Source organism: Psychrobacter sp. I-STPA10 (assembly GCF_021012795.1).
Lineage (GTDB): Bacteria > Pseudomonadota > Gammaproteobacteria > Pseudomonadales > Moraxellaceae > Psychrobacter.
The window spans coordinates 1-115343 of the sequence record NZ_VFYU01000022.1; the positions used below are offsets into that span (position 1 = coordinate 1).

At 39.7% G+C, this 115343-nt stretch carries 77 protein-coding genes, 1 other RNA gene and 1 pseudogene (1 of these 79 running past the window's edge); 24 read left to right on the plus strand and 55 right to left on the minus strand.

Going from position 1 to position 115343, the window contains the following annotated elements:
- On the minus strand, positions 1-4431 hold a 4431-nt coding region (locus tag FHK89_RS10695; RefSeq protein ID WP_230660016.1), incomplete at its 3' end, for an ESPR-type extended signal peptide-containing protein.
- Between the two features lie 425 nt (positions 4432-4856).
- Between FHK89_RS10695 and FHK89_RS10700 the strand changes: the two genes are divergently transcribed.
- Positions 4857-5006, plus strand: coding sequence for a hypothetical protein (locus tag FHK89_RS10700; protein WP_230660019.1), 150 nt, complete (start codon positions 4857-4859; stop codon positions 5004-5006).
- A 146-nt stretch (positions 5007-5152) separates the two neighbouring features.
- Here the strand turns inward: FHK89_RS10700 and FHK89_RS10705 are convergent, their stop codons facing one another.
- Complete coding sequence (locus tag FHK89_RS10705; protein WP_230660023.1) at positions 5153-5962, minus strand: enoyl-ACP reductase FabI; 810 nt, start codon at positions 5960-5962, stop codon at positions 5153-5155.
- 503 nt (positions 5963-6465) lie between these two features.
- On the opposite strand from FHK89_RS10705, the gene folE reads away from it, so the two are divergent.
- Positions 6466-7044, plus strand: a complete 579-nt coding sequence (gene folE, locus FHK89_RS10710; RefSeq protein ID WP_230660026.1) for a GTP cyclohydrolase I FolE — start codon at positions 6466-6468, stop codon at positions 7042-7044.
- Positions 7045-7076: 32 nt separating this feature from the next.
- On the opposite strand, the gene FHK89_RS10715 is transcribed toward folE, so the two are convergent.
- The 3 genes from FHK89_RS10715 to FHK89_RS10725 form a co-directional block, all read right to left on the minus strand.
- The gene (locus FHK89_RS10715; RefSeq protein ID WP_230660028.1) at positions 7077-8834 is read right to left on the minus strand and encodes an ABC transporter ATP-binding protein; all 1758 of its coding nucleotides are present in this window, start codon (positions 8832-8834) and stop codon (positions 7077-7079) included.
- 54 nt (positions 8835-8888) lie between these two features.
- The gene (gene dusB / locus FHK89_RS10720; protein ID WP_230660031.1) at positions 8889-9902 is read right to left on the minus strand and encodes a tRNA dihydrouridine synthase DusB; all 1014 of its coding nucleotides are present in this window, start codon (positions 9900-9902) and stop codon (positions 8889-8891) included.
- Positions 9903-9996: 94 nt separating this feature from the next.
- Positions 9997-10455, minus strand: a complete 459-nt coding sequence (locus FHK89_RS10725) for an HIT family protein (RefSeq protein ID WP_230660034.1) — start codon at positions 10453-10455, stop codon at positions 9997-9999.
- Between the two features lie 361 nt (positions 10456-10816).
- Between FHK89_RS10725 and FHK89_RS10730 the strand changes: the two genes are divergently transcribed.
- The 3 genes from FHK89_RS10730 to FHK89_RS10740 all read left to right on the plus strand — a co-directional run bounded on the left by FHK89_RS10730 (position 10817) and on the right by FHK89_RS10740 (position 15008).
- Complete coding sequence (locus FHK89_RS10730; RefSeq protein WP_230660037.1) at positions 10817-11596, plus strand: hypothetical protein; 780 nt, start codon at positions 10817-10819, stop codon at positions 11594-11596.
- 110 nt (positions 11597-11706) lie between these two features.
- A complete protein-coding gene (ilvD, locus tag FHK89_RS10735) occupies positions 11707-13611 on the plus strand; it encodes a dihydroxy-acid dehydratase (protein WP_230660039.1) in 1905 nt (634 codons plus the stop codon).
- A 143-nt stretch (positions 13612-13754) separates the two neighbouring features.
- Positions 13755-15008, plus strand: a complete 1254-nt coding sequence (locus tag FHK89_RS10740; protein WP_230660042.1) for a cation:proton antiporter — start codon at positions 13755-13757, stop codon at positions 15006-15008.
- Between the two features lie 125 nt (positions 15009-15133).
- Here the strand turns inward: FHK89_RS10740 and FHK89_RS10745 are convergent, their stop codons facing one another.
- The 4 genes from FHK89_RS10745 to FHK89_RS10760 all read right to left on the minus strand — a co-directional run bounded on the left by FHK89_RS10745 (position 15134) and on the right by FHK89_RS10760 (position 20141).
- Positions 15134-16534, minus strand: a complete 1401-nt coding sequence (locus FHK89_RS10745) for a serine hydrolase domain-containing protein (protein WP_230660257.1) — start codon at positions 16532-16534, stop codon at positions 15134-15136.
- Between the two features lie 258 nt (positions 16535-16792).
- Positions 16793-17314, minus strand: a complete 522-nt coding sequence (locus FHK89_RS10750) for a beta-lactamase hydrolase domain-containing protein (RefSeq protein ID WP_329958709.1) — start codon at positions 17312-17314, stop codon at positions 16793-16795.
- Positions 17315-17420: 106 nt separating this feature from the next.
- A complete protein-coding gene (locus tag FHK89_RS10755) occupies positions 17421-18326 on the minus strand; it encodes a MaoC family dehydratase (protein ID WP_230660045.1) in 906 nt (301 codons plus the stop codon).
- 414 nt (positions 18327-18740) lie between these two features.
- The gene (locus FHK89_RS10760) at positions 18741-20141 is read right to left on the minus strand and encodes a 3-oxoacyl-ACP reductase (protein ID WP_230660047.1); all 1401 of its coding nucleotides are present in this window, start codon (positions 20139-20141) and stop codon (positions 18741-18743) included.
- A gap of 842 nt (positions 20142-20983) precedes the next feature.
- Here FHK89_RS10760 and FHK89_RS10765 point away from each other — a divergent pair.
- On the plus strand, positions 20984-22558 hold the full coding sequence (locus FHK89_RS10765; RefSeq protein ID WP_442966587.1) for an acetyl-CoA C-acetyltransferase: 1575 nt from the start codon (positions 20984-20986) through the stop codon (positions 22556-22558).
- 175 nt (positions 22559-22733) lie between these two features.
- On the opposite strand, the gene FHK89_RS10770 is transcribed toward FHK89_RS10765, so the two are convergent.
- From FHK89_RS10770 to FHK89_RS10780, 3 genes are all read right to left on the minus strand, one after another.
- A complete protein-coding gene (locus FHK89_RS10770; RefSeq protein WP_230660050.1) occupies positions 22734-27668 on the minus strand; it encodes an NAD-glutamate dehydrogenase in 4935 nt (1644 codons plus the stop codon).
- Positions 27669-27897: 229 nt separating this feature from the next.
- Positions 27898-29079 carry a WG repeat-containing protein gene (locus FHK89_RS10775; protein ID WP_230660053.1) on the minus strand — a complete coding sequence of 394 codons (1182 nt, stop codon included), beginning with the start codon at positions 29077-29079 and terminating at the stop codon, positions 27898-27900.
- 130 nt (positions 29080-29209) lie between these two features.
- Positions 29210-30523 carry a solute carrier family 23 protein gene (locus FHK89_RS10780; RefSeq protein ID WP_230660266.1) on the minus strand — a complete coding sequence of 438 codons (1314 nt, stop codon included), beginning with the start codon at positions 30521-30523 and terminating at the stop codon, positions 29210-29212.
- A gap of 345 nt (positions 30524-30868) precedes the next feature.
- Here FHK89_RS10780 and ppc point away from each other — a divergent pair, with 345 nt between their 5' ends.
- Positions 30869-33679 carry a phosphoenolpyruvate carboxylase gene (gene ppc / locus FHK89_RS10785; RefSeq protein WP_230660056.1) on the plus strand — a complete coding sequence of 937 codons (2811 nt, stop codon included), beginning with the start codon at positions 30869-30871 and terminating at the stop codon, positions 33677-33679.
- Positions 33680-33833: 154 nt separating this feature from the next.
- On the opposite strand, the gene fdx is transcribed toward ppc, so the two are convergent.
- The 9 genes from fdx to FHK89_RS10830 all read right to left on the minus strand — a co-directional run bounded on the left by fdx (position 33834) and on the right by FHK89_RS10830 (position 42540).
- Positions 33834-34172 (minus strand): ISC system 2Fe-2S type ferredoxin, encoded by a 339-nt coding sequence (gene fdx / locus FHK89_RS10790; RefSeq protein ID WP_230660059.1) that lies wholly within the window; start codon positions 34170-34172, stop codon positions 33834-33836.
- Positions 34173-34339: 167 nt separating this feature from the next.
- Entirely contained in the window at positions 34340-36271 is a 1932-nt protein-coding gene (gene hscA / locus FHK89_RS10795; protein WP_230660062.1) for a Fe-S protein assembly chaperone HscA, read from the minus strand.
- Positions 36272-36480: 209 nt separating this feature from the next.
- Positions 36481-37041, minus strand: coding sequence for a Fe-S protein assembly co-chaperone HscB (gene hscB, locus FHK89_RS10800; RefSeq protein WP_230660065.1), 561 nt, complete (start codon positions 37039-37041; stop codon positions 36481-36483).
- A 63-nt stretch (positions 37042-37104) separates the two neighbouring features.
- On the minus strand, positions 37105-38475 hold the full coding sequence (locus FHK89_RS10805; protein WP_230660068.1) for a tetratricopeptide repeat protein: 1371 nt from the start codon (positions 38473-38475) through the stop codon (positions 37105-37107).
- A 93-nt stretch (positions 38476-38568) separates the two neighbouring features.
- Positions 38569-38889, minus strand: a complete 321-nt coding sequence (gene iscA / locus FHK89_RS10810; protein WP_230660071.1) for an iron-sulfur cluster assembly protein IscA — start codon at positions 38887-38889, stop codon at positions 38569-38571.
- Positions 38890-39049: 160 nt separating this feature from the next.
- Positions 39050-39487 (minus strand): Fe-S cluster assembly scaffold IscU, encoded by a 438-nt coding sequence (iscU, locus tag FHK89_RS10815; RefSeq protein WP_230660073.1) that lies wholly within the window; start codon positions 39485-39487, stop codon positions 39050-39052.
- 166 nt (positions 39488-39653) lie between these two features.
- Positions 39654-40880, minus strand: coding sequence for an IscS subfamily cysteine desulfurase (locus FHK89_RS10820; protein WP_230660075.1), 1227 nt, complete (start codon positions 40878-40880; stop codon positions 39654-39656).
- Complete coding sequence (locus FHK89_RS10825) at positions 40877-41437, minus strand: Rrf2 family transcriptional regulator (protein ID WP_230660079.1); 561 nt, start codon at positions 41435-41437, stop codon at positions 40877-40879. The genes FHK89_RS10820 and FHK89_RS10825 overlap by 4 nt, the downstream gene beginning before the upstream one ends.
- 455 nt (positions 41438-41892) lie before the next feature.
- Entirely contained in the window at positions 41893-42540 is a 648-nt protein-coding gene (locus tag FHK89_RS10830; RefSeq protein ID WP_230660082.1) for a hypothetical protein, read from the minus strand.
- Positions 42541-43492: 952 nt separating this feature from the next.
- On the opposite strand from FHK89_RS10830, the gene FHK89_RS10835 reads away from it, so the two are divergent.
- Positions 43493-43765, plus strand: a complete 273-nt coding sequence (locus FHK89_RS10835; RefSeq protein ID WP_230660085.1) for an HU family DNA-binding protein — start codon at positions 43493-43495, stop codon at positions 43763-43765.
- A gap of 254 nt (positions 43766-44019) precedes the next feature.
- Positions 44020-45891, plus strand: a complete 1872-nt coding sequence (locus tag FHK89_RS10840) for a SurA N-terminal domain-containing protein (protein ID WP_230660088.1) — start codon at positions 44020-44022, stop codon at positions 45889-45891.
- 133 nt (positions 45892-46024) lie between these two features.
- Here FHK89_RS10840 and ssrA read toward each other — a convergent pair.
- The 6 genes from ssrA to ppsA all read right to left on the minus strand — a co-directional run bounded on the left by ssrA (position 46025) and on the right by ppsA (position 51453).
- Positions 46025-46382, minus strand: a transfer-messenger RNA (tmRNA) gene (gene ssrA / locus FHK89_RS10845).
- Positions 46383-46538: 156 nt separating this feature from the next.
- Positions 46539-47009, minus strand: a complete 471-nt coding sequence (gene rplI / locus FHK89_RS10850) for a 50S ribosomal protein L9 (RefSeq protein WP_230660091.1) — start codon at positions 47007-47009, stop codon at positions 46539-46541.
- 23 nt (positions 47010-47032) lie between these two features.
- Positions 47033-47260 carry a 30S ribosomal protein S18 gene (gene rpsR / locus FHK89_RS10855; protein ID WP_230660094.1) on the minus strand — a complete coding sequence of 76 codons (228 nt, stop codon included), beginning with the start codon at positions 47258-47260 and terminating at the stop codon, positions 47033-47035.
- A gap of 15 nt (positions 47261-47275) precedes the next feature.
- Positions 47276-47698: a 30S ribosomal protein S6 gene (gene rpsF, locus FHK89_RS10860; RefSeq protein ID WP_230660097.1), complete on the minus strand. Its 423-nt coding sequence runs from the start codon at positions 47696-47698 to the stop codon at positions 47276-47278.
- A 165-nt stretch (positions 47699-47863) separates the two neighbouring features.
- On the minus strand, positions 47864-48715 hold the full coding sequence (locus FHK89_RS10865; RefSeq protein WP_230660100.1) for an RDD family protein: 852 nt from the start codon (positions 48713-48715) through the stop codon (positions 47864-47866).
- 344 nt (positions 48716-49059) lie between these two features.
- Positions 49060-51453: a phosphoenolpyruvate synthase gene (gene ppsA / locus FHK89_RS10870; RefSeq protein WP_230660102.1), complete on the minus strand. Its 2394-nt coding sequence runs from the start codon at positions 51451-51453 to the stop codon at positions 49060-49062.
- A 439-nt stretch (positions 51454-51892) separates the two neighbouring features.
- On the opposite strand from ppsA, the gene ppsR reads away from it, so the two are divergent.
- The 3 genes from ppsR to sthA all read left to right on the plus strand — a co-directional run bounded on the left by ppsR (position 51893) and on the right by sthA (position 55345).
- Positions 51893-52852 carry a posphoenolpyruvate synthetase regulatory kinase/phosphorylase PpsR gene (gene ppsR, locus FHK89_RS10875; protein WP_230660105.1) on the plus strand — a complete coding sequence of 320 codons (960 nt, stop codon included), beginning with the start codon at positions 51893-51895 and terminating at the stop codon, positions 52850-52852.
- A gap of 234 nt (positions 52853-53086) precedes the next feature.
- Positions 53087-53521, plus strand: a complete 435-nt coding sequence (locus tag FHK89_RS10880) for a DUF4377 domain-containing protein (RefSeq protein WP_230660108.1) — start codon at positions 53087-53089, stop codon at positions 53519-53521.
- Between the two features lie 243 nt (positions 53522-53764).
- Positions 53765-55345 carry a Si-specific NAD(P)(+) transhydrogenase gene (sthA, locus tag FHK89_RS10885; protein WP_230660269.1) on the plus strand — a complete coding sequence of 527 codons (1581 nt, stop codon included), beginning with the start codon at positions 53765-53767 and terminating at the stop codon, positions 55343-55345.
- Between the two features lie 143 nt (positions 55346-55488).
- Here the strand turns inward: sthA and FHK89_RS10890 are convergent, their stop codons facing one another.
- The gene (locus FHK89_RS10890) at positions 55489-55926 is read right to left on the minus strand and encodes an HIT domain-containing protein (protein WP_230660111.1); all 438 of its coding nucleotides are present in this window, start codon (positions 55924-55926) and stop codon (positions 55489-55491) included.
- A gap of 655 nt (positions 55927-56581) precedes the next feature.
- Positions 56582-60310, minus strand: a complete 3729-nt coding sequence (gene mfd / locus FHK89_RS10895) for a transcription-repair coupling factor (RefSeq protein ID WP_230660114.1) — start codon at positions 60308-60310, stop codon at positions 56582-56584.
- A gap of 739 nt (positions 60311-61049) precedes the next feature.
- Here mfd and FHK89_RS10900 point away from each other — a divergent pair.
- A complete protein-coding gene (locus tag FHK89_RS10900) occupies positions 61050-62696 on the plus strand; it encodes a BCCT family transporter (RefSeq protein ID WP_230660118.1) in 1647 nt (548 codons plus the stop codon).
- 123 nt (positions 62697-62819) lie between these two features.
- Here FHK89_RS10900 and rraA read toward each other — a convergent pair whose 3' ends face one another.
- Entirely contained in the window at positions 62820-63356 is a 537-nt protein-coding gene (gene rraA / locus FHK89_RS10905; protein ID WP_230660121.1) for a ribonuclease E activity regulator RraA, read from the minus strand.
- 145 nt (positions 63357-63501) lie between these two features.
- Positions 63502-64203 carry an NAD(P)H-binding protein gene (locus FHK89_RS10910; protein WP_230660124.1) on the minus strand — a complete coding sequence of 234 codons (702 nt, stop codon included), beginning with the start codon at positions 64201-64203 and terminating at the stop codon, positions 63502-63504.
- Positions 64204-64791: 588 nt separating this feature from the next.
- Between FHK89_RS10910 and rpsT the strand changes: the two genes are divergently transcribed.
- Positions 64792-65058 carry a 30S ribosomal protein S20 gene (gene rpsT, locus FHK89_RS10915; RefSeq protein ID WP_230660127.1) on the plus strand — a complete coding sequence of 89 codons (267 nt, stop codon included), beginning with the start codon at positions 64792-64794 and terminating at the stop codon, positions 65056-65058.
- 69 nt (positions 65059-65127) lie between these two features.
- Here the strand turns inward: rpsT and FHK89_RS10920 are convergent, their stop codons facing one another.
- The 19 genes from FHK89_RS10920 to FHK89_RS11010 all read right to left on the minus strand — a co-directional run bounded on the left by FHK89_RS10920 (position 65128) and on the right by FHK89_RS11010 (position 87488).
- Complete coding sequence (locus tag FHK89_RS10920; RefSeq protein WP_230660130.1) at positions 65128-65871, minus strand: histidine phosphatase family protein; 744 nt, start codon at positions 65869-65871, stop codon at positions 65128-65130.
- A 102-nt stretch (positions 65872-65973) separates the two neighbouring features.
- Positions 65974-66780 carry a metallophosphoesterase gene (locus FHK89_RS10925; protein ID WP_230660133.1) on the minus strand — a complete coding sequence of 269 codons (807 nt, stop codon included), beginning with the start codon at positions 66778-66780 and terminating at the stop codon, positions 65974-65976.
- 181 nt (positions 66781-66961) lie between these two features.
- Entirely contained in the window at positions 66962-67663 is a 702-nt protein-coding gene (gene pyrF / locus FHK89_RS10930) for an orotidine-5'-phosphate decarboxylase (RefSeq protein WP_230660136.1), read from the minus strand.
- A gap of 145 nt (positions 67664-67808) precedes the next feature.
- The gene (locus tag FHK89_RS10935) at positions 67809-68198 is read right to left on the minus strand and encodes a LapA family protein (protein WP_230660139.1); all 390 of its coding nucleotides are present in this window, start codon (positions 68196-68198) and stop codon (positions 67809-67811) included.
- A gap of 458 nt (positions 68199-68656) precedes the next feature.
- Complete coding sequence (locus FHK89_RS10940; RefSeq protein WP_230660142.1) at positions 68657-68953, minus strand: HU family DNA-binding protein; 297 nt, start codon at positions 68951-68953, stop codon at positions 68657-68659.
- 477 nt (positions 68954-69430) lie between these two features.
- Entirely contained in the window at positions 69431-71116 is a 1686-nt protein-coding gene (rpsA, locus tag FHK89_RS10945) for a 30S ribosomal protein S1 (RefSeq protein ID WP_230660145.1), read from the minus strand.
- Between the two features lie 198 nt (positions 71117-71314).
- A complete protein-coding gene (gene cmk / locus FHK89_RS10950; RefSeq protein ID WP_230660148.1) occupies positions 71315-72052 on the minus strand; it encodes a (d)CMP kinase in 738 nt (245 codons plus the stop codon).
- Positions 72053-72299: 247 nt separating this feature from the next.
- Positions 72300-72779 carry a tRNA adenosine(34) deaminase TadA gene (gene tadA / locus FHK89_RS10955; RefSeq protein ID WP_230660151.1) on the minus strand — a complete coding sequence of 160 codons (480 nt, stop codon included), beginning with the start codon at positions 72777-72779 and terminating at the stop codon, positions 72300-72302.
- A gap of 28 nt (positions 72780-72807) precedes the next feature.
- Positions 72808-73566, minus strand: coding sequence for a uracil-DNA glycosylase (ung, locus tag FHK89_RS10960; protein ID WP_230660154.1), 759 nt, complete (start codon positions 73564-73566; stop codon positions 72808-72810).
- Positions 73567-73725: 159 nt separating this feature from the next.
- A complete protein-coding gene (locus FHK89_RS10965; protein WP_230660159.1) occupies positions 73726-76248 on the minus strand; it encodes an AAA family ATPase in 2523 nt (840 codons plus the stop codon).
- A gap of 116 nt (positions 76249-76364) precedes the next feature.
- Complete coding sequence (locus FHK89_RS10970) at positions 76365-76841, minus strand: ATP-dependent Clp protease adaptor ClpS (protein WP_230660162.1); 477 nt, start codon at positions 76839-76841, stop codon at positions 76365-76367.
- A 71-nt stretch (positions 76842-76912) separates the two neighbouring features.
- Positions 76913-77689 carry a hypothetical protein gene (locus FHK89_RS10975; protein ID WP_230660165.1) on the minus strand — a complete coding sequence of 259 codons (777 nt, stop codon included), beginning with the start codon at positions 77687-77689 and terminating at the stop codon, positions 76913-76915.
- Positions 77690-77919: 230 nt separating this feature from the next.
- Positions 77920-78978 (minus strand): N-acetyl-gamma-glutamyl-phosphate reductase, encoded by a 1059-nt coding sequence (gene argC, locus FHK89_RS10980; RefSeq protein WP_230660168.1) that lies wholly within the window; start codon positions 78976-78978, stop codon positions 77920-77922.
- Positions 78979-79093: 115 nt separating this feature from the next.
- Complete coding sequence (gene hemE / locus FHK89_RS10985; protein WP_230660171.1) at positions 79094-80233, minus strand: uroporphyrinogen decarboxylase; 1140 nt, start codon at positions 80231-80233, stop codon at positions 79094-79096.
- Positions 80234-80466: 233 nt separating this feature from the next.
- Complete coding sequence (gene proB, locus FHK89_RS10990; protein WP_230660172.1) at positions 80467-81651, minus strand: glutamate 5-kinase; 1185 nt, start codon at positions 81649-81651, stop codon at positions 80467-80469.
- A 216-nt stretch (positions 81652-81867) separates the two neighbouring features.
- Positions 81868-83085, minus strand: coding sequence for a GTPase ObgE (gene obgE, locus FHK89_RS10995; protein ID WP_230660175.1), 1218 nt, complete (start codon positions 83083-83085; stop codon positions 81868-81870).
- Between the two features lie 353 nt (positions 83086-83438).
- Positions 83439-84881, minus strand: coding sequence for a glyceraldehyde-3-phosphate dehydrogenase (locus FHK89_RS11000; RefSeq protein WP_230660177.1), 1443 nt, complete (start codon positions 84879-84881; stop codon positions 83439-83441).
- A 367-nt stretch (positions 84882-85248) separates the two neighbouring features.
- A complete protein-coding gene (locus FHK89_RS11005; RefSeq protein WP_230660180.1) occupies positions 85249-85815 on the minus strand; it encodes a hypothetical protein in 567 nt (188 codons plus the stop codon).
- 413 nt (positions 85816-86228) lie between these two features.
- Positions 86229-87488, minus strand: a complete 1260-nt coding sequence (locus FHK89_RS11010) for a thiamine phosphate synthase (protein ID WP_230660183.1) — start codon at positions 87486-87488, stop codon at positions 86229-86231.
- A 624-nt stretch (positions 87489-88112) separates the two neighbouring features.
- Between FHK89_RS11010 and hemP the strand changes: the two genes are divergently transcribed.
- Positions 88113-88277 (plus strand): hemin uptake protein HemP, encoded by a 165-nt coding sequence (gene hemP / locus FHK89_RS11015; protein WP_230660186.1) that lies wholly within the window; start codon positions 88113-88115, stop codon positions 88275-88277.
- Positions 88278-88995: 718 nt separating this feature from the next.
- On the opposite strand, the gene FHK89_RS11020 is transcribed toward hemP, so the two are convergent.
- Entirely contained in the window at positions 88996-94077 is a 5082-nt protein-coding gene (locus FHK89_RS11020; protein WP_230660189.1) for a translocation/assembly module TamB domain-containing protein, read from the minus strand.
- 198 nt (positions 94078-94275) lie between these two features.
- Complete coding sequence (locus FHK89_RS11025) at positions 94276-97770, minus strand: autotransporter assembly complex protein TamA (RefSeq protein WP_230660191.1); 3495 nt, start codon at positions 97768-97770, stop codon at positions 94276-94278.
- A 421-nt stretch (positions 97771-98191) separates the two neighbouring features.
- Here FHK89_RS11025 and FHK89_RS11030 point away from each other — a divergent pair, with 421 nt between their 5' ends.
- The 7 genes from FHK89_RS11030 (at position 98192) to FHK89_RS11060 (ending at position 107642) form a co-directional block, all read left to right on the plus strand.
- A complete protein-coding gene (locus FHK89_RS11030) occupies positions 98192-99520 on the plus strand; it encodes an MFS transporter (RefSeq protein WP_230660194.1) in 1329 nt (442 codons plus the stop codon).
- A 127-nt stretch (positions 99521-99647) separates the two neighbouring features.
- Positions 99648-100292 (plus strand): 2-polyprenyl-3-methyl-6-methoxy-1,4-benzoquinone monooxygenase, encoded by a 645-nt coding sequence (coq7, locus tag FHK89_RS11035; RefSeq protein WP_230660197.1) that lies wholly within the window; start codon positions 99648-99650, stop codon positions 100290-100292.
- Positions 100293-100579: 287 nt separating this feature from the next.
- Entirely contained in the window at positions 100580-101647 is a 1068-nt protein-coding gene (locus FHK89_RS11040; protein ID WP_230660201.1) for a tetratricopeptide repeat protein, read from the plus strand.
- 214 nt (positions 101648-101861) lie between these two features.
- Positions 101862-104552 (plus strand): esterase/lipase family protein, encoded by a 2691-nt coding sequence (locus FHK89_RS11045; protein ID WP_230660204.1) that lies wholly within the window; start codon positions 101862-101864, stop codon positions 104550-104552.
- A gap of 402 nt (positions 104553-104954) precedes the next feature.
- A complete protein-coding gene (locus FHK89_RS11050; RefSeq protein WP_230660208.1) occupies positions 104955-106457 on the plus strand; it encodes a cytochrome ubiquinol oxidase subunit I in 1503 nt (500 codons plus the stop codon).
- Positions 106457-107473 (plus strand): cytochrome d ubiquinol oxidase subunit II, encoded by a 1017-nt coding sequence (cydB, locus tag FHK89_RS11055; protein WP_230660211.1) that lies wholly within the window; start codon positions 106457-106459, stop codon positions 107471-107473. The genes FHK89_RS11050 and cydB overlap by 1 nt, the downstream gene beginning before the upstream one ends.
- Positions 107474-107528: 55 nt before the next feature.
- Positions 107529-107642 carry a DUF2474 domain-containing protein gene (locus FHK89_RS11060; RefSeq protein WP_230660214.1) on the plus strand — a complete coding sequence of 38 codons (114 nt, stop codon included), beginning with the start codon at positions 107529-107531 and terminating at the stop codon, positions 107640-107642.
- Between the two features lie 8 nt (positions 107643-107650).
- Here the strand turns inward: FHK89_RS11060 and FHK89_RS11065 are convergent, their stop codons facing one another.
- Both FHK89_RS11065 and lpxB read right to left on the minus strand, forming a co-directional pair.
- On the minus strand, positions 107651-108586 hold the full coding sequence (locus FHK89_RS11065) for a ribonuclease HII (protein ID WP_230660217.1): 936 nt from the start codon (positions 108584-108586) through the stop codon (positions 107651-107653).
- Entirely contained in the window at positions 108580-109887 is a 1308-nt protein-coding gene (gene lpxB / locus FHK89_RS11070) for a lipid-A-disaccharide synthase (protein WP_230660220.1), read from the minus strand. The genes FHK89_RS11065 and lpxB overlap by 7 nt, the downstream gene beginning before the upstream one ends.
- A 487-nt stretch (positions 109888-110374) precedes the next feature.
- On the opposite strand from lpxB, the gene FHK89_RS11075 reads away from it, so the two are divergent.
- Positions 110375-111460: a 3-deoxy-7-phosphoheptulonate synthase gene (locus FHK89_RS11075; protein ID WP_230660223.1), complete on the plus strand. Its 1086-nt coding sequence runs from the start codon at positions 110375-110377 to the stop codon at positions 111458-111460.
- Between the two features lie 121 nt (positions 111461-111581).
- On the opposite strand, the gene pepN is transcribed toward FHK89_RS11075, so the two are convergent.
- A complete protein-coding gene (gene pepN, locus FHK89_RS11080) occupies positions 111582-114248 on the minus strand; it encodes an aminopeptidase N (RefSeq protein WP_230660226.1) in 2667 nt (888 codons plus the stop codon).
- A gap of 1014 nt (positions 114249-115262) precedes the next feature.
- Here pepN and FHK89_RS11085 point away from each other — a divergent pair.
- A pseudogene (locus FHK89_RS11085) lies at positions 115263-115343 on the plus strand (DUF6231 family protein); its annotated part runs 24 nt beyond the window's last position; the annotation flags it as partial.

Below are 115343 nucleotides of genomic sequence, written 5' to 3' on the forward strand. Positions count from 1 at the left end.
ATTGTCAGTGACTGTGACGTTGTTACCCGCTTTGACTTCTGTTTTCGCTGCTTTCGCTGCTGCGTTTAACTGACTGACATTTACTGCATCACCAGCATCTTTACCACCTTTTAATCCAGTGATTTTGTCACCATTCATATCAATGCCATTACCATTTATGGTAGGACCATCGGTAACAGTAATACTGGTTAATCCGGTAAGTACTGGATTTAGGGCAACTTGTACACCACCGCTATTAGCTGTCGTTTTGATATTACTATCACCAGTAAAGGCAACGTTATCTCCTAGCTTTTTAATACCTGTAGTTGTACCACTATCTGCATTAAAGGTTAGACCTTTATTGTCAACGGCATCTTTAGCTGCTGCACCTTTTACAATGTCTGCTTTAGTGTTAGCACTAAGGTCAACTGCGTAGTCTGTTGTGTCATTAGTCTCTGTACCTGCTGTGACTGTAACAGCATCTGATCCTTTTGATACTGTGCTCTTCTTAGCATTGACGGTATATATCGTCGGATCAGTGTCTGCTTTGGTAGCAGTATTGTCAGTGACTGTGACGTTGTTACCCGCTTTGACTTCTGTTTTCGCTGCTTTCGCTGCTGCGTTTAACTGACTGACATTTACTGCATCACTAGGTGCATCACCTGCTTTGACATTTTTGATAACGTTACCACCGTTATCCAATCCGGCATTGGTCAGACTGACTGTATTTGTACCACCTTTAATGGCCAGGCCACTGTCGTTCAGTGTGCTGTTACCTGTGGTCACACTGGTGAGTCCACTTAGGTTTTTAGCCAACTGAACCCTCAAGCCATCAGTGGTATTTCCACTGATACCGATGTTGTTTTCTGTCGCTACGTCTGTAGCGCCACCTTTGATATTCAATGTCTCGCTAAGTTTACGCTCGACTTTAACTCCGTCATCTCCAACAAAGGTCAGTGGTGCATTTGCCACAGACTTAAGCTGTGCGACGTTTACTGCATCACTATCAGCAGAGCCAGCAGCGAGGTTGGTTATCTGACGAGTATTATTACTATCACCAAGCGAAACTGCTCCTAGCTCACCTTTTACAGTTGCCTTAATTTCATTATTGTATGAGCCTTCGACTCCATAAACTTGATTCTTAATAAAAGTAGCATCTTTATTGACGGATAGTGTAGATGGTGCACCATATGAAGAGGTAGTATCCAAATTAGCACGGTCTGCTACGCTATTTGCACCAAGGGCAACGCCATTGGCTACTTCAACCTTGCTAGATGCTCCAAGGGCTGTACCATTCTCTGCTTTATTGGTGACACTACTATATGACCCTAGGGCTACGCCATTGTCTGCCTTTTGAGCGATACTGGCATTTCTACCATATGCACCACCACCTGCAGCCTCAACCTTCGAGGCATTACCCAAAGCAATACCACTGACCGATTTTTGAGTTACTTCTGCAGCTTCACCAAAAGCGAAGGCACCATCAGACAAAGCTTTAGAATCTGTACCAATTGCTACGGGCGTCCACGATAAGTTTTGAGCTACAGTTTCTCCATCATATTTGGCGAATGCTCTTTTACCAATCGCGATGCTACCTGTTTGCCTAGTATCTTTGCCATGTCCTGCACCTTTACCTGTAGCATTCGCACCCATACCAATGGCAATACCACCGCCAATGTTTGTTTCTGCACGTGCACCAACAGCTATACCACCACCGTTTTGCGGCGTCTCTGCATACGCTTTGTAACCAATAACCACATTGGGGTCTTTTTCTTGATTTTTTGTAGTGCCATCACCAACTTCATTTTTATGTGGTGCTTCACTTTGTGCCCCTGCCCCAATGACAACATCACCTATACGACTAGCTTGATAAGTGCTAGCCGTATTATCATTACTATATTGAGGATCATTATATTTGGTACCGTTGTTCGCTCCACGACCGATGACAATCGCATCTTCAGAATATGCTTTGGCATTTACACCCATTGCCATTGAGTGAGACCCATATGCACCTTTGTTAGTTGCATTCTGATCACCATCATTACCAAGAGCACCATAATTAGTCGAGGGGTTTACACTGTAATATTTAACCGTACTACCACGCAACTGTGCTACATTCACCGCATCAGTATCTAATGAACCAGCAGCAACATTGGTGATTTGGCGGGTTTGGTCTTTATTACCAACCGAAAATTCTCCAAGATAACCACCCGTCGATTTTACAGTTTCTTGTACTGCTTTTACTGCATCATCATTACCAAAAGCATAGACAGTGTTGTCTTTAATTGTAGTATCAGTTTCATAATTTATCTGGTCACTACTGGTTTTGATTGTTGAACCAGTAAACAATTCACGCGTTGATTGCGATTGTGAGCCAAATGCCACCGAAGATTTTTGCTTGGCATAGGCATCCTTACCAAAAGCGATACTGTCATCAGCTTTGGCATAGGCTAATGTACCAAAAGCAATTGTGTTACTTCCTGTTTTCTCACCTATGCTTTTTATGCCTTTATTACGTTCGTCCGGCTTGTCTGACTCAAACTCAATATTTTCTACACCACCTGCTGTCGCAGTAAGACCCATAGCAATAGAATTATCGCCTAATGATTGCGCATGCGTACCCCAAGCCTGCGAATTATGTCCTACTGCCATATTACGGCGATAATAATTTTCGCCCACTTTATCAGCTTCGCCATACGCACCAACACGTTCACCAGAGCTTACCCCAGAATCATATTGACTAAGCTTTGGTGCTGAATATTTATCCTCAACCTCTGGCTGTACAGTACCAAACCTCTCATAGTATTCTTTAAATAACCCACCAGAACGGTTACCACCATTGGACATAGATGCATAACCAAAAGCAAGGGAGTCATTACCCAATGCTGTAGATTGTGCACCCTGAGCAGTAGCACGCAAGCCAAGTGCAACTGATTCACTAGTATACGCCGAAGCCTTCTGTCCTATAGCTGTTGCCTTCTCTATAGCATCTACTTTATCATCTTTATAGTTGTTATCCGCTGCAAATGCGCTACGTCCAACAACAGTATTATTTGGACCTTTAGATAAGGCACTACTACCTATCGCTATACTATATTCTCCACTATCAGAACTATATAGAGTTTGACCTGATTCTGCTTTAGCATTAGTCCCTATTGCAATAGACTCCGTTTTTTTCGCTTGTGCAAATCTGCCTACTGCTATTGCATATTGTCCTGTTGCACCAGCAGCTTTATCAAAGCGTCCACGATTACTGTTTGTATTATTTGCATTATTTGTATCACTACCTCCTGTTGCATTACTACCATCGTTAACATGAACAAAGCCTGTAATATCTGCAACTGAACGCAACTGCGCCACGTTCACCGCATCGGTATCTGCCGAGCCAGCAGCAAGCCCTGTTAATTGACGAGTCTTAATATTATTACTATCAGTCGTATCACCAATAGATACAGCACCCCAGTTACCTTTGACTGTACCTGCAACTTTACCATCAGCATCTGATAGTGCATAAACTTGATTTTTACTTAGATCTAGATTAGAAGCATTATTGGTAGTAATTGGCTCACTAGTAGTATCAAAACCAGCACGATCCGCCACTGACTGCGAGCCAATAGCAATTGAACTAACCACTGTTGCTTTAGCATTAGCACCTACAACCGATGAACGCTCCGCTTGCGCCCAGCTATTAGCACCCAGTGCTAATGCTTTTTCACCTTCATAAGCAGTATCTATTAAACTTGAACTTATTCCACTATTTTCTTTTACCTTACCAGCTGTTGCACCATTACCAAACGCAAGACTGTCTTTGGTGAGAGCTTGGGTTCGCGAACCAACAGCAGTGGAGCCTGTGCCTAATGAAGCCGTTTTTCTATAAGTCCCATCACCAATATTACCATCAAAGTATCCATACTTTAATCTATCTGCTTTAGCTTGTGTACCACCAGCATCATCAGAGCCAAAAGCGACTGAGCCACGACCAGCGGCAATAGTGTCATTACCGATTGCTGTTGCATTTGTCCCAGAAGCTTCAACTCTAGATCCAAAGGAGACGGACTGGATTCCTGTTGATTGAGCTAACACACCTACTGCCACGGCACCGTTTTTATTGGCTGTTGGAGCTTTATTTGCTTTTGTATCTGGTCCACACACAAAACTTTTAGTAACTGCTTCAGTACTACCTGAAACTTGATAATATTTACACGTAGTATCAGTATCAGTATTAATCGTATTGGTAGCAGGAGAATTCAAATCTTCAGCCATCGCCTGCCCACTCATTCCCAAACACACCAGTATGGCAGAAGACAAGCTGGTTAACTTTAATATTGCACCACTTACTTTGGTAGTGCCTCTAGCATAACTACCACCTTTGCCTTGCGAGCGAGCATACTCAGCGACAGCCACAAATGTACCAGTGGCTTTACAAAAAATGACTTTATAGATATGGTTCATGATACTACCTTGTAAAAGAAAAAATAAAGAATTGTTGGTTAGAAGATACTACATCTGCCACACTTTTTATTGAAAAATTACCCTAAAGTGAGAAACAGTAGTTATAAATGGCAAAAATAATGGTTGGAAAGAGAATTTTAACTGATAAATTTTATATTTGAGATTCAACTATAAAAAAACTTTACTAAATTATATAAGATAAATAACATTTTTTTGAATTCTCTCCTTATATACCTCATCGCTATTATATATACATAGCTTAGCCATAAGTAATTTTTTTTTCAAATATTTTTTCAAACATCGCTTATGAAATATATTAATAACGCCACTAATTTGCACAACAGTTTACACTTGTATTTAAACGTAGTATATTTAAATACTCATCATTATATACAATATAATACACTTAAAAGGAAGAATCTCTTATGACAAATTCGACTGATCCTACTACCAAAATGACACCTAGAGACATCAATCAAGACCATTTAGAAACAAACGAGCAACAACGCACCGATGATTCGGCTCTTGAGATGATGAAGGGTATGCACGATCATGAAGATCATGAGGAAGACTAACACCAATTAGCTGATCTGAGTAATAAAGATTGATCCGTTTAAACGCAAACTCAAAAAAAAAGGTGTCTGACTATGAATAAGATAATCAGACACCTTTTTTAGTAGGTAACTTTTGATTTATAACATATTGTTATGACATATATTATTTATTCTTCTTCTTGATTTGCCAACATGATTTGCTCGCTCATGCCCACGATATTAAATCCCGCATCAACAAATAAAATCTCTCCTGTAATCCCTGATGCCCAAGGTGATAATAAGAACAATGCTGCATTACCCACTTCATTTTGGGTAATATTGCGCTGTAGTGGGGCAATTTTTTCATTCATATCCAACATTTTACGAAATGACTGAATACCACTAGCAGCAAGGGTACGTATGGGTCCTGCTGATATAGCATTGACTCTGATACCCTCACCACCCAATGATGACGCCAAATAGCGTACACTGGCTTCTAAACTCGCTTTTGCCATCCCCATTACATTATAGTTTGGTAAGACAGAAATACTGCCTTCATAGGTCAATGTCAGTAATGAGCCATGACGCTTGGCAAGTAAGCTGCGAGAGGCTTTGGCAAGTGCCACAAAGCTATAAGCTGATATGTCATGTGCAATTTGGCTGCCCTCCCGTGTGGTAACCTCAGTAAAATCACCATTGAGCTGATCCATCGGTGCAAAACCAATGGCATGTACCACACCATCAATACCATCACCCCAATGCGCATTCACCGCATCAAAGCAAGCGGTTATCGATGCATCGGATGCCACATCACATTCTAATACCAGCTCTGCACCAAACTCCTCAGCGGCTTTATCGACACGTTTTTTTATCTTGTCATTGGGGTAAGTTAAAATCAAAGAAGCCCCTTCACGGTGTAATGCCTCTGCAATTGCCCATGCAATAGATAGTTTACTGGCAATACCAGTCACCACAAAACGTTGACCTTGTAATAGCATGTTTTTTTGTCCTAATAAATGAATTGTTGGCAGTTCTATATTAAAGGTAATAATGATTACCCTTTTTTATGATTAAAATAATAACTAAAAATAGAAATTACTATAATATAAATAGGCTGTGTTACTGTTTAATATATAAATATAATTGTCTAATACCACGATTTAATTAAACAATAAATGAATTAATGTCATTAACAATAATGATTGGTTTTGATTTTAGTTTACAACTGTAGCCTTGGTCAAGCTCTGTTAGTTTTTATTAGTAGCTATGACTGCGCAAACCTCACGAAAACCGATAAAACATCTGCGTTCCATCCTGAGTAAATTTGTTGCTAATTTTAGATTCATTCAGCAAAATTTTATTTTTTCACCCTCTTCAGCATACCAGCTTGTTAGCAACTGCTATTTTTTGCAGGATCATGGTGACTTTTTACGAAAAATCCTTTACAAATTCTCTTTTACGGTTAAGCTATAGCCACGTTTTCACTACTGTAATAGAGATCATGTCTGAACAATCCTACCCCAATGAAGCTGTATATCAACAATTGATTGCCTCTACTGGCGAAGACTTAAACCGTGCTGGGCTAGTTGATACGCCCATAAGGGCTGCCAAAGCCTTTACACACCTGACCCAAGGCTATCAGCAAAGCTTAGAAGAAGTCACCAATAAAGCGGTGTTTCCGACGACCAACCAAGAAATGGTATTGGTACAAAACATTGAGTTTTATTCATTGTGTGAGCACCATCTACTGCCCTTTCATGGAGTTGCCCATGTTGGTTATCTGCCTGATGGTCAAGTCATCGGCTTATCCAAAGTTGCCCGTATCATTGATATGTATGCCAGACGCTTACAAATACAAGAGAACCTATCACAGCAGGTTGCTGATGCCATCATGCAAGTGACGAACTGCCGTGGGGTTGCGGTGGTGATGGATGCCTCGCACATGTGTATGATGATGCGTGGCGTCAACAAACAGCAGTCCACTACTCGTACTACCGCTATGACAGGTGAATTTGCTAGCAATCAGCAAGCCCGTGCTGAATTTTTGGCAGCAGTACCAAAACGTCAACCTGCGTTTTAATCACCGTTATTTAGCCATATACGCCATATATTTTATGTCATGCTGGCTTGCACCAATCGCTGCGTGTATTCATGCTGCGGTTGGTTGAATATTTGTTGACTATTGCCCATCTCAACACAGCGACCTTGTTTCAATACCATAATATGCTGGCACAATGCCTTGACTACTTTGAGATCATGACTGATAAACAAGTAGCTAATACCAAATTTGGCTTGAATGTCTCGCAATAGCTCAACCACTGCCACTTGGGTGGTACTGTCTAGTGCTGAGGTTGGCTCATCTAATATCATTAATTTTGGGCGCATCACCAATGCCCGAGCCAAAGCAACTCGCTGTCGCTGTCCGCCTGATAATTCATGTGGATATCGCTGTATAAAGCTACTGGGTAGATGTACGGTTGCTAACGCATCTTGTACTGCTTGCAATCGCTTAGACTTATCCACACCTTGTACCAATAGCCCTTCTTCAATAATCTGTAGTACATTAAATCTGGGGTTAAGACTGGCAAACGGGTCTTGAAACACCATTTGTACTTGGCTACGAAAATCTCGTAATTTATTTTTGCTTAGGCTATTTATATTAGTATGGGCAATTTCAATCTCACCTGTTACCTTAGCATGATGACTCAGTAATCGACTGATTGCCAAGGCAGCAGTTGTCTTACCAGAGCCTGACTCACCAACAATACCTAGGGCTTGTCCTTGTGGCAGATGAATGTCGATATGTTGCAGGGCATCAAACCACTTATTTACTTGCCCAAACCACCCTTTTTGTAGCGCAAACTTGACTGACATCTGCTGCACATCTAATACATTTAATACATTGGTATCTGCTGTACTGTTATGCATATTGAGTGGCTCACCAAAATCCTGCTGCATCAACTGCCGAGTATAGTCAGCCTTTGGCGCATGAAAAATTGCCTCAGTTGTACCCTGCTCGACTACCTGACCTTGGCGCATAACAATAATATGGTCACTATAACGACGTACTAGGTTGAGATCATGACTAATCAGCAGCATCGCCATATCACGCTGCTGCTTAAGGCGATCTAAAAGCCTTAATACTTCATGCTGCAATGTCACATCGAGCGCAGTCGTTGGTTCATCTGCTATCAGCACATCAGGGTCTTGCGCCAATGCCATGGCAATCATTACACGCTGCCGTTGTCCGCCCGACAGTTCGTGTGGATAACGATGCAACTTACCAAGTGGATCTTGAATATTAACATCTTCAAGTAATGCAATGCTGCGGGCTAAACGCTGTTTTTTACTCACGCCTGCCAAACGCAAGCTCTCATCTAACTGCTTACCAACCTTATGCAGAGGATTGAGCGCGGTCATCGGCTCTTGAAAAATCAGCCCTATACGGCTGCCACGCACTTGCTGCAACAGCTTCTCACGTTGCTTTGCTTTCAGTGGTTTAGGCGTATGCAGCGGTTGGATAAATTCCCTATTATTATCATTGGTGTCATCAGTTAGGTTATCCATGTTATCCATGTTGTCTAGGTTATCTAGATTATGTGCCGCTTGGCTAATTTGAGTCATGGGCAGCTCACCAAACTCTGCCAGTTGTGCTTGTCCATAAACGCTTAGGCTATCTGGCAGCAATCCCAACAATGCCATACAAGAAAGTGATTTACCAGAGCCTGACTCCCCCACAATGGCTAAGGTCTCCCCTTTATTTAACTCATAGGATAAACCATCTACCAAAGTTTGTCGGTTGTTCTTACCAGCACTGTGCTGCGTACTATAAATACTCAAGTTTTGTAGCGATAAAATGGGAGTGGTCATAGACTAAGACTTGTATGGATAATAAAAATTAAGCAGGGCGTTATAAAAAATAGGCTATGGTTCATTTTCATGTGCCGATAAAAACTCATCAACAACTCGAAACTGCCCTGCGGTACTCTCCTGAGTATACATGGCTTGGCGAAACGCATTAGAGTTAGGAATACCCGTGGTGTACCATGCAATGTGCTTACGGGCAATACGACAACCAGAATATTCACCATAAAAAGCATATAACTGTTGTAGATGGTTTAACACAATCTGCTTAATTTCGCTGATACTGGGGGCAGGTAATTGCTCCCCTGTATGCAGATAATGCTGAATATCACGAAATATCCACGGCTGACCCTGCGCGGCACGTCCAATCATCACCCCATCACAGCCTGTCTGCTCATACACTGCCATTGCCTTTTGGGCGCTATCAATATCCCCATTGGCAATCACAGGTATGCTTAGGCTATTTTTAACGGCTTTAATCAGCTCATAACGAGCAACACCGCCATATTTTTGCTCACGTGTACGCCCATGAATGGCAATCGCCGCCACGCCAGCTTGCTCAGCTTTTTGCGCAATGCGTAAGATATTTTCTTCACCATCAGCATAACCGAGTCTGGTTTTTAGGGTGACTGGCACATCGACAGCATTCACTGCGGCATCAAGCAGGCGCACCACCAGATCTTCATCTTTGAGCAACGCTGAGCCTGCCAGCTTACGGCAGACTTTTTTGACGGGGCAGCCCATATTAATATCAATGATTTGCGCGCCATTATCTACCTGAAAACGGGCTGCCTCGGCTAATTTATCTGGCTCTGCTCCTGCAATCTGAGCAGAAATTGGCGCAATTTCACCCTCAAAATTAGCCCGATACAACGACTTGCGACTGGCATAAAGTGCGGTATCGGCGATGATCATCTCACTAACTGCATGCCCTGCACCAAACGACTTACACAAGCGTCGAAATGGGTTATCTGTTACCCCTGCCATGGGCGCAACCATCAAGCGATTGTCAATGGTAAGACCAGCGATAGTTAGCGGTGCTAATAAAGGGTGGGCAAAGCTTTTATCATTCATATCTATCATATATATACAGTATCACTTCAGCCAATCGCTTATCTTATGCTACTTTTTATACTAATAACTATCTTATGCTAATAATTATCTTAGGCTACTGGTTATCCATCTCAACATCAGCAATGGCTTGTGCCAACTGTTTGGCTTGCGCTGCCAATAGTGCTTGGTCAGCTTGATCAGCAGCGTGTATGCCAAGCTCATGGATATTAGAAGGGATTAGATGCACATGGTAATGAAATACGCTTTGCCCTGCTTGTGCGCCATTTAGCTGCATCTGAATAATGCCTTCACGCTCAAATACTTGACGCTGCGCTTGCATCACTTTTTTGGCAGTCATCAATACAGCAGCAGCATACTCAGGCTCAAGATCTGCCAAATCCACCGCTTGCTGCTTAGGAATGACCAAAACATGTCCATTGGCTTGCGGCATGATATCCATAAATGCCAGTGTTTTATCATCTTCATAAACTTTATGGCAAGGAATTTGTCCTGCAATCATTTTGGCAAAAATATTGTCATTGTCATATTGTGTCTTGTTCACTGAGTTACTCATGGTGTTCTCCTATTTGTGATGTAATAAAAAGTGTAATGCAATAAATAATGTTAATATCAGTTATCATACACGCAGCAAGATAGAATAGGTTATCAGCTAAGTTTGTTATAAAATAGCACCTTGATTCTACATTGACAGCTTCTTCTCACCGAACGATTCGCCAGTAAAAGCTGAATGTATTCACTAATAGATAGTGTTTCAAGTGGTTATTTTTAATAAATTACCATAGTTTCGTTTCAGCCCTCCCCCTAGCCCTCTTCATCTTTGGAGGCGGTTTAGGGAAGAAGTAGCATACGTTTTAGAACACCACCCACTAATAAAATATTCATTAATCATCAATTCAATATGGTTGCTATCATTTATGTCTATTGATTCTCAGCATTTCAAATCCATACCAGCCACCGTCAATAATGATACAGGCACAGCAACACTGCCTATCAAACCAACTGCTACTACAGATATAACTAGCAGCGATATTAACACAACGCCCACACCAATGCCTAGCAGCGATAATAGCACTGGCAATGAAGCTGAATCTAGTTTCATACTAAATCAACTACTTATTGATGACTCATTGCACTGGCAGGTACATAATTGTAAAATTAGCCAAAAGCTGGTGAGTCAAACTCAGCCCATGCCTTTTTTGTATCATTATGATACGCTAAGCGATGATTTAAAAGCAGCAAATCCGCTGACAGCAGACTTGTTAGCAAAGTTTAATATACCCATGCTACCAGCAGAGGCAAATTTATTACTTTCACTGCCCAACAACACCATACCCACGCCTTGGCAAGTGAAGATTATCGGCACTTTGGTACTATTTTGTGAGCAGCTCCAAATTGCCTTGCGGCTCAAATTTACCAATACTGCCAAACAGATGCAGCCTATTTATACCACCCAGCAATCCAATGCTGTGCAACAAGCCTGTCAGCAATGGCACTTGTTTGATGATTTATTTGTACTCAATAAAAGCACAAAAATCATCAAAGTGCTGGCAACTGATGCGTATCTGTCTTTGCCAAAAGCTGAAGATTATCAACGTATATCAGGGTCAGCAGCATTAATAGTATTTGAAGAGATAGAAACTCAGCCAAAACTCAAAGAGATGATGAACACAGCAATACAGCAGCGAATTGAATAAATACTGAATGCTAATTTAAGTGAATAGTAGCAAATTTACTGTAATAAAAATCCTCAGTATCTATTCATATAATGCCACTTAACTATTGATATTTCATTTAAGGATATGACATGCAATACCGCTCCAAAACTTCTACCGCTGGACGTAATATGGCAGGCGCACGTGCGCTTTGGCGTGCCACTGGCATGACAGATAAGGATTTTGATAAGCCTATTATTGCTGTGGCAAACTCATTTACCCAGTTTGTACCGGGGCATGTGCATCTAAAAGACATGGGGCAACTGGTGGCTCGTGAAATAGAATCAGCAGGCGGTGTGGCAAAAGAGTTTAATACCATTGCCGTTGATGATGGCATTGCCATGGGTCACAGTGGTATGTTGTATTCACTGCCCAGTCGTGACTTAATTGCCGACTCTGTTGAATATATGGTCAATGCGCATTGTGCCGATGCACTGGTCTGTATTTCGAACTGTGACAAAATCACCCCCGGTATGCTTATGGCTGCCCTACGCCTCAACATTCCAGTAATATTTGTCTCAGGTGGCCCGATGGAAGCGGGTAAAGTATTGGCATCAGAGCTTGCACCAAGTCATAACAACCAAGGGGTAGAAAATAACCAAAGTGACACAACCAAGTCTGTGCGTAAGCTTGATTTGGTCGATGCGATGATTGATGCTGCCGATGATAATGTCAGTGATGCTGATGTCAACCATATTGAGCGTTCGGCTTGTCCAACTTGTGGCTCATGCTCTGGTATGTTTACTGCCAACTCCATGAACTGCTTAACCGAAGCCTTGGGGCTATCACTACCTGGCAATGGCTCACTACTGGCAACCCATGCTTATCGCCGTGAGCTATTTTTGCAGGCAGGTCGTACCATTGTCTCCCTTGCCAAACGCTATTATGAACAAGGTGATGACTCAGTATTACCCCGCTCTATCGCTACCAAACCTGCCTTTGAAAATGCCATGAGCCTTGATATCGCCATGGGGGGGTCAACCAACACCATTTTACATCTACTCGCAGCCGCCAATGAAGCCAAGGTTGATTTTAAAATGGCAGATATTGATAAGCTCAGCCGTAAAGTTCCTTGTCTATCAAAGGTCGCCCCTGCAACGCAAAAATATCACATGGAAGACGTACACCGTGCAGGTGGCGTCATGGGTATTTTAGCCGAGCTCAATCGTGCAGGACTACTCAGTACGGACATTCCGACTGTACACAGTGAGTCCATGCAAGCAGCATTAGATAAATGGGATATCATGAATCCTGATAATACTGAAGCACGTGCTCTATATATTGCTGCCCCTGGCGGTGTACGCACCACACAAGCCTTTTCACAAAGCAAAGAGTGGTCAAATCTTGATGTCAATCGTGAGTCTGGCTGTATTCGCAGTAAGGCACATGCCTACTCGCAAGATGGTGGTTTGGCTGTATTGTTTGGTAATATCGCTGAGCGTGGCTGTGTGGTAAAAACAGCAGGGGTTGATGACAGTATTTTGGTATTTACGGGTCGTGCGCGGGTCTTTGAATCACAAGATGATGCCGTTGATGCCATTTTGGCAGATAAAATCGTGGCTGGTGATATCGTTATCATTCGCTATGAAGGTCCAAAAGGTGGGCCAGGTATGCAAGAGATGCTCTATCCGACCTCTTATCTAAAATCTAAAGGCTTGGGCAAGCAATGTGCCTTGCTTACTGATGGACGTTTTTCTGGGGGTACGTCAGGATTGTCCATTGGTCATGCCAGCCCAGAAGCAGCAGAAGGCGGTGCTATTGGTTTGGTAGAAGAAGGCGATACCATTCATATTGATATCCCCAACCGTAGTATTGAGCTACAAATCAGTACAGAAGCGTTGGCACAGCGTCGTGAACAAATGAATGCAAAAGGACGCAGCGCATGGAAACCTGTCAGCCGTGATCGTCAAGTCAGCCAAGCCTTACGTGCCTATGCTGCCATGACCACCAGTGCTGATACAGGTGCGGTACGTGATGTCAGTCAAGTAGAGCACTGATATCTAGCCTAATACCTAAGTATAAAAAGTCAGCTACGGCTGGCTTTTTTTACGTATAACTACTGGTTTTAACTGTCTTTTTACGTCATCATAATCGGTTATTTTTTTATATTAACTACTGGTTAAAGTAGCAGTGAGCAACCATGATTGATACTTACAATTCTTTTTTACTGTTATGTGGTATGGCTTTTTTATTTGGTGCATTTGTACCACTAATATTTAAAAAATTGCCCATATCGTTGCCCATGGTACAGGTGATGTTTGGTATCATCATGGGCTATTGGTGGACCTCGTTTCCTTTTTTAAATCCACTCGATAATGGGACAGTCATCGAAAAAATCAGCGAATTTGTGGTCTTGGTCTCATTGGTTGGTGCAGGCATTAAGCTTGATACCCCGCTACAATGGCGATACTGGCAACCCACCGTTCGGCTGCTTTTGGTCACCATGCCCATTAGTATCTTTGCCATGGCAATTTTGGGTTATTATGTCTTTAGTCTCAGTTTGGCGGCTGCCATCTTATTGGGGGCTGTGCTTGCCCCTACCGACCCTGTACTTGCTGCTAGTATTCAAGTAGGCCCTCCCAATACGGGTAGAGAAGACACCCCACGCTTTACCCTCACCTCAGAAGCAGGACTCAATGATGGACTGGCATTTCCTTTTGTTTATTTAGCCATCAAAATTGCAGAAGCATTTGCTGATGACAAACCACTGTCTGCTGATTTATTGCGCATGTGGCTGGCTGATGATGTATTATGGAAGATAGGGGCTGGCTGTGCTATTGGTATTATTGTTGGCAAACTGGTTGCCAATATGGTTTTTTCCAAAAAAACAACAGATACAGTACTATCGCAAGGTTATGTGGTCATCGCTTTAACTTTACTATCTTATGGGGCTGCTGAGTTTATACACAGTTATGGCTTTATTGCTGTATTTGTTGCTGCCTTTACCTTTCGCCGCTCTGAGTGCGATCACCATTACCATAAAGAATTACATGACTTTGCCGAACAATCTGAAGGCTTGCTAATGTCTTTGGTATTGGTTACTTTTGGTATTATTATTGGGCAAGGTCTCAATGCTAATCTTGAGCTAACATGGACGGTCTATATCGTCGGTTTCATTTGCTTACTTTTTGTGCGCCCAATCGCAGGTATGATTGGCTTACTTGGTCTAGATATCCCCAAAAAAGAAAAATGGGTCATTTCAAGCTTGGGTATTCGTGGTATTGGTACTTTTTATTATCTATCTTATGGACTCAACCAAGGCGTATTTAATGACAAAGAAGCGTTAAGCTTATGGGTCATCTGTTCAGTGGTTATCTTTATTTCTATCTTTATACATGGCATGAGTGCACCAAGCCTACTTAAAATGACTCGATCTGCCGCGAACAAACATTAACTTTACTCAGCGTAAACCTCACTCGCAACTTCAACCCGATCCAAGCCTTGCCCTTAAAAAGGAAGAAACTGGCTTTTAAGCCCTTCCCTTGACTCAAAAGGAAGGCTTGGAAGGGGTCTAACGTATCAAACCATCAACTCATCAAACCACTGTAATACCGCTTCGGTTAGTGCAAACTGGCGAATATCGGTGAGCATGGTGGTATCAAAGTTATGCACAAAGGCAAAAGCCAGTTGACGCCTAGGCTCACACCATGCCACTGAACCATTATAGCCCATGTGTCCAAAACCATCTGCCACATCATGACACACACTAAATATGCGATGATAACCCAATCGCCACTGCATGGAAGGCTTGCAAACTTCACTACTATTGTGACCCATGATGGCAGCCGCAGGCATCACTGCATCAGCACCGGTGACATGAATTTTTGTTAATTGTGCAAAGGTATCTGCATCAATCAAGGTGTTATCTTGCCAGCGACCCTGATTTGCCAACATCGCATAAATCACCGCCAATGCCTTTGCCGAAGCAACTCCATTAGCAGCAGGAATGATGGCTTGCAAGCTTGCCATGTCATAATAATCTAGTGGTTCTCTAGCATTTGCCACTAAGGCACGCTTATAGTCACTTTTACTCATACTCGACACATCAAAATACAAGCCATTGATTTGTAAAGTAGACAGTGGTTTATCCGTATTGCGCTGAGTCTGCAAATGGTATTGCTGCCAACACTCATAGCTCGGCAATTTTTGATAGATAGCCTGCACAGTGGCACTATCTGTTCTTAATGTTGGCTTTTTACTTTGCCGAGTCCGTATAGGGGTAGACGCCTCATTGCTGGCATGATTAACTTGACTGTGATCACATGGCTGCACAAAATTTTTAACTGGTTGTGCCACCTGCCCCACTTTATCAGCAGGCACACCAAAATAGACCGCATCGGCAATATCCAACGGCTCGGTCAAATAATGACGCAAGACTTGGTTTAATGGCTGTTTGCAAACTTGCTCAATCAATCCACCTAATACCCAACCTGACACCAGCGCACTATAAGCACTTTGACACTGCTTGGCATCTACTGTACTAGGTGGCATCGCTGCAATTTTTGCAACCATCTGTTGCCAATCGAGCATATCGCGACTACAAGTGGTCACCGAAGTAATATCAAATAAATTAGCTTGATGACTTAATACGTGGCGTAGAGTAATGTCTTGCTTACCACAACTGCCAAATTGCTGCCAATAATCACTAATCGGCGTATCGTAATCTAGCAGCCCTTGAGAGACTAAAATATGTACCAATGTTACCAAGACACCCTTACCAGTAGAAAAATTTAATGCCAAGGTATCTGGTGTCCATGCGCTATCTGCCAATGCTTGCCCTATTTGTGCACTTGCCAGCAGCTTATGTTGATGATAAACCACCACAGCCCCCCCTGCTGGTGCGTCCTCAAGCTGTAGGCTTTGTAATAACTGTTGTAATAAATCTTGCAGCTTACTTTGCCGTTTATTTAATTTATCCATGCCTTCTTGGCTAGATGACTGATTGTTATCAAATACTTGTTTATCAAATTGACTCATCATACATATCCTGATTAAATTTATACCATTTTTATTAATTAACCTATCAAAAAACAAGCGCAAGTACCAGTTGGCTAAACCCATATAAAAATAGCCACTTAATATAAGTGGCTATCTATAATAGATGCCATAATATATGTATACATGGCATGCTATAAATCATAGGCTCAAGTGACTATACTCACCAATTAAAATCACCAATTAACGAGGTACTAATAAACGATTATGAACTTCCTGCTCAAGCCCTGTCAAACCATGCTCACGACCTCGTTTCATCGCCGTTTCCATTTTGCGTCCTCGTAACCACCCTTGACGCAATGCCACACAAGCCCCCACTCGATTACCAGACTTGCAATGCATCAATACTCGCCGACCATGTTGCTGACGTAATATTTTATCAAATTCAAGCAAATTAAGCTGTTTGAGATCATCAGCCCCCGAAATTGGTAGATGGCTATAGGTCATGCCATGCGCTTCAACCTCAGCTTTTTCATCAAAATCTAACTCTTCCTCTGGCTGCATATTAATCACATGCTCAATGCCTGCTGCTGCTATCGCTGCGATTTTCTCTTTATTCAAAGCACCCGTCACCACCGTATTATCATCAGGGATAAATAGTGGATCTAACTGTGATTTAAGTTCGGCATTATCACTAAGTTTATCTGCTTGTGGTTCAGTAACACTCTCATTGTTCTCATTACTCATATGCGTTGTCATACCCATATTTTATGTTGAATCCATATAACAAAAGAGCCAAGTATAATTTATATTTTTATCTTGGCTCACATCCTATCAAAAATTTAAAAAGCTCATACTAGCAGATAGTTGATTATTTATCATGTGACTGAGCCGTACTAATTTTACCAAGTAGATGCGGCTTGTCATTTTTGACACTATATAGATTAAAATATATATCGTGCGCATCAGATAAGTCTGCACCATCTTCTGCAATAAGCTCAACCTCTGCTGGCAATAATATTGGCAACTTAAATGAGACACTCGCCTGATAAGCATCTGGTAGGTTTTTTAGTTTGGCTAAGCATTTTGCCTTAGACCACATACCATGTGCAATGGCTTTAGGAAACCCAAACGCCTTAGCAGACAACGGATGTAAGTGGATCAGATTAAAATCACCTGAGACAAAAGCATAACGACGACCAATGTCTTCTGGTACCTCAAACACTTCATTAATACCACCATTAGGTACTTTGGACTTCTCTCTAAGTGTTTTAGAACGAGATTTGCTTTTTTTAGTGCGTTGACGTGATAAATAAGTCGATGTTCCTTCCCATACTTTTTCATCACCAACATGTACTGTGGTCACAAAGTCAAATTGCTGTCCTTTATCATGATCTCGCAAATTATCAAAACTCACTGCCAACTTAACCACTTCGCTTTGACTAATGGGGCGATATTGAGTCACTGAGTTTTCAACATGCACCAAACCCAATACCGCAAATGGAAACGGCTCTTTGACCATCATATTCATCTGTAGTGCTTGCGACAATACAGCAAAATAGGTCACTGGCACATTACCGTCATCTACAAATCCACAGATTTTACGATACTCTGTCAAATTCTCCTGATCTATGTGTAGCGTATCTACCGTATAGGTTGATTTTGGTAGTTGCTCTTTGGATACCTTACTATTTTCACCAATGGGCAATAGGCTTTTGATGATATTAGCATAGGTGGTATGTACTTTGGGTAGAGCTTTAAAGTGCTGATCTGACATAAGGATTCCTATTGATGGGTTAGATAAATTCTAACAACTCATATCGTTGCCAGTTCATTCATCGCAAGTGATTATTAATTAACCTATTTATTTATTACTTAACAAATAGTCAATAAAGAGTCATTAAGCAACATCTATTTGATAAACAACTAATGATTCAATCTTTTATTGATGTTTAGTTATTGGCATTTAGAGTTTACACTTGTTTTACCTGATTATAATATACCGAGAAAATCAATAAATTAATAGTGAAATTTGCTACTGTCCTAATCACCAAATAACAACGCATAAAAATAAACATGCATGTGCTAAAAAATATGCTACCCCCTCCCTAACTCTCTTCTAAGATAGAACAAGATAGAAGATGGCTAGAAAGAGGGTAGAAATGACGCTGTGATGGTCATTGACCGTCAACTATGCACCCAACAAGTTTTGTCCGCACACACGCACAATATTACCGTTTAAACCACCTGATGCTGGGGTAACAAACCATGCAATGGTCTCTGCCACATCAATGGGCAGACCACCTTGACTCATAGAGTTCATACGTCGACCTGCTTCACGCACAGCAAATGGAATAGAGTCGGTCATTTGGGTTTCAATAAAGCCCGGTGCAACCGCATTGATCGTAATTTTTTTGCCCTCGTTAGTCAGCTGTTTTGCAGTCGCCTGCACCAAGCCAATCACCCCAGCTTTTGAGGTCGCATAGTTGGTTTGTCCAAAGTTACCTGCAATACCTGCAATGGAAGACACACACACAATACGCGCATGCTCATTGAACACATCATTCTCAAATAAATAGTTATTTATTTTGGCAATACTGGCAAGGTTGATATTAATCACCATATCCCACAGTTTTTTATCCATTTTTGCCAAGGTTTTATCACGGATAACCCCTGCATTATGCACAATACCATCTAAGCCACCACGTTTTTGTGCTGCTTCAGCAATGATTGAGCCTGCATCATCAGCGGTAATATCCAGTAGTAATGTTGAACCGCTGATTTGTCCAGCCACTTTTTGTAGATCAGCTTGCTGCTGTGGTACATCCAAACAAATCACATGTGCCCCTTCCCGAGCCAATACCCGAGCGATTGACTCACCAATACCACGACTAGCCCCTGTGACTAACATCGTTGTACCTGCCAGTGGTTGCTTCCAATCCACCTCGACTGACTCACCAGCACCCACACGCACTACCTGCCCAGACACATAAGCTGAGCGTGCTGAGGTGAAAAAGCGCAGCGTAGAATCAAGATTATTTTCGGCATCTGCTTCTACATAAATCAGTTGAGCAGCGATTCCTTTTTTAAATTCTTTGCCCACAGAACGTACAAATCCTTCAAGCCCACGTTGTACCATGGCAGTTTCTATTGACTCACACTGCTCAGGCGGACGACCAATAACAATCACTCGACCTGATGCTTCAACTTGACGGGCAACAGGGTGAAAAAATTCATATAACTGTTCAAGCTCAGTACTATTGGTGATATTACTGGCATCGAATATCAACACTTTATATTTATCTTCATTACCTGCTGAGCTTTTGACTTCAACACCTGCTTCGGTAAATACCTGCATACTGCCATCTTGCTCATTAAGATAAATCTCTGCATGCATCTCATCCAAAATACGTGCCGCTGACTGTGCAATACGATTGTCATCACCACTAGCAGAACCAAACAACACACTGCCACGTACCAACTTTTGACCAGATTCAAAACGATCTAAAGGTGCTGGTAATGGCAAACCAAGATTTTTAGCGACTTTTTTGCCCACCGAAGTTTGTACAAATGTACCGTAACGATCTGTCATATTTTTCTCCAAAAATGAATGTCAATGTATAAGTTATCAGTTAGATAATACAATGATTACTAGGTTATTTCTAATTAGCAAATATTATAAACACCACCCTAGCAATTATATATCAGTACTTACAAAACATAACTAACTATAGATACTTTAACAATTATTAAGCACCCCTTGAAAACAATCAGGTATAAATTATATACAGGAATACACTATGCAGGTTATGGGCGGTTTAGTATAGTCCTTGCCAACAATTACCATCCGTAAAACGATCTATTTCTCCCCTTCAAGGTTGATAAATTATATTATAATATCGTTTTGTTTACTCATTTAGTAAACTTAATAAAAATCAGCATTGAATTGTGTCTAAATCAATACCATTGTGGTAGAGATAATAAATAGTATGGTCAGTATTCAATTCATAGAAAATAGAAAAATGACTATTTTATAAACAAACTGCACAATAAGGAACTTTTATGTCAAGCAAAAAACAAAGCCCCATCACTGCAACTGTGGTTACCAAAGCAGGTGAATCACTGATTGCAGAAATCAATGACGATACAAAAATTAAAGCTAATAGCGATACACATTCTGTTTCTAAGCTTGATGAATTAATTGAAAAAATTGAAAGTAACCATACCAATGAACATACGGATGCAGATGAAAAAATTGCCAAAGATAAAGCTGCCAAACAACGCATTATTGAAGAAAATCTTGCGCAAAAACAAGCAGAAGAACAGCAAGAAGAATTTGCTGAACCGCTCGCATCAGAGGATACATATAACGCTTCTACGCAAAATGTAACAGAAGATAAAGCAGATAAAAAAGTCAACGAAGAAAGTCATACAATACAGTCTAAACAGCAAAATCAAGATGACAACCTAAACAATAACGACGATAACCAAGACAATAACATTGTTACTAAAGCGCAAACAGATACTGATACTGCTTCTACGACTGATGATACGAAGCAAAATCCAGCATCTTTCACCATACAGGCTACAACTGATGAACAAAGTCAGCAAGTGATAGATGCAGCAAATACTTTAAAAACTCAAAAAACGGACAGTAAAAATATGGCTACAGACAAACAAGACACCAAAACAACCACTGACAAATCAAACAAAACTGAGCAAAATGCAGCTCGTCGCCGTGTGGCTATTTTAGGTGGCAACCGTATTCCATTTGCCCGCTCAAATGGTAACTATGCCAATGCCAGTAACATTGATATGCTAACAGCTGCATTAAACGGTCTGATTGAGCGTTACGACCTACAAGGTGAACGCATTGGAGAAGTGGTTGCAGGTGCGGTTATTAAACTTAGCCGTGATTTGAACCTAACTCGTGAATCGGTACTCAATACTGCCTTAAGTCCACAAACACCTGCCTATGACATATCGCAAGCGTGTGGTACAGGACTGCAAGCCACATTTGCAACCTCTAACAAAATTGCCTTGGGTATTATTGATTCTGCTATTGCAGGTGGGGTTGATACCACCTCAGATGCGCCCATTGCAATCGGTGATGGCTTACGTAAAGTATTACTACAACTGAGTGCCGCTAAAAACAACAAACAACGCCTAAAAGCGTTGCTGAATTTAAATCCAAAAGATTTGATTGATACGCCGCAAAATGGTGAGCCACGTACTGGATTATCTATGGGCGATCACCAAGCCATCACTGCGCTTGAATGGAATATCAGCCGTGAAGCACAAGATGAATTGACCGTAAAAAGCCATCAAAACTTAGCACGTGCCTACGATGAAGGCTTCTTTGATGATTTGATCACACCATACAAGGGCTTGACTCGTGATAATAACTTGCGCCCTGACTCAAATCTTGAAAAATTAGCATCACTTAAACCTGTATTTGGTAAGAAAAATGCCAACCCAACCATGACCGCTGCCAACTCTACCCCACTTACTGATGGGGCATCTTGTGTGTTATTAGGCTCAGATGAATGGGCAGAAGAACATGGTTTAAAACCATTGGCTTATATCGTACATCAAGAAACCGCTGCGGTTGATTTTATTGGTAAGCAAGGCGAAAAAGAAGGTCTGCTTATGGCACCTGCTTATGCTGTACCACGTATGCTTGAGCGGGCGGGCTTGACACTACAAGATTTTGATTTTTATGAAATCCATGAAGCATTTGCTTCACAAGTACTCTCAACCTTAGCGGCTTGGGAAGATGAGACATTTTGTAAAGAGCGTCTTGGACTCGATGCACCCCTCGGCTCAATTGACCTTGATAAGCTTAATGTCAATGGATCATCTTTAGCAGCAGGTCACCCCTTCGCTGCTACTGGTGGGCGTATCTTGGCAACTGCGGCTAAACTACTAGACCAAAAAGGTTCAGGTCGTGCATTAATCTCTATTTGTGCCGCTGGCGGACAAGGCGTAACATGTATCCTTGAAAAATAAGTTTATTTTGGTTAGATAGTATTTAGCCAATCCAGTTAACTGGATACACAATATAAAAAATCCCCCTTAAAGATATCTAAGGGGGATTTTTATTTTGCCTATTTGTGTTGTCTAATAAGTTAATATCATTAATTAATCTAACAACTTATTAAACCTATTAAACCTATTAAACCTATTAATCTAACAATCGATTAATTTCACTCATCATTACTGATAATGTAGACAGATGCACCTCACTGCTATTCATTTGCTGCATCTCTTGGGTCAAATCATCAAGTTGCGCTTGATGTTTATCTTTCCATTGTTGTAGTGCTGATTGTGCATCATCTGTATTCAAAAGCTGAGTCAAAAACTGTCTTAACACTCGATTTAGCTCATTTTGCAGCGCATAACGAGCACGGCGATCCCAATGATCTTGCTGTGGTAGTTGGGCAATGTGTTGACTAATCCAATCTAATTGTAGACTTTGATAAGCATCAAAATACAATGCCGCTACTTGCTCTACAGGATACTCATACTGCTGTGCTAATAATGCCGTATCTAAGGCATCAACATGATAAGGCAACATCACAAATGCTTGTGCCAACTCTAAGCTCAGCCCATTGTCTATTAATACAGCCGCCTCCTCTTGCAGTACATCAGCATACTGCTGGGCAATAAAACCTTGCGCATGGGTCAGATAATTGACACTCTCTCCAAAGCGCACAATCATATCAGTCACATTCAGCTCACTACCAAAGGTGTTAATAAACCACACTGCACCCCGTGACAACACGTCACGAATACGATTTTCTAGCTCAAGCTGTATCGAGGCAGCAATGTCGCCTTGCCCCACCTGCTCATCAAGTGATTCCAACATTTGCCAAGCCAAACGAATATTAAACACATCTCGGGCAATGGCATAGGCACGTACAATGGTTGCCAACGGCTGTCCTGTTTCTTCATACAGACGAAATAGCGACTCAATTCCCAAACGATTGACCACACTGTTAGTCAAGTAGGTACTGATAATTTCACGATGCAAACGATGCTGCACCATTTGCGCAAAAAACTTATCGACAAGCTCATCGGGGAAGTATTTGCGTAACTCATTAACAAAATAATCATCATCGGGCAAATCTGATTCTAACAGGGCATCGTATACCCACATTTTGCCGTATGCCAGTACCACTGCCAACTCAGGATTGGTTAGTCCCGTACCCGCTTTTTTACGGGCATGAATTTCATCATCGGTGGGTAAAAACTCAATGGCTCTATCTAGTCTGCCCTCGTCTTCTAGATAACTAATAAAACGCTGATGATCACTAAGATTTTCTACTGCCTGTGCCGCTGATAGTTCGATGGTTTGTGGTTGTAGATAGTTTTGACGTAGCACAAGCTGAGCCACCGTATCGGTCATGCTCTCAAGCAACTCATTACGCTGCTTGGTGGTCATGTCACCTTGTTCAACCACTTGACCCAACAAGATTTTAATATTAACCTCATGATCGGAGCAGTTCACACCACCTGAGTTATCAATGGCATCGGTATAAATCCGTCCGCCACTGCCATCATTACCGCCAGATAACGCATACTCAATGCGACCTTGCTGGGTACAGCCCAAGTTGCCACCCTCACCAATCACTCGTGCACGCACTTGCTCTCCATTGACTCGCACCGCATCATTGGCTCTATCTCCCACTTCATTATTGGTCTCGGTACTGCTTTTGATATAAGTACCTATACCACCATTCCAAATCAAATCTACAGGAGCTTGCAACAAGGCATGAATGAGTTCATTGGGGGTAAGCGCATCACTATTAATGGCAAAAGCTGCTTTCATTTGCGCACTGATGGCAATGGATTTATCTTGACGAGAGAAAACGCCACCGCCTTCACTAATAAGCGCAGTATCATAATCTGCCCAACTAGAACGGGGCATCTCGAATAAACGTGCACGTTCATTAAATGATGCTTGTGTATCTGGGTTGGGGTCAATAAAGATATGTAAGTGATTAAAAGCAGCTTGTAGCTTAATGTGCTTCGATAGCAACATGCCATTACCAAATACATCACCACTCATATCACCAATGCCCACCACAGTAAAGTCATCTTTTTGTTGGATATCCATACCCAACATACGAAAATGACGTTTTACCGACTCCCAAGCACCCCGAGCCGTAATGCCCATCGCTTTGTGGTCATAGCCAACAGAACCACCCGAAGCAAAAGCATCATCTAGCCAAAACTGATACTCTGCTGCAATGCCATTAGCAATGTCTGAAAACGATGCCGTTCCTTTATCAGCGGCAACCACTAAATAAGGATCATCACCATCATGGCGCACCGTATCAGCAGGGGCAATAATACTGCCATCGACAATGTTATCGGTAATATCTAACATGCCACGCAAAAATGTCTGATAACAAGCAATGCCCTCTTTTTGCAATGCTTCGCGCCCATCTGCCATGGTTTTGTTTTTGACAATAAAGCCACCTTTTGAGCCAACGGGAACAATCACTGCATTTTTGACCATTTGTGCTTTGACCAATCCCAATACTTCGGTACGAAAATCTTCCATACGATCCGACCAACGCAATCCACCTCGGGCGACTTTACCACCACGCAGATGCACCGCTTCTACCCGAGGTGAGTAGACAAATATCTCAAACATCGGTTTTGGCTTAGGCAGATTGGGGATTTTTTGAGCATCAAATTTAAACGACAACCGATCTTTACGCTTACCTTGGTCATCACGTTGATAAAAATTGCTACGCAGCATGGCGTTGATCAAATCAATATACCAACGCAAAATGCGATCTTCATCCAAACTACTGACATCTTGTAGGGCAGCCAAAAGCTGCTGCTGGCAAACACTGATCCGTTGTTGTGCTGCATGGCTATCTGTCATATCTGTACTACCACTGTCTGTATGATAGGCAAGATTCATACGCGCATCAAATAAAGCAATGAGCTGTACAGCAATATCGCTATATTTCACTAAGGTTTGCTGAATATAACGACTAGAAAATGGTGCTTTGGCTTGCAGCATATAGCGCGACAAGGCACGCAATACCACCACATCATACGTATCCAAACTGGTGGTCAAAATCAACTCATTAAAATAGTCACTTTCTACCCACCCATTCCATATCTGCTCCAAACTGTCTTCAAACTGTTGCCGTACCACTGCCATATTAACCGCATCAACACCTTTTAATATCAGTGTGTACTCTTGCATCCATAATGCCGTTGCAGTTGCAGTTGATTCTGCTTCATTAGTCGCTTTAGTTTTAGGAGTACCAAAATCATAAGTCTGTGCAGTCACTACCTCTACACCAAACTTTTCTAAAATTGGCAAAATATGTGACAAGATGGCAGGTGTGCCCCGACCATACAATTTTAAGTTTAATTGATTGCTTTGATTGCCTGTGGATTGATACAAATGCCATAACAAAGATTGGTGTTCATTTAAGCTATCTAGGCGCATGATATCCAATACTGCCGTACGCTCATCAAAATGCTCTTGATAAGACGCTGGGATATGTGCTGAATATTGGCGCAACAATTGATTGGCTTTCGCTTCACCCAACTCATTAAATAAAGCCTTCTCAAAGCCTTCTTGCCAGCCTTGCATCACTTTTCCAAGTGCTTGCTCTAGCTGTTGTTTATTAACGGAATTAATATGTCCTGGTTTGGTACGCACATGTACATGTACCCGCGCATGGTGTGATTCATCAAACTGGGTGGTAAATCCTGATGAAATACCACCAAATGCCTCAACCAATATATTTTGAATGCGTACCCTTAGCTGAGTATTAAACTTGTCTCGAGGGATATAAACCAAACAAGAAACAAAACGCTGATAATGATCGATACGGGTAAATAAATACAGGCGTTTGCGGTCTTGTAAATTTGCAATCCCTGTCACCATTGGATATAGCTCATCAATACTGCCTTGGAATAAATCATCTCTGGGCAAAGTATTAATGATATGCAGCAGTTTGTGATACGCATGACCATTTTTTGGCAAATCTGCCCGTGCCAATAGCTGTGCCGTTTTCTCTCTTAGCAATGGGATTTGATTGACTTCAAGCTGATAAGCACGTGAGGTTAATAAACCAATAAAACGATACTCTCCGATGACCTTGCCATGTTCATCAAATTTTTGAATACCCAAAAAATCCATATACACAGCACGATGTACAGGCGAGATATGACTGGATTTAGACAACAACAGAACTTGGGGTACAGTGAGCAAGTTTTTTAGGCTATTGGGCAGTTGATGGAAACTCTCCGACCGCTTATCCTCAAGACCTTGGCGTAATAGCCCAAGCCCTGAGCCACCAACCGAATATAAATCCAGTTCATCATCGGTTTGACTCAGATGATATTCTCGATATCCCAAAAATACAAAATGATCTGCCATGATCCAATCTAAAAAGGTCTGCACTTCCTGCATACTATATGGACTATTGCTGATGTGGGTTGCGCTCAACTCAGCTTTAATTGATTTTAGCTTATCCTGCATTGCTTGCCAGTCTTTCACCAAAGTATCTAACAAAGCCACTTTTTCTAATAAAGGGGCACGGATAGGCTCAAGCTGTGCCTCTTGTTGACGATCTATTTCACAATGAATCAATGATATATAACGTGCATCACTATTATCTGCACCTTGCACCGCTGTCACATCACCATTATCATCACGTACCACTTGCACAATGGTATGAAATAAACGATGCACATCAATCTGTTGTGCCTCTAAACTTAGCAGCAGGGTATCCACTAAAAAGGGACGATCATACGCCACCATCTGTATCACACTGTGCGAGGTATGAAAGTGATGTGTCTCTGGGGTAGGATTAAATATACTAATCAAAGGGGCTTTGCCATCATAACGCTGCAACAAACGCAAATGATGCAATGCCATGCCCGCTAAGTCCTCATCGCTCAGGCGTTGCATGTCCTGTTTTGTTAGATTGTGATAATACACATGGCTAAACTGCTCTAACAGTGGCGTTTTTTGATGAGTATAACTCGCCATGACCTCGGTGATATGTGCCAGCTTTTGTTGTTGTTCTTTTTTCTGTTGTTGCTGTTGCTGTTGTTGATTGTTATGATTAATACTCATTATTATGCTCCATTTTTTTATCTTCTAAATGTATATAAACTGGTTATGACTATAAATAGCTAAATTTAACCAATCGCTGCTTTTAATTATTATTTGACTATTTTTGCCTACCATCATTAATGTTAATCTTACTGTTTTAAATCTATTTATTTTGACTGATGATATCTATGAGTGTACCTAGCCAACACGACAATTTGATGATACACCTACTTATTAACCTCTACATAAATTAATCACAGCCAACATTTTTACCATCTTTATCAATACACATTTTATCGCCATTTTGCAAATTACCAATCCATGCTTTACCTGAGGTAAACACAAACGCAGGCTGCCCCTGATAAGAAGCATTTGCCCCCTCAGTGATGACACCTTGCTGCTCAAAGCGAAATGGAATCACCAATTCACCTGCCAAATTTACAAATCCCCAACGATTATCAATCCTAACTCCAGCCAGCCCTTCTGAAAACGGCTTCACTTCATCAAAAGAAAAAGTAATCATCGCAACGCCACGATGGTCAACAAATCCCCATTTACCATCTCGTTTTTCTGGCTGCCACACTCTTGTGTCATTTATTTGAGTACGGCTTACTTGAGTGTTGGCTGTTTTTTGATTATCAGTGCGGCTACCCGCAGAAGAGACGGTGGTGGTCGATGTAATGGAGACAGTCGCTTGTGGGGTTGGAATATCAATAGCAGGTGATGGCTGTGTAGATTGGGATTGGGGTTGACGCTGAGACTGAGACTGTGACTGGGGCTGTGATTGTGTCTGGAACTGTGGTTGAGGCGCTGGAGGATTGGGGTTACTGGCAGCACGACCTTGAATATCTATCCATGCGGTCTTGCCACTTTTACGCACCTGTGCCACACCTTGGTCAAAGTCACTAATACTTTGATAACGAGAGGAAAAAGGCACAATCACTTTATTACTGGTATTAATCACGCCAAATTTGCCATTTTTTTTCACCACAATGCGCTCATTACTCACTGCTCGTGCCCAACCTGTGGTGTTTGCATCATCAATTAAAATATCATAAACTGCAGGTATCACTTCTCGCCCCTGCATATTGACATATCCAAGTTTACCAAGGCGTTGTACGGGCAACAAACCCGAACGTAGCTTACTGCTATCCACTTGCGTATAACGAGATAAATCAACGGCTTTTTGCCCGTTTCTATCCAGTAGTGCCACTGGTGCACCTGAGTCTTTGACTGCCAAAAAATAACGGCTACTGGCGGTACAAGAGACATGTTTATAATAACTTTTGGGAATTTTGCACGCATGCGCAGGCAAACTAAACCCCATCGCCATCATACATAGCGCCACAATGCCTATGCTAGATTTAAACTGCTGCTTGGGATTTGTTTGTATTTGTTTTATCAGTGTTTGTTTTATCAATGTATCTTGCATCATAAAGTCTTTTTTGATTCAGTTTAACGATTAGCATAACAAATTGACCCTAGTCAAGCTAATATAATTTTACTAGCAGACAAACAAACGCAGACCATGCCATGCTAATAATGATTATTAGCCCTACTTCCTAAATGGATTCGGTATGAAAACGGTTAAAAACAAAATTTAATACTATCGCTGCCAATGTTGCTGTACCAATACCACCCAAATCAAAACCTGCAATATTTAAACTAAAATTACCAGCACCCATAATCACGGTCATCGCTCCAATCATCAAATTAGAATTTTTGCGAAAATCCACCTGATTATCAATCCAGATTTTAATACCTGCAATGGTAATCAAGCCAAAAACGACAATGGAAGCACCGCCTAATATTGCAGGCGGGATACTTTGAATGAGTGCACCAAACTTTGGGGATAACCCAAGCAATATCGCCACCACGCCTGCTAAAGCAAATACAATCGAGCTGTATACTTTGGTTACTGCCATCACCCCAATATTTTCAGCATAAGTGGTCACGCCCGTACCACCAACACCAGCAGACAATGCTGTCGCCACCCCATCTGCAAAAAATGCACGTCCGATATAAGGCGTTACCCGAGTCTGTGTCATGCCCTCAACCGCTTTAAAATGCCCCAAATTTTCTGCTACCAAAATAAATGCCACTGGTACAATGGCAATTATTGCGCTAACTTCAAAGCTTGGCTGATGTAAACTTGGTACTCCAAACCACGCTGCTTGCTGTACCCCTTGAAAATCAATTGCTGGTCCTAGTGCCAATACATTGGTCAAAATAAAGTAAAATAAATATGAAGCGACCAAACCAACCAATAGCAGCAATCGACGCATCATGCCACGAGTAAATACCGCCACCGAGCCGATACAAGCAATGGTTGCTAATGCCATCCAGATATCAAAGGTATTTGCTGACACCCCTTGTACCGTAACTGGTGCAAGGTTTAAACCAATAATCATCACAATAGCACCCGTCACAATGGGCGGCATCAGTGATTCTATCCAGCGTGTGCCCACTGCCATCACCACCAAACCAATAAACGCATAAAAAATACCACAGGCAATAATACCACCCAATGCCACATCAAGATTGGCATTAAAACCCGTCCCTGCATATGCCGTCACCGCAATCACAGGCCCAATAAAAGCAAAGCTTGAGCCCAAGTAACTGGGCATACGTCCACCCGTAAAGATAAAAAATAAAATGGTACAAATACCCGACATCAAAATTGCCAGATTGGGGTCAAAACCCATCAATAGCGGTGCTAATACAGTAGCACCAAACATCGCAAACGTATGTTGAATTGCCAGCAAGACACTTTTTCCCACAGGCAGATACTCATTAATATCCACAGGCAAAGCATGTGCCGCATCTAAATTGCCCTTATAAGGCTGCCAATTAGGAAACCAACCCTCACCTTGCATATCATGCAAGTTATTTAATGCCACAGGCTCATCTTGTGGTTGCTTATTTTGTGGTTGCTGCGCTCGCTGCATAGTTACTCCGCCTAATTCTTATAAAAGTGTGCCTATTATCGCTGATATTAGTTCATAAATCTTTAACTCAGCCAGTTTTTAATACCTAGCCTGTTCCTTTATAACAATAAATGACAGCAAATATATTTTGCTACTGACAACTTATATGGCAGTCAGTCATTTTAATAGCTTGAATTTATTATATTTTTTTATAATATAAGGCTTATTAGTAATACTATATTGCATTCACTTAACGTTCGCCATGATACACAATATAAGGTAATAGGATAAAAAATGAGCCAGAACAGCCAATATTCAGCCCACAATAATACTAATACAGATGCAATCACCACATTTGATCCCATCGCTCGTGATGAACTATTAGACAATGAAAAAGATTTACCCTTATTAGAAGAAACCAAATTACTCAGTGATGCCCTTATTCGGGTAATCCAGTCACAAACCTCACCCCAAGTTACCCACACCATTGATGCACTGCTGGCAGGAGCAAACCCACAAGCCACCATCAATGAAGTTTTACCAACATTAGATAATCGGCAAACAGAAAACTTAATCCGTGCCTGTAGCTTATTTGCACAGATGTTTAATATTGCCGAAGACCGCCACCACAAACGCCGCCGCCTTGCGCATGAAAAAGAGGATAGCCCTGCGCCATCAAGCTTTGAGCATGTGTTGGGTCAAATACAAAATCAAAAAATCACTGCTGATACCCTACAGCAGCAACTTGATAAAACTACTATCGGTGCAGTATTGACTGCCCACCCCACCGAAGTGCAGCGTCAAAGTGTACTTAACTTTCATCGTCGTATCCGTGAAATACTCAATGACTATGCTAACTCAGCACAACAAAGTGACTATCAACAGCAGCTACTTGAAGAGGATATTGAAACAGTGCTATTGGCATTGTGGCAAACCAATGAAACGCGCCATTTTAAAATGACGGTTAATGATGAGATTATTAATGGCGTTGGCTATTTTGATTTGAGCTTCTTTCAAGCGCTGCCCTCTTTATACCGTAAACTTGATAGCCAGCTAAATGAAATTTATCCCGATACGCGCCTGCCGAATCTGATTCATATTGGTAACTGGATTGGCGGTGACAGAGATGGTAATCCTTTTGTCAGTGCTGACACCCTACGCCATGCATTTAAAAAACAAGCTGCCGCTGTTTTCTACTACTACCGTGATCAACTTGGCAAACTCTATGATGCTCTGCCGTTATCCATCAGACGCGTCAAAATTGATGAGGCAGTGATGGCAATGGCAGCTCAATCACCCGATACCAATATTTCACGTAGTGAAGAACCGTATCGTCGTGCGCTGGCACTGATTTCTGCGCGAGTTGTTGCCACCAGCCACCGTTTTGATTTGGACTATGGCTGCCGTTTTGGTGAAGCTGAGCCTTATCAAACCGCAGAAGAGCTTTTAGCAGACTTAACCACCATTCAGCAATCACTGCTTAATAATGGCAGCCCAAAACTGGCACAAGGCAGACTAGAAGACCTTATTCGTAGCGTCAGCTTATTTGGCTTTTATCTGATGCCCATCGATTTACGCCAACATGCAGCACGTCATGCTGACTGTGTCCATGACTTATTTTTGCACGCTGATTTAGAAGATTTCTTATCATTGTCAGAAGCAGCCAGACAACGAGTGTTGTTGCGTGAATTAGCTACTCCCCGTCCCCTTTATAGCCCTTATGTTGACTATCAACAGCAAACGCAACACGAGCTTGCTATCTTTAAAACAGCAGCAGATATCAAAAATCAATATGGTGAAGCAGCCATTACCCAAAGTATCATCTCAAACTGCGAAAACCTCAGTGATATTTTGGCATTGGCGTTACTGATGAAAGAGACAGGACTACTGAGTATTCGTCAAAATAAACCCATCAGTCGCCTAAATATTGTGCCATTATTTGAAACCATTGACGCACTAGAAAACTGTGTTGGGGTGATGGATAGCCTATTTAGCAACCCATGGTATCAGCAGGTGCTACAAAGCCGTGAGATGATACAAGAGATTATGCTTGGTTATTCAGACTCTAATAAAGATGGTGGTTATATCACCAGTCAATGGTCACTGTATCAAGCCGAGCAAAAATTAGTCAATGTCTTTGCCAAACACAATGTCAGACTACGTTTATTCCACGGGCGCGGTGGTAGTGTGGGACGTGGTGGCGGTCCTTCTTTTGAAGCCATTTTGGCACAGCCTGCTAATTCAGTGGCAGGGCAAATTCGCATCACCGAGCAAGGCGAGGTTATCACTGCAAAATATGCTGATGCTAGTAATGCTGAGCGTAATCTAGAGGCGTTGGTTTCTGCCACCCTAAAAGCGACCTTATTACCAAATGCAACCATGACACCCGATCCAATATTGTTAGAGAGTCTATCAAATCATGCCTTTACCCATTATCGAGAGTTGATTACTCACCCTTATTTTATTGATTATTTCTTGCAGACCAGTCCCATTACTGAGATTGCCAGCTTAAATATTGGCTCTCGTCCTGCCAGCCGTAAAACATTGGCTCGTATTCAAGACTTACGTGCCATTCCTTGGGTTTTCTCTTGGATGCAAAACCGCTTGATGCTGCCTGCTTGGTATGGCTTTGGCACAGCGGTAGAAAAACTACTTGCCGATAATGCTGATAATTTGGCATTACTGCAACAACATGCAAATGACAGCGCATTTATGCAATCGATGCTCTCTAACATGGAGCAAGTGATGGCAAAAACAGACATTGATATTGCTAAAAGCTATGTTGATTTAGCCGATGATAGCCAAAAGGCAGCAGAGATTTTCGCACTGATATTAGACGAGTATGAGCGCAGTAAAGCAGCACTGTTAAAAATTACCGGACAGCAAACCCTACTCTCAGGCAACCGAGCCTTAGCACGCTCTTTGGCACTACGCCTGCCCTATCTCAATGCCCTAAACTGGCTACAAATTGCCCTACTCAAGCAGCGTAGAGGCAATGATCAGACTTCAAGTAATAAAGCTACAGAGTTAGATGATGCCAAACTGCTACAGCTTACCCACTTAACCATCAATGGTGTGGCACAGGGGCTAAGAAACACAGGTTAAATTTAAAAACCTGTATAAATTAAGAAAAAAAAGAGACACCATATTTTGATGACGTCTCTTTTTTTATTTTTCTATACTTTAATTTCACTTCACTTTCTATACTCTAATCAACTGTGCTATTTAACTATATATGATATGCAAAGCAGCAAAATGATTAATGATTTTCTTTAGCATGATTAAGTGTATATTTTGGGATTTCTACGGTTAAGTCCTTATCTTCTACAATCACCTGACAAGACAGCCGTGAATCTGCTTCAAGACCCCAAGCACGGTCGAGTAAATCTGCCTCAATATCATCCATTTCTTCTAGACTATTAAAACCTTTGCGAATCACCACATGGCAAGTAGTACATGCCTTTGACATCTCGCAGGCGTGCTCAATTTTGATGCCTTCATTTAATAAACCTTTACAAAGGTTGCTACCCTCTTCAAGCTCAACTTCCGCACCCTCTGGGCAAATATCATGATGTGGTAATACAGTAATTTTTGGCATGGTATGATCCAGTCGCTAATAAAAATTAAAAAGTGGTCAAACAGACTCTATCTTTATAAATCAATAAAACTTAAAGTTCAGTAAATAACATATATTCAAATAACAGCCATTATCAACACTCACAGTCAGCTAATATGACTTACTAACGGATAATATGGCTATTATGACTATGACCACTCTGAAGTTTTAGTACCCGCCATAGTAGCTTGGATACTTTGATTCATAATTTGTGCAGCAAATGCATCACTTAACGGTTTTAGTTTGGCTTGCTGCTGCTCAATCACTGCCAGATCATCACTGGCAATCGCTTGCTGTAAATCTTCTATGGCAAGCTGTAAAGCTTGTGTTTTATCTGCATCTAATAGATTAGCAAACTCTGTCATCGCAGAATTTAACGCCAAAATTTCACGCTCAGCTTCTACTTTGGTTTCAATCAAACTACGAGCTTGCTTGTCTGATTCAGCATGTTCAAACCCTGCCATCAATAGCTGCTCTTTTTGCTCATCGGTTAATCCATAGGACGGAGTAATGGCAATTTCACTTTTGGTATTAGTGGTGGTTTCTTCTGCACTCACTGTCAACTGACCATTGGCATCAATGCTAAACGTCACCTCAATACGAGCAAAGCCTGCCTTCATCGGCGGTATGCCGTATAGCTCAAAACGACCTAGTGAGCGGCAGTTTTCTACCGTTTCACGCTCGCCTTGCACCACATGAATGACCATACCCGTCTGACCATCTTGATAAGTAGTGAATATCTGGCGTTTGCTGACAGGAATGGGCGTATTACGAGGTATCAATACCTCTACCAATCCACCCATGGTCTCAAGCCCCAAAGATAAAGGTGTCACATCTAATAACAATACATTATCAGATTTATCTGTGTTGATTAATTGATTCGCTGTTTGTGCTGCCCCCAGTGCCACTACCTCATCAGGATTGATATGGCACAGTGGCTTGGTCGCAAAAAAGTCGGCAACCAAAGACTGAATCAAAGGCATTCTAGTAGAGCCACCCACCAAAATTACATGATCCAAATCACTGCTATTTAAATTGGCATCACGCAGTACTTGTTTACACACATCAAGCGTACGCCGTGATACAGGCTCAATAATCTTAGCCAAGATCTCAGTCGTCAGCTCACCTTGCCATTGTTTGCTGTGACCATTATCAGTAATACTAATATCAACACGTACACTATCTTGTTCTGACAAAGCCTGTTTATATTGCTTGGCTTGTTGTGCTAAGTATGATTTTTCTTCATTACTGATACTTTTTGCATCAAGCCCCGCTTGTTTTAGTAGCCAGTTAGCAATGAGTCTATCAATGTCATCACCACCAAGGGCACTATTACCCCCCGTTGCCACCACTTCAAACACACCTGCGGTCATTTTTAAAATAGACACATCAAATGTACCACCACCCAAATCATAAATCAGATACAGACGGCTATGGGTGTCTTTTGCATCATGAGCATCACTATGGCTATCACTGCTTTCCTGACTATCAAGACCATAAGCAACGGCGGCTGCGGTTGGCTCATTAAGTAACCTAAGCACATTTAAGCCTGCTGCTGCTGCTGCATCTTTGGTGGCTTGTCGCTGCGCTTCATCAAAATAGGCTGGCACAGTAATCACTGCCCCTGCAATACTATCTTCTGGCAGCGCCTCTTGCGCCCGCTGTTTTAAGGCTTTAAGGATATCTGCTGATACTTGCACTGGAGAGATATCACCTTGCTTAGTAACAAAGGTGGGCATGGCATCTTGCTGACCAGATAGCTGATAAGGGTGGGAAAATTTAATATCAGTATGACTACGACCCATAAATCGCTTGGCAGAAATAATGGTATTGCTGGGATCTTCACTTTGCTTTATTAACGCTGCTTGTCCAACAACTGGCGTATGGGTTGTTGGATCACCATAATAAACAACGGAGGGCAGCAAGGTATCGCTAGAATCTGTTGCAGGAATAACAGCAGCTTTACCAGAACGCACGACAGCAACAATAGAGCGTGTTGTTCCTAAATCTATGCCAAGAGCATAACGATGGCTATGGGGTTTGCTACTTTGCTGTGGTTCGGCAATTTGTAATAAGGACATAAAACACTCAAAAGCTTTAAAATGAAAAAAGAAAACCGTACAACATCAGAACGGTTTTAAATCGGAAGAAAATAGGAATGAAGACACTGGTCGGATTCTTATCAAGTACTGCCAGTTTTAGATGTTAATAACTAACTTAATGACTCATCAAGCAGGCTATAATTCTTTATAAAAGAAATCTTATAAAAGAAAACTTATCGTTAGTTGTATCATAGATACAAATCATCATCACCTGCATCATCTTGTTGATGTAGAGCGTCAATTTTCTTTGCCACATCTTTTTTGAGTTTTACCAAAAACTTGAGTTTTTGAGTAATATCAATAGCCTGATTCCAGTTTTTATCATTATAAAACTGCTCAAACTGTTGTGCAAACTTATCAATACGACTTGCCACTGCTTGTTGTAAGCCAACTAACTGCTCAGGTGCATCTGCTTCATCGATATCAATACGCAATTCCATCGCATCATCTAAAAAATCAAGATCAGCGATAGAATTATTTAGTTCTGCATCTTGTCCAACCATTTCTAATAGATAACTGGCTCGGCTATCAGCAGATTTTAATGTTTGATAGGCGTGATTAATTAATGCCGAAGTACTGTCATGATTTTGATTGGTCTTACTGGTATTATCAGAACTTGTATTGTCAGGATGATACTGTTTTTGTAACTCTCGTAGCCGTGCGTCTAATGCTGCTTGATCTATTTCAAACTGCACAGGCTGCTCAAATAAAGCAAAAAAGTTATTAGAATTTTGGGGAAGTGATTTCATAAGCATCTATCAAAATTTAGTGAAAATTAAAAAAAAGAGTCAATATCAAAAAATAATCTTTTATCATGTTCGATATAGTTCATATTCTTCTTCTTTCGCTGACCAGTATTCAAACTTCTCTAAATCCATCTCAACGCCCAGACCTTCTTTATATATATTTGCCAAACTTCCACAAGCTTCTGGTATGCCTTGATTGGCTGCTAAAGTATAATACTTGATGGCATTTTGATAATCCTGCTGGACACCCTTGCCATGTTCATATTTATCGGCTAAATTACATTGTGCTTTGGCATATCCTTGTTCAGCACCTTCTTGGTACCAAATAACCGCTTGTTCATAACTTTGCTTAACCCATACCCCATATTCATGAGAAAAACCTAACATAAATTTTGCCACCATATTATTATTTTTGGCTTGTTCTATAAGCCATTCATAACTGATGGTGTCAAAATCAGTTAATATCAGCTTGTCATAAGCTCGTCCAAGCTGTAATAAATTTTGATTATAAAAGCAGGTTAATATCATGGGGTTAGTGATTTCTTTAGAGTTGATGGTTTGCTCATACCAATACATGGCTTGCTCATCGCTTCGTTCAAAATCACTGTCTAAATAGCTATTGTTTAGAGGATTTTCCCCTGTATGATATAACCTTGCTAATGCAAAATTTGATGAGGCACCATCAAGTTTTGCCGCCTCCTCTAGTATTTCTATCACTGAAAAAGCATTTGGATTAAGTTGTTTGTACAATATTCTGGCGTAGGGCAGATCTAATTGATAAGCCAATTTTATTTGTTGGCTAATATACTCTTTATCTTTACGCAGTCCAAAATAACCATTTAATGAGCCAATAGCTAAATTAAATATGGCATAGGGATTTAGCTGGCTTGCCATTTGCTTCATAATGGCAATGGCTTTTGGTTGATAAATGTTTGGGTCAGATGTGGCATCACGATATAGCAAATATGTTTCTTTAACATAAATCTCATCTGGTTTTTTGATACCTATTTTTGTTTGCGATTGAAATAATACGCAGTCATAATCTTCTATTTTTAATCCCGTAGGATATTTCATGGTATAAGAGCCATTGTCATCAGTGGTTAAAATATATTGAAAATATAAAAAACAACTGGTTTTTGGTGGCTCAAAGTCATTGGCATTATAATTATTAAATGTGGTCGTTTCAAACGAGGATAGAAATTGTTTTAGAGAACGATTAGCGTCATATTCTAACAGCTCTAACATCAAATCGTCAGGGATAGAAAAACTAAACGTAACTGTTCCATCATGCCATTCATAACAAAATATGGTCAAAAAATTATGCATATATTGACTATTATCAGTAGCTTCAACTTTTTGATAGTTTAACTGACTAAAGATAGTCGTTAATTTATCATTAAGCGTTTGTATTGAAACATCTGACTGATAAACTGGCATTTTATTGTCCTAAGGTATTTATAAAAAGCTACATATTCTAAAAAGCTACTTTATAAAAAAGATATTGTATAAATTTTCATCTGGTTTAATCTACTAAACCGTAAACGACTCACCACAGCCACATTCCCCTTTTTGATTAGGGTTGGTAAATTTAAAGCCCTCATTAAGTCCTTCGGTGACATAATCCATGCGTAAGCCATTAAGGTATACCATACTTTTGGGATCAACAAACACCTTCACACCATTACTTTCAAATGAGTCATCAGTCGGCTCTGGGTCATCAACAAACTCAAGCACATAAGCCAAACCTGAGCAGCCAGCCGTACGCACACCCACACGGATGCCTTCACCATGTCCACGATTTTCTAAAAAGTCAGAAACGTGTTTTGCAGCACGTTCAGTCAACTCAATCATAACAGCTCCTTTATCTGACAGTTAACGTAACAACCATCACCAATTAATCATTAAAGCAGCTTGTACTACCATATATGGTTGTTAACCAACAACCATATTTTGGCAAACCATCAGTTCTGATACTTTAAAATTTAGCTAATTTAATGATATTTTGCTTATTTTAAGCTTCAGCAGCTACTTCAGTATCAGTATTAACATCAGTACTAGCCGTATTTTCTTGGGCATGCTTGCTACGGTAATCATTCACTGCCGCCTTAATGGCATCTTCAGCCAATACCGAGCAGTGAACTTTGACGGGTGGCAGCGCCAATTCATCAGCAATTTCTTTATTTTTAATCTCTTGAGCTTGCTCAAGGGTTTTACCTTTTAGCCACTCAGTAACCAACGAGCTAGAAGCAATGGCTGAGCCACAACCATAAGTTTTAAAACGTGCGTCTTGAATCACGCCATCATCACCAACTTGGATTTGTAAGCGCATCACATCGCCACAAGCGGGCGCACCGACCATTCCTGTGCCAACATTGGTGGCATTTTTATCAAAGTTACCAACATTGCGTGGGTTTTCATAATGATCAATTACTTGATTGCTATAGGCCATGATTATCTCCTGGGTTTTGATGATGAGCGACGCTCACCATTATTTAATCAACTTGGGGTCAATATCAGTTAATGTTACTTGTAAATAATATTGGTGGTAAAAAAATCAATGATAAATACATATTTACTCATATATAACTACTATAAATATCATTGGATAAATAAAATTAGTGCTCTGACCATTCTACTGAGCCAAGATCGATACCTTCTTTATACATATCCCATAAAGGTGATAAGTCACGCAGTTTATCGACTGCTTGATGTATCTCACTTAACACTCTATCAATATCTTCTTCAGTGGTATAGCGACCAAAACTAAAGCGTATCGAGCTATGCGCCAACTCATCAGGACGACCAATGGCACGTAATACATAAGATGGCTCAAGGGTGGCAGAGGTACATGCCGAACCTGAAGAAACCGCTAAATCTTTAAGTGACATCATCAATGATTCACCTTCAATAAAGTTGAAACTGATATTTAAAATATTGGGTACATGGTGCACTTTATCACCATTTAAGTATATTTCTTCAATATCTTGCACCCCATTCCATAATTTATCATAGAGTTTTTGAGCATGTTCGTGATCTTGTTGCAGACGAGTTTTTGCCATCGCAAATGCCTCACCCATACCAACAATTTGATGTGTTGGTAATGTACCTGAACGCATACCACGCTCATGACCACCACCATGCTGTTCTGCTTTTAAGCGAATACGTGGTTTACGACGCACAAATAAAGCACCAATACCTTTAGGACCATAAATTTTATGCCCTGAAAAGCTCATCAAATCCACTTTTAATGTTTGTAAGTCGATTTCAATTTTACCTGCTGCCTGCGCTGCATCGACATGAAATACCACGCCTGCATCACGAGTAATCTCACCGATTGCACCAACATCAGTCACTGTACCAAGCTCATTATTCACCATCATCAAAGACACCAAAATCGTATCATCACGTATGGCTTGCTTCACTTGTTGTGCATGAATCAGCCCAGTACTCGCTTCTGGCTCTAGGTAAGTAATATCAAAACCTTCTTGCTCTAATTGACGGCAAGTATCTAATACTGCTTTATGCTCTATTTTACTGGTAATAATGTGCTTTCCACGGCTTTGATAAAAATGTGCTGCCCCTTTAATGGCCAGATTATCTGACTCCGTTGCACCAGAGGTAAACACTATCTCACGTGGGTCTGCATTCACCAAATCTGCTATTTGCTCTCGCGCATTTTCTACCGCTTCTTCTGCTTGCCAGCCATATCCATGCGAGCGTGATGCAGGATTCCCAAAGGTATCCTCAAAGGTCAAATACTGCATCATCTTTTCGGCGACTTGTTTATCTACAGGTGTCGTCGCTGCATAATCTAAGTATATGGGCCTTGCTTGTGTACTCATGCTGGGGAAACCTCGCTGGTAGAAATGAGTGTAATGGTAGAAATGTCTTTATTAGAAGTAGCTTTATTTTTACTGGAATTTTTACTGATTGATTCTTCTAAATGCGCCTGCTCCAAAAGTAGCTTTTGCCTGATAGAAATATCTTTAACATTTTCCATCTTCAATAATTGGGCTAAGGATATATTTTGCAAGTACTGTTCGATATGATTTGATAAGGCACACCACAAGTCATGAGTCAAACACATGGCACCGCCCTGACAATCACCTCGACCTTCACATTGCATCGCATTCACAGATTCATCAACAGCAGAGATAATCGTCATCACATCAATCTGATCTAAAGGTTTCGCTAAATGATAACCACCCGATGCACCGCGTGTACTGGTAACCAAACCATTTTTGCGCAACTTGGAAAAAAGTTGCTCAAGATAAGAGATAGAAATAGATTGTCGTTTGGCGATATCAGAGAGTGAGACGGCTGCGTCTGGATTATTATCTTGTAAAGCCAAATCTAATAAAGCAGTTACCGCATACCTGCCACGAGTCGTTAAACGCATTTTTTATCTCCATATCTTGCTAAAAATGTTGATTGAAAAATTTGTTCCGTATAACTTTCTACAGGACTTATTCAATAACAGTTATTGAATAACAACATTCACTAAATCATACAATCAGTTATGATGATAGTACATCATATGTGCGCTATTATAGTTAATCCTGAGTAAAATAGTCAAGATTAAGTGCAAGATATTTAGCTACTGTCTGGTTTCATTGCTATATATTTGATAAGAAAGATAAAAAATCACAGTGACAGACGCAATACATCCGCCAATTAAATGACTGTCTTAACATACAATAACAAGAAACATGTTTTAAATTAAAAAACATCTCTTGCATACTGACGCTAACATAGCTACTTAAATGGCGGTTATATACCTAACTTAATTTGCGATAACCACTAGCAAGAAGTAAAAATAAGAAATAAAAAGAATAGGGGTTTGCTGAGAACAAACTAATTTAACCAACCTATAACCGCTGCAATGGTGGTCAGTACAAATATGACCAACGCGATGGTCAATACTTTCTGCTTACTTTCCAACTCTTTTTGAGTGACCTCTAATTGACGATTTTTAATGGTTAACATATTAATTTGCTGTTGCTGCTCTTTGACACGCTTTTCATACATATCCGTGGTTTTTGCAACCGATGTGGCTTTATCTGTCGCATCTGATTGGGCTTTATTACGTTTAAAATGCTTGAGTAGCCCTTGAATCAAACTTGCCACACCAAGCTGCATCAAAAAGCCACGTAGTTGCCCTACGGTCTCAGTTGCGCCGCGCATCGCAAGTTTTTCTACTTGCTTACTATTATTACTAATAATGGCATTAATTAATTGCGTGCTATAGGCATTGATCACCACATCAGGCTCATCTCGACCAACAGGTAGCTCACTATCTAGTAATATGCCCTTGGTGGTAAAAGTCGCATACAATTGTGTATGTGGTAAATAGGTACGCACACACACCAGTGTGGTATTTTTCGCAAGTGGATAAGCGGCTTGACGTAATTTGGGGTCAAAGCGTAATACCAAGGTTAATGCTGATTCAGCAAATACCAAAACGACATTTAATAAAGACTGAGAAATTGAATGCTGATCCATGAAAAATCCTACTAATAAAGAGCGACAACCAGTAGCAGACTGTATCACAAATAGCCGTTACTTGGTTGCTATTCGATTGTTAATTAATTTAAATTACACTGTTTAATAATTATTAAACATAAGTTACAATAGACAAATTATGATAAGGTTAGCAATCAACACACCTAAACTTGGTTACCAAATAAAGCGCATCATACCACAATGCAGCTTAGCTTTTTTAAAAAAATGATTACCATCCCCATTGACGCTATATTAATTTAACTTTAATTATCAGTTAATTAATAACTTGGGTAGCAAATAAATTTTAAGGCATCATCAAATTAAATAGGACTTACGCATTTTTCTAGATTATTAGCGGCTGGTAATCATTTACTCGCTGGCTGTACGTAGTTCCAGAGGCTCAATATAATTCCCAGCCGCTTTATAAGACAAATATCGTACTTTTGCGTAAGTCCTATTAAAATAAAAATATATTTATATTTGATAGCTTGTTCATACATTCACAATCTCTTAATTAAGTAAATTCAGAGACTTATGTGCAATATTTAACATTCAATAGAAGCTAAATCTATAAGACTCAATCTAACAAGCTAACGTTTTGCCAACTTAAACTAAGCTTGAGCAGCTTAATATTTGAGTAGCTACTTTGTATTGACACTGTATTGTTTTTTTAAAATCAATACTACATCTAAAGTATAAAGCCACCATAACTCCGGTTAAGATACGAAATTTTATATAATTTTGCTTGCACAAATACCACTGCCTTGTTATAACTGCCATATAACTTAGGATTTGAGATTCAACACCTTATATATATCACCAAATTATTATGGTCAATAAAATTTTGGTTTATATATTTAGCCTCTTATCCAGTTACAACCTTGCTTAATTGGGTATTAAGCGATAAAATTTGTAACCCTCCCTAATTTGTCAATTTGAAGGATAATTTTTCATGAATAAATCAGAATTAGTAGATAGTATTGCTGAAAAAAGTGGTTTGAACAAAACTCAAGCAACTGAAGCATTAAATGCGATGATGGAAAGCATCGGTGAAGCTCTTGAAGAGGGTGAAACTGTATCGTTGGTTGGATTCGGTACTTTTAGTGTCAAAGATAGAAAAGCACGCACTGGACGCAACCCTAAAACTGGTGAGCCTTTAGAAATTCCTGCAAGCAAAGTACCAGGCTTTAAAGCTGGTAAAGGTCTAAAAGATCGTTTAAACTAAAATTTGTTGGTGTTGTGTTGCATCAAACACAAACTTAATAAAAAGACGCATCGGATGGTGCGTCTTTTTTGTTGCTTAACAGCCAATTTTGTTAACCATGGCCCACATACACAACATACAAATATGATTTGTAAATGATACAATCTATATGCCAAAACGGTAGATTGCAGAAGGTCACAGATAAATTTTGTATAAAAATTATTTTTGCCGTATGATAGCGGGTTGAATCACTTATTTAGATTATTGACATTATTATGGAATCCTTACGTAATTTCTTAAAAAGCTGGCCAGGTCGTATTTTTTTACTATTATGCCTATCTCCACTAGCACTGCTAGGAATAGAAAGCTACTTTCATGGTGGCAATGATCCGAATGAAGTCGCAAAAGTGGGTGAAGAAAGCATTGGTTTGAATGAATACCAGAGTGCCATTAACCAACGGCGTAGTGAATTACTAGATTCTGGTAAAATTGATGCCAGCCAAATCGATGAAGCTGTATTGGCAGATGAAGTTCTACAATCACTAATTAATCGAGCCTTGATATTACAGCAAGTTAAAAATCTAGGTCTGACTGTATCAGATGACACCATCACTCGACTGTTACGTGAGTCACCACAATTTCAAGATGCAGAAGGTAATTTCTCCAATGATTATTTTGCTCGCTATTTACAGCAAGAACGCATGACTAAAGACCAACTGTTTGCTCAAATCCGCCAACAACTCAGCTTAGTTCAATTAAATGCGACAATTTCTGGCACAGCAATTTATCCCATGAATGAAATCAGTCGTTTATTGGATCTACAAGAAGAATCAAGACCGATGTGGCTTTATCGTTTTAATTGGCAAGATTATATTGATCAAGTCAATCTAAATGCAGATGATATTAATGCATACTACCATGAACATAAAAATGAGCTTAAAAGTGAAGCAATGGTAGATTTGGCTTATCTTGTTGTGTCACCAGATAGCATCACTGTAGAGCCTGTTACTGAAGCTGAAATTCAGCAGCAATATACCGCATTTAAGCAAAGAAATAATGCCAGTGATAATCGCCAAATTAGCCAGATACTATTAACTGGTGCAGATGCACAAACGCAAGCTAATGCGCTAAAACAACGCCTAGATAAAGGCGAATCATTTAGTAAGCTGGCAAAAGAGTATTCTGATGATCCCAGTACAGCATCACAAGGTGGCGCAATGGGGAAATTTACCCCAGAGATATTTGGTGATGATGCTACCACTGTAGAACAAGCCTTAGAAGGTCTGGCTGTGGGTGAAGCATCTGCTCCCATTAAAACTGCTTATGGTTATCAGATTTTTGTCATCACCCAAAATGACTCTACTGTTCCGAGTCTTGAGAGTATGCGTGAGCAATTAACCCAAGAAGCACTTAACTACAAACGTGTTGCTGCTTATGCTGATAAAGTGACCTTAATTAATGATTTGGTTGCTGATGGCTATGGGTTAGAAGACATTGCTCAACAAGAGAACTTAACACTACAGCATATCAAAAACTATCAGCAAACAAACAATGATAGTGCACTGAATCAACCTGCTGTTATTAATGCTGCATTTGATCAGTTTACTATTGAAGATCAAGGAGTTAGCTCTGGTATTGAGGTTAATAATAATACTGTTTGGGTACAACCTAGCAATTATCGTCCTATCGCCCCTCTTGATTTACAAGCTGCAACACCCACCATCAAACAGCTTCTCACCAAAGAGATGGCAACCAAGCTTGCTATGCAACAAGCTCAAAAAACTGCCACCTTAGTTGAACAGCAAGGTGTGGATAAAGCAGGCGTTGATTTTATTGATCTAGGTATGGTGACTCGCCAATCTCCTATTCTTAATCAACAGGAGAAGATTGTGGCTTTTTCTAAAGACACCACCAAAGGTCAATTACTTGCCATGGCAGAAAAAACGGATACGGGTGCTTCTGTCCTTGTGGTAGATGCAATAAATAAACAAAGCACGCCACAAATACCTGCTGACGAAAAGCTAAGAGTGGCAAAAATGATACGTGATAATCAAGGACAAAGCCAATTTGAGGATTATCTTGAGTATTTACGTACGGTAACTCCCATTGACATTAATGAAGACATCGTCAAAACAAACGACTTATAACCCATCTTATTAAATTTATAATAAACCCCGCTAAATGCGGGGTTTGTTTTGGATAACTCTTATTTAATGTATGTCAAAATGATGCCAAACAAAAAAGCCAACCACCTAAGTGATTGACTTTTTTGATAATATTTGGTGGAGATGGCGGGAGTTGAACCCGCGTCCGCCAGCATTACGCTCATGAATCTACATGTTTAGTTTCTGTCTTTGGCTTTAGCCTGCACCGACCCGACAGTCAGGGTGGATTAGGCGAGTCTCTAAGTTTGAACCCAAACAGTTGAGACACCTGTCTGAGCGAACCCATATGCGTGCGCTTCAACTCGGCTGACTAACTATGGGTAATTAGCAGCGGAGTAAGCAGGGTTTAAGCTGCTAGAGCGTAAGTTTCGTCGTTTGCGACTATAACAATATATGTTTGATTTACGAGAGGACATATACTCTCGACATGCATCATTGAGTTTCATTACCAGCGTCGAAGCCAGAACATCCCCAATTAAGAGAAATATTATAACGAATTTAACTCCATAAATCAAATATATAAATAAAAAAGGTAGCCAATATATTATCAGCTACCCTATTTATTATCTTTCTACTATTACCAATACACTAAAATCATTATATTTTAGTTTGTATGAGTTATATTAGAATTAAGCCTCTTGTGATACAACGTCATCTTCTGACAAAATGGTCACTAAGATATTAGCAAATACATCATGATGAAGCTGAATATCAACGTTGTATTCACCGACCTGACGCAAAGTACCTTCAGGCATTTTAACTTCTGAACGGTCAACTTCAAGACCAGACTTGGTCAAGGCATCAGCAATATCACGAGTACCAATTGAACCGAAAAGCTTACCATCTTCGCCAGATTTTGCACGCATGATGACATTAACATCTTTTAGTGCATCTGCACGGGCTTGAGCGGCTGCTAATTCTTCAGCTTCAACTTTTTCAAGCTCAGCACGACGTGCTTCAAACTTTTCAACATTGGCTGGGGTTGCAGGTAACGCTTTACCTTGTGGTATCAAGAAATTACGACCATAGCCTGCTTTGACATCAACTGTTTCGCCAAGCTTACCAAGGTTGACGATACGCTGTAATAAAATAACTTGCATGAGTCACTCCTAAGTTAGTGGGCTTACTGATGGTTATCAGTATAAGGCAACAACGCTAGGAAACGAGCTTGCTTGATAGCAGTGGCTAGTTGGCGTTGATACTTGGTCGAAGTTCCTGTAATACGGCTAGGAACAATTTTTCCATTGTCACCAATGTACTGTTTTAGTAGTTCAACATCTTTATAATCGATGTGCTTAATACCTTCAGCGGTAAAGCGACAAAATTTGCGGCGGCGATAAAAACGTGCCATATCAATGCTCCTTAATTAGTCTTCAGAATCGTCTTCGTTGTCGTCATCATCTTGATCTTGCGAGTCATCATGGTTGCGATTATCGCTACGACGATCAGCTTTGCGTGCGCGTTTTTCATCAGCATTTTTTGCAAGCTGTGATTCTTCAGTAATGGCATCATCACGGCGGATAACTAGACTACGGATGATTGCGTCATTATAACGGAAAAGCTCTTCAAGCTCAGTTAAAGTCTCGCCATCACATTCAATATTAAATAGCACATAATGTGCTTTATGAATTTTTTGAATTGGATACGCTAGTTGACGGCGTCCCCAATCTTCTAGACGATGGATAATACCATTGTTATCTTGAACAAGCTTGATATAGCGTTCTACCATACCGACCACTTGGTCACTTTGGTCTGGGTGTACAATTAACACCACTTCGTAATGTCGCATTTATGGACTCCTTACGGATTAGTCAGCCATTGACCCTATGTCAATAGCAAGGAGATTTATAAAAAATTACTAGCAATTACTATTATTAAAAACTAATAGCAATTTAACTCTTTTTTTATAAAGCGCAGCATTATAACAAAAACCTTACTAATACTCAATGTCTAATTAAGATTTGATAGTGGAAGACTCAGTCTCAAGCTGACTATCATCTGCTTTTACCACATAAGTTTTAGCAAGTTTATCATGAATGCTACGATGCTCTTTATCAAATATCATCACTATTAGATCAGCAAGGGCAAAAAACTGCCCTAAGTATGGAAGGTTATAAGCTAAGTTAGTTAATATGGTACGAATTAAAATCAAATTAGTAATATTAGGAATTTTTTTGCTTTCATAATCTAATATTCTGACACCAGTAGCTAATTTACCAATACTTTGTCCACGCTTTACTAACATCACTATTTGTATAGCAAATAACCCTAATATCATTAATGAGCTCATAATAGACAAGTGTGAAGGAATCGTTGCCACCAATTCATTGATCGCTGCAGGATTGCCAGCTTTTTCAGACAATGATGTCATATCAAAATTTAGTGCTGATAATATAGGTACCAGACATAAGATAGCCAAAACTTGATCGATAAGTACGGCTAAGATTCGACTCCATACACTGGCTAATTCATCTTCCTGTGCTACTTGCTTATGTTTTGTGCGATTAAAGGGAGATTTTTTGAGCTTATCAGAGACATTATGGACGCCACTGCTATCACTCGTTGCTCTGCCATATAATCTATCAACACTATTACCATTTTGCACAGAAGCCTGATGATGAGCTGCACCATTAGGCTGATAAAACCATGCTCCTCCTGTCATATTGCCAACACGTTGCCAATTTTCCATGCCTTCATGCCACATCAAGTCATCTAATATGACTTCGCCAGAGGCCAACATATTATTGAGCTGCTCTAAGGTATAGGGTCCAGCTTGAACATTATTTCGTGCCAAATAAATTTGCATGAGCAATGATATCCTTGTTGTACCTGTGATATAAATTTTTAGTATGGTTTGTTATATAAAGTTAGGTATGCAAATATCAAGAAATTATTTCATAACTTAAATCTCTAAAATAGTTTGTATCCTGAATTGCACCTCAATATATTGGTATATTATATTTGTTTGAAAGTAATCTATTATACCCTAACTCTTGGTAAACAATTTTAATCATAAAGAAAAGCGATAATGGTGTCCATTATCGCTTGTTTACTTTATCACTTTGTCAATTATCAGCTAATTTTAGCTATCAAGCAACCCGATAAAAAATCTTAACTTATGGTATTGCTATTATAAACAGCTACTAGCTACTAACTGTGCTGTGGCTTTTCACCAGCAAGAAAGAACCAAGTATCAAGCACTGAATCTGGATTTAGTGATACTGAGCTGATGCCTTGCTCCATTAACCAATGTGCAAGATCAGGATGATCTGATGGTCCTTGACCACAAATACCCACATATTTGTTTTGTTTGTGGCAAGCTGAGATTGCCATAGATAGTAGCTTTTTCACCGCAGCATCACGCTCATCAAATAGATGCGATACGATACCTGAGTCTCTATCTAAGCCAAGCGTCAACTGAGTCAAGTCATTTGAGCCGATTGAGAAGCCATCGAAGTATTGTAAGAACTCGTCTGCCAATAAAGCATTGGTTGGCAGCTCACACATCATGATAAGCTCAAGTCCATTCGCGCCACGTTTTAAGCCATTTTTCTCAAGAATTTCAACTACTTGCTTGGCTTCATTTGGTGTACGTACAAATGGAATCATGATTTTAACATTGGTTAAACCCATGTCATCACGCACCCGTTTTAATGCCTGACATTCAAGATCAAAACAGTCACGGAAAGTATCTGATACATAACGGCTTGCACCACGGAAACCTAGCATTGGATTTTCTTCTGATGGCTCGTATAATTTACCACCAATTAAGTTGGCATATTCATTGGATTTAAAATCAGACATACGTACAATCACTGGCTGATCTCTAAAAGCAACCGCTAAGGTAGAAATACCTTCTACCAATTTGTCTACATAGAAATCAACTGGTGAGGCATAGCCAGAGATACGCTCATTAATTGCTTGCGTGATCTCACGTGGTAGCGTATTCATGTTAAGTAGCGCTTTTGGATGCACCCCAATCATACGGTTGATGATAAATTCTAGGCGTGCCAGTCCAACGCCTTCGTTAGGAATTTGTGAGAAGGCAAAGGCACGATCTGGATTACCCACGTTCATCATAATTTTAAATGGAATCTCTGGCATAGAGTCAATGGAGTTGGTTTGGATATCAAAATCCAATAGTCCTTCATAAATAAAGCCAGTATCCCCTTCAGCACAAGAGATGGTAACCTCTTGACCATCAGACAGTAACTCTGTGGCGTTGCCACAACCTACAATAGCAGGTACACCAAGCTCACGAGCAATAATTGCTGCGTGACAGGTACGACCACCACGATTGGTAACAATGGCAGCAGCTCGTTTCATCACAGGCTCCCAATCTGGATCTGTCATGTCTGATACCAATACATCACCAGCCTGTACTTTGTCCATTTCATGAACACTATTAACGATGCGTACTTTTCCTGAGCCGACACGCTGTCCAATCGAGCGACCTTCACACAACACTTTTGCATTGTCACTTTCAATGACATAACGCTCCATAATATTGCGGTCTTGACGGCTCTTAACTGTCTCAGGACGTGCCTGTACGATAAAGATATCTCCAGAATCGCCATCTTTTGCCCATTCAATATCCATCGGATGACCATAGTGTTTTTCGATCACGAGGGCTTGTTTAGCAAGTTTATTTAGCTCTTCGGTTGTTAATGAAAACTGAGCACGCTCTTGTTTATCTACATCAACAATCTTTGTAGATTTAGCAGTACTGCCATCATCACCGTAAACCATTTTTTGATGTTTACTGCCCAAATTACGACGCACAACAGCAGGTTTGCCATCATCTAGTAGACGTTTAGATAGGTAAAACTCATCTGGGTTAACCGCTCCTTGCACCACCATTTCACCCAAGCCATAACTTGAGGTAATAAAGACGACGTCTTCAAAGCCACTTTCAGTATCTAGAGTGAACATCACCCCTGAAGCCCCAGTCTCTGAGCGCACCATACGCTGCACACCCGCCGAGATTGCAACTTCAGCATGCTCAAAACCTTGATGCACACGATAAGCAATGGCACGATCATTATATAAAGATGCAAATACTTCTTTGATTGCAATCAAAATATTTTCAATACCACGGATATTTAAGAAAGTTTCTTGCTGACCTGCAAACGATGCATCTGGTAAATCTTCAGCGGTTGCAGAAGAACGTACAGCAACAGCGATGTCCTGTCCACCACTCATGCTATCAAAAGCATCACGTATGGCTTGTTCTAATTCAGCAGGAAGTGGCTGAGCCACAATCCATTCACGGATTTTTTTACCTGTCTCTGTTAATGCATGAACATCTTCAATATTAAGTCCTTGCAATTCTTGCTTGATTTTTTCATTCAAGCCAGTTGCTTGTAAGAAGTGATTAAAGGCATCGGCAGTGGTTGCAAAACCTCCAGGGACGCTCACGCCTAAATCAGATAGATGACCTATCATCTCACCTAGGGAGGCATTTTTACCGCCGACTTTATCAATATCGTTTTTACCAAGCTTGTCAAGATTAATGACCTGAGTGCTGCTTGTTTGTTCTGCCATGATAACTCCAGAAAATAAGGTTATTTTTTCAAATTATACCGCTAAATGGTCACGTTATGTAGTCAAATTTTGATTTTTATGCAACCAAAGCATGGTTGCTATCAAATTTGCTACGTTTTTACACAAAATTTTGCATTTACCCTGTCATATATGTTCGTATATGTAAGTAATAATATATAAAAGCTGCCATTGTCGTTACCAGCAGCCATTATACAAATGAGCACCATTGTTCCCAAAAGTTTGCAAAGGTGCTACTCAAAAATGTAGCTCAAATATGGTTACACAGTTATGCTAACATTGATTGGGATTGTTCGTCCATTGTGGGTATAATGATTGAGCAAAATTCTACCTAGTTAGCAATTTTTAATTTTAGCTTTTAATTTTAATCAGTGGATAAAGTTAGTTGGTTCATCAGCTTTATTATCAATCAAGGATTTTTATGGACACCGCTTCATCAAATAATTCATCCCACCCTCTTAATCAAAGTGAAGAAGGTAGATTTGTCCAAGCAGAATCTAAATTAAGAGCACCCAAGCCAACCTTCCAAAATAGACAAGCATTACAAAATAATGATGACCAACCCATTCGTACAGCCTTTTTTATCTCTGACGGCACAGCCATTACGGCTGAAACTTTGGGACGCTCAATTTTAAGCCAGTTTCGTCAAGTACCATTTGAGACACGGGTCATACCTTATGTTGATGACATGGTATTAGCAGAAGAAGCAGTAGAACAAATTAATTTAGCCTATCAAAAAGACGGGGTATTACCTTTGGTATTTGATACCATTGTTAATGCAGAAATCCGTGAAAAAATCAATTCTGCACAGGCATGTAATCTTGATATGTATGAGGGTTTAATTGGACGTATTGCTGAGGAGATCGGCATAGAGCCTGATGCTGATTCAGGACATGCACATGATGATGTCGATTCAGAAACGTATAAATCTCGTATTGATGCGGTACATTTTGCCCTTGATAATGATGATGGTGCGCGTACTCGTCACTATGATATGGCTGATATTATCCTAATTGGTGTCTCGCGCTCAGGTAAAACACCAACGTCTTTATATTTAGCCTTACAGTTTGGTATACGTGCTGCAAACTATCCTTTAACCGAAGATGATTTGTATGACAATCAATTGCCAAAATCCTTACGTCAACATCGTAATAAACTTTTTGGTTTAGTCATTGATACGGATAGACTGGTAAAAATTCGTAATGAGCGGCGGGCAGGTAGTCGCTATTCTAGTTATAAACAATGCGAAGAAGAACAACGTGCCATTCAAGCAATATATATGACCCAAGGCATTCCAAATCTTAATGTTTCTGAAATGTCTGTCGAAGAGATTGCAACACGTATTTTACAAATTACTGGGCTCAAACGTCGTATCGGCTAAAATCCATCAACAACAAACCCAACAAACCATAAAGGTCACTGTTTCTTAAGCTAACTTTATTTGCATTCATTCTAATATTATGAGTGTCTGTTAAACTTTCATTTTTGTAGCAAAAGATAAGTCAGCTAGGTTAAAGGTGACAAAGATGAGTTTTTTAGCAAATTGGTATAATAAGATATTTTTTAGTATATTAACTATATATAATAGAAGTCGCTTAATAAAGAGAAGTGAAATATGAACCATTTAACCACCAAGCGAGTGCCACAGCCACGCTCTATTTTAGGAGTCATACTTGTCAGTAGCATGATATTAACTGGTCTGACTGGCTGTCAAAGTACTCTATTTAAAGATGAGCCTGTTCCTGAGCCAATATATGTACCACAACTAAGCTTAGGAGACTCTCAGGTATTGACGATATTAGCAGGTCGTGTACCCTGTGATACTGCCCTACCCATGCAGTGTTTACTTGCCAAACAACAAGGTTCAACAGAGTTGTTCCAAATCCCTTATAACTGGATTGAAGGCTTTACTCCTGCTTCTAATGTTGAATACACCATCAGTGCCTCGCCTATGATAGATAACAACTTGCTTGACAATGAAACACAAGGTCTCACAGGACATTGGGTACTCAATAATATTATTGATCAGCGTCTCTTTAGGGTACAGTAACTTTGTCATACCCAAGCTATCGCCATACATAACCCAGTATTTTGCTGGTTTATTTTTATTGTTTTATATTGGTACTTATATTATAAATAACCACAATCTGATGCCACGTAATCATTTTTCCCATTAATATTTGAGGATATTATGTCAAAAAAAAGAAAAGAAGACGAAGCCAAGGACAGCATTAAAGGAAGTCAAAACTCAAAACCAGAAACTACACCAGCCCCTAAAAATTCGGATACCCAAATGAGTGAACAACAAGATAAGCCTGTGGTAGAAAAAGACAGCAAACCACACAGCAAAAAAGAACGTATTGAGCAGACGCATGAGCAAGTTGAAGAAGATTTGCATCACCCAAGCTTAATCAGTCCACTAGATAGTAATCGTATTCAAATAAAATCAGGATTTACCCAAGATTCAAAACGTATCAAAGGTGACAGTCACGATTTTGAATATGATGTGGTTGTCCTTGGAGCAGGCCCCGCCGGAGAAGCTGCGGCAATGAAGCTGGCAAAATCAGGTAAAAAAGTGGTGGTGGTTGATCCACGGGATCAAGTGGGGGGAAACTGTACTCATGTTGGTACAATTCCAAGTAAAGCACTGCGTCAATCCGTATACAACTTGATTAACCATCGCCGTGATCCTCTATTTTCTCAAGGTGTTGATTATCATCAAGTACCACTTAACCGCGTGTTATCAAATGCACGTAATGTCGTACGTAGTCAGGTAGAGACACATACTCGCTTTTATGAGCGTAACCGTATTGAGATACGCCATGGCTGGGCAAGCTTTGTTGATAAACACACTCTACATATTGAGCTGAATGAACATGCAGGTATTGAAGAAATTACCTTTAATAAAGCCATTATTACTGTGGGTAGTCGTCCGTATCGCCCTGATTTATTAGACTTTGATCACCCACGCGTGTTTGATTCAGATAAAATTTTACAGATGGATTATGTGGTCAATAAAATCATCATCTATGGAGCAGGCGTGATTGGTTGTGAGTATGCGTCTATCTTTACTGGACTTGGCTATAAAGTCGATTTGATTAACAACAAAGCACAACTATTAAGCTATCTGGATCACGAAATTAGTGATGCCCTATCACATGACTTCCGTCAGTTTGGGGTATTAATACGCAATAATGAAGAAATTGATCATTTAGAAACGTTTGATGATTGTGTGATATTACATCTAAAAAGTGGTAAAAAAATCAAATCTGATGCCATTTTATGGTGTAATGGTCGCTCAGGTAATACCGATGGTTTAAATCTTGAGGCAATAGGTCTAAAAGCAAATAATCGTGGTCAACTACAAGTTGATGATACTTATCGCACCTCAGTAGATAATATCTATGCTGCTGGAGATGTCATTGGCTGGCCTGCATTGGCATCGGCAGCTTATGACCAAGGTCGCTGTGCCGCGGCATTTATGGTGGGCAATGAAGATGCAGAGTTTGTCTCTAGTGTGCCCACAGGTATTTATACCATTCCAGAAATATCAAGTATTGGTAAAACTGAGGAAGAACTCACCGAAGAACGAATCCCTTATGAAGTGGGACAAGCATTTTTTAAACATCTGGCACGAGCACAAATTATCGGTGAACGCACTGGCGTATTAAAAATCTTATTCCACCGTGAGACGCTAGAGATTTTAGGTATCCACTGTTATGGTAACCATGCCTCTGAAATTATCCATATTGGGCAAGCTGTAATGAAGTGTGGTAATACGTTGGAGTATTTCATTAATACTACCTTCAACTACCCCACTATGGCAGAGGCCTATCGAGTGGCTGCACTCAATGGTTTAAACCGAGTATTTTAACGCATCTATAAGGTATTAATCGCTAATATTAGATCTATTTATGGTAGTACATATAACATGTGCTACCATTTTTTATACGTCTTAACTTTTAGTTTTTTATTACTATCACTTTAACTTATGAAACACTGAAAGTTTTTTGCTAACTATGACATTTGCCAATCAAATGGCATTTCTTTATGTCCACGCAAAGCCATCATTAATGTCTGTTGCATGGCGGTAAGCACCTCTTTGGTATAAGGTACGGCAGGTGATGCACCCCAAACTGGATTGGGCCATGCCAAGTCATTTTGATAACGCACAATGTGATGAAAGTGTAGCTGTGGTACTTGATTGCCCAATGCTGCCACATTCATTTTATCTGCCGAAAATGTCTTAGCTAACTGGCTAGATAACCAGCTTGACTCACGCAAAAACTGCGCCTGATCAGCTGCTGATAGCTCATATATCTCTTTAATCCCTGCCACACGTGGTACTAAAATTAGCCATGGAAACTGGCAGTCATTAATTAAACGACAGGTAGATAGCGGGAAATCCCCCACCATAAAGCTGTCTTTTGCAAGGGTTGGATGTAATTGAAACATAATGGATTCTCTAATAATTATAAGGTTTGGCAAAGTGTGAATCAGTCACCAGTTAACTCAATCAATCAGTGTTAAATGATAACCGTACTGCTATTGAGTATAATCGGTTATTTTATCAGGTATGCCCTAGAGTTTATAGAGTATTACCAAGATAAGATAGATTAATCCATAGTAAACGCAAAAAGACAGCCTTTATGGCTGTCTTTAAATGGTGCAACATACTACATAATAGTTGTTATCGTTATATAAGTATATTTCTTATTTTTTTGTTTTTATAGTTATTAATTGATGGCTTCCTTGCTCACTTCTATATTTCACATCTCTATGGCGTCTTCACACTCTTCATCACTAGATATAGGTTGCTCAAATTCTTCAAACTCCAATGCCATATTAATCATCTTTATTACTGGTTTCATTACTACCTTCCATTCTTACCATCAGTTTTATTAGTTTTACTGTCATTTAATCTGGATTATGTCTTGCTATGTATATAGATTAGCAAACAAAAATGACAATATGGTTAAGTTAGCATGACAGTTTAATGAAAATATTTCTTATCTATATAGGTATACTAAATACTAATGTTGACAAAAATAAAAAATAGCAATCTAACACAGCTCAAAATTAAAGTGAGAGTTTAAAGTAAAATCAGCAATTAAGGTGCAACTTCTGTCACCACATGCTGGGCAAAGTGAGTTAATAAGTCACTCACTGTCTCAATTCGTTTTTGTGGTGTATCGAGTTTATCAGCATCACTATAACGTATCCCTGAAGCACCATTCATACGATAACGCTGTGCATCAGATTGTATCAGTTTAATAATCGCCAGTGCATCTACAGGCGTATCGGGTGCAAACTCCATGGTCACATGGCTACTACTGGCATCTATTTTATTGATACCCAGTGGCTCAGCCTGCAAGCGCAGTTTATGAATGGCAAATAGATGCTTTGTTTGTTCAGGCAACATACCAAAACGGTCTATCATCTCGGTACGAATGTCTATCAATGCTGCCTCATCTTCTGCATTACTAATGCGTTTATAAAATAGCAATCGCTGTGGTACATCGTGCAAATACTCCTCTGGTATCAATGCTGAGCAATGCAGATTAATTTCACTGGTCAAGGATAAGGGGGTGTTTAAGTTCGGCTCTTTGCCTGCTTTGATGGCTTTGGTAGCGCGCTCAAGCATGTCCATATATAGGCTAAAACCAATCGCCTGCATATTGCCACTTTGCTGCTTACCCAATATCTCCCCTGCCCCACGTATTTCTAAATCTTCGCTTGCCAGCATAAAGCCTGCCCCCAACGTGTTGGCACGCTCAATGGCAGTGAGACGTTTTTTGGCATCGCCTTTTAGTGCTTTGAGTGACGGCACAAGCAGATAACAATAGGCTTGATGGTGGCTACGTCCAACACGCCCACGTAGCTGATGCAGTTGGGCTAAGCCAAATTTGTCTGCTCGTTCAATGATAATGGTATTGGCATTGGGAACATCAATGCCTGTTTCAATGATGGTGGTACACACCAGTACATTGAATTTTTTATGATAAAACTGGCTCATGACCTGCTCAAGCTGACGTTCATTCATCTGTCCATGTGCCGCCCCCACTCTTGCCTCAGGTACTAATTCTCGGATATTTTCTGCCATACGCTCAATACTGGCAACGTCATTGTGCAATATATATACTTGCCCGCCTCGCAGCAGCTCGCGCAAAATTGCCTCTTTCATCAGCACATTGGTCTTTTGCATCACAAAGGTTTTAATGGCAAGACGGCGGGCAGGTGGTGTGGCGATGATAGACATGTCACGCATACCTGATAATGCCATATTCAATGTGCGTGGTATCGGTGTTGCCGTCATAGACAGACTATCCACATCGCTTTGAATCGCTTTAATCCGCTCTTTGTGACGCACCCCAAAACGATGCTCTTCATCAATAATCATCAAGCCCAAATTAGCAAACTTCACATCTTTTTGTAGCAGCTTATGGGTACCAATGACTATATCTACTTTACCTTCAGCCAGTTCTTGTAACACTTTATCTTGATATTTTTTACCCCCAAAGCGAGATAACGTCTCAATACGGATTGGCCAATCGGCAAAACGGTCAATAAAGCTATCACCATGTTGTCCTGCCAGCAGTGTGGTCGGCACCAATACCGCCACTTGATAGCCACTATTAACTGCAATAAAAGCAGCACGCATGGCAACTTCAGTTTTACCAAAGCCCACATCACCACAAATCAGCCGATCCATAGGTTTGGTTTGTTTCATATCATGGATAACCGCATCAATAGCACATGCCTGATCGGGCGTTTCTTCAAAGGCAAATTGACTGGCAAACAGCTCATATTGTGGCAAATCCACTTGAAAGTGAATGCCTTGTTTGGCAATGCGGCGGGCTTGAATATTCAGCAGCTCGGCGGCGACATCATGGATTTGCTGTAAGGCTTTTTGCTTTGCTTTGTCCCATTTACCACTGCCTATCTTATGCAGTGGCGCAAGCGCTGGATCACCACCACTATAACGGCTAATCAATTGTAGATTTGCCACAGGCACATAAATACTGGCATCTTCTGCATATTTCAGATGAATAAACTCTTGCTCACCCTCACCCACATCAAGAGTCATCAGCCCATGATAACGCCCAATACCATGCTCAATATGCACCACAGGGCTGCCTTCAACCAGCTCGGTCACACTTTTTACCAAAAACTCTTCGGACACATCACTTTGACGGCGACGGCGAGTTTGCAACACTTGGCGACCAAATAACTGAGTCTCACTAATAATGACAAACGCCGCATCTAATATTGCACCCCGCTCAATCGGAGCGATGGTTAAGCCCACAGTGGGACGCTCATTTGTACTAGAATTTGCCACCGTATGAATGGGTGCCGAGTTATCCGTTAATCTGTCTTGTAAAAATGCAGACAAGCTATCATAAGACTTAACATTTATTTTACTTTTAAACAGCTCTAATAATATCTCACGTCGCCCTGCGGTTTCTGCCACAATCAGTATCGGCATTTGTGCATCTGTACACTGCTGCGCAAATGCCAATAAATCAGCCAATGGTTCTGCTTTTTGATGCGTTACTGGCAAGCTTGGTGGTACAGAGGTAGGTAAAATAACCTTACCTGCACCTGTACTTTGCATCAAACGTGCAGCCTCAGTTAATGATTCTGCTTGTTGTGTATCAGCAGTCGCCACCTCTAAAGTATTACCTAAAATAACCCTTGGATAGTTATTAAGATATTGATTTAATTCATTATCAGCTAAATACAAATAAGCAGGTGCAACAATGGGTTTATCAATATCATGGCGACGCTCTTCATAACGCCGCTGAATTTGTGACCAATAATCTGCCAATGCGGTCGGGGCATTTTCATCAATAATAAACAATGTGTCTTGCGGCAAATAAGCAAATAAATTACCCGTTTGTAGCCACTGTTGTTGCTCAAAAAATAGTGGCTGATAATACTCCAGTCCACTACTGGCAATTCCTGCCATCACATCTTTATATAGCTCAAACTTACGACTACTGGTTGTTGCAAACATCTGGGCAAAATTGGTGCGAAAGGTTTCTTTGCCTTCATCTAATGGGAACTCTTTGGCAGGCAATATCTGAAATTGGGTCAACTTTTTGCTGACATCGGGTAGTTTATGTAACAACGATAGCGACTCTTTTGCCACACCAATATCTTGACCTGCCAGCAACTGAGTTAAATCTTGCTGTGTTAACGTTCGCTGTGTTTGTGGATTAAAAAAGCGAATACTATCAATTTCATCATCAAATAAATCTAAGCGTAAAGGAAACGGTTGTCCCATGGCAAAAATATCAATCACACTGCCACGTACCGCAAACTCTCCGGGCTCAAACACATTATCTACCACACGGTATCCCGCTTTGGTTAACTGCTCACGCTGCTCCTCAATATCAAACTTATCACCCACGCTCAAATCAAAATGCTGACCAATCAACCAGCTTGGCGGGGCTACTCGCTGCATTAAGGTTTGTATACTGATAAGTAAAATACCTGACGTTGGCATTTGGGTGAGCAAATGAATACGCTCACTGACAATATCTTGGTGCGGTGACAACTCATCGTAAGTGAGCGTTTCCCAATCAGGGAACACATAAGCATCCACCCCACAAAACGCCAACTCCGTCTCAATTTGATTCAATTGATTTTGATCTTTTGCCACTACTACCTTTAAGCGATCAAAAATATCTGCTGTGGGGCAATCTGTTAGGCTAGCAAGCCACAGGCTACCAATCGCACCATAGCAAGGGGATAACCTGCGTCGCTGATTATTTGTAATAGGAAAAAGTTGCTGATTGGTCGATGAAAATATAGAAGAAAACACAGAATAGGTCATAAATTTAATCAATTAAATTATTGAAGGGTCAGCACAAGTAAAATATGGGTAAATACATCAGATAATATAAATATCTGACTCTATTATAGACCAAATATACCAGCCACCATAGTCATGCTACACTCATACTACTTTGTCATTACAAACTGATTGTTTTTGTTTATTAAATCCTGTCTTTGCACCTAAACTCAGATTGGCTGATTACCGCATTGTTTAGCTAAAAATCAAAATCAACCCCTTTATTGTTAAGTTTTATAAATAACAGTAATAATGCTTACAATCAAATAAATTCGGTTTAGCTTGACAAGACTGGTCTATTTGTTACTATACTGCCAACAATAAGTAATTGTTTTTCTAGTAAGTTATAAAAAAGTTATATTAATCAATACCTTTATTACTTACCTTAGCCGCATGTTGAGTATTTAATTTTTCTTATCAATTTGCCACTGTATATAAATATTGTTTCAAGATATTGGATTTATAGAATGGTATATATTTTCTAATAATATTGTTAATGGTATTAAACACACATTTTTATCTATGCTTTAGTACCATTTTTTCTAATGACAGCCTATTTGTGTGCAATGTAACTATCATCAAACTTTGAACCTATACAATGGCTAAATTTCTATCTAAACATTAATCGCTGATTGCTTATCACAAGTATCAAGATAAGCGTATCAGACAGGATTAAATGCTCAGCGTGTCTACTCAACTTACAATTGGAGGCACTTTCCTGATGGATAATAATTCAGGTATTCCCGAAAATATTCCGCCAAAACTTATGGCGAAATTTCGTAAAAAACTTTATACCACTGATCACAAAATTGGTGAAAATAACATCTCATTTATGGGTATGGATATCCATAATCCCGTATTCCCTATCGCTGCACTGATTGTCATATTCTTTGTTATCTTTACCCTTGCTCTGCCAGAAACCGCCAATGCTTGGCTCAATGGCACAAAAAATTGGACAGTCAACACCTTTGATTGGTTCTTTGTTTCTTCTGCCAATATTTTTGTTATTTTTTGTTTTATATTGGTCTTCTCTCCTTATGGCAAAATTCGCATTGGTGGCTTAAATGCCAAACCCGAATTTAGTCGACCCTCATGGTTTGCCATGCTCTTTGCAGCAGGTATGGGGATTGGGCTTATGTTTTGGAGTGTCTCTGAACCCTTAGCTTATGCCAGTGGTTGGTATGGTACACCCCTAGGCATCGAAGCGGGTTCGCCTGAAGCATTTAAAGCTGCGATGGGCGCAACCATGTATCACTGGGGATTACACCCTTGGGCAATATATGCAGTCGTTGGTCTATCACTGGCATTATTTACCTTTAATTTTCGCTTTCCATTGACCATGCGCTCCGTATTTTATCCCATTTTTAAAGAAAAGACGTGGGGTGTACCAGGACATATCATTGATATTCTTGCAGTACTTGCCACTATTTTTGGTTTAGCGACCTCTCTTGGTTTGGGTGCACAACAAGCCGCAGGTGGACTAAAATACCTATTTGGCTTTGATTTGGGTGGTAATGTCCTTGAGATGATTATCATTGCTTGTGTTACGGGGATAGCAACCATCTCAGTGGTGCGTGGACTTGAAGGTGGTGTGAAGTTTTTAAGCAACCTTAATATGTTTATTGCCTTGGCATTTTTGTTATTTGTATTTTTTGTCGGCAGTTCCTTCACCCTCATCACTCAGATGTTTGAGACGGCTGTCGATTATGGCAAATACATCATACCTTTATCTAACCCATTTGGTCGCGAAGACAGTGATTTTTATCATGGCTGGACCGTCTTTTATTGGGCATGGTGGATTAGCTGGTCACCTTTTGTTGGTATGTTTATCGCCCGTATCTCTAAAGGGCGTACCGTACGTGAATTTATCATCTCTGTAATGCTCGTACCTACCATTGTCACCATCGTTTGGATGACGGTGTTTGGTCAAACAGGACTTAGCCAATATAAAAATCATGTTGGTGAGCTAGCAAATGGTGTCACTGATGCCTCACTATCACTATTTCAAATGCTAGAACATCTACCTTTTAGCCTGATTACCTCATTGATAGCCATTGTTTTGGTACTCGTATTTTTTGTCACTTCCTCAGATTCTGGCTCATTAGTAATCGATACCATCACCGCTGGTGGCAAACTTGAAGCGCCTGTTTCACAGCGAATATTTTGGGCAGTAGCAGAAGGTTTTATTGCCTTAGCACTACTCTATGGTGGCGGTTCAGAAGCACTAAAGACCATTCAAGCAGGTGCAGTAAGTACAGGTCTACCCTTTACCATCGTGCTATTAGTGATGTGTGTCAGCTTATGGCTAGGACTACGACGTATTTATAAAGCTCGGGAACAGTTATTATCTGATCTAGAAAAATACTAAACCACACCACATTAAAAGCTTAGAAAAACAAAACCCCAATTGATTGATTCAATTGGGGTTTTTCTAAGTTAATATAAATTGACCATAGTAAATATTATAATTTTTTATAAAAGAGCCATAGTCTTATAGCAAGGCAGTATCACTAACAATCATGCCATTATTATCTGCATAAATATATTGTCCAGAATTTACCACCATATCAGCAAAACGAATCTCAAGGTCTGTTTGACCTTCACCACGGCGAGTAGATTTACGGGGAGTACAACCAAGTGCCATCACCCCTATATCCATCTGCGCCATGTCATCAACATCACGCACACAGCCATATACCACAACACCAGCCCAACCATTATCAATGGCAGATTGGGCAATCATATCGCCAAGTAGCGCGCAACGCATTGAGCCACCACCATCGACGACCAATACTTTACCTTCACCTTGACTGTCTTTGCCATCACTATTTAATAGCTCTTTGACTCGGCTATTGTCTTCAAAGCATTTTACCGTCACTACCTCACCACAAAACCTATCCTTACCACCAAAACTATAAAACGTTTTGCCTTCAATATTGGCAGCACACACCTGTGCATTGGGATTGGCATCTAATAAATCACAAGTAACAAAATTATCCTTATTCATCGTCTCATTGTTTGTTGTCATTACCATACTCCTTGTTTTATAACCAGTTTTATAAATACAATCTTTTATAAACATGGATTATTTATTGTTAAAGTTGTTACATCACCTAATACACCCAATTTTATCCCTTTAAAGTTAAACTAACTGTGTATAGGCAGTTAATAGTTTAAGACTTTATTCGTGTCATTGCCAACATTTGCTTGTTTTCTACTATTTTAACTTTTGCTGAAATTACATTTTGCTGAAATTTTTGTCTCTCATAAAGCTCATGAGCACTCATAGCCATTGCAGCAGCTACCCGCTTAGCAGAGATCGGATGCATTGATATAGACTCAGATATTAACGGTGAAACCAGCTTAAATAAACCCTGTGACGCACTCTCTAAAGGTCTTCCTTTTCGTTTTGCTAAAATTAATGACGGTCGAAAAATAACTAACTTATCAAAACCTAGTTTTGCTAAGGCTGCTTCGGTGTCTCCTTTGACCCGATTATAAAAAAAACGGCTGTTACTATCTGCACCCATCGCAGATAAAAAGAAAAATTGTGACACATTTTTATCACGACATAACTGAGCAAAATTGACATTCATATCATAGTCTACTTGGCGAAATGCCTCCATACTGCCCGCCTGCTTTTTGGTCGTGCCAAGACAACTAAAAGCATCTGTATCCTCACCAATATTCAAGCCATTGATAATATCTGGTAAATTTGCAAAGTCATTTACTTGATAAAACTGCATGTGTTCATTCATCGTTTGTGGTGAACGTCTGGCAATCACTATCACACACTGGTATAAAGTCGCCAGTTGTTTGACCAGCTTCTCTCCTACCTTACCCGTTGCACCTATTATAATTGCTTTTCTTTGCATAACCGTTCCATTCAAATCAATAAAACAGATGTATGATAATAAGGTATCACATTCATCTTGCCCGCTTCTATTTATCCCATATTGTACTCAAAGTTTATTTTTTCGCATCATATAAACTGTAAGTATTACTTTCAAAATAATATATAACCCCATATTTTACATCGCCATATAATAAAACCCAGTTAAGTTCGGTAAAATAAATTGTGTGTAAATTAAGTATTTGTTATACTATGCCGCTTTAGCATCAGTTATGTTTATTATTCCAACAACTGATGGCTGTGGAACTTAAGCAGATTTATAGTAATGGTTTATAAATAATGATGTACCAATATTGACCTATAACGTCTCTACGGCATATCAAGCATTACTTAAATTCAATAAATACGAGACGGCTGCTCGGCAAGCATAAGTCACCACAGGTTATAGAAGATGAATTTACCTCTATCGTGGATTATTACCTCTTTGTTGTAAATATAAATTATGGTATTTTTAATATAAATTAACAATACTTAATTATATAAACCTCAAATGAAGTAGTAGAACATTATTGCATTTATAATTTTGCTCATTTTGACCAAGGAGATACCCGTGGCAAATACTGCACAAGCTCGCAAACGCGCTCGTCAGAACACCAAACGTCGTCAACATACCGCTTCACAGCGCTCTATGATCCGTACTTACATCAAACGTATTGATGCTGCTGTTGCAGATAAAGACTATGATGCAGCAACAGAAGCTTACAAAAAAGCCGTTCCTGTTATTGATCGTATGGCTGACAAAGGCATTATTCACAAAAATAAAGCTGCTCGTCATAAAAGCCGCTTAAACAAAGCAGTAAAAGCACTACAAGCGTAATCTTGCTGCTAAGTTTAAGTTCGACACAAAAAAGCCTAGGTCTCGCCTAGGCTTTTTTACGCTTATATATTAAATATCACCTGTATTTTGCCCCTTTGCCATCAAATCCATAACAGGACGAGAATAAGTTTGACCACGCCATATAAAATGCGCATAAGCTTCAACCAGTGGCGCATCATCAAACCACAAAAACACCCCTTCCATCATTTTTGGCCAGTCATTCCAACCAATCTCTTCTACTTGCATCATCACCGCCAAAAAAGCAGACAACAAAGTATCATGGCTAACAGCCAAACATAAGTGACCATGCTCAGGTTGATGCTGATAAAATAAAGACAGAATATCCAAACCACCTTGATGCGCACTTTTTGTGCCCTCAAGATCACCAATCAAAAACCGATTAATAAAATTAAGCGCACCAATTTCCTTAAAAATATGGCTGGCTTTTGTGGAATCAGTTACCAAACTACCAGGCTCTACCAATAAAGACTGATGTGAAATATCTCGATTTATCCCTGCGCCTTCCTGCATCAGCCTTGCTGTATCAATACATCGCTGAATGGGACTAGAAATACTATCCACATCCATACAATAAGGTAGATTATCAGCAAGCCACCTACCCCATGCTCTGGCTAATACGCGTCCTTTTGGCGTCAAAGGCAATTGATAACTGGCAAAACCATTGCCATCTGATCGCTCTCTTAACGAATGACGAGTAAATAAAATTAAGCGTTCATTTTTGGGTAATAGCTTTACAGATGCCATCATACTTTCAGGTAAATGAGCAGGTGCAGGCGCAGTAGATAATGTCATAGGAACAACAGTATTAGAGTTGGTATTAGTCATAGCAAATAGAGTAACAAATTTTGACTACCCTGTGCATTTTTCTTTTGATGTTAGTAGTCCGCACCGCAATCAAACACTTACCACCTTCGCCCAATCAAAGTATACACCAGTACTGCTTATCTCACCTGGATATGCCCTTGGGTTAACCACCACTCGTGTATTACCCAACTGATAGTCAAATGCTTCATGAGTATGACCATGTACCCATAGTTTCGGTGCCCAATCTGCATACATCCATGCAGATAAATCACTGACAAAAGCAGCATTACTTGGTAACTGAGCATATTTTTGAGAAACAGACAACGGGCTAACACTATGATGCGTCACTACCACACACTCTCGACCCTGCGTGTGTGCCTGCTGTAAAGATTGTAATAGCCATTGCCGATGCTTAGCATGAATCTGAGTTGAAATAGCAGGCGAAAACATCTCATTTCCTGCGCTGATTTGCTTATAATCACGCATAAAATGTAGGGCTGAGGGTATGGTATCTTCTGTTGCTTGATACTGATAATCTGTCCATAATGTACAACCAAGTATGCGTATATCTGCAATATCCACGCTACTACATTGCAGTAATTTTACTCCTCGCATATCTTCACATTGCGGTGTATCAACAAAATTATCCCACTGCTGCAAAGTTTCATCAAAATCTAAAATGTCTTGATCAAAATATTCATGATTACCTGCCACCGTAAATATTGGTTTTTGTAGTCGCTGTGCTTGCTGATGCAACCAAGACATACCACATTCACCATTGGCAGTATCACCTGCCACAATAATAATATCCGCCTCCGTAGCAGGTATCTCACCTATTGGCTGATTTCGACGCACATAACTATCTATATGTAAATCACTTAAAATTTGTATCTTCATAAGCTAAAATTCAAGAAATGATTAAGAAAATTGTAAAATTATAAGGCATCATAAGCAAAAAAAGTTATCAGTATAATATCTGATAACTTTTTCATCTGACTGTATTGATTAGCAGCAAACAAAATCTTAACCAGCCATAACTCATCACCCAAATAAATGAATAGCTTAAAAATAACGATCACTAAACAATAGAATCAAGTATAAGCTGTAACTTTTGGTTAGGATTTTGTGCCTGCGTAATAGAGCGACCAATAACCAGATAATCTGCACCATTTGCCAAAGCTTGCATTGGCGTACAAATACGATGCTGATCATCAGGATTATCTGACTCTAAACGAATACCAGGTGTGACTAATTTAAAATTCTCACCATATAAGCTTTTGAGCATCTTGGCTTCTTGTGCTGAGCAAACCACACCATCAAGACCTGCTTGCTGTGTTAAGGCTGCCAAATGCTGCACCTGAGTTTGGGTATCTGCTGATATGCCTATCTGCTCCAGTGCTTGCACAGACATTGAAGTTAACACAGTCACAGCAATAAGTAACGTCTCATAGCCCCCTTGTTGCAAATAGCTTTTGGCAAGCTGCATCGCATCAATGCCTGCACTGGCATGCACATTTACCATCCACACACCCATATCCGCAGCCGCAAGTACTGCTTCAGCGGTAGTATTTGGGATATCGTGGAACTTTAAATCCAAAAAAACATCAAAACCACGCTGATGTAGCTCAGAAACCACAGCTGGCCCATAACGTGTAAATAACTGCTTACCAACTTTTACACGGCATTTTTTTGGATCTAAACTGTCTGCTAAAGACTTCACTTCATCTAAAGAGGATTTATCTATTGCAACAATGATAGGGAATAAAGAAGAAACTAACATTTGATAACCATATAATTTATAAAGTGTTAATTAGTATGAGATTTGACACTTCTGCATAAGTTCAATACATCAATATATAAAAATAAAGTTAATAACTGACAACAACATCTGAATGCAAAAATGGCTCTAAAATGAATCACCTTATCTAAAGCTTAGGTGACTTAGGTGATTTGTTTAATGGGGTAGTTTTTACCTGAACTGGATCTTTAACTGTAGCAGCTTGATCTATCGTGGGGGCATTGGCTTGGCGATCAATGGCAATATTTGCTTGACGCAGCTCCTCTTTAAGGTGTTTATTTTCTTTATTTAAACGACCAATTTCCCACTTGTTTTGCAATACTTTAAATAACAATAATGCCAATAATAGACCAATCAATACACCTAAGCCGATACATATAATTAATAATAGACCCAAGTTCATACTTGGTGATTGAGTAAATAGTAAATTAACAGCAACCTCTCTGCTATTTACTAACACTAAGCCCAAAGAATAACCAAATATTAAAAATAAAATCACCATCAAAACAACACGCATCACAACCTCCATCAACTCTATATCATATCAATTATTATCATTTGCTAATTATAATGATCATAGCAATTCAAAGCGATTATATAGCAAACTTTCAGATAAAATAACGAAAATTTGTATCCAAACCCATTCTTTCCCATTAATAATCAATTAATTACCTAAACTTAGCAGTGCAAATAATAGCTTGCACTCAATAATAAAATACAGCTATTACAAATCATTGATTTAATAAGAATCAATAACAGCACAAGACAACATAAATGATTCATTAAACTCATTTTAGGCACTTATGACAACATAAAAAGCAACTGGCACAAAAACAGCCAGTACATTATGACAACATGACAACGCTTATTTCGCCACTTCTCTTTTAAATTATCTTCTTAGACTATCATTCTCTGGGATTACAACAACGCGCAAACAAAGCATGATTACTTTGCTAACTTATCAATAAAACGTCATTATTGCCAATCGTTGACGGCTTCACGCAGCGCTTTACCAGGTTTGAAATGCGGTATGGCTTTTGCTGGTATGGTAATATTTTCACCCGTCTTTGGATTACGTCCAATACGTGCTTCACGATGGTGTAAACAAAAGCTACCAAAACCTCGAACTTCAATTCTTCCATCATCTATCAAAGTTTGTACCATCAGCTCAATGACCTCACGCACAGACTTATCAATGATATCATCTGTTATAAAGTCACATTTAGCGGATACATTACTAATAATCCCTGATTTATTTATGACATTTTGCATACTGACCTCAACATTTTACTGTAAAAAACTATAATTTAATCAACCCATTATCAATTTTTTCTAATCAAAAAGAAATGAGCAGTTCATCCTTTGATAATAAAAATTAAATATATTATTATCATTGCTACTAAAAATAGCACTCTATAAATAACACAACTCAAATGACACAATTGATTTTATGCTATATATACTGGCATATAGATAAATATACTGGCATATAGATAATAAATACTTATATGATAAAGTAAAAATAACATAAAAACACAATTAAATTTTAATATAAAAAATCGCACCGTATATTATAACAGCAATCTTTTAAGCAATTCTAAACAGAAATACAGCAAAATAATAGCGTATAAATCCAAAGGATGAAACCTAAATTTTTTTCACTACTAAATTTTAGGCAAAAAAAAGAGCAACTCTCGTTGCTCTTTTTTCTATTTTTCTAAGTAATATGAAGCAATTAGGTCCTGACCATTATTGCATTTGTTCTTTGATCAAATCACCAATAGTCTTCGGTTGCGCTTCAGCATCTGTTGCTGCATTGGTTCCACTGCTAAGCTCTTTAATCGCTTGACGCTCTTCAGCTTCATCCTTAGCTTTGATAGACAAACTGATAGCACGAGACTTACGATCAACACTAACAATTTTTGCTTCAACGCTATCGCCTTCGTTTAGATGCTTAGTAGCATCTTCAACACGGTCACGCTGAATTTCTGAAGCACGTAAGTAACCTTCGACATCGTCAGCAAGGGTAATTACTGCACCTTTGGCATCAACTTCTTTAACCGTACCCGTCACGATGGCACCACGGTCATTCGCAACCAAATACTCGTTAAATGGATCAGAGTTTAGTTGTTTGATACCTAGGCTAATACGATTGGCTTCTGCGTCAACAGACAATACCATCGCTTCTACCGTATCACCTTTATTATAGTTGCGAATGGCATCTTCACCGCTTTCATTCCAAGAGATATCAGACAAATGTACCAAGCCATCAATGTTACCATCTAAGCCGATAAAGATACCAAAGTCAGTGATTGACTTGATTGTACCAGTGATTTTGTCACCACGGTCATATTTCTTATCAAACTCTTCCCAAGGATTTGGTAAGGTTTGCTTGATACCCAAGCTGATACGACGACGCTCTTCATCAATGTCCAAAATCATCACATCAACTTCATCGCCAATCTGTACTACTTTTGAAGGATGAATATTTTTGTTGGTATGATCCATTTCAGATACGTGAACCAAACCTTCTACACCTTCAGCGATTTCAGCAAAACAACCATAATCAGTCAAGTTAGTAACACGCGCTTTAACAATGCTACCTACTGGGTAAGTACCACCAACATTATCCCAAGGATCTGTACCCAATTGTTTTAGACCAAGGCTAACACGGTTACGCTCACGATCAAATTTCAATACTTTAACTTTTAGATCTTGACCGACTTCTACAACTTCAGAAGGATGCTTGATACGACGCCATGCCATGTCAGTGATATGTAATAGACCATCAATACCACCCAAATCTACGAATGCACCGTAGTCAGTTAGGTTTTTGACGATACCATCAACTTCCATACCTTCTTCAAGCTTGTTTAATAGCTCTTCACGCTCAGCAGAGTTTTCTGCTTCCATCACTGCACGACGGCTGACCACAACATTGTTACGTTTTTGATCCAGCTTGATAACTTTAAATTCTAGCTCTTTGCCTTCAAGGTGCGTAGTATCACGGATTGGACGTACATCTACCAATGAACCTGGTAGGAAAGCACGTACCGAACCGATATCAACGGTAAAACCACCTTTCACTTTGCTTGAAATCGTACCTTTAACGATTTCATCATTTTCAAATAGCTTCTCAAGCGCATTCCAAGTTTCGACACGTTTTGCTTTTTCACGTGACAACAAGGTTTGACCCATACCGTTGTCAACTGCTTCTACAACTACGTCAACACTATCGCCAACTTCTACTTCAAGCTCGCCGTCATCACTTAAAAACTCTTCACGGGCAACAACGCCTTCAGACTTAAGACCAGTGTCTACTGTAATCCAATCGCTATCAATCGCAACCACAGTACCATTGATAACTGAGCCACGCTCAATATCAAGACCCTGACCTTCTAGACTCGCTTCAAATAGTTCAGCAAATGATTCCATTATTCATACCTTTATATAGCCGTATCCTGTCCAGCACAGTACGGTTCAAATGAATGACAAATTAAGATAGATACTGGTTTTTGATCTTAACATGTCATGTAAAAAAACGATTATATTTGAGTTTATAATTAATCAACTTAACTTATAGCTAGACAAATTATCAAATCAAACGAAAAAATTTATTTCAAACTCTATGCTCTAAAAACATATACCCTGTTGTTCACAGTACTGCTTAATTTTTGTATACACAGTTTCAACATCAAGTTTTGAGCTGTCTAATACCAAAGCATCAGCAGCAGGTTTTGAAGGTGAAGCCTCTCGGTTCTCATCACGTTCATCACGGGCAACAATACTGGCTAATATTTGCTCATAATCTGCACTCTGATTGGCATTTTTTAGCTGTTCTACTCGCCTTTTGGCACGTGCATCTGCTGATGCTGTCAAAAATACTTTGACATCTGCATTAGGAAATACAACCGTACCCATATCACGCCCGTCTGCCACCAGTCCTGACTGAGTTGCCATGCGCTGCTGCAATGCTAATAATGCTTTGCGTACCGCAGGCAATACCGCAATTTGTGAGGCATAACCACCCACAGTTTCATTACGGATAAGCTTATCAACACGATGACCATTTACCACAATATGAACGTTACTATCACCCTTATTATTATCATTACTGGGTACAAACTCAATATTTAAAGATTGGGTCAACTCGACTAGCTTACTCTCATCAAGCTGTGACAATACAACACCTTCAGCATTGGTTAATAGCCCTGCTTGATAAGCATGTAGTCCAACAATACGATACAATGCACCAGAATCTAATAACTGATAACCCAAAGCTTTTGCAAGTTTTAGGCACACAGTCCCTTTACCTGCACCACTTGGACCATCAATTGTAATCACTGGAAATCTGTGTGTATCAGCAGTCATAATTTACCATTCATCATTTATTTATTGCTTTTTATGATGCAATAAAATATAAAATATACTTAGATAACAATGTGCTACCGCGCTATCATCAGTTATATAATTAAACCAGCACGTTTATTTTATATAATATCTATTTATATTATAAAGTGATGATTTATAAATTTATAATGAGTATGCAAAATAGGGCAATATTGTAGCAGAAAGCTGAAGTTATCACTAGGATTTTCTCGTTAACCCTCAAAATCAGCTATCTTTGTGCTCTGCGCTGCCTAAAAAAGTCTTTAAGTAACCGTTGACTGTGATCAGCCAATAACCCTGAAGATACCTGTATAGTATGATTATAGTAATCCGCAGCAGGCAAATTAAGTCGACTACCCACCATACCTGCTCGTGGCTCATGAGTAGCAAAAATAAGTCTGGTTACTCTGGCATGAATCAGTGCACCCACACACATAGTACAAGGCTCAAGCGTCACATATAAAGTAGTATCTGTTGGCAAGCGATAATTTTGTAAATGATTACATGCTCGACGCAATGCCACCACTTCGGCATGGGCGGTGGGATCAGATGAGCAAATTGGCTGATTAAATCCTGAGCCAATCACTTGATTATCATGCACCAATACTGCCCCTACAGGTACTTCACCTTGTTGTGCACCTTGTTGTGCTAATACCAAAGCTTGTCGCATGTAGTTAAAGTCTTGTGGTTGCCAATACTGCAAATTCATCAGTCGGTTATGATTGTTTTATGATTATCTATTGAGGTAATTGCCAGTCAATTGCTGTTTTACCATGTTGACGCAAATAATCATTGGTTTTTGAAAAGGGACGGGTGCCAAAAAATCCGCCTCGATTTGCCCCTAATGGTGAGGGATGGGTGGCAGTTAAAATTAAATGTTTATCCGTATTAATATACTTGCCTTTTTTCTTAGCTTTGCTGCCCCAGAGTATAAATACCACATGCTCAAGATGTGTATTTACCACATCAATCACCGCATCGGTAAACTGCTCCCAACCTTGATTTTGATGACTGCCCGCCTGCCCTGCTTCAACAGACAATGAGGTGTTTAAAAGCAGTACCCCCTGCTGAGCCCAATAGGTCAAATCGCCATGGTGAGAATAGGTTGTACCAATGTCATCTGCCATTTCTTTTAATACATTATTAAGTGAAGGCGGCTTAGGAATGGTTTTGGGCACAGAAAAAGCCAGTCCCATTGCTTGACCCGCGCCATGATAAGGGTCTTGCCCTAAAATAACCACTTTAACTTGCGATAATGGCGTCAAGTCAAACGCATTAAACATCAGGCTCGCGGGTGGATAAATGGTCTTTCCTGCCTGATATTGCTGTCTTAAAAAATCTCGCAAACCATCCATATTTTGACTGGTTAACTCCTCTGCTAATGCTTGTTTCCAGTCATCTGGCATTTTTACTTGTGCCAAAATTGCTTGCTTTTCTTCAGCCGTTTTTTGCGGTGGGTTATTATTAGTTGTTTGATTATTATCAAATAAATCCATGATTAATCGTCCTAAAATTGATGTATACAAAAGCGATAAAATAAAAGACTGGTAACATTTACAATACCAGTCTTTTATTTATATCATTGGTAAAACCACTCGCTTATTTTTTGTCATATTTACTATATAGTTTTATAGCTATATGACAAAGGTATATTTTTAACCTTCCATCAAATCATCACGATGCTGTGTATGACGCTCAATGACAGTGAGTATGATTTGACTGCCTTCAACGGAGGCTCTACCTTGCTCATCAAATGTATGCTCTTGGGCATCACCATCTAACGTCACATGCACCGTACCACCCGATGCAAGTTCACCAAATAGTACCATATTTGCCAATGGCTTTTTAATTTCATCTTGAATCAAGCGCTGCATAGGACGCGCACCCATCAAGCGGTCATAGCCTTTTTTGGCTAAATACTCACGCACAGCATCATCAATTTCCAGCATTACCTGCTTATCATCAAGCTGAGCTTGCAATTCTACCAAGAACTTATCTACCACAGAGATGACCACTGCCTCATCTAATGGGTTAAATTGTATGATGGCATCAAGACGATTACGAAACTCTGGTGTAAATACTCGATTCATTGCTTCGGTATTATCTCGGCTATGATCTTGCTGAGTAAAGCCCATTGAGGCTCGGCTAATACTATCTGCACCAACATTAGTGGTCATGATCAGTACCACTTGTTTAAAGCTAGCAATGCGACCATTATTATCAGTTAATGTACCATGATCCATAACCTGTAATAGCAAATTAAACACATCTGGATGTGCTTTTTCGATTTCATCAAGTAGCAACACACAATGTGGGTGCTGATTGATTTTTTCAGTCAGCAGTCCACCCTGATCATAACCAACATAACCTGGAGGTGCACCTATCAAGCGTGAGGCGGTATGTGCTTCCATATACTCAGACATATCAAAACGGATAAGCTCTACACCCATCAGCTTCGCTAGCTGGCGAGAGACTTCAGTTTTACCCACACCTGTTGGGCCTGCAAACATAAATGAGCCAATAGGCTTATCCGCTTCTTTTAGACCTGCTCGAGATAACTTAATGGCATCTGCCAAGGTTTTAATAGCTTCATCTTGACCAAATACCAAACGTTTTAGATCACGCTCTAGATGCTCTAATAATGATTTGTCATCCGTAGATACAGATTTAGGTGGTATACGAGCCAGCTTTGAGACAATGGCTTCAATATCTGCCACATCAATGACGATAGATTGCTGACTGTCTTTTTTAACCTCTATTTTGCTGGATGTCTTGCCAGAATTGAAGTCATCATCACTACTACTGTCATCTAACTCCAAACTTTTATCAAGTACAATAGATTCACTGGGCGCATTTTCTGCATCTTCAGCCAACTCACCAATATTGTTAAGCTCCTCAAGTAAAACTTCTTCTGCTGATACTTGATTTTCATCAGCAACAATACCCAAACGTTTATAAGCACCTGCCTCATCAATCACATCAATGGCTTTATCAGGTAAAAAACGCTCATGAATGTGCTTTGTTGATAAATGTACTGCACTTACTAATGCATCGTCTGTATAACTGACATCATGAAATTCTTCATAACGTGGCTTTAATCCACGCAATATCTCAATGCTGTCTTCAATACTTGGCTCTTTAATATCAATTTTTTGGAAACGACGTGATAAGGCATGATCCTTTTCAAATACCTGACGATATTCGCTAAACGTCGTTGAACCAATACAGCGCAGTTCCCCATTTGCCAAAGCAGGTTTGATCAAATTAGACACATCCATATTGCTACTCATGGAAGAACCTGCACCAATAATCATATGGATTTCATCAATAAATAAAATCGCATTTGGCTGTTTTTTTAATGCATCTAATAGCCCTTTCATGCGCTTTTCAAAGTCACCACGATATTTAGTACCCGCTATCAGTGAGCCAATATCAAGGCTATAAATAACACAACCTTGCAGTGGTTTGGGGGCTTTATCATTAATAATCAGCCACGCCAATCCCTCAGCAATGGAGGTTTTACCAACACCTGGCTCTCCCACCAATAAAGGATTATTCTTGCGACGACGGCATAATACCTGTGCTGTACGTTCAATCTCTTCTGCACGTCCAATTAAAGGATCTGTTTTCCCCTCAGCGGCTCGCTTATTTAGGTTATTGGCATATTCTACTAATGGATCTTTACTGGTTTTTTCAGACTTACTACCCAGTCTTGTCTCTTCTTCTTGAGCTTCGCTACTTTCAGCTTTTTCTTGTCCATGTGATAAATACTGCGTTAGCTCTAATCTGCTAACCCCTTGTTTTTTGAGCAAATACACAGCATAGGTATCATGCTCTGAAAACATGGATACCAAAATATCTGAACCCTGAACCAAACGTCCTGCTCCGATAGATTGCACATGAAAAATAGCACGCTGCAAAATACGATCAAAACTTTGGGTGGGCTGTGGTGACTGCTCGACATCCGCATCAAGCATCGGCGTGTGTTTATCAATATAAGTTTCAAGCTCTTGACGTAAAGTGGCTGTATCTGCACCACACGCCTTTAGTGTGGTCGCAGCATGATTATTTTCTAGCAATGCCAGCAGCAAATGTTCTACTGTTAGATATTCATGAGATTTTTGTCTTGCAAGTGTCATTGCTAAACGTAAAGAAACTTCGAGATGACGACTTAACATAGTCTATTCCTACTTATTATGGGCACAGCATTTTGAGCATTAGTGTACCTAACAATAAGGCTAAAAGATGATAAATTCAAGTGATTGGTCAATTTTTAGTGACAAAAAAAGCAGCATTAGCTGCTTAAATGAGGCTCAATCTGGGTTAATAACGGATAGCCTTCTTTTTGTGCAGTATTATTCACTTTTTTTGCTTTTGTTTCTGCAATATCTTTGGGATATATTCCAGCAATACCTTTACCACTATGGTGAATATTAAGCATGATTTCGACAGCTTGTTCAAGAGTATGCCGAAACTCTACTTGTAATATCTCTACCACAAATTCCATTGGTGTATAATTGTCATTATACATAACCACCGCATACATAGGTGGTTTCGCCAACTCAGGATCTGCCAATAAAACATCTGACTCTATCTCAGGATCACCTTCTTTATGATCATGAAAACGAATTGGTGCAGATGGATAATGCCAATCGGCAGCAGCAATATGACTGATAGGTTGAGAGTCCATGCTACAATAGCATCTTATGCCCATATTAGTAACCATTTTATTGGTGGTTTTAACATCCACTGCCAACATATTGATTGTCATAATCTTTTGTACAACTCTTTTTTGGGTCATTATTAATTAATAAAATATAACACTCATAACAGTGTTTTTGACTAGTTATTACCATTCACAGGACGTTGGTCTGGCTCTGGAATTTCTGCTAATGATAGTGGCATGTTCTCAACTGGAGTTGATAAACGCCAATTATATAGCTGCTCGATATTCTGCCCCGCTGCGGAAAGATTTAATTTAACTTGTTTGGGCTCAAAACCTTCGGGCATAACAAAACGACCACGAATGTGACTCACACCTGCAATATCATACACACTAGGATTTAATGGCACTTCTACCAAGTTTGTTTCGTCCAGCAAAGTCAAGGTTGGCTTGAGTTTTTTTGCTTTGCCATCAGACGCTAACATAGCAATATCAAAGCGATATTCAAAAGCATGCTCTGGTAATGGCTCAATCATTGCACCAACGATTTGTAATGGTAATCCATCTTTTTCAATCAAAGCTTTAGCATAAACTTCATTTAACTGCTCTAATTGTAAATTTTGGACTTCAAGCCGTTGCTGTATTTTGCGCTGCTCAGCAAAATTTCTTAAACTAATATCCCGCTCTTGTTCTGCTGTATCCCGCTCTTTTTGCATAATCTGAGCTTCAAGTTTTAATGACTTAACATCGGCTGCTGTCATACCAACATCGCGCTCTTTTACTTTTTCGTGCTGAATAGATGCTTGATAGCCCCGATAATAGCCAAATCTATGTGCAAATACCATTGTAATAATCGCAGTCAGCACAATGGCGACACCAAAAAGTAGTAAAATATTAACACCATATCCGTGCTGATGATGGGGTGGTGTGGGCAAACGGGAAACGACTTTTTGCATTGACAGTAGTCTCATAAATATAAAGGCATGCCATTATACTGAAAATCTACCTTCAGCACACCCAACGATGGTATTCAAACTTACCACTGGTAACATTAGGTGATGACTGGCCATTAACACTGGCTGAATACATATCAGATCATAAGTGTACTAGCTAGTAAAAATGAAGTAGTTAAATAGTTTTAAAGCATGTCAAAACAGAAGCGTGTTAGAAAATGAACCATTAAAGATTAAGGAATGATGGGGATATGCAACAACCCCATACTTTCATCCAAACCAAACATGACGTTCATATTTTGCACAGCTTGACCTGCTGCACCTTTCACAAGATTATCTTGCACAACCAAAATGGTCGCCAGTGTTTGCTGATTATCTTGATGCACGGCGATACGCAAACGATTGCTGGCTCGTACGCTACGTGTCTCTGGCAATACACCTTTTGGTAAGACATCGATAAATGTTTCATTTGCATAGCAATCTGTAAATACAGTTTGCAAATCAAGCTGGCAGCCCGCTTTGGTTAAATCAAGGTGAATGGTGGTAAACATACCACGTATCATAGGTATGAGATGGGGTACAAAACGGATGCGCTGCGAAAACTGGCTTGCCAATAATCGCTCAACCCCTTGCTCAATCTCAGGTAAATGACGATGACCTGCCACCCCATAAGCATTGAAGTTGTCGCTGGTTTCAGCATAGTTAAGTGATAGCTTGGCTTGTCGCCCTGCACCAGAAACCCCTGATTTTGCATCAATGACAATACGCTCATCAATAAGACGCTGACCTGCTTGGTTTTGTGCTTCAATAATGGGTTTTAACCCTAATATAGCTGTGGTTGGATAGCAGCCAGGGTTCCCAATGATATTGGCGGTTTTAATCTGCTCTCGATTCACTTCTGGCAACCCATAAATGGCAGTTTTTAATAAATCAGGACAAGCATGAGTATGTTGGTACCATGTTTCAAAATCTTCTACAGACTGTAAGCGAAAGTCTGCTGCTAAATCAATGACCTTAACACCAGATGCTGTCAGTGCAGCCGCTTGTTGCATGGCAACACCATGAGGAGTAGCAAAAAATACCACATCACACTCAGCCAATGCAGAGTGGTTGACATCACTAAACACCAAATCAGTCACACCACGCAAACTAGGAAATATCTCATCTGCTCGTGTGCCAGCCTCACTTCTTGAGGTCAAAAGAACAATGTCAACTTCTGGATGTGCTGTTAATAGCCGTATTAACTCAACACCTGTATAGCCTGTACCACCAACAATTGCTGCTTTTATCATGTCTTTTTTTACCTCAGCTTTTATCTTAATCTAGATAACAAATAACTTTAGCCATTTATATTACTTATCATATTTTATATACATTCACACATTTTAATATACTCATATTAAATAACTAAATATTATATGCATGTACCGCATCAACAAATACTTTGGCATGGTCAGGATTTACCCACTGAGTAATACCATGACCTAAATTGGCGATATACCCTGTTTTATCACCATTAGCATAAGCCTCATCCAACATCATTTTGACTGCTTGTTTAATAGATTCAGGATTGGCATATAAAGTAGCAGGGTCTAAATTACCTTGAATGGCTTTACTTGGTTGCAGTTTTTTATGTTTTTTAGTCAAGTTACACTGAGCTTCTGATAAAACTTGTCTTGCTTTGCGCAAAGACATCGTCCAATCAAGCCCCAAAGCATCGGCTTGGCTATCAGCTTGCACATCCAACCAAAGCCCTCCACCTTTGGTAAATAACACCACAGGAACGGTTGGATGGCGTAGTTTAAGCTCTGCAACAATACGCTTATTATAAGCATGTGAAAACTCAATAAACTGATGATGACCAAGCGCACCACCCCAACTATCAAAAATCTGCACAACTTGTGCCCCTGCCTTGATTTGTGCATCCAAATAATCTGTGACCGCTGTGGCAACTTTATCTAATAACTGATGCAAAAACTCAGGCTGAGCATAAAGCATCTGTTTGGTAAAGCGGTAATCTTTGGAGCTACCACCCTCTACCATATAAGTGGCTAAAGTCCATGGGCTACCAGAAAATCCAAATAAGGGGACTTGACCATTTAGCTCACGGCGGATACTACTCACTGCACGCATCACATAATCTAATGAATCATTGACATCCAAGACAGGCAACCGATCTAAATCGGACTGTTCACGAACGGTCTGTTTAAACTTAGGCCCTTCACCCGCCTCAAAATACAAACCCAAACCCATTGCATCTGGAATGGTCAAAATATCACTGAACAAAATAGCAGCATCCAAATCAAATCGACGCAAAGGTTGCAGTGTCACCTCAGTAGCTCTGGCTGTATCTTTACATAAACTTAAAAAATCACCTGCTTCTGCACGGGTCTGTTTATACTCAGGTAAATAACGTCCCGCTTGACGCATCATCCACACTGGTGTCACATCAACAGGTTCGCACCGTAGTGCCTTTAATAGACGATCGTTTTTAAGCGGTGCAAATCTTTGTATATCATTAGATGAAGCTGTAGATTGCTTGGACATATTATTCCCTTAAACCTTATAATAAAATCAAAAAATAAAACTGCTCAACCCAATATCAAATTATATTGCAGCACAACCACGCAATGCTAAAAGAGACAAGCTTACCCATTATTTTTGCTAATATAACATTTTTTGATCAAACACATATCTTTTATATCACCTAGTATGGCTCATCATTATAATTATCTAAGCTTACTAATCAATATAATCAAACAAATTAAATAAAAAATATCTTAAATAGAAAGTATCGCCATATCATCACGGTGTACCATCACTACCCGCTCTTCAGACTCACCTAAAATTTTATCAAATGATTCAGTACGCGCACGTGCCACTTGATTGGCTTCGGTTGCTGCAAAGTTTACTTGCCCAACTGCCACCCGTTCACCGGTTTGCTCATCAATGATCGCAACCACATCACCTTTATCAAAATCACCTTGAATCTCTACCACACCAACTGGTAATAAACTCTTATTACCATTGACAATGGCATTCACTGCCCCTTTGTCAATAAATAGTGAGCCTGCCATACGCATATGTGCTGCCAACCACTGTTTTCGAGCAATCAGTTTATCTGCCTGATTGGTGGTTAGCACAGTTCCCAATACTTCACCTGCCACTACTCGGGTAATCACATTATCAAGGCTACCATTGGCAATCACCGTTGCACAGCCACCCATTGCTGCCAATCTTGCCGCTCGCACTTTGGTCTGCATGCCGCCTCGCCCTAATTTGCCACTACCACCAGCAATATCAAATAAATAATCTGCCATGGCACGTTCTTGGTAAATGAGTTTGGCATCTGGATTATCACGTGGATTATCCGTAAATATGCCTTCTTGATCGGTCAAAATGACATACAAATCTGCTTTGACCATCGCAGCAACCATTGCGCCAAGCGTGTCATTATCCCCAAACTTAATAGAATCAACAGAAATGGTATCGTTTTCATTGACCACAGGTAAAACCCGCCAATTCACCAGTTGAGTTAATGTATCTGATGTATTGAGATAACGCTGACGATTGGATAAGTCTTCATGTGTAAGCAAAATTTGTGAACTTTGTACTCCATATTGAATCAAAGCTGACCACCAAGTCTCAATCAATCCCATTTGTCCAATAGCAGCACATGCTTGCATCTCCTGTGCTTTTTTAGGACGCTCTTCTAGTCCCATGCGCACCACACCTTCTGCCACCGCACCTGATGATACTAATAATACCTCCATACCTTGATTGTGTAAGGTAGCGATTTGTTTTGCCCACTCATATATGGCAGTTCTATCTAATCCTTTGCCATTGTTGGTTAACAACGACGAGCCAATTTTGATAATAATGCGTTTTAACTTAAAGTTACGAGGTAGTTTTTTAAAGCGATTGTCATCTTCTGTTTGCGGCAATGCAATCTTATTGTCAGTCATCATAATCCTCAAAATGCCAGTTAATGTGTTAAAGAAAAAATAAGAAAAAATAAACCATAAGCAAAAATAAGTTCTCAATGCTAAGATACAGTCAATCTAATATAATTTCATCACAAGACTAGCAAGCGCAGATATTCCAGTAGTACCACAAGCACAGCTAACCTAACACCATGGTAGATTTATAGTAGACAAACTATAACATATCTACATTACAGCTTATGGCGCATACACCACTTCTACATCATAATCATCGTCGTCATCTTCATTGTCATCAATATCCACCCCTTCACGCTGCGCCCGACGTGCTGCACGATAAGCCTCTTTTTGTGCTTGCGTATTATAACGAACCTCTGCTTCTAGACGCTCAAAACGTTCACGCTGCGCTTCAGCAAAGATAGGATCTTCCTCTTCACGCTCACGCTCACGCTCGATCTCATTCATCAAGTGATACTTAACCGCATCGACACCTTCACCTGTTAAGGTCGAAGTACGAAATACCATGCCTGTCCAACCCAATTCAGCAACAATATGCGTACAAAGACTATTTAGCTCATCACCCTCTTCTTCAACCACTTGATCAATTTTATTGAGCACCAAAATCTGTGGTAACTGCGCTAGCTCAGGAGAAAAATTTTCTAACTCATTAAAAATAACACGAGCATTTTCGACTGGATCACTGCCATCAATAGGCTTAATATCAACCAAATGCAATAAACGGCGTGTACGCGCAACATGCTTCAAAAAGCGAATGCCCAGACCTGCCCCCTCAGACGCGCCTTCAATCAATCCTGGAATGTCTGCCATCACAAACGAGCGGTGTTTACCGATATCAACCACACCCAAGTTTGGTACTAAGGTAGTAAAAGGATAATCTGCCACTTTTGGCTTCGCAGAAGATACTTGACGAATAAAAGTTGATTTACCTGCATTTGGCAAACCAATTAACCCGACATCTGCCACAACTTTTAGCTCAAATTTTAATTGCTTTAACTCACCTTCAAAGCCTTTGGTCGCCTTTCTTGGTGCTTGGTTGGTAGAGCTTTTGAAATGAGTATTACCAAGCCCGCCATCACCACCTTTTGCTACCAACACCTCTTGACCACGCTCAGTCAAATCACCAATGATCTGCCCTGTTTCAGTATCAATAATGGTTGTACCAATAGGCACAGTCAGATAGATATTGTCTGATGCTTTACCAGAACAGTTTTTACTGTGTCCATTTTCACCCCGTTTGGCATCATAACGGCGAGTATAACGATAATCGACCAAGGTATTGGTATTATCATCAGCAACTACGATAACATCCCCCCCTTTACCACCATCACCACCATCAGGACCACCTCTGGGTACATACTTTTCACGGCGAAAACTGACAATACCATTGCCACCATCTCCCGCTTTGACAGTTACGATGGCTTCATCGATAAATCGCATCTATACTTACTCCAACAATCATAAATTTTTGCAAAGACAATAAGATGGCAATGATACACAAAAGTGTACTGCTTATAAAACAATGCCCAATAATCTTTGCGATTACTGGGCATTATAACAACAATTAGCTACAACGTATTATAAACTTAATAGCACAAACCTAATTGCCAATAGTATTTGTATATAATTTAAAAAAATTAACCTATTAGATAGATGCTAAGCCACTTTAATAAGATTAAAAATAATACCAAAATAACGCTAAATGACCTACCATGATAATCTTTATCTAGATAACTCTATTATATAGATACCTTATGTTATATAGAGATGGTTATTTAAATCATTAGATTTGTTTAGGCGGGAATTTGACGATAGCAAATACCTGCCATTTGTGCAGCCACACGCAATACTTGAGTGCTATATCCTACTTCATTATCATACCAAATATAAACAGTGGCATGATTATCAGTAACAATCGTTGCCTGTGCATCAATGATGCCTACCTGCTTAGTACCGACAAAATCTGTTGAAACTGCTTCTGTAGAATCTGTATAAGCGATTTGTGATTGCCATTGTTGACTATTAGCAACCTGTTGTAAAAACTGATTAAGCTCAGTAGCATCTGCAGGTGCTGTTTTTAGGTTTAAGTTCAAGATAGCCAAACTGACATTGGGTGTTGGTACACGGATGGCATTACCTGTTAACTTGCCATTTAATTCTGGCAGCGCTTTACCCACTGCTTTTGCCGCACCCGTACTGGTAATGACCATATTTAGCACAGCACTACGACCACGACGATCTGACTTATGATAATTATCAATCAAATTTTGATCATTGGTAAATGAGTGAATGGTCTCAACATGCCCCGTCTCAACACCATATTTATCATTAATAACCTTAAGTGTTGGTGTAATCGCATTGGTGGTACAGCTTGCTGCACTAACAATTTTATCATCAGCAATGGTATCATTATTAACACCATATACCACATTTTTGATATCACCTTTTGCAGGCGCAGTGAGTAGAACTTTTTGGCTACCAGTAGCTTGCAGGTGCTTCGATAATCCCTCTGTATCTTTCCATTTACCTGTATTATCAATGATTAAAGCATGGTCAATGCCATAGGCAGTATAATCAATTTCACTTGGATCATTGGCATAAATAAACTGCACAAAACGACCATTAACAATGATACCGTTATTTTGCTCATCAATATCAATCGCACCACCAAATGAGCCATGAATAGAATCACGCTCTAGCAATGACGCACGTTTGTATAAATCATTATCAGCTCCAGGGCGCACCACAACTGCTTTTAATTGTAGACCTTTATCTGATGCCATTTGATCTAATAACAAACGCGTCAATATACGACCTATACGACCAAAGCCATATAACACCACATCAACTGCATCACTTTGATAAGTCTGCTGCTCATCTGTGTTTGTTGCTGCTAATTGCTCGCTAATATCTGCACCATTCACCAATAGCTGTCCAATATCAACACGAGCATGGCTTAACTGTTTATGTGCTGCTAATGTCTGTACTGCCTGTAATACTTGAGTAACTGAAATTGATTGATTAGACGGACGAGTTTTGGTCGCATTTTGAATCATTGCAAGCTGCGTGCTGGTTGGGATATTGGTTAGCAACTCACCAAACAAAGTGACTTGTATGTCCTGCTCTTCATCCAACTGATTAAGTAAACCAGTCAATTCATGTGCCTGTTTTTGTTGATTCTTATAATTATTTAGCTGCTCTTGATGATGTTGACGTAATACCGTAGCGTTACTCACAATACGTGTCCTTATATATGAAAAGTTTATATGAAAAAAAATAACTCTAAAAGATGAGCAAATATCATTACCATTACAATCATATTTATGGCTCATATTTAGATGTGTTTAAAATTGACAGCAATACTAATAATTGATGCTAATAAATGTCTTTAATATAACATAAACATAGATCGCCTAAACATAATTAGCAAACTAATTTTATAGCATTATTTTCAATGTTTCTAGTCTAGTTACTAGTCTAGATTTTCAGCGTTACAAACCTGTATTACTATTATAACTATCACTAGCAGCGTATGGTGAGACCAAAATAAATCAAATGACTTATAGTCTATCTATTTTTTGAATTTGATAAATGTTTGGATGTTTAATTACGCACATTGATCGGTGTATCACCTTGAGTATTTTTCGGTTTACTAGAATATAACTGGTCAGCAGCTAAAGTATGATTAGGTATCATTATCTGGTCATCATAAGCAGGGACACCTAAAGTATGCATATATTGTGTGTCTTTATTTACATCATTAATATCCGCATTACTTTGAACATCCATGCGGTGTTGCGAATGCACCTCATCATTATCAATGGTCGCTAATGGTAAAAATGGATTGGTCGCAGCAGTGGCATTAGAAGCAGCATTAAGAGTTGAAGAGGTAGCGAAGGCACTGTATGCTGCTAAAGGAATAATAATGGCAAGGGCAATGGCAGTGTGCTTGAGTAATGTATCCATAAACAACCGCTGTGGAACAGTAGATGGTTGAGTATTGTGATTGCGCTGATGTTGATGATAATGTTTGTAATCTACACTGCTATCTTTTTTATTATGATGTTTTTGATCCGCAGCTTTTGTGTTATGGGCAACACGTGAGCTACCCCTTAGACAATTATCATTAATGTGATGTTTATTAGAGTGATGGCTTTGTTTCATATTCATAATATAAAATATAATCAGTCAGTATTTGGATGTTGAAAATATCAGCCTTATTTATTTCATATTTTTATCTATATTTTTTTTAATTTTTATTGGGTCGTATATTATTTAGTAAATAAACCAATTAAAATTAACTGTCAATTAACTAAAAATAACTAATATAAAGAATCAAATAATTTGAAAACTAATATATCTTTAAATAAACATATTAATTCAATAGATGTAAATAAGAATAACGACTTGATATAATCATAGGATACTACTACCAAACTCACTATATTAACTATGTATATAAACGCAACGGTTTGTAAACTATCAATCCATAGTTTCCATTCATCATTCATATCATCGTTTCTTAGCAAGACTTTAACAAAATTTAACGATGAAGTTAAGTATTATTTTCCACTGATACAAAATTAAACCAAATTTTTAATAAAACTGCGAATACCCGCCACTTTATCTGCACCATACTGCCGAGCCATTGACAAATCTTGTGGTGTCACTCCTCCCAATGCCACCACGGGCATTTGTGCTTGTGCAGCTAATAGTGAGAACTTAAACCAACCAAGTGTTAAGGCATTAGGATGTGTTTTGGTCGTACTGACTGGTGATAAAAATGCAGCAGCAATACTGGCATGTTGCTGATGAATTCGCTGTGCTGCTAACTGGTTAGCGTATTGCAAACTTTGTATATCGTGGCAGCTAACCGTTATTGCTAAATTATCAAATAGTGACAAGTGGTGGGAAGCATCTTGTTTATGTGACTGCTTCTGAGTTTGCATGACTTCTATCAGTTGCTGTTGATTAAGATGTTGTGCAACCAATTGCTGCTCAATAGTCTGATAAACATCGTACTGAGCTAATATATGTAGATCAGCAACTGATAAAATTAACTTGATGTCTGTTCGAGTACGAACCAGTCCTTGTAATAATGCCACCAAACAGGCAGATTTTTCTAAATTTAGACTGTCCTCATCTATAAGAGAAATAGAGTTTTTGGATAAATGATCACGTGCCTTAGTAAGCAACTCATCATTTTTACATAATGAGATATCCTCTAACTTATGACGCACATAAACACAAGCGTCTGGTGGCAAATGATGAATATGAAAATCTAGCCAGTGTTGTATACTTTCAAAGTCGGCTACTGGATAAGTAATAACCAGATGATCAGGCAACCGCAGCCAATCGAGAATGACTTTATTCGCATCTGGCAATGGGCATTGTCCTGATAATAACTCACCATGACTTACCCAACACAAAGGCTGCCCCTCTTCCCCTAGTTGTTTATTTCTCAAGCTCTCATATTGGGCTTTTACTAATCCAACCCGATAAACATGCAAGCGAACTACTTTGTCACCTTGATTTTTATTTTTATAGCAATGACTGATGATTCCCATTTGATTAATAAGGGCTTGTCCCTCTATTTTTTGTGTTTGTGTTTGTGGTTGCAATTTATACTTTATATCAAAGTTAGCACACTGTAACTGCAAACCTACCTCTTCATGTACCTCACGAATCAATGCTTGCAATGGATGCTCAAACAATTCAATTTTGCCACCAACAAACTCATAACGATTACCCTGATGCTGCTTGCTACTACGAAATCCTAATAAGTATCTATCTTGATAATGCATCACAGCCACTGCCACATCTATTTGTTCTTTCGCACGCATCGCTATTGACCTTTTTTATGATGGACTCTTCTAGGGTCTGTTAAACATTCATCTTCATAGGAAAAATTGAGAAAAATTTTCCTTAGTCAAGGCAATGAACACAGGTAGCTTTTGTTAATAACAGCGGGATATTAACCAGTTCATTAACGAAGAATAAGGTAAATTTAGCCAATTTTTACATGCAAGTAAAAAATAGCTGTATCCCTTATGGATATTAGACTAACAGGGTGAAAGTTCAACAGCCCCTATTAATACAGTTTTTATTAGGGTCTTTTGTGTCAGCTTTGAGGTAGATATGACCAACTTAGCCACAAAATCAACCATATTATGAACTCTTAACTTCCTTATTATGCTACTAATTTTGATAATCAGCGAAAAAAATAAAAAAAATTTTAAAAAGTACTTGCAATCGCAAGTGATATGTTTGATAATTAACTCAAATGATAATCATTATCAAATAAACCAATTAACTTACTTATTCAAAGCTCAACTTAAGGGTTACTTTTACTAAGTATACTAACATTGGTGAGTAAATGATAAAGATTTTCATTTTAACAAGCAATTTTTCATTTGCCAAACTTATCACTCTATTTGAACTAGAGTGTCACAAAAAAGGAACTAGCCATGAATAATGTTATCTCACGCTCTTTACACTTACGTGATAATCAACTACCAATGTTGCAATCACAACACTTGTTTGCACTAACTAAAGAAGTACGTATTCAACATGAAGGTGAAGAGTATCGCTTACGTTTAACTCGTAATAATCGCCTAATTTTGACTAAATAATGGAACATAAATGAGATTAAAAGGTATGGTGAAATAAGCAACAATAATAGATAAAATACATTGATAGACTCTTATCTGTTGTGCTTTAACCTATTGATAAGTTGTTTATTTCACTATCCGCCTCTTTACTTTTCCAACTCTATTTTTATACTCATTCATTAAAGTTTTGTTATAAATTTTAGATATTATGTATGACTAATAATCAAATAGAAATAGTAAGCCACTTACTATTTCTTAAAATAAAAAATAATTAGGTTTGTAATAATTGTGTCATTTGTAATTGTAGTAAAGACTAATAAGAGAAGTTGTTTTTCTCTTATTAGCAACTTTAAAATAATATAACGACAAACAATAAAATAAATCAAAAGTAAAAGGATATAAAAATAAAATAATGGCTATTGGAGAGGTATCAAACAACCACTTAACAAAAATAATAAAGATAAATAATTAAAACTAAGACAATAAAAATAATAAAACAGATAATAATAACTATAAAATAATAATAATAAGCAACTTAAGTGCAGCTAGATTGATTGGAACTCATCTCCCCCTATCAACCTAGCTGCTTTACTTTATCTGCTACTTTTACTTTTCTTTTACCTTATAAGCCATCAATGGTGTTGTTTCCTATCAATCTTCTGATGCTAATATCCTTTTAACTACAGTTGATTACAGACAATGCAACTACCGTTTTGTAGTAATGCAACCTCAAGCAGATTTAAAACTTCCAACTATAGACCATATCAACCGTATTTTCTGCAGCAGCAGTGGCTTCAATGTAGATACGTCTGGTTAACTGATAGCGCAATGAAAAACTACTTTCTGCATTAAATACCCCCACACCATAGCGTATGTATAAATCTGGAGTGATATAACCTGTCACATTGACGTTGGTATCCTGACCTGTACCAGCAGCATCTACTGTCAGGCTTTGTAAACCAAAGGCTTGACCAATAGAGTTTGTCAGTCCTCGTGTACTGCTTAAGCCAAAACTAAGACCCGCAGCAGCTAAATTATTTGTTACCTTTGTACGGAAACCCTCTTTACTAATCTGCGTGCTGCCTGAGCTTGATAGGCTACCTGTCACCAGTGCATTCATCGCCTGTTCTTGAGTCAAACCTGCATTATTAAATACGATGATATTTGGTTCAGCTACTTTACCATTAATACGAACACCGACAGTTTTGCCTTCAATCTCTTTGATCGCCTCAATACTAAGAGCAGGATTTTTGACATCACCATCAAAGCGAATTTGTCCATAATTTAGCTCTAAATTTTGTCCAAACGCATCAATTTTACTTCGCCGTGCAACCTGTATCACACCACGAGCCTGCATCACACCTTGACCTTGCTGAGTCACATAAATTGCACCGGCAAGCGGGATAGTGGCACCAAAGCCTCTAAAATTGACCTCCGAACCCAAATCAATACCAATATTAGCATTGATAGACCATGGCTTGGATATTGCTAATACTTCATTGATATTACCAATCATACGTCGATCTAGTACCACCACATCCTCTGATTTGGTAATCACATCTTTACTGGCTTCAGGAGGTCGAATGGTTGCCTCTGGTACAGTAACAGCGCCTTCAATATTGACATAACGCTGCGTCGGACGCACAATAATATCCAAATCAGGATTGATTTCAGCATAGAGCAATGGCGGCTGAGAAATGATTAGTTTGTGCCCAGAGATACTTAGTTTTGCTTGTAACTCTTGCTGCCAGTCTATAGTTCCCTCTAAGACACCATTACCCTCACCACTGTTAAATGTTCCATTCAATGTTGCTGTCTGTCCACGTACACGTGCCTTAGCATTGATATTACTCAGATTGACTGGCATATCAAGCATGGCTATCCGACCATTTTTGAGGTTAATATCCCCATAAAATACTGGACTACTTAGCGTACCACCTAAGCCACCTGCCATGGTGGCATTACCTTCTAATACCCGCATACCTGGGAAGAATGGCTTAAATATCGCTAAATTAAGCTCATTTAAAACCAATGCCCCCGAAATGGGCTTACTAGGTGCATACGGATCTAATAAAATATCTGCATATCCTCGACCACCACGACCAGTATTGATATCTGTACGCAGTTTTAAGCCTTTTGCTGTTGATTTTGCTATCAATGAGACACGCTTATAACTGATGGATACAGGCTGGCTATCACCATCTTGGATCAAACCTACCCGTCCATTATCAGTAAACATGGTTGCATTGATATTAGGCTGCCCACCTTTCTCCCAGCTCAGCATTGCCTTACCATTAACTTGTGCCTGCCAGTCGATATCACTGGGTAAAAATGGTGAGAATAAAGAAGTATCTAACTGCTGTACCACAAGATTTATTTGTCCTTGCTGTTGTGAGACAAATAAGTTATCACGCAAGCATAATTTGCCTGTTTGTTTCACTGCCTGCCAACAATGTGCTGCCAGTTGTACACTTTTATTATTGATATCTGCAACCAATTCAGCAGGTTGTTTTTGTTGTAAAGTGACATATTTCGATGTCACTTCGCCTTTACCTATGACACCATTCCAACGCATTTGCTGATGATTAAAACCGCCTTTGAGTAAGGCTTTCACTGTGGCTTGTGTGTCTGCAACTTCTAAATTGACACTATGCTCTGCTTCTGTCCCATCAAAAACTAAGTTGAGTTGACTAAAGTCCCGACCAGCGGCTTTTAACCCTGTGGCAGCAAGCACCATTTGGCTTGGACTTTTACCCAAATTAACGATTTTACCTTTGGCATGTCCTTGGGTTAGTACAAACTCTGCCATGGCAAGCTGATCAGCGACTAGATCTACATAAATGGTTGGTAATGCTTGCCCTTTAGGTTGCAGCCAAATGATCCCACCTTTGATTCGACCCGCCAATTGTTCAGAAATTTTATCTAAACTATGAATATTGACCTGAGCTTGTAGGTTTTGAGCATCACCGTTTGCCACAATCTCATTTTCTGCCCAACGAATTGTTAAATTGTTAGCATCCAACTGTTCAGCAATCGCTTGTACTTGTGTGACTTGCTGCTGTGCATCTGCTTGCTGAAGCTTTTTGAGATACGATTGCATATCTTGTGGCAAATGTAAGGTCGCCTCAAGACTACCCGTGGCTAATAAAGGCTGTCCTTTCAGCGTACCACTGACATCAATTTGCGGTAGGTGTACAATTTGTGTCTGCTTACCCCATTGACCAGTGGTGATAATATCTCCTGAGAGTGCGCTGGGCATATCTGCGACAAAATAGCCGATATTAAACTGATCCATTGTCGCATTGATGTCCCATTTTATATCTTGGGATACATCAATATCACCTTGAGCAGTGATGCCACCAGCGTCTCCATTAAAGCTAAATTGATGCAGTTTAATACGCTGTGCATTACCATCGGCATCAACCACCAGTTTGCCTTTTGGTAAATCAGAAGTATCTAAGCTACCATTAAATTTGACAGCAAACTTAGACAGGTTACCAAACTTGCTGCCATCTTGTTGCCAATGCCCTTGACTGACTAAGTTACCAGAGACGATGCCTTTGGTCTGGGGCACAAAAGCACCAATATTGAAGTTATCTGTATCTGCTTTGATATCCCAGCCAATACCCTGACGCAAATCAATACTACCTGACGCCAATAATGAGCCAGCATCACCTTTGTGACGTAATTTCTTAATATTAATTTGTTGCATTGACCCATTGGCATCTAAGCTCAATGTACCTTTAGGTAAACCTTGCGTCTGCACGCCGCCATCAAACTGGGCATCAAAGTGTGCCAACTCACCTGAGTACAAATCAAACTGCCCTGCACCTGTGCCATTAATAGCAACCTTTCGGTACTCTGGCGTTTGTGACTTTGTATTGTTTGCCGTGGCATTTTCAACCGTGCTATCTAGTACCGCTTGCAGATCTGAGGCAAGTATCTTAATACGATGACGCTGACCTTGAACCACTTGCTTTCTATTGCCACGTGCTTTTTGTTGACTGACTGTTTTTTTGATGTCTTGCATCACACCAGATGCGGTCACACTACCAACAAGGCGATTGATAGGTAAATCTTTTTGGTAGGCTTTAGGCAACAAACCAGAAGTTTGTGCTTGTATCTTCCACTGCAAAGGCTTGTTTTTTTGCGCCAGCACTATCTCACCATTGCCTGTAAGATTACCTACCACACCTTTATATAGTAATGAATTGATATGAATGCGATTGCCAACTTTGTTTAAGCGCACCTGATAATCACCTTTAGGTGCAGCATTCAACTCTTCAATATTGGCATTGGCATCCACACGTAGGCGTTCACCACGAATATCTACATCAGCCTGTCCGTGTTTGCTATTAATATTACCAATATCTGGTATATCTCGGCGCAATAGGTTTTGCCAACGTGCAGATATGCGCCATAGATCCGGCTTACGTGGGTTATTAGAAACATCACTTTGAATGATATTTGCCCAGATTTTTTCACCATCTTTTTGTGATAGATAAGTACGAATCTGCATTTTACCATCAGCATTGGCATTATCATAAACCACTGCCAACTTACCATTGAGAGCTTTTGGTGCATAATCAACAAATTCTTTAGGAACAATGGCATCTAGCTTATAGCCATCTCCTTTGATCATGGCTTTTGCAGTAAATTCTTTTGACCAATCTAAAACCCCTTGCGCTGATAACGCTCCTTCAGGACTATCCACAACCAGGCTATCAATCAGCATCTGGCTATCTACCACTTTGGCCCGACCACGATAATGTCCTGTTGGAATATTTTCAGCACTTAAGTGGCTATTAATGCGTAGCTCAATATCGGATATGACACCAGAGGCGGTCAGTAGCCCTTGCTGCAAACGGATATCTTGACTTTCAGCATAAGGCAATACCAGTTCATCCCATTGCAACTTAGCTGAAAAAGGAGCACCCTCATCTAACCCTTGTGCTGCAAAATCTCCAGAGACTTTATGATCATTGTAGCTACTATACACCTTACCCACAGTACGTTTTAGGCTGCCATTAGCAGTAATTTTTAATGGCGCAACATACAGATCTTCCAAACTATTCACCGTTACTGTAGCTTTGGCATTGAGTGGATAATTTCCTTGTAAATCTATCTCACCTTGCAACCCAGCAATATTGACAATATCAGCATACTGTAAATTAGCTTGTCCAATATCCAGTGTTGTCCCTATCCAGCTTAAATCCTTAGCTTCAATATCCGTCACTACCACAGGCTCTTTGGTTACTTTCTCATAGCGAATACTGTCAATATTGGCATGATCAAAGCGCAAATTCACTGGTAAATCTAAAGTTCTATAATCATAAGGTGTGTCTGTTGGTGGTGCCCGATCAATCACTCGTACTTGCCTAATATCAGCATCACGCAAATGTACTTCTTTGACAAATATGGCTCGCCAGCCTATCTTCACATAAGCATAATCAATAAAAATATCAATATCGTCATTGGGCTTTAATACCACAGCAGAGACACTTAAACCATCACGTAAATTACCCTCACCATAAGTCAGCGTCACACCTGTCTCTTGCGCCAATTTATCCACCAAAAACTTACTGCCACCAGCTGTACCCGCCATCACATAAAGAATAATCAGCACTATGGCAAAAAAACACAGCAGCCAAAATAATAATTTCAATAAAAATGGCAAGCCATACCAACGACGTAATGTTGCCGCATCACCATCTGTCTCAGATTCAGATAAGGGAGGATTTGACTCGGTAGGTAACTGAGACTCTGGATTCTCAGTTTTTTCTTGTTTTTGAGGGTCAGGCTTTTGAGGAGGTTGTGTCATGATAAAACTTTATATACTCGCAAAATCAAGTCGAGCCCATTAGTAATTACAATGAAGATCCATTACCAGTTATTGCAAAAATAACCCATGCCTTATTGATAAAAATATGTAGGCGGTGGATATATTGATGCTAGTAATAGGTAAAATATCTGTTATTTATAGCTTGCTATTTATATTAAGCTCAGCAGTTTTCTTAGCTTATTGTAAAGGTGAGCCAATAAAGAAGTATAAGCGCACAGGCACATCATCTTCTAACACACCCGCGGCAACATCTAAGCGAACCAAACCCACGGGAGATGCCCAACGAATACCTGTACCGACGCCTACTTTTGTATCTGTTTTAAAGTCTTTATCATAAGCATTACCCAAATCAGTAAATACTGCTGCACGAAATCCTGGCTTAAATTCATAGTTATATTCTACGCTACCTAATGCCAGTATTTGCCCACCAACAGTATAGCCATTTTGCATGGCAGATAAACTATCATAATCATAACCTCGAAGGCTACGATCACCACCTGCAAAGAAACGTAGTTTAAAAGGCACTTCGTTAAAGTCATCTGCCCAAATATAGCCTGTATCAATACTACCAATCACCTGATGCTTTTTGCCATCTCCAAAACTATAAATAATATTACCACCAGCCCGCAATATTGCCATGTTTGTCTCAGTCACTAATTGTTTTGAACCTGCCTCTATCGAATAATACTGTCGGTGACCTTGTGTAGGGTTGGTTACATTATCAGCGACAGTTTTATTGAGTGAATAACCTAATAATAAGGCTTGTTGATCAAAACTGGCATTATTACGATTAAATGGTGAGGGTAGTTTTTCTCGCTCCACCCCTTCAATACCACTTTCAAGTCTATCGAGACGATAACGCAGTGTATAATTGCGATTCCATCCAGACTCTTTAATAATATTACGCGCAATGCCTGCTTGCATTGTTTGGGTAGTCAAATCAAAACTACCCTCTCCTTGATTTAACTTTTCTTGCTGAAACTGCAAATTGGCTGCCAACGTATCATTTAACGGGTGTTTCCAAGGACGACGAGCATGGAAGCCAACTGTCTGATTTATCTCTGATAGGCTTGTAGAAACACCTGCTTGATAACCATTACGATTGATCAAATTATTATCAAAACTGGCAACAGCATGTACACCTGTATCTGTTCCGTACCCAATACCCAACTGCACATCTTTTGGTTTATCTGCCATAACAAAAACATACAATGGTACAGACTTGGTCTTCTGTACTTCTTCTGGTGTAATACGTCCTGCTAAATTCGGCTGAGTCTCTGGTATATTGTCGATATCACTAAATGGATCTTCTTCGTCAGGTAATATCTTTTTTGCCAATGAGCTAATGGCATTACTAATCCTACCCAACACACTTTTCGCTTGTTGAGGAGTTCCATCTAACACCCTATCATCTGGCAACATCAATAAGCGATTTGCTTTATTTTTTATCGCCTGTAATTTATCAGATGTTTCTTCATCCACTGCAAATTCTATGGGTGCTGTTTCGGTCGCATCTGCTGATGTCGCCGCTTCCACTGCATTGTCGTTATCTATCAAATCTGTCTGTTGTAACTGTTCAAAGATACTTTGCGCTGCTGCATCTGTCGACTCATTTCCTGAATCTCCATTGGTATTAGCTTGAGACTCACTCGTATCTTTAGTATCTCGTTGAGCTGCATCATCGTCACTACTACTGGTCGCATGACTGTTATTGTCAAAAGTTAATACTGCATTTGAACTGCCATCGGGTGGTGTCACCACATCAACATTAATGGTATTAAAATATTGAGTGGCTGCCAAATCATTAGTAAACTTTGCAATAAATGGCTGGTAATAGCTATCGCCTTTACGAAACACGTACAACTGTTTTAATAAATCCAGACGAACAGGTAGTTTGTCAGGATCTTGGGTTAATTCGCCCGTTTCTTTATCTAAGGTAAAAAAGATAACATCACCAAAATCATAACCATCACGTGTATTATAAATAAGACTAATATCGGCAGTGTTGTCAGGTAAAATAACATCAACTGATTTATTCAACCATTCTGCATCAAAATAACCATGACGACTACTGGCTGATTCAATCGCAAATTTGGTATTTTTGTATGCTCCTTGATTAAATACATCCCCTTCTAATGGCAAAGAATTTTTCTGAATTTCTTTAAACTCAGGAAGCTCAGCACCTTCTCCTCTGATATCAACCACACGTGTGGCAACTGTTACTGGCTCACCCAATCGCTCAATAATGACATCAATATCTTCTTCACTGCGTTTAATAAACCGTAAACTAATATCATAGTAGCCCACTGCTTGTGCTGCATCAATCGCTTCTTCACGCAGCCTTGGCAATACAGCGGTAAAATCTGATATGGACTGTGCTGTCAAATCTTCTAAGGCTGCTTGGATATTATTCGCAGGTTGAATGTCAGTATCTGCCTTAACCAATATCGGTGGCTGATTACTATCAGGATTGTCTTGCTGCAAATAGATATTTGCATTAATCTTTGGCAAACTCTCCCCACCACCATTAAAGATACGGTTATATATTTTTTTAAATATATTGCCACCACTACGAGCCAGAGGGCGGTTATTTTGTTGCGTAGTCATGCTATTTTGGGTGGCTTGTGCTTGCTGAGCTGCACTATTATCGACGGTATATTCTGGTAGATAGTCATCAGGATCAATGACAGCGTTGGTATTGTTGTTTTGTGCCTGATCAATACGTTCACCGGTAATGTCATTGGCACTAAGTTTAGCATCATCACTAGATGGCGTTGCTGCTAACTGATCTAACTGCTGCGGATCTTTGGTCAAATCCTTCTCTGTAGATACATATCCTGCATCAACAGAGTCACTAACTTCAATGGGTCGCTGCGCTGCTGTTTGCTGAGTAGCTGTTGTGGTATTGTTAGTATTATTGATATCAACGTTATCACTGGCATCTTCTAATCCAAGCGTTTGCCGATTTGAAGGCACGGGTAAAGTAGCGGTGTCCAACGCTGCATCATAACCAATGGGAGGCGTTTTATCAGCAAGCGTTGCCACTGGCTCATCAAAGCTAATGGCTTGTTGCTGCTGAGTAACTGCTGCTAAAGATTGCTCTATTTGTGCTGCAGTCGGCATATCAAAAGCAGCACTGGACTCATTATCAATCACTGACGTAACGGTATCTTGCCAAGCAGAGGAATGATTAACCTGAGAATTAGTAACACCAGATGACGTATTATTGCTATTACTAGTATTAGCAATCACCTCATTATTTTGATTAGAGTTGTTAATATGGACATCATCTAGATTTGATGAGCTATTCTTTGCTGACATCACAGGCTTAGCAAAACTACCAGATACTGAGGGTAACTGGCTGAGAGTCTGTTTTTGATATTCTTCTAATACACTTGGATCTATATCACCTCTTTCTACAGCTTGTTTTAACCTCAGTGCGACTAAAGCAATGTCTAACTGGTTATCTGCATCTGTTTTTGTTTTAGTGACAGGCTCATTTTTTTGTTGCTTAGCATGAGCTTGGCTATTTTGACTGACTTGTGTAGTCTGACTACGATGACTATTTTGTGCTATATTTGGTGTATCTGGCTGATTATTCAGCGTATCTTGCGCATATCCAGACACACTAAAAGCGGAAGCTGACAGTATACATGCAATGCTGGTTGTCAAGGGAGACAACCGAAATAGAATTATTGGGGCTTTTTTCAATTTCATTACCTTTGCTTTATTAACCACTCATATCCACCCTGATTTTAGCCCTTGCTATCATACCTTGAGACGCTAAAAAAACCTAGCATCATTTGCTTCTGAGATTTGTTATGATATCAATTCTTACTCATTTATAATAATAGGACTTACGCAGTTTCATAGATTATTAGCGGCTGAGAATCATTATTTTTTATCAAGTGGGCTAGCTGTACGTAGTTTCAGAGGCTTCGTAAAAATTGCTCGCCGCTTTATTAAGACAAATATTGTACTGTTGCGTAAGTCCTAAATAAAACAACTACAACCTAACATTATTATGCAACTTATCTTGTATCACAAATTCTGATAAGTTGATAGACATTCAAGTGCATATAGAGGATGCCACATGGCAACACAATTTAGTCTGTTTCGTCACCGCCGATTCACTGCCATGTTTTGTACTCAGTTTTTAGGAGCGTTTAATGACAATGTATTCAAACAAGCGCTCATATTGGTATTGACCTACACCGCTGCCAGCAAACTTGATATCGCGGTCAGTATTTTAAATAATATGGCAGCCATGTTGTTTATTTTACCGTACTTTTTGTTTTCTGCGGTGGCAGGGCAACTTGCTGATAAATATGAAAAGTCATGGCTCACACGCAATGTCAAGATTCTGGAAGTGATCATCATGAGTATTGCAGCCATCGGCTTTATTTTTGAAATTTACTGGTTGTTATTTGTCTCTTTATTTTTGATGGGCACACACTCCACCTTTTTTGGCCCTATTAAATATGCTTATTTGCCCCAAGCCATGCAGCGTGATGAATTAGTCGGTGCAAATGGACTTTTCCAAATGGGCACGTCACTGGCAATATTATTAGGAATGATTCTAGCAGGTGTATTGTCACAAATGGCAAACTCTTTGTACTGGATCAGTGCGGTAGTAGTACTCATTGCTGTGCTGGGTGTGGCTAGTGCATCTGCCATTCCTAATACCCCTGCTGTACAACCGAAACTGAAAGTGAATTGGAATATATTGACTACCAGCATTGATGTAGTCAAGTATGTTTATTCTTTGCCATTATTATTTTTTATCATTCTTGGCAATAGCTGGTTTTGGTTTTATGGGGCAACCTTTTTGACTCAAACGCCTGAGCTTAGTAAAATCATCCTTCATGGTGATGAATCAGTGGTTATATTTTTACTAACTTTGTTTTCAGTGGGGGTTTCTATTGGCTCGCTACTATGCAAAAGCTTAACCAAAAATCAAGTCAGTCTACGTCTATTGCCATTTGGCATTTTAGGACTGAGTCTGTTTGCCATTGATTTATATTTTTCGTTATCAAGTCTGGCAGTTGGTGAAATTAGTGGGCATTTATTGTCTATCCAACAGGTTTGGGGAGTGAGTAGCTATTGGCGAGTCTTCGCTGACTTGTTTTTGTTGGGCTTTAGCGGTGGTATATACATTGTGCCACTTTATGCCTCTATGCAAGCTTATGCCCCCATTAGCCACCGTGCACGTATCATTGGTGCTAATAATATTTTTAATGCCATACTAATGGTATTTTCTGCTCTCTTCTCTATTATGCTGCTTAACTTATTGGCATTATCATTACCTCAGCTATTTTTGGTCACTGGTATTTTAAATATTTTAGTGGGTATATTTTTATATATAAAGCTAAAAAAATATCGTGATAGTATGCCAATAGAGGAAGACAATGTCATAATATAACCCTTAAGAAAAATAGCAGTTATCTATACAATATAACATATATGGTTATTCACTGAGTGTTGACAGTATATAAACAAATAAAAAGTTATAAAATAGTTAACATAGCAAATGATAATAAAGAGGTAATATGCGACCACAATCCCTATCTGTATTAGACCGTGCTATTGTTGGTTTTGATAAAGCATTGCGTGCAGTTATTCCAAACTCAAACCCCAGTACCCGCCCTCTTCCTGTCGATAGTGACGCCTTGCCTGAGTTATCTATCAATGAAGCCCGTCATGTTGCAGGGCTTATGCGTATCAACCATACGGGAGAGGTTTGCGCTCAAGGTCTATATCATGGACAAGCGTTAACCGCCAAAAATGATACGGTCAGAGAAGCCATGCATCATTCTGCCGAAGAAGAAATTGACCATCTGGTATGGTGTGAAACCCGTCTGAATGAACTTAGCAGCCATCCGAGTGTATTTACACCAATATGGTATGGTTTGTCATTTGGTATGGGTGCAGCAGCAGGACTGATTTCTAATGAGTTTAGCTTAGGCTTTGTTGCCGAAACAGAAGCACAAGTGAGTGAGCATCTGCAAGATCATATCAGCCAACTACCCAAACAAGATCAACGCACAGCACAGATATTACAACAAATGGATATTGAAGAGCTGCAACACCGCAGTGCTGCCATAGATCATGGTGGCACACCACTTGCGCCGCCAGTACGTATTACCATGCGCTGGCTTGCCAACCAAATGAAAGCTGTGGCTTATCATTTATAATTTTGGGCCGCAATTTATTTGATATAGTTTATTTTAGTAGATAATACAGTCTCGATAGTTAACCGTAACGGATGTAACAATCAAACAATTGTATTTGTGCAAGCCGTTTTGTTAGGGTATGACACAAATTGCAAAATGCAATAACTGTGCTAAGACTGTGCTTTTATTTGTTGCTGAATGAACATTTTAAATGTTTTCATATTTATTATTGCTAACATATTGTCCACCTTCCATAGACTTCATCACCTTTATATATCACCATCTACAATAAGCAAGGTAACCTTTTTATGTCTGTCTCCAATATTTCTACTAAAACAACAACTTCTCGCCTGTTTATCTCTGGTCTTTTTATGAGCACACTAGGTATGATGACAGCCGCTCAAGCTGATGAGACACAATCACCTTATATACAGCTATATCAAAACAGTGTTAATAACCCTGTTAATAATATTAATAATAATACTGCTACTGCCACAGCTACGAATACCAATCCTCCAAAAGCACCTGCAGCACGTATTACCAGTACCCGTACCATCAGACCTGCCGCAAATACGTCAGCTCAAACAACAAATACGACTAATATCACCCCAACCATTGCTACCAATACAGAGCTACAGCAAGCTGAACCCATCGTACGAGTTAGCAACTCAATCCGTTATAGAGAAAATACAGAAACAAATAGTATTGATTTACTCAGTAATAATTTGCCACAAATACCCACACCACAGCTTTCTGTGAGTGATATTAGTTATGTACCAACCATATTAATTCCACAAACGCAAAATAGTAATGCTGCATTGTTAGATGTCAGCTTACTAGATGATTTTATTAATGAAATCAACCCACATGCTCGCCACTATCCACCAAACTTTGATAACATATCACAGCGTTACAACAGCAAAATAAAACTTAAAGAGCTTGAGGCATGGCTACGTCCTTATGCCGATGCTCCTAATGCTTCTTATGAAGTGCTACTACGTGCCACCAAACTCAATAGTATTGGCAGAAATCTTGACTTAGGTTCTGATTTTGTGGTTCGTGCCAGTACGTATGTCACTAAAGCAATTGAGCGTCAACCAAACAGTGCCGAAGCCAACTTTTTATATGGCATGATGCTAAGTGAAGGTGGTGGTTTTAAAGCAGGTAGAAAATATCTTGATAAGGCAGCAGCTCAAGGTTATCTAGAAGCTGAGCAAAGCTTAGCGCAAACGGATCTATTAACAGACCAACGCTCTCAAGCGTTAGAACGTCTACGTCGATTGAGTATACAAAACCCCAATAACCGTCAATTACAACAACAAATCAATATCATAGAAAATGGTGATTATTACATTTGGAATTTGCCAACCAATTAATATCTATTCATATTGACTCAAGCCGTAATCATAATAAGCAAAACTGAATATTTTTTAAAAATTATTCAGTTTTAAAAATGATAATCCTTAAAAGCCACATACATTTGTGGCTCTTCTGTTGTGAATCCAAGTATAATTAATACTCAGTTCTCAAGGTTTTATCTGTATAAAGTATGTGTTAGATTAATGCCATGTCATTATATTAAGTCATACCATGAATCCATTATCTAACTCTTTGTGCTATCTTCGTTCTTCATGCTATGAGCATCCATTATCGAGCTGGCAGAAAACTGACAAACAGCCCACTCATCAAACACTCAAGACAACAACCACATTTTTATTGCTAATAAGTAGTATCAGCTTACTTATTGGCTGTAGCACTGTGAGTGTGTCGCAAAAAACAGTCAGCCAAACCATTGATAAACAACGCGCCAATATTGTTACTAATAATCACTTAAGTGCCCAAACCAACACCACGCTGCTGTCCTTAGGTATAGATCAAGAGGCTTGTTTGGCATATCTACCCAGCTGTATACAGAAAATTCAACACAATCCTTTATTGACCAATACTCGTGATACATTGGCACTGCTGGCTGAATTATATTATGCAAAATCTAATCTATATGCCGCTTTGGAAGCCTGTGATATTGCATTACAACGTCCACCTATAGATCCTTATTATGCCAACGCCCCACTCTCTGCTAAAGAGGAACAGCGTAAATATCAACAAAGTAAAGACTGTATCAATGCGCGTGCTCAGCATCTGCTTTATGCTCTACGCTATAGCTATGCGTTTTTATTTTATCCAGCACTACAAGCTGATAACCAGACAGACAACTCTCAACAAACTACACCACTCACCACAGATAGCATAAACAAACAGCTTAAATATCTCTCTAGTGATTTGGATATTCAAACCAGAGATATTTATAATGCCGCCAGTAATGAGCTTATCAAGCAATTATTTAACGTCACCTTACACACAGCAACACAAGAGGGCGCTGCCTATTTAGACAGCCATTATAACTCTACAAAAAACACAAAAAATAGCACGCCAGCTCAGATTTTTGATACGCAGCCAAATCAAACAGATAATAAACAAGTTAATAGCAAGCACACAAATACAAATAATACCGCCAATCTTAGTGAGCGTATTACTTTTGATATTGCTGACCCCACACACTCTACGACCACATCAGTACAGATCAATTTACCCACAAATTTTAATGCACTTGCTGCCTCGCCTACTCGTTCATCACATACTAAAGCATTGCCGTCTAGCAATAGTCATCAGCAGACAGACAACTTGTTAAAGATGGATGCTAAGCTATTACCTGAATTACGCTCAAGCTATGAGCTGAGTTTTTCAGGATTAAATTCGGTGAGTAAACGCGATGGGCTTGGGGTTAGTTTTGTTACTCAGCAACAAAACCGCTATAAGACCTCTTTACTTGGTATGCTGGCAAATAAAAAAGAGCATACAGAGGATAGCTCACCCAATAGCCGCATTTATCATAATGGCAATATATTACTTACAGGGGTAGTATTAGTTAGTGGAAAAACCATCGATGAGGTAATAAATAGTCAACAAATTAATATCAACTTATATGATCCACTGCATACGCACTCTATCGACATACTTGGCGAGCAATATGCCTTAGCAGCTAACTTTTCATCAGGCTATGGATTATGGCTATCAGAAAATCAGCTCAGTGGAGTGGGTTATATGAATCTGCTGGCTCGTCAGCAGCAGCTTGTGCTACCACAACTATTTATGCTTGAGCCGTATGACCCTAATAAACGTACCATTATTATGTTACATGGGCTGGCATCGAGTCCTGCCACATGGGTAAGTACCACCAACGATATTTTTAATGATCCCACATTAAGAGAAAACTATCAGGTGTGGCAAATATTTTATCCTACCAATCTGCCCATGTTAGAAAACCGTTATCAAATTCAAAAATTGATCCATGCGGCATTTTTACAAAATGATCCTGAAGGCAAAGATGCTGCCAGTCATCATGGGGTGCTGATCGGACACAGTATGGGTGCGGTGATTGGTCGTATGATGGTATCAAATGATGACCTGCTACCACACCTCAATGATATTTCTGGTACAGCCAAAGACTATGAGCTCAATAAACTTATCCGTCAAAGTTTTACTGAGCAAGAATTACAATCAAGATTTACCCTCTCGCAGCTACCACAAATAGATGAAGCAGTATTCATCTCTGCCCCATTTCGAGGTACAAATTATGCTGACCGTTGGTTTACACGTACGTTACGGCGAGTCATTCAATTACCGTTAGGATTTATTCAAACACTGACTGGTAACTTTACCAGCATTGCTACCCAAGGTGAGCTGTCTAATAACCCCTTAGGGGCACTGTACCTACAAAATGGTGCCAGTCAACTCAGTGATAAATCCTCATTTATGCGTCTTACTAAGGATTTAAAAATAGCAGATAATGTGACCTATCATTCATTAATTGCCAGTGAAGATACTGATATTGTAAAAGGCTTGGCTGCCATGAGCGCAGATACTTCTAACCTAGATTTATCTCAAAACCCAAACCACCTTTCTACCCCTACCGCTATTACACATCCTGCTGATACTCTGCTGGATCCACAAGAAATCACGGATAACCCTATAACTACCCCTGCGATAACGACCATAAATGTCGGTGATATCAGCAGTAAAGTAAATCAAGACATATCCGATGGTATTGTGCCTTATAAAAGTGCTCATCTAGACGGTGCTGCATCAGAAACTTTAATTGGTGGTGGACACAGTATCCAAGAAAGCCCGCAAGCGGTATTGACGCTACGCAAGATATTACACCAACACCTACATGATACAGCAAGCAACAATGCGAAAAAAAAATACGAAACAAGACACTAAATAATGCGAGCAACCAAAAATGTAAATTTGCGTCCATTATATATACACAGTAGCAACATACTTTGGACGCAACAAAAACATTTTAGCCGTTAGCATCACTTAAGTTTAAGCGTATAATATTCAACAACAACTAACTAATTCCATCATATCATTTAAAAATTACATCATTTAAAATAGGTTACTTTTAATCCGATTGAAATCAAAACTTATCGTAATCAGAGATTTTTATTTATTTTTATCACACACAACCTCACTCAATTTTCAGATATTTTATTTTTAAGTTATTGATTGTACGATAGTAATTAATATCACCACTGACAACGTTCTATTTAAAATAAATATCTTGATAAATAATATTTGACACCCTAATTCGGCATATCACAACACCTAAGGGCATCTCTCATGATAGACCAACTTGACCCCATTTTACTTGCTCGTATTCAGTTTGCCTTTGTAGTCTCTTTTCACATTGTATTCCCAGCATTTAGTATTGGTTTGGCATCATGGCTGACTGTCTTAGAGTGGCGTTGGCTGCGTACAGGCAAATCCATTTATGCAGAAGTGTATAAACATTGGTCAAAGATTTTTGCCGTGGTCTTTGGTATGGGCGTCGTCTCTGGTGTGGTTATGTCCTACCAGTTTGGTACTAACTGGGCCATCTTTTCTGACCGTGTGGGTAATGTTTTAGGACCACTACTTGCCTATGAAGTTCTCACTGCCTTTTTCCTTGAAGCCTCTTTCTTAGGTATCATGCTTTTTGGTTGGGGACGGGTGAGTAAAAAAATGCACTTTACTGCCACTGCTGTGGTTGCTATTGGTACCCTAATCTCTGGTTTTTGGATTTTATCTGCCAACAGCTTTATGCAAACGCCACAAGGATTTTTTATTGGTAACGATGGGCTACTGTACCCAAAAGATTGGCTAGAAATTATTTTTAGCCCCTCTTTTCACCATCGTTATGCACATATGATTACTGCGGCATTTTTGACCACTGCCTTTGCCGTTGGTGGTATTGGGGCTTATTATCTGCAATCCAAAAAACACCAAAAACATCGCGAACATGGCAAAGTGATGTTAGGAATGGCAATGCTGATGGCAATATTTATAGCACCTTTGCAAGCATTCATTGGTGATTCCCATGGTTTAAATACGTTAGAACACCAACCTGCCAAAGTCGCTGCAATGGAAGGTATTTGGGAAGATGAACGTGGTGCTGCGCTTAGGCTATTTGCCATTCCTGATCAACAAGCACAAACCAATCATTACTCAATAGAAATCCCCTATTTATCGGGACTGATTTTAACCCATTCATTTGATAAAGAAGTCAAAGGACTAAAAAACTGGCCAGAAGAGGATCAACCCCCCGTTATCATCGTCTTTTGGGCATTTCGTATTATGGTGGGAATTGCCTTACTCATGATTATAACTGGCATATATAGTGCCTATTGTTATTACAAAAAAAATCACTTTGCGCTAGATAATAAAAATTTTCATCGTCTATGGATGTTGATGACACCGCTTGGTTTTATTGCCCTGTTGGCAGGCTGGTTTGTCACTGAGGTTGGACGACAACCATGGACAGTATATGGAATCATACGTACATCTGAGAGTGCTTCACCTCATATTTCTTCTCAGGTAGCCACCACCTTAGCAGGCTTTATTATTGTTTATACCTTTATTTTTGGGGCAGCCACTATTTATATTTTAAGACTCATTGCTAAAGGCCCACAGCCATTTGATGACGATCTTGAAGATGATAACTTCTTTGAACATTCTGTCACTGAAGGACAAGGGCGTACCCTTAGTGGTGATCAAAAACCTGCTGAAAATACACGTGAAGATACAAAATCAGATAACAATACAAGTTTAGAAAAAAATGATGACCTAGATGGAGGGCTACGCTAATGTTTAACTTTGGTGAAGTATTAGATTTGCCACTCATCTGGGGTGGATTGATTGCTTTGTCGGTATTTATTTATGTGCTGCTTGATGGCTTTGATTTGGGCTGTGGTATTTTATTTCCCTTTGCAGGCTCTGATAAAAATCGCAGCCGTATCATGAACTCCATTGCTCCTTTTTGGGATGGCAATGAAACATGGCTGGTATTGGGTGGTGGCGGTTTATTTGCTGCTTTCCCTGCTGCTTACGGCATCATCATGACAGGTTTATATTTACCTGTTACTTTTATGTTATTTGGACTGATTTTGCGTGGGGTCGCCTTTGAATTTCGCTTTAAGTCCCATAATAGACGCTTTATTTGGGATTACTGCTTTCATATTGGCTCAATAATCGCTGCCTTTATGCAAGGCGTAATGCTAGGTGCATTGGTGCAAGGTCTTGACGTCCAAGACCGCTTATATGCTGGTGGCCCTTTTGACTGGTTCACCCCCTTCGCCTTACTGTGTGGCGTGGCAATCATTATCGGTTATGGACTTTTGGGTGCAACATGGCTGATTATCAAATCAGAAGACAAACTACAAGGCTGGGCACGCAAAACTGCCACGCGGTTATTATTGGCATTCATTGCCTCTATGATTGCTGTTTCAGTCGCTATGTTATTCTTAAATGTCGATGCCACCTCCGAGTGGCTAACGTTCCCAACGCTACTTTATTTGGCACCAATGCCATTGATTGTTGCGGCACTGGCGTATGTGATGCATCGTGACCTTGGTGGTAAGCGTGAATACCGCCCATTTTTATTAACGGTTGGTATGTTTTTTATGGGTTATGTCGGACTATGCTCGGCATTCTATCCATATATCGTTCCTTATGCGATGACAATGCATGAAGCTGCTGCTGCTGATACTTCACTGTCCTTTATGCTCATCGGTGCAGGTCTTATGTTGCCAGTGATACTTAGCTATACTGGCTATGCCTATTATGTGTTTAAAGGTAAAGCTACCCATGAGCATTTATATTAATTAAATGGTGCAATTGTTGGGCTAATTCATGATTGGGAATATTTGAGTAATTACCATGAAACTTTCAAAAAAGCAATCACAGTGGGCATGGTTTATAGGGCTATATTTGGCAGGATTTGTTGTGGTAGCCAGTATTGCTCAGCTCATTAAATGGGTAATGGGGATTTAATACCATGTCTATTGGCTTTCTTTTTCTATCTCTAGTGCCGCTTTAATGGGTGCAAAGCTACGTCTATGTTGAGGCAATACACCATGCTCAGCAATGGCTGCTAGATGTACTTTGGTTGGATAGCCCTTATGCTTATCTAGCTGATATTCAGGATAATGGCGGGCATCGGCTACCACTTGCCTATCTCGGGTAACTTTTGCCAACACACTGGCTGCTGCCATACTACTGTGTCTTGCATCGCCCTTTATCCATGCTGCACTGGTAATTGCCACATTGGTTGCAATGCCTTGTTCATATAGCTGTGACCATGCAAATTGTGGCAGTTTATTACCATCAACCAATATCCAGCAATGGGCTTGCCTCTTAGCATCAACTGCTTTTATATTTTGACTTAAAGCAGTTACTAATACCTCAGCACTCAAGCGCATTGCTGTCATGGTTGCTTGAAAAATATTGAGTAAATCTATTACCGATGCGGGTATTTCTACAGTGACATAACCAATGGCATGTTGTTTAATCACAGGAAATAACCTTTCTCTTTTTTTCTCAGTGAGCTTTTTTGAGTCTGTCAATACTGCCAAAGGAGTATCTGCTAGTGAGGCTGTTTCAATATCTATCGAGTACGCTTGTGGCAAGATAGCCGCTGCTATCACCACACTACCATATAAAGGACCTCGCCCAACTTCATCAATGCCGATGCTAAAGTGGACCTCATTTTTAGCTTGCTCAACGTGGCTTTGATTGCTTTGAGTTTGATTGTCTTGAATTTGGTTACTTTGCAATTGCATATCTTGCTGCAATCGCTGAACAAACAATTCACCTGCTATGATGATAGTCTCTGGTAATGCTATTTGTTGCCAGCCTGTTTGTTTATCATAAAAAGCAATAGTCGTTAAAGTCTGATTTAAAGATTGACTTGTAGAGGAATCGGTTGGTTCTACCATAAGTTGCTATCCATCCATACATCAATCACCGCATGCACAGGTGATTGGTTACTCTGCTCACGCAGGCGAGCACTGACCGCATCTAGTTTGTCTTGCTGTTCTTGACAGCCTCTGGCTTGTAATAACTGTGTGGCGGTGCGACAAATACTCTCACCTGTTGCCTCATCTTGTATCAGCTCAGGAACAATGCGCTCATTTGCCAAAATATTAGGCAATGCCACATAAGGCACTGTTACCAAACGCTTAGCAATCTGATAAGTCAATTTATTGAGTTGATACACCACCACCATCGGGCGACGCAATAGCATGGCTTCTAAGGTAGCTGTACCCGAAGCGAGTATCACCAAATCAGAGGCTGCCATCACATACTGGCTAAAATGGGCGTGATTTTTATTATCATCGAAAACCACCATCACCGCTTCGCGTAGCTGCTCATTACGACCATCAATCAAATCTTGCACAATAAATTGATGGTTTTTATCAATGGTGGGAATAATAAAACACAACTGGCTATCAACCAATAATAGCTTTTGCATGGCATCTAACATCAACGGTAAAATCGCATTGATTTCACTGCGACGAGAGCCTGGCATGAGACAAACCAGCTGACTTAAATCTCGATGCAGCTCATTAAAAAATTGTTTTAATTCAGGATTACTCCATACCAACCCTCTACGCAAGTCATGCAATGATGTCGTTAACAAAGCAGGATCTATGGTATACAGTAATGGGTGTCCCACACAAATTGCTGGATGGTTATGTTTTTGATATACCGGTAGCTCAAATGGAAACAAACAAAGCACTAAATGCGTTGCCTGCTTAATATCATGTATACGTGATTCTCGCCAAGCCCAAATAGAAGGGCTGACATATTGCACACAAAATATACCTTTTGGTTTGAGTTTTTTGGCAACTCGTAAATTAAAATCAGGGGCATCAATGCCAATAAACCAATCAATCTTAGCTTTGGTAAATGCCTGTATCAATTGCCGACGAGCTTTGAGCAAATCTGGCAGGTGTCCCACTACTTCGACCAACCCCATAACTGATAGCCGTGACATTGCAAACAATGGCTGCAATCCTTGAGCCTGCATCAACTCACCACCCACACCCACCCAAACAATATCATCACATAACGCATTCATTTGGCGCATAAAATCTGCCCCTAAGCTATCACCCGAAGCTTCACCAGCAACAATACCAATCACCAGTGGCTGCAACTGTACAGGTTGATTTTCCGTAATTGCTACTTGTGTAGACGGGTCGGCAGTGAGCGGAGGCTCAGGCTGAGATTTGTTCATCAATACTCCTTATCAAATGATCAAAAGCATCACCATCAATGAGCGCAATATTTCTGTCATGACCATCATTAGTTCTATATTATATGGTTTTTATCTGTGATTGATATATGGCTGATATCGTGCCCACTCAATTTAATTGCTCACTATACATAAGTCTGCTTCAGCCAAAAAACTGGTATGATTGCTATGTTATTATTTTATTTCACCTAATTTCTATGGCAGTATAACAAAAATTTGTTTTATATATGCCATATATCAGGCAAACTTCAAAGGATTAGACTTGTCAACAGCAACGTTTGTCCTCATAATAAAACAAACCATTGATAGATTCTTATTGTGTGATTAGATTCTGTTAAATTGAATCAATATGAATCTTTATGTTTTAATCATTGTATTGATTACCTATTAATAGTATTTTATTTAGCCAATTCATAATTAGCTTAACTTTAACGCTCATTTTCTAGCCAAAATAACAGGCCTATTTCTTATGACCACCCAACCCATTACTCATAATGCAGACATAGACGACGTGAATATTGAAAAATTCATACCCTTAATGACACCAGCACAGCTAAAAACTGAGCTTCCCTTAACCGAAAAAGCCCACAAAACTGTGCTCGAAGGACGGCAGACTATTCAAAATATTCTAGATGGTAAGGATAATCGATTGCTGATTGTGGTAGGTCCTTGCTCCATTCATGACATCAAAGCTGCCCATGAATATGCTGATAAACTCAAAGTGCTTGCCGATGAATTACAAGACAGTATTTTTGTGGTGATGCGGGTTTATTTTGAAAAACCACGCACGACCACTGGCTGGAAAGGGTTGATTAATGATCCTGATATGAATGACAGCTTTGATATCGAAAAAGGGCTGCGATTGGCGCGTAATCTGTTACTTGATCTCAACGAAAAAGGGCTACCCTGTGCCACTGAAGCACTTGATCCCAATACACCACAGTATATTCAAGATTTAATCAGTTGGTCTGCCATTGGTGCTAGAACCACCGAAAGCCAGACACATCGTGAGATGAGTTCAGGCTTATCTTGCCCTGTGGGTTTTAAAAATGGAACTGACGGCAGCATGACAGTTGCAGTCAATGCAATGAATGCAGTCAAATCTGGACACAGCTTTTTGGGATTATCTGCTGATGGTCAAGTGTGTATCATCAAATCTAAAGGCAACCAGTACGCTCATGTGGTATTAAGGGGTGGTAATGGTAAACCTAACTATGATGAGACTGCGGTTGCACAAGCAGAAAATGAGCTAGAAAAAGGCAAAGCCAATGTCAAAATCATGATTGACTCCAGCCATGCCAACTCAGGAAAAGACCCTTATTTGCAGCCGATGGTCATTCAAAATGTGGGTGAACAAATTCAAAACGGTAATAAGTCTATCATGGGAATGATGATTGAAAGTCATCTAAAAGGCGGACGTCAAAATCTTCCTGAAGATTTAAGCACATTAGAATATGGCAAATCCATCACCGATGGTTGCCTTGACTGGGACAGTACTGTTGCCTCTTTACGCAATTTGCGTAATATGATTAAAGAGTCTTTGGCAAAGCGTTAAGATGTGCTGATTGATATAAGTCAGTGTCACTGCGCAAAATCCAGTAGCAATTATTAACCATAATAAAATAAAAAAACGCCTATTTATTAGGCGTTTTTTTATGAGTAGGATTTAACTTATTTTATTGTGCTGTCAAAATATGTTGTAAGCTCTCTAACGTATTTTTGGAGCTGACTTTGGGACGTAATTGCGTCAAGTAGCGTTTGGCAGTGGCTTGTAACGTTGGCTCTAGGGTGTACCAACGTGCCAACACTTGCAATAAGCGTGATGCCAATACAGGGTTGCTTTGATCCAATTTTGCCACCACTTTTGTATATAAGTCTAACCCTTGCTCACTCCATAATAGTGTGGGCTGTGCTGCCAAACTACTCACCACGGCACGCACTCGGTTGGGCGTACCCCAATCAAATTTATCATGTGCCATCAGCTTTTCAATACTTGCCACATCAGTATTAGGGTCGGATGCCTGCACACTAAACCATAAATCAATCACTAAGGCTTCGTTTTCAAATCGTTGGTAGAAATCTTGTAGATAATTATCTTTTTGTGGCAAATCATAAAATACAATCGCTTGTAGCGCTCCCAAACGCTCAGTCATACAATTGGCATTATCATATTGGGTATATGCCCATGTCTTAGCTTCATCAATACCCGCTGTTAATGCCATATCAAGCACCACATTACGCAACGCACGTCGTCCATTCGCCTCTGGTGTATCCGCATAATCCTCAATGGGTAATTGCTGATAAAGCTGAGTAAGCTGTGGCTTTAAGTGCTCTGCCAATGCCTTTTTTAGCACTTGATGTTGTTGTTTCACTGCTTGTGGCTGATAGTCTGTACTAAAGGCTGTCGCCAATTCTCGCTCCGAGGGTATGTCAAACAATCTGGCACTGAGCATGGCATCGGTATTATGTAAACGCTCAACTGCTTTACCAATAGCAGACAAATAATGAGTGTGCTCATGCTTTTGTAATAACGCACGATTCACCAATGTCTGTGCATGTTGCCACTGATTAAAACCATTGGTTTCATGCGCCACCAAAAATGCCAATGCGTCATCGCTATAATCATACTCTAGCTGCACGGGTGCGCTAAAATTACGCAATACCGAAACTATCGGTGCTGTATGATCGCTGCTACCAATATTAGTAAATCTAAATGTCTGCTGCTGCTCGGTTAATAACAATACTTGCTCAGTCAGCAAGTCACCTGTCTTAGCATCAAATAATGCCACAGCAATTGGAATGGGTAATAACTTAGGTGCGTCATAACCTGCCACATGGCGGGTCTGTTGAGAAAAGCTCAGCGTCAATGTTTGACTATCTGTATCATACTCGTGCGTACCAGAGACTTTTGGCGTACCAGGCTGAGTATACCAAGTCAAAAAGTCCTCAGCGGTACTGTCTGCCACACTCAGTGCCGATAAAAAGTCTTCAACCGTCACTGCTTGCCCATCATAACGGGCAAAATACTCATCCGTACCACGACGAAAGCCTTCTTTACCCAATGTATTGGCAATCATGCGTACCACTTCCGCCCCTTTTTCATAGACCGTGGTGGTATAAAAATTATTAATCTCCACAAAATTATCAGGACGTGGTGGGTGTGCTAATGGTCCTGCATCTTCACTAAACTGATGTGCACGTAGGGTTGCCACATCATCAATACGCTGTACCGCAGGCGACTGCTGATCTGCCGAAAATGATTGATCCCGATAAACAGTAAAACCTTCTTTTAGGCACAATTGAAACCAGTCACGGCAAGTAATGCGATTGCCCGTCCAATTATGAAAATATTCATGAGCTACCACCGCTTTGACATTAAAGCTACGATTGTCGGTGGTGGTTTCAGGGCTAGATAACACACACGCGGTATTAAAGATATTTAAGCCCTTATTCTCCATTGCTCCCATATTAAATTGACTGACTGCCACAATCATATAGCGGTCTAAATCATAGGCTCGACCATAATTTTTTTCGTCCCACGCCATCGCATCTTTCAACGCTTGCATCGCCACATGACACTTATCAATATCATAAGACTTCGCATACAGCTCAAGCAATACCTCACGACCTTCACTGGTGGTATAACTATCTTGTAATACGTCCAAATCAGCAAACACACAAGCAAATAAATAACTTGGCTTACGTGTTGGATCTTCCCAAATGGCATAATGCCTGTTATCGTCCACCTCACCTGACTCTGTTAAATTACCATTTGCCAATAAGGTTGGAAATTTTTTATCTGCCTCTAAGCGAGTAGTAAAGGTGGCTAACACATCAGGGCGGTCAGGATAATAGGTAATCTTACGAAAACCTTCAGGCTCACACTGAGTCACATACATTTGCTCAGCATCACTGCTACTGGCATCCTGATCCCCTGCCAAATACAAACCCTCAAGCGCCGTATTTTTCTGAGGTACAATACGTACTTGGATAGCTAATGTCAGCGCATTAGGCGCATGATGGATACGCAAACCATGTTCATCTACCTCATAGGCATCTGGAGATAATGTCTTATCATTCATTGCAATACTAACAAGCTCTAACCCCTCTCCTGCCAGCCATAATACTCCCTCATGTTCACGTTGCATGACAAGCTTACTATCCACCAACGCATGATCATCAAACAAACGAATGTCCAAATCGATGTGCTCAACTGCAAATACAGGTGGTTTATAATCTTTAAGATAGACTTTATTTGGGGCAGGTTGCGGTTCATGTGCTGGTGCATCTGGCACCTCAGTATCAATGATTTGTTGCTCAGCGGTCATATTGGTCGTCGTCATAACTCTACTCGATTAATTATCAATTATGGTTAAATGGTTAAATGGTTAAATACATTAAAATAATTGCTCTACCGCACTTATTTTTAGTTAATTTTTTATCTTTATAGAATACCGTTTATAATGGGTGTCAATCTTGACTAATACAACCCCTTATTTATGCGCTACTATTAGTAATGATAACTACCCATCACCCTGATTTAAGCCAGCCAATATGGAGATAGTATGGCAAATATGCCAGATACCAATTTTAAGCAGCCATCTTTAGCTACCAAAATCACTGATGTGACTAAAGAGATTGACTCTCACTCTCATCATCTGACTTTGATTTGGCAATCCATCGCCCAGATTATCAGCGATGTATTATCACATACTCTCACCATGCCACAACAAACAGAGGAAATAGACAACCAAGTAGCAATTCAAACAGAGAAACAAACGGAAAATCAATCTGCACAACCGATACCTAAAATACCCAAAACCACCAATATTGCACCTTCTTGTCTTATCATCTGTCATCAAGATTATATTGACATAGCAACGCATCATCTAACAGCTACCATCACGCAGCAAATACAATCACAACATCAGCTAACCCCAAAGCTGCTATTTTTAGACAATACCGAATTTTTAGCCAGTACCTATCATCAACAATATCAGCTTGGCTGCTATATCGACACGTGCTTACTACAAGAGTTAATGACAAATAAGCAATCTAATCAGACGGATACAGACAATACAGATGCTAAAAACACCACAGCAACATCTTTAACTGCTCATATCAGCACTCGTTTACGCGATATTTTTGCACAGCACAGTTTGATCTTAACCGATAGTCATAGCAACTTATTAGCGTTTGGTTTTGTCAAAATGGCATTACCATCTTTACCAAGTAAGGACAGTAAGCCAATAAATCATACCCAAACTGATGATAAACGTGATAAAAAAAACAAAGCGGTTGATAGTCAACTTGATATCAACAGTCATGATGAGATGATGGATACGATTAAAAACAAACTCAAAATATGGCAATTTAATTTATATGATTATAAACCACAACCTGACTGGCTCAATGCTAAATATTGGGCAAACCCCGAA

Coding starts and splice junctions, on each gene's coding strand:
- FHK89_RS10700 (WP_230660019.1), top strand. CDS start 4,857: ATGACAAATTCGACTGATCCTACTACCAAAATGACACCTAGAGACATC.
- FHK89_RS10705 (WP_230660023.1), bottom strand. CDS start 5,962: ATGCTATTACAAGGTCAACGTTTTGTGGTGACTGGTATTGCCAGTAAA.
- folE (WP_230660026.1), top strand. CDS start 6,466: ATGTCTGAACAATCCTACCCCAATGAAGCTGTATATCAACAATTGATT.
- FHK89_RS10715 (WP_230660028.1), bottom strand. CDS start 8,834: ATGACCACTCCCATTTTATCGCTACAAAACTTGAGTATTTATAGTACG.
- dusB (WP_230660031.1), bottom strand. CDS start 9,902: ATGAATGATAAAAGCTTTGCCCACCCTTTATTAGCACCGCTAACTATC.
- FHK89_RS10725 (WP_230660034.1), bottom strand. CDS start 10,455: ATGAGTAACTCAGTGAACAAGACACAATATGACAATGACAATATTTTT.
- FHK89_RS10730 (WP_230660037.1), top strand. CDS start 10,817: ATGTCTATTGATTCTCAGCATTTCAAATCCATACCAGCCACCGTCAAT.
- ilvD (WP_230660039.1), top strand. CDS start 11,707: ATGCAATACCGCTCCAAAACTTCTACCGCTGGACGTAATATGGCAGGC.
- FHK89_RS10740 (WP_230660042.1), top strand. CDS start 13,755: ATGATTGATACTTACAATTCTTTTTTACTGTTATGTGGTATGGCTTTT.
- FHK89_RS10745 (WP_230660257.1), bottom strand. CDS start 16,534: ATGGATAAATTAAATAAACGGCAAAGTAAGCTGCAAGATTTATTACAA.
- FHK89_RS10750 (WP_329958709.1), bottom strand. CDS start 17,314: ATGGGTATGACAACGCATATGAGTAATGAGAACAATGAGAGTGTTACT.
- FHK89_RS10755 (WP_230660045.1), bottom strand. CDS start 18,326: ATGTCAGATCAGCACTTTAAAGCTCTACCCAAAGTACATACCACCTAT.
- FHK89_RS10760 (WP_230660047.1), bottom strand. CDS start 20,141: ATGACAGATCGTTACGGTACATTTGTACAAACTTCGGTGGGCAAAAAA.
- FHK89_RS10770 (WP_230660050.1), bottom strand. CDS start 27,668: ATGAGTATTAATCATAACAATCAACAACAGCAACAGCAACAACAGAAA.
- FHK89_RS10775 (WP_230660053.1), bottom strand. CDS start 29,079: ATGCAAGATACATTGATAAAACAAACACTGATAAAACAAATACAAACA.
- FHK89_RS10780 (WP_230660266.1), bottom strand. CDS start 30,523: ATGCAAGGTGAGGGTTGGTTTCCTAATTGGCAGCCTTATAAGGGCAAT.
- ppc (WP_230660056.1), top strand. CDS start 30,869: ATGAGCCAGAACAGCCAATATTCAGCCCACAATAATACTAATACAGAT.
- fdx (WP_230660059.1), bottom strand. CDS start 34,172: ATGCCAAAAATTACTGTATTACCACATCATGATATTTGCCCAGAGGGT.
- hscA (WP_230660062.1), bottom strand. CDS start 36,271: ATGTCCTTATTACAAATTGCCGAACCACAGCAAAGTAGCAAACCCCAT.
- hscB (WP_230660065.1), bottom strand. CDS start 37,041: ATGAAATCACTTCCCCAAAATTCTAATAACTTTTTTGCTTTATTTGAG.
- FHK89_RS10805 (WP_230660068.1), bottom strand. CDS start 38,475: ATGCCAGTTTATCAGTCAGATGTTTCAATACAAACGCTTAATGATAAA.
- iscA (WP_230660071.1), bottom strand. CDS start 38,889: ATGATTGAGTTGACTGAACGTGCTGCAAAACACGTTTCTGACTTTTTA.
- iscU (WP_230660073.1), bottom strand. CDS start 39,487: ATGGCCTATAGCAATCAAGTAATTGATCATTATGAAAACCCACGCAAT.
- FHK89_RS10820 (WP_230660075.1), bottom strand. CDS start 40,880: ATGAGTACACAAGCAAGGCCCATATACTTAGATTATGCAGCGACGACA.
- FHK89_RS10825 (WP_230660079.1), bottom strand. CDS start 41,437: ATGCGTTTAACGACTCGTGGCAGGTATGCGGTAACTGCTTTATTAGAT.
- FHK89_RS10830 (WP_230660082.1), bottom strand. CDS start 42,540: ATGGATCAGCATTCAATTTCTCAGTCTTTATTAAATGTCGTTTTGGTA.
- FHK89_RS10835 (WP_230660085.1), top strand. CDS start 43,493: ATGAATAAATCAGAATTAGTAGATAGTATTGCTGAAAAAAGTGGTTTG.
- FHK89_RS10840 (WP_230660088.1), top strand. CDS start 44,020: ATGGAATCCTTACGTAATTTCTTAAAAAGCTGGCCAGGTCGTATTTTT.
- rplI (WP_230660091.1), bottom strand. CDS start 47,009: ATGCAAGTTATTTTATTACAGCGTATCGTCAACCTTGGTAAGCTTGGC.
- rpsR (WP_230660094.1), bottom strand. CDS start 47,260: ATGGCACGTTTTTATCGCCGCCGCAAATTTTGTCGCTTTACCGCTGAA.
- rpsF (WP_230660097.1), bottom strand. CDS start 47,698: ATGCGACATTACGAAGTGGTGTTAATTGTACACCCAGACCAAAGTGAC.
- FHK89_RS10865 (WP_230660100.1), bottom strand. CDS start 48,715: ATGCAAATTTATTTGGCACGAAATAATGTTCAAGCTGGACCCTATACC.
- ppsA (WP_230660102.1), bottom strand. CDS start 51,453: ATGGCAGAACAAACAAGCAGCACTCAGGTCATTAATCTTGACAAGCTT.
- ppsR (WP_230660105.1), top strand. CDS start 51,893: ATGGACACCGCTTCATCAAATAATTCATCCCACCCTCTTAATCAAAGT.
- FHK89_RS10880 (WP_230660108.1), top strand. CDS start 53,087: ATGAACCATTTAACCACCAAGCGAGTGCCACAGCCACGCTCTATTTTA.
- sthA (WP_230660269.1), top strand. CDS start 53,765: ATGAGTGAACAACAAGATAAGCCTGTGGTAGAAAAAGACAGCAAACCA.
- FHK89_RS10890 (WP_230660111.1), bottom strand. CDS start 55,926: ATGTTTCAATTACATCCAACCCTTGCAAAAGACAGCTTTATGGTGGGG.
- mfd (WP_230660114.1), bottom strand. CDS start 60,310: ATGACCTATTCTGTGTTTTCTTCTATATTTTCATCGACCAATCAGCAA.
- FHK89_RS10900 (WP_230660118.1), top strand. CDS start 61,050: ATGGATAATAATTCAGGTATTCCCGAAAATATTCCGCCAAAACTTATG.
- rraA (WP_230660121.1), bottom strand. CDS start 63,356: ATGACAACAAACAATGAGACGATGAATAAGGATAATTTTGTTACTTGT.
- FHK89_RS10910 (WP_230660124.1), bottom strand. CDS start 64,203: ATGCAAAGAAAAGCAATTATAATAGGTGCAACGGGTAAGGTAGGAGAG.
- FHK89_RS10920 (WP_230660130.1), bottom strand. CDS start 65,871: ATGACATTATCTACTGCGCCTGCACCTGCTCATTTACCTGAAAGTATG.
- FHK89_RS10925 (WP_230660133.1), bottom strand. CDS start 66,780: ATGAAGATACAAATTTTAAGTGATTTACATATAGATAGTTATGTGCGT.
- pyrF (WP_230660136.1), bottom strand. CDS start 67,663: ATGTTAGTTTCTTCTTTATTCCCTATCATTGTTGCAATAGATAAATCC.
- FHK89_RS10935 (WP_230660139.1), bottom strand. CDS start 68,198: ATGCGTGTTGTTTTGATGGTGATTTTATTTTTAATATTTGGTTATTCT.
- FHK89_RS10940 (WP_230660142.1), bottom strand. CDS start 68,953: ATGCAAAATGTCATAAATAAATCAGGGATTATTAGTAATGTATCCGCT.
- rpsA (WP_230660145.1), bottom strand. CDS start 71,116: ATGGAATCATTTGCTGAACTATTTGAAGCGAGTCTAGAAGGTCAGGGT.
- cmk (WP_230660148.1), bottom strand. CDS start 72,052: ATGACTGCTGATACACACAGATTTCCAGTGATTACAATTGATGGTCCA.
- tadA (WP_230660151.1), bottom strand. CDS start 72,779: ATGAATTTGCAGTATTGGCAACCACAAGACTTTAACTACATGCGACAA.
- ung (WP_230660154.1), bottom strand. CDS start 73,566: ATGGATTTATTTGATAATAATCAAACAACTAATAATAACCCACCGCAA.
- FHK89_RS10965 (WP_230660159.1), bottom strand. CDS start 76,248: ATGTTAAGTCGTCATCTCGAAGTTTCTTTACGTTTAGCAATGACACTT.
- FHK89_RS10970 (WP_230660162.1), bottom strand. CDS start 76,841: ATGACAATCAATATGTTGGCAGTGGATGTTAAAACCACCAATAAAATG.
- FHK89_RS10975 (WP_230660165.1), bottom strand. CDS start 77,689: ATGCAAAAAGTCGTTTCCCGTTTGCCCACACCACCCCATCATCAGCAC.
- argC (WP_230660168.1), bottom strand. CDS start 78,978: ATGATAAAAGCAGCAATTGTTGGTGGTACAGGCTATACAGGTGTTGAG.
- hemE (WP_230660171.1), bottom strand. CDS start 80,233: ATGTCCAAGCAATCTACAGCTTCATCTAATGATATACAAAGATTTGCA.
- proB (WP_230660172.1), bottom strand. CDS start 81,651: ATGACTGACAATAAGATTGCATTGCCGCAAACAGAAGATGACAATCGC.
- obgE (WP_230660175.1), bottom strand. CDS start 83,085: ATGCGATTTATCGATGAAGCCATCGTAACTGTCAAAGCGGGAGATGGT.
- FHK89_RS11005 (WP_230660180.1), bottom strand. CDS start 85,815: ATGAATATGAAACAAAGCCATCACTCTAATAAACATCACATTAATGAT.
- FHK89_RS11010 (WP_230660183.1), bottom strand. CDS start 87,488: ATGCGTGCGAAAGAACAAATAGATGTGGCAGTGGCTGTGATGCATTAT.
- hemP (WP_230660186.1), top strand. CDS start 88,113: ATGAATAATGTTATCTCACGCTCTTTACACTTACGTGATAATCAACTA.
- FHK89_RS11020 (WP_230660189.1), bottom strand. CDS start 94,077: ATGACACAACCTCCTCAAAAGCCTGACCCTCAAAAACAAGAAAAAACT.
- FHK89_RS11030 (WP_230660194.1), top strand. CDS start 98,192: ATGGCAACACAATTTAGTCTGTTTCGTCACCGCCGATTCACTGCCATG.
- coq7 (WP_230660197.1), top strand. CDS start 99,648: ATGCGACCACAATCCCTATCTGTATTAGACCGTGCTATTGTTGGTTTT.
- FHK89_RS11040 (WP_230660201.1), top strand. CDS start 100,580: ATGTCTGTCTCCAATATTTCTACTAAAACAACAACTTCTCGCCTGTTT.
- FHK89_RS11045 (WP_230660204.1), top strand. CDS start 101,862: ATGAATCCATTATCTAACTCTTTGTGCTATCTTCGTTCTTCATGCTAT.
- FHK89_RS11050 (WP_230660208.1), top strand. CDS start 104,955: ATGATAGACCAACTTGACCCCATTTTACTTGCTCGTATTCAGTTTGCC.
- cydB (WP_230660211.1), top strand. CDS start 106,457: ATGTTTAACTTTGGTGAAGTATTAGATTTGCCACTCATCTGGGGTGGA.
- FHK89_RS11060 (WP_230660214.1), top strand. CDS start 107,529: ATGAAACTTTCAAAAAAGCAATCACAGTGGGCATGGTTTATAGGGCTA.
- FHK89_RS11065 (WP_230660217.1), bottom strand. CDS start 108,586: ATGGTAGAACCAACCGATTCCTCTACAAGTCAATCTTTAAATCAGACT.
- lpxB (WP_230660220.1), bottom strand. CDS start 109,887: ATGAACAAATCTCAGCCTGAGCCTCCGCTCACTGCCGACCCGTCTACA.
- FHK89_RS11075 (WP_230660223.1), top strand. CDS start 110,375: ATGACCACCCAACCCATTACTCATAATGCAGACATAGACGACGTGAAT.
- pepN (WP_230660226.1), bottom strand. CDS start 114,248: ATGACGACGACCAATATGACCGCTGAGCAACAAATCATTGATACTGAG.